107 protein-coding genes, 2 tRNA genes and 1 pseudogene (1 of these 110 running past the window's edge) are annotated in these 115,343 nt (G+C 56.9%); 100 read left to right on the forward strand and 10 right to left on the reverse strand.

The features are described 5' to 3' along the window. The coding region (locus PHV01_RS02615) for an alpha-isopropylmalate synthase regulatory domain-containing protein (protein ID WP_337289594.1) at positions 1–773 on the forward strand (773 nt) is incomplete at its 5' end. On the opposite strand, the gene PHV01_RS02620 is transcribed toward PHV01_RS02615, so the two are convergent. Continuing rightward, the gene (locus tag PHV01_RS02620; RefSeq protein WP_337289595.1) at positions 756–1,430 is read right to left on the reverse strand and encodes an endonuclease III domain-containing protein; all 675 of its coding nucleotides are present in this window, start codon (positions 1,428–1,430) and stop codon (positions 756–758) included. The genes PHV01_RS02615 and PHV01_RS02620 overlap by 18 nt on opposite strands. 53 nt (positions 1,431–1,483) lie before the next feature. Between PHV01_RS02620 and ruvX the strand changes: the two genes are divergently transcribed. From ruvX to PHV01_RS02650, 6 genes are all read left to right on the forward strand, one after another. Then, positions 1,484–1,918, forward strand: coding sequence for a Holliday junction resolvase RuvX (ruvX, locus tag PHV01_RS02625; protein ID WP_337289596.1), 435 nt, complete (start codon positions 1,484–1,486; stop codon positions 1,916–1,918). Then, positions 1,915–2,934: an endolytic transglycosylase MltG gene (gene mltG, locus PHV01_RS02630; protein WP_337289597.1), complete on the forward strand. Its 1,020-nt coding sequence runs from the start codon at positions 1,915–1,917 to the stop codon at positions 2,932–2,934. The genes ruvX and mltG overlap by 4 nt, the downstream gene beginning before the upstream one ends. Then, positions 2,931–3,683 (forward strand): tetratricopeptide repeat protein, encoded by a 753-nt coding sequence (locus PHV01_RS02635; protein ID WP_337289598.1) that lies wholly within the window; start codon positions 2,931–2,933, stop codon positions 3,681–3,683. Before mltG ends, PHV01_RS02635 begins: the two co-directional genes overlap by 4 nt. 36 nt (positions 3,684–3,719) lie before the next feature. Further along, positions 3,720–4,787, forward strand: coding sequence for a 23S rRNA (adenine(2503)-C(2))-methyltransferase RlmN (rlmN, locus tag PHV01_RS02640; protein ID WP_337289599.1), 1,068 nt, complete (start codon positions 3,720–3,722; stop codon positions 4,785–4,787). Positions 4,788–4,795: 8 nt separating this feature from the next. Next, positions 4,796–4,869, forward strand: a tRNA-Met gene (locus PHV01_RS02645). Between the two features lie 436 nt (positions 4,870–5,305). Next, positions 5,306–5,902: a hypothetical protein gene (locus PHV01_RS02650; protein ID WP_337289600.1), complete on the forward strand. Its 597-nt coding sequence runs from the start codon at positions 5,306–5,308 to the stop codon at positions 5,900–5,902. Positions 5,903–5,973: 71 nt separating this feature from the next. Here PHV01_RS02650 and PHV01_RS02655 read toward each other — a convergent pair. From PHV01_RS02655 to PHV01_RS02665, 3 genes are all read right to left on the reverse strand, one after another. Further along, a tRNA-Glu gene (locus PHV01_RS02655) sits at positions 5,974–6,050 on the reverse strand. A gap of 68 nt (positions 6,051–6,118) precedes the next feature. Further along, entirely contained in the window at positions 6,119–6,487 is a 369-nt protein-coding gene (locus PHV01_RS02660) for a phage holin family protein (RefSeq protein WP_337289601.1), read from the reverse strand. A 17-nt stretch (positions 6,488–6,504) separates the two neighbouring features. Next, a complete protein-coding gene (locus tag PHV01_RS02665) occupies positions 6,505–8,403 on the reverse strand; it encodes an AMP-binding protein (protein WP_337289602.1) in 1,899 nt (632 codons plus the stop codon). A 155-nt stretch (positions 8,404–8,558) separates the two neighbouring features. Between PHV01_RS02665 and PHV01_RS02670 the strand changes: the two genes are divergently transcribed. The 18 genes from PHV01_RS02670 (at position 8,559) to PHV01_RS02755 (ending at position 23,663) form a co-directional block, all read left to right on the forward strand. Then, entirely contained in the window at positions 8,559–9,029 is a 471-nt protein-coding gene (locus PHV01_RS02670) for a hypothetical protein (protein ID WP_337289603.1), read from the forward strand. Continuing rightward, positions 9,029–9,724 (forward strand): YdcF family protein, encoded by a 696-nt coding sequence (locus PHV01_RS02675; protein ID WP_337289604.1) that lies wholly within the window; start codon positions 9,029–9,031, stop codon positions 9,722–9,724. The genes PHV01_RS02670 and PHV01_RS02675 overlap by 1 nt, the downstream gene beginning before the upstream one ends. Before the next feature lie 73 nt (positions 9,725–9,797). Continuing rightward, a complete protein-coding gene (locus tag PHV01_RS02680) occupies positions 9,798–10,256 on the forward strand; it encodes a polymer-forming cytoskeletal protein (protein WP_337289605.1) in 459 nt (152 codons plus the stop codon). A gap of 64 nt (positions 10,257–10,320) precedes the next feature. Continuing rightward, complete coding sequence (gene clpB, locus PHV01_RS02685) at positions 10,321–12,909, forward strand: ATP-dependent chaperone ClpB (protein ID WP_337289719.1); 2,589 nt, start codon at positions 10,321–10,323, stop codon at positions 12,907–12,909. Positions 12,910–12,922: 13 nt separating this feature from the next. Further along, positions 12,923–13,396 (forward strand): glycine/sarcosine/betaine reductase selenoprotein B family protein, encoded by a 474-nt coding sequence (locus tag PHV01_RS02690; protein WP_337289606.1) that lies wholly within the window; start codon positions 12,923–12,925, stop codon positions 13,394–13,396. Between the two features lie 18 nt (positions 13,397–13,414). Continuing rightward, a complete protein-coding gene (locus PHV01_RS02695; protein ID WP_337289607.1) occupies positions 13,415–13,717 on the forward strand; it encodes a hypothetical protein in 303 nt (100 codons plus the stop codon). 159 nt (positions 13,718–13,876) lie between these two features. Continuing rightward, positions 13,877–15,145: a serine hydroxymethyltransferase gene (gene glyA / locus PHV01_RS02700; RefSeq protein WP_337289608.1), complete on the forward strand. Its 1,269-nt coding sequence runs from the start codon at positions 13,877–13,879 to the stop codon at positions 15,143–15,145. A gap of 21 nt (positions 15,146–15,166) precedes the next feature. Continuing rightward, positions 15,167–15,640 (forward strand): transcriptional regulator NrdR, encoded by a 474-nt coding sequence (nrdR, locus tag PHV01_RS02705; RefSeq protein WP_337289609.1) that lies wholly within the window; start codon positions 15,167–15,169, stop codon positions 15,638–15,640. Between the two features lie 43 nt (positions 15,641–15,683). Further along, complete coding sequence (gene ccsA, locus PHV01_RS02710) at positions 15,684–16,493, forward strand: cytochrome c biogenesis protein CcsA (protein ID WP_337289610.1); 810 nt, start codon at positions 15,684–15,686, stop codon at positions 16,491–16,493. A 28-nt stretch (positions 16,494–16,521) separates the two neighbouring features. Continuing rightward, positions 16,522–17,790 (forward strand): glutamyl-tRNA reductase, encoded by a 1,269-nt coding sequence (gene hemA, locus PHV01_RS02715; RefSeq protein WP_337289611.1) that lies wholly within the window; start codon positions 16,522–16,524, stop codon positions 17,788–17,790. A gap of 22 nt (positions 17,791–17,812) precedes the next feature. Next, entirely contained in the window at positions 17,813–18,748 is a 936-nt protein-coding gene (gene hemC / locus PHV01_RS02720) for a hydroxymethylbilane synthase (RefSeq protein WP_337289612.1), read from the forward strand. Next, positions 18,745–20,277: a uroporphyrinogen-III C-methyltransferase gene (gene cobA / locus PHV01_RS02725; protein ID WP_337289613.1), complete on the forward strand. Its 1,533-nt coding sequence runs from the start codon at positions 18,745–18,747 to the stop codon at positions 20,275–20,277. The genes hemC and cobA overlap by 4 nt, the downstream gene beginning before the upstream one ends. Positions 20,278–20,337: 60 nt before the next feature. Then, the gene (locus PHV01_RS02730) at positions 20,338–20,607 is read left to right on the forward strand and encodes a DUF4321 domain-containing protein (protein WP_337289614.1); all 270 of its coding nucleotides are present in this window, start codon (positions 20,338–20,340) and stop codon (positions 20,605–20,607) included. Then, complete coding sequence (locus PHV01_RS02735) at positions 20,604–21,188, forward strand: Maf family protein (RefSeq protein ID WP_337289615.1); 585 nt, start codon at positions 20,604–20,606, stop codon at positions 21,186–21,188. Before PHV01_RS02730 ends, PHV01_RS02735 begins: the two co-directional genes overlap by 4 nt. 464 nt (positions 21,189–21,652) lie before the next feature. Then, positions 21,653–22,219, forward strand: a complete 567-nt coding sequence (locus PHV01_RS02740; RefSeq protein WP_337289616.1) for a Zn-ribbon domain-containing OB-fold protein — start codon at positions 21,653–21,655, stop codon at positions 22,217–22,219. 136 nt (positions 22,220–22,355) lie between these two features. Further along, entirely contained in the window at positions 22,356–22,748 is a 393-nt protein-coding gene (locus tag PHV01_RS02745) for a HigA family addiction module antitoxin (protein WP_337289617.1), read from the forward strand. Between the two features lie 249 nt (positions 22,749–22,997). Further along, positions 22,998–23,345, forward strand: coding sequence for a nucleotide pyrophosphohydrolase (locus PHV01_RS02750; RefSeq protein ID WP_337289618.1), 348 nt, complete (start codon positions 22,998–23,000; stop codon positions 23,343–23,345). Between the two features lie 153 nt (positions 23,346–23,498). Then, the gene (locus PHV01_RS02755) at positions 23,499–23,663 is read left to right on the forward strand and encodes a hypothetical protein (protein WP_337289619.1); all 165 of its coding nucleotides are present in this window, start codon (positions 23,499–23,501) and stop codon (positions 23,661–23,663) included. 110 nt (positions 23,664–23,773) lie between these two features. Here the strand turns inward: PHV01_RS02755 and PHV01_RS02760 are convergent, their stop codons facing one another. The 4 genes from PHV01_RS02760 to PHV01_RS02775 form a co-directional block, all read right to left on the reverse strand. Then, entirely contained in the window at positions 23,774–26,854 is a 3,081-nt protein-coding gene (locus tag PHV01_RS02760) for a CusA/CzcA family heavy metal efflux RND transporter (RefSeq protein WP_337289620.1), read from the reverse strand. Further along, entirely contained in the window at positions 26,851–27,849 is a 999-nt protein-coding gene (locus PHV01_RS02765; RefSeq protein ID WP_337289621.1) for an efflux RND transporter periplasmic adaptor subunit, read from the reverse strand. The genes PHV01_RS02760 and PHV01_RS02765 overlap by 4 nt, the downstream gene beginning before the upstream one ends. 191 nt (positions 27,850–28,040) lie before the next feature. Continuing rightward, positions 28,041–29,297 (reverse strand): TolC family protein, encoded by a 1,257-nt coding sequence (locus PHV01_RS02770; RefSeq protein ID WP_337289622.1) that lies wholly within the window; start codon positions 29,295–29,297, stop codon positions 28,041–28,043. A 64-nt stretch (positions 29,298–29,361) separates the two neighbouring features. After that, complete coding sequence (locus PHV01_RS02775) at positions 29,362–29,733, reverse strand: hypothetical protein (RefSeq protein WP_337289623.1); 372 nt, start codon at positions 29,731–29,733, stop codon at positions 29,362–29,364. A 377-nt stretch (positions 29,734–30,110) separates the two neighbouring features. Here PHV01_RS02775 and PHV01_RS02780 point away from each other — a divergent pair, with 377 nt between their 5' ends. From PHV01_RS02780 to PHV01_RS02815, 8 genes are all read left to right on the forward strand, one after another. Then, the gene (locus PHV01_RS02780) at positions 30,111–31,766 is read left to right on the forward strand and encodes an AAA family ATPase (RefSeq protein ID WP_337289624.1); all 1,656 of its coding nucleotides are present in this window, start codon (positions 30,111–30,113) and stop codon (positions 31,764–31,766) included. A 7-nt stretch (positions 31,767–31,773) separates the two neighbouring features. Then, a complete protein-coding gene (locus tag PHV01_RS02785; RefSeq protein ID WP_337289625.1) occupies positions 31,774–32,535 on the forward strand; it encodes a general secretion pathway protein GspB in 762 nt (253 codons plus the stop codon). A 97-nt stretch (positions 32,536–32,632) separates the two neighbouring features. Next, positions 32,633–34,444, forward strand: a complete 1,812-nt coding sequence (locus PHV01_RS02790) for a PQQ-binding-like beta-propeller repeat protein (RefSeq protein WP_337289626.1) — start codon at positions 32,633–32,635, stop codon at positions 34,442–34,444. 202 nt (positions 34,445–34,646) lie between these two features. Beyond that, complete coding sequence (locus PHV01_RS02795) at positions 34,647–35,159, forward strand: ankyrin repeat domain-containing protein (protein ID WP_337289627.1); 513 nt, start codon at positions 34,647–34,649, stop codon at positions 35,157–35,159. 231 nt (positions 35,160–35,390) lie between these two features. Next, positions 35,391–35,690: a putative quinol monooxygenase gene (locus PHV01_RS02800; protein ID WP_337289628.1), complete on the forward strand. Its 300-nt coding sequence runs from the start codon at positions 35,391–35,393 to the stop codon at positions 35,688–35,690. Between the two features lie 153 nt (positions 35,691–35,843). After that, the gene (locus tag PHV01_RS02805) at positions 35,844–38,648 is read left to right on the forward strand and encodes a valine--tRNA ligase (RefSeq protein ID WP_337289629.1); all 2,805 of its coding nucleotides are present in this window, start codon (positions 35,844–35,846) and stop codon (positions 38,646–38,648) included. A 3-nt stretch (positions 38,649–38,651) separates the two neighbouring features. Further along, entirely contained in the window at positions 38,652–39,482 is an 831-nt protein-coding gene (locus PHV01_RS02810; protein ID WP_337289630.1) for a biotin--[acetyl-CoA-carboxylase] ligase, read from the forward strand. 6 nt (positions 39,483–39,488) lie between these two features. Beyond that, positions 39,489–40,253, forward strand: coding sequence for a type III pantothenate kinase (locus PHV01_RS02815; protein ID WP_337289631.1), 765 nt, complete (start codon positions 39,489–39,491; stop codon positions 40,251–40,253). 62 nt (positions 40,254–40,315) lie between these two features. Here the strand turns inward: PHV01_RS02815 and tatA are convergent, their stop codons facing one another. Beyond that, positions 40,316–40,567 carry a twin-arginine translocase TatA/TatE family subunit gene (gene tatA, locus PHV01_RS02820; protein WP_337289632.1) on the reverse strand — a complete coding sequence of 84 codons (252 nt, stop codon included), beginning with the start codon at positions 40,565–40,567 and terminating at the stop codon, positions 40,316–40,318. A 208-nt stretch (positions 40,568–40,775) separates the two neighbouring features. On the opposite strand from tatA, the gene rplM reads away from it, so the two are divergent. From rplM to PHV01_RS03155, 67 genes and pseudogenes are all read left to right on the forward strand, one after another. Beyond that, positions 40,776–41,225 (forward strand): 50S ribosomal protein L13, encoded by a 450-nt coding sequence (rplM, locus tag PHV01_RS02825; RefSeq protein ID WP_337289633.1) that lies wholly within the window; start codon positions 40,776–40,778, stop codon positions 41,223–41,225. 9 nt (positions 41,226–41,234) lie between these two features. Beyond that, on the forward strand, positions 41,235–41,633 hold the full coding sequence (gene rpsI / locus PHV01_RS02830; protein ID WP_337289634.1) for a 30S ribosomal protein S9: 399 nt from the start codon (positions 41,235–41,237) through the stop codon (positions 41,631–41,633). Between the two features lie 207 nt (positions 41,634–41,840). Then, on the forward strand, positions 41,841–42,899 hold the full coding sequence (gene argC / locus PHV01_RS02835; RefSeq protein WP_337289635.1) for an N-acetyl-gamma-glutamyl-phosphate reductase: 1,059 nt from the start codon (positions 41,841–41,843) through the stop codon (positions 42,897–42,899). Between the two features lie 22 nt (positions 42,900–42,921). After that, the gene (gene argJ, locus PHV01_RS02840; protein ID WP_337289636.1) at positions 42,922–44,139 is read left to right on the forward strand and encodes a bifunctional glutamate N-acetyltransferase/amino-acid acetyltransferase ArgJ; all 1,218 of its coding nucleotides are present in this window, start codon (positions 42,922–42,924) and stop codon (positions 44,137–44,139) included. Between the two features lie 293 nt (positions 44,140–44,432). Next, positions 44,433–45,227, forward strand: a complete 795-nt coding sequence (gene rpsB, locus PHV01_RS02845; protein ID WP_337289637.1) for a 30S ribosomal protein S2 — start codon at positions 44,433–44,435, stop codon at positions 45,225–45,227. A 135-nt stretch (positions 45,228–45,362) separates the two neighbouring features. After that, entirely contained in the window at positions 45,363–45,980 is a 618-nt protein-coding gene (tsf, locus tag PHV01_RS02850) for a translation elongation factor Ts (RefSeq protein ID WP_337289638.1), read from the forward strand. A gap of 44 nt (positions 45,981–46,024) precedes the next feature. Then, the gene (gene pyrH, locus PHV01_RS02855) at positions 46,025–46,753 is read left to right on the forward strand and encodes a UMP kinase (RefSeq protein WP_337289639.1); all 729 of its coding nucleotides are present in this window, start codon (positions 46,025–46,027) and stop codon (positions 46,751–46,753) included. Continuing rightward, positions 46,747–47,304 (forward strand): ribosome recycling factor, encoded by a 558-nt coding sequence (frr, locus tag PHV01_RS02860; RefSeq protein ID WP_337289640.1) that lies wholly within the window; start codon positions 46,747–46,749, stop codon positions 47,302–47,304. Before pyrH ends, frr begins: the two co-directional genes overlap by 7 nt. Before the next feature lie 54 nt (positions 47,305–47,358). Then, the gene (locus tag PHV01_RS02865; protein WP_337289641.1) at positions 47,359–48,162 is read left to right on the forward strand and encodes a phosphatidate cytidylyltransferase; all 804 of its coding nucleotides are present in this window, start codon (positions 47,359–47,361) and stop codon (positions 48,160–48,162) included. After that, positions 48,162–49,715, forward strand: a complete 1,554-nt coding sequence (gene lnt / locus PHV01_RS02870) for an apolipoprotein N-acyltransferase (RefSeq protein ID WP_337289642.1) — start codon at positions 48,162–48,164, stop codon at positions 49,713–49,715. Before PHV01_RS02865 ends, lnt begins: the two co-directional genes overlap by 1 nt. Further along, positions 49,712–50,828 (forward strand): peptide chain release factor 2 gene (gene prfB, locus PHV01_RS02875; protein WP_337289643.1). Its coding sequence is split into 2 segments (ribosomal slippage): positions 49,712–49,780 and positions 49,782–50,828, totalling 1,116 coding nucleotides; the frame shifts between segments, so codons are not numbered across the junction. The genes lnt and prfB overlap by 4 nt, the downstream gene beginning before the upstream one ends. 137 nt (positions 50,829–50,965) lie before the next feature. Next, positions 50,966–51,205, forward strand: coding sequence for a hypothetical protein (locus PHV01_RS02880; RefSeq protein ID WP_337289644.1), 240 nt, complete (start codon positions 50,966–50,968; stop codon positions 51,203–51,205). Positions 51,206–51,213: 8 nt separating this feature from the next. Next, a complete protein-coding gene (locus tag PHV01_RS02885; protein ID WP_337289645.1) occupies positions 51,214–57,327 on the forward strand; it encodes a hypothetical protein in 6,114 nt (2,037 codons plus the stop codon). Between the two features lie 304 nt (positions 57,328–57,631). Then, positions 57,632–58,597: a M23 family metallopeptidase gene (locus PHV01_RS02890; protein ID WP_337289646.1), complete on the forward strand. Its 966-nt coding sequence runs from the start codon at positions 57,632–57,634 to the stop codon at positions 58,595–58,597. Between the two features lie 234 nt (positions 58,598–58,831). Continuing rightward, positions 58,832–61,657 (forward strand): preprotein translocase subunit SecA, encoded by a 2,826-nt coding sequence (gene secA, locus PHV01_RS02895; protein ID WP_337289647.1) that lies wholly within the window; start codon positions 58,832–58,834, stop codon positions 61,655–61,657. Positions 61,658–61,806: 149 nt separating this feature from the next. Next, on the forward strand, positions 61,807–62,967 hold the full coding sequence (locus PHV01_RS02900) for a thiolase domain-containing protein (RefSeq protein ID WP_337289648.1): 1,161 nt from the start codon (positions 61,807–61,809) through the stop codon (positions 62,965–62,967). A gap of 2 nt (positions 62,968–62,969) precedes the next feature. Beyond that, the gene (locus PHV01_RS02905) at positions 62,970–63,293 is read left to right on the forward strand and encodes an OB-fold domain-containing protein (RefSeq protein WP_337289649.1); all 324 of its coding nucleotides are present in this window, start codon (positions 62,970–62,972) and stop codon (positions 63,291–63,293) included. Positions 63,294–63,574: 281 nt separating this feature from the next. Next, positions 63,575–64,390 (forward strand): nitrilase-related carbon-nitrogen hydrolase, encoded by an 816-nt coding sequence (locus PHV01_RS02910; RefSeq protein WP_337289650.1) that lies wholly within the window; start codon positions 63,575–63,577, stop codon positions 64,388–64,390. A gap of 197 nt (positions 64,391–64,587) precedes the next feature. Beyond that, positions 64,588–65,946: a DUF1015 domain-containing protein gene (locus tag PHV01_RS02915; protein WP_337289651.1), complete on the forward strand. Its 1,359-nt coding sequence runs from the start codon at positions 64,588–64,590 to the stop codon at positions 65,944–65,946. A gap of 189 nt (positions 65,947–66,135) precedes the next feature. Beyond that, positions 66,136–67,128, forward strand: coding sequence for a GDP-L-fucose synthase (locus tag PHV01_RS02920; protein WP_337289652.1), 993 nt, complete (start codon positions 66,136–66,138; stop codon positions 67,126–67,128). After that, positions 67,113–67,997 (forward strand): glycosyltransferase family 2 protein, encoded by an 885-nt coding sequence (locus tag PHV01_RS02925; protein ID WP_337289653.1) that lies wholly within the window; start codon positions 67,113–67,115, stop codon positions 67,995–67,997. The genes PHV01_RS02920 and PHV01_RS02925 overlap by 16 nt, the downstream gene beginning before the upstream one ends. Positions 67,998–68,038: 41 nt before the next feature. Then, positions 68,039–68,656, forward strand: coding sequence for a hypothetical protein (locus PHV01_RS02930; protein ID WP_337289654.1), 618 nt, complete (start codon positions 68,039–68,041; stop codon positions 68,654–68,656). A gap of 27 nt (positions 68,657–68,683) precedes the next feature. Next, the gene (locus tag PHV01_RS02935; protein ID WP_337289655.1) at positions 68,684–69,562 is read left to right on the forward strand and encodes a HepT-like ribonuclease domain-containing protein; all 879 of its coding nucleotides are present in this window, start codon (positions 68,684–68,686) and stop codon (positions 69,560–69,562) included. A gap of 74 nt (positions 69,563–69,636) precedes the next feature. Further along, the gene (locus PHV01_RS02940) at positions 69,637–69,789 is read left to right on the forward strand and encodes a hypothetical protein (protein ID WP_337289656.1); all 153 of its coding nucleotides are present in this window, start codon (positions 69,637–69,639) and stop codon (positions 69,787–69,789) included. A gap of 49 nt (positions 69,790–69,838) precedes the next feature. After that, entirely contained in the window at positions 69,839–70,000 is a 162-nt protein-coding gene (locus PHV01_RS02945) for a hypothetical protein (protein WP_337289657.1), read from the forward strand. Positions 70,001–70,003: 3 nt separating this feature from the next. Continuing rightward, the gene (locus PHV01_RS02950; protein WP_337289658.1) at positions 70,004–71,224 is read left to right on the forward strand and encodes a glycosyltransferase family 1 protein; all 1,221 of its coding nucleotides are present in this window, start codon (positions 70,004–70,006) and stop codon (positions 71,222–71,224) included. 160 nt (positions 71,225–71,384) lie between these two features. After that, positions 71,385–72,374, forward strand: coding sequence for a class I SAM-dependent methyltransferase (locus PHV01_RS02955; RefSeq protein WP_337289659.1), 990 nt, complete (start codon positions 71,385–71,387; stop codon positions 72,372–72,374). A 289-nt stretch (positions 72,375–72,663) separates the two neighbouring features. Then, on the forward strand, positions 72,664–73,941 hold the full coding sequence (locus tag PHV01_RS02960; RefSeq protein ID WP_337289660.1) for a Wzz/FepE/Etk N-terminal domain-containing protein: 1,278 nt from the start codon (positions 72,664–72,666) through the stop codon (positions 73,939–73,941). Between the two features lie 289 nt (positions 73,942–74,230). Then, a complete protein-coding gene (locus PHV01_RS02965; protein ID WP_337289661.1) occupies positions 74,231–74,728 on the forward strand; it encodes a UpxY family transcription antiterminator in 498 nt (165 codons plus the stop codon). Positions 74,729–74,970: 242 nt separating this feature from the next. Further along, positions 74,971–75,945, forward strand: coding sequence for an NAD-dependent epimerase/dehydratase family protein (locus tag PHV01_RS02970; RefSeq protein WP_337289662.1), 975 nt, complete (start codon positions 74,971–74,973; stop codon positions 75,943–75,945). Between the two features lie 116 nt (positions 75,946–76,061). Next, positions 76,062–76,529: a sugar phosphate nucleotidyltransferase gene (locus PHV01_RS02975; protein WP_337289663.1), complete on the forward strand. Its 468-nt coding sequence runs from the start codon at positions 76,062–76,064 to the stop codon at positions 76,527–76,529. A gap of 17 nt (positions 76,530–76,546) precedes the next feature. Continuing rightward, positions 76,547–78,376 (forward strand): ABC transporter ATP-binding protein, encoded by a 1,830-nt coding sequence (locus PHV01_RS02980; RefSeq protein WP_337289664.1) that lies wholly within the window; start codon positions 76,547–76,549, stop codon positions 78,374–78,376. A 915-nt stretch (positions 78,377–79,291) separates the two neighbouring features. Further along, positions 79,292–79,771, forward strand: coding sequence for an HAD hydrolase family protein (locus tag PHV01_RS02985; RefSeq protein WP_337289665.1), 480 nt, complete (start codon positions 79,292–79,294; stop codon positions 79,769–79,771). After that, positions 79,758–80,342, forward strand: a complete 585-nt coding sequence (locus PHV01_RS02990) for an SIS domain-containing protein (RefSeq protein ID WP_337289666.1) — start codon at positions 79,758–79,760, stop codon at positions 80,340–80,342. Before PHV01_RS02985 ends, PHV01_RS02990 begins: the two co-directional genes overlap by 14 nt. 71 nt (positions 80,343–80,413) lie before the next feature. Continuing rightward, positions 80,414–81,268 (forward strand): N-acetylneuraminate synthase family protein, encoded by an 855-nt coding sequence (locus PHV01_RS02995; protein WP_337289667.1) that lies wholly within the window; start codon positions 80,414–80,416, stop codon positions 81,266–81,268. 14 nt (positions 81,269–81,282) lie between these two features. Continuing rightward, on the forward strand, positions 81,283–81,708 hold the full coding sequence (locus PHV01_RS03000; RefSeq protein WP_337289668.1) for a VOC family protein: 426 nt from the start codon (positions 81,283–81,285) through the stop codon (positions 81,706–81,708). Further along, complete coding sequence (locus PHV01_RS03005) at positions 81,705–82,595, forward strand: sugar phosphate isomerase/epimerase family protein (protein WP_337289669.1); 891 nt, start codon at positions 81,705–81,707, stop codon at positions 82,593–82,595. The genes PHV01_RS03000 and PHV01_RS03005 overlap by 4 nt, the downstream gene beginning before the upstream one ends. Continuing rightward, the gene (locus PHV01_RS03010) at positions 82,585–83,340 is read left to right on the forward strand and encodes an SDR family oxidoreductase (protein WP_337289670.1); all 756 of its coding nucleotides are present in this window, start codon (positions 82,585–82,587) and stop codon (positions 83,338–83,340) included. Before PHV01_RS03005 ends, PHV01_RS03010 begins: the two co-directional genes overlap by 11 nt. 47 nt (positions 83,341–83,387) lie before the next feature. Next, positions 83,388–84,140, forward strand: coding sequence for a hypothetical protein (locus PHV01_RS03015; RefSeq protein WP_337289671.1), 753 nt, complete (start codon positions 83,388–83,390; stop codon positions 84,138–84,140). Positions 84,141–84,149: 9 nt separating this feature from the next. After that, positions 84,150–84,989, forward strand: coding sequence for an SDR family oxidoreductase (locus PHV01_RS03020; RefSeq protein ID WP_337289672.1), 840 nt, complete (start codon positions 84,150–84,152; stop codon positions 84,987–84,989). An 85-nt stretch (positions 84,990–85,074) separates the two neighbouring features. Then, positions 85,075–85,812, forward strand: coding sequence for an acylneuraminate cytidylyltransferase family protein (locus tag PHV01_RS03025; protein ID WP_337289673.1), 738 nt, complete (start codon positions 85,075–85,077; stop codon positions 85,810–85,812). A 107-nt stretch (positions 85,813–85,919) separates the two neighbouring features. Beyond that, on the forward strand, positions 85,920–87,113 hold the full coding sequence (locus tag PHV01_RS03030) for a methyltransferase domain-containing protein (protein ID WP_337289674.1): 1,194 nt from the start codon (positions 85,920–85,922) through the stop codon (positions 87,111–87,113). A gap of 45 nt (positions 87,114–87,158) precedes the next feature. After that, the gene (locus PHV01_RS03035) at positions 87,159–88,682 is read left to right on the forward strand and encodes a hypothetical protein (protein ID WP_337289675.1); all 1,524 of its coding nucleotides are present in this window, start codon (positions 87,159–87,161) and stop codon (positions 88,680–88,682) included. Between the two features lie 104 nt (positions 88,683–88,786). After that, the gene (locus PHV01_RS03040) at positions 88,787–89,494 is read left to right on the forward strand and encodes a class I SAM-dependent methyltransferase (protein WP_337289676.1); all 708 of its coding nucleotides are present in this window, start codon (positions 88,787–88,789) and stop codon (positions 89,492–89,494) included. A 317-nt stretch (positions 89,495–89,811) separates the two neighbouring features. Then, the gene (gene asnB, locus PHV01_RS03045; RefSeq protein WP_337289677.1) at positions 89,812–91,668 is read left to right on the forward strand and encodes an asparagine synthase (glutamine-hydrolyzing); all 1,857 of its coding nucleotides are present in this window, start codon (positions 89,812–89,814) and stop codon (positions 91,666–91,668) included. A gap of 7 nt (positions 91,669–91,675) precedes the next feature. Beyond that, entirely contained in the window at positions 91,676–92,947 is a 1,272-nt protein-coding gene (locus PHV01_RS03050) for a glycosyltransferase family 4 protein (RefSeq protein WP_337289678.1), read from the forward strand. Further along, positions 92,931–94,256, forward strand: coding sequence for a nucleotide sugar dehydrogenase (locus PHV01_RS03055; RefSeq protein ID WP_337289679.1), 1,326 nt, complete (start codon positions 92,931–92,933; stop codon positions 94,254–94,256). Before PHV01_RS03050 ends, PHV01_RS03055 begins: the two co-directional genes overlap by 17 nt. A gap of 88 nt (positions 94,257–94,344) precedes the next feature. Continuing rightward, on the forward strand, positions 94,345–95,526 hold the full coding sequence (locus PHV01_RS03060; protein ID WP_337289680.1) for a hypothetical protein: 1,182 nt from the start codon (positions 94,345–94,347) through the stop codon (positions 95,524–95,526). A 94-nt stretch (positions 95,527–95,620) separates the two neighbouring features. Then, on the forward strand, positions 95,621–96,541 hold the full coding sequence (locus tag PHV01_RS03065; RefSeq protein ID WP_337289681.1) for an N-acetylneuraminate synthase family protein: 921 nt from the start codon (positions 95,621–95,623) through the stop codon (positions 96,539–96,541). A gap of 23 nt (positions 96,542–96,564) precedes the next feature. Further along, positions 96,565–97,350 (forward strand): acylneuraminate cytidylyltransferase family protein, encoded by a 786-nt coding sequence (locus PHV01_RS03070; RefSeq protein ID WP_337289682.1) that lies wholly within the window; start codon positions 96,565–96,567, stop codon positions 97,348–97,350. Between the two features lie 2 nt (positions 97,351–97,352). After that, positions 97,353–97,778, forward strand: coding sequence for a hypothetical protein (locus tag PHV01_RS03075; protein ID WP_337289720.1), 426 nt, complete (start codon positions 97,353–97,355; stop codon positions 97,776–97,778). Positions 97,779–97,812: 34 nt separating this feature from the next. Next, positions 97,813–99,588, forward strand: a complete 1,776-nt coding sequence (locus tag PHV01_RS03080; RefSeq protein ID WP_337289683.1) for a hypothetical protein — start codon at positions 97,813–97,815, stop codon at positions 99,586–99,588. 237 nt (positions 99,589–99,825) lie between these two features. Then, complete coding sequence (locus PHV01_RS03085) at positions 99,826–100,653, forward strand: hypothetical protein (protein WP_337289684.1); 828 nt, start codon at positions 99,826–99,828, stop codon at positions 100,651–100,653. 78 nt (positions 100,654–100,731) lie between these two features. Continuing rightward, a complete protein-coding gene (locus tag PHV01_RS03090) occupies positions 100,732–101,283 on the forward strand; it encodes a methyltransferase domain-containing protein (RefSeq protein WP_337289721.1) in 552 nt (183 codons plus the stop codon). Beyond that, entirely contained in the window at positions 101,280–102,368 is a 1,089-nt protein-coding gene (locus tag PHV01_RS03095) for a hypothetical protein (RefSeq protein ID WP_337289685.1), read from the forward strand. Before PHV01_RS03090 ends, PHV01_RS03095 begins: the two co-directional genes overlap by 4 nt. 104 nt (positions 102,369–102,472) lie before the next feature. Then, positions 102,473–103,120 (forward strand): annotated as a pseudogene (locus tag PHV01_RS03100) (N-acetylneuraminate synthase family protein); the annotation flags it as partial. A 148-nt stretch (positions 103,121–103,268) separates the two neighbouring features. Beyond that, positions 103,269–103,439: an SAF domain-containing protein gene (locus PHV01_RS03105; RefSeq protein ID WP_337289686.1), complete on the forward strand. Its 171-nt coding sequence runs from the start codon at positions 103,269–103,271 to the stop codon at positions 103,437–103,439. Positions 103,440–103,548: 109 nt separating this feature from the next. Then, positions 103,549–104,808, forward strand: a complete 1,260-nt coding sequence (locus tag PHV01_RS03110; protein ID WP_337289687.1) for an O-antigen ligase family protein — start codon at positions 103,549–103,551, stop codon at positions 104,806–104,808. 45 nt (positions 104,809–104,853) lie between these two features. Continuing rightward, positions 104,854–105,975, forward strand: coding sequence for a DegT/DnrJ/EryC1/StrS family aminotransferase (locus PHV01_RS03115; protein WP_337289688.1), 1,122 nt, complete (start codon positions 104,854–104,856; stop codon positions 105,973–105,975). Continuing rightward, a complete protein-coding gene (locus PHV01_RS03120) occupies positions 105,972–106,739 on the forward strand; it encodes a class I SAM-dependent methyltransferase (RefSeq protein WP_337289689.1) in 768 nt (255 codons plus the stop codon). The genes PHV01_RS03115 and PHV01_RS03120 overlap by 4 nt, the downstream gene beginning before the upstream one ends. Further along, on the forward strand, positions 106,736–107,923 hold the full coding sequence (locus tag PHV01_RS03125; RefSeq protein WP_337289690.1) for a glycosyltransferase family 1 protein: 1,188 nt from the start codon (positions 106,736–106,738) through the stop codon (positions 107,921–107,923). The genes PHV01_RS03120 and PHV01_RS03125 overlap by 4 nt, the downstream gene beginning before the upstream one ends. A gap of 35 nt (positions 107,924–107,958) precedes the next feature. Then, a complete protein-coding gene (locus PHV01_RS03130; protein ID WP_337289691.1) occupies positions 107,959–108,984 on the forward strand; it encodes a polysaccharide biosynthesis protein in 1,026 nt (341 codons plus the stop codon). A 2-nt stretch (positions 108,985–108,986) separates the two neighbouring features. Continuing rightward, on the forward strand, positions 108,987–110,096 hold the full coding sequence (locus tag PHV01_RS03135) for an NAD-dependent epimerase/dehydratase family protein (protein WP_337289692.1): 1,110 nt from the start codon (positions 108,987–108,989) through the stop codon (positions 110,094–110,096). After that, positions 110,093–111,226, forward strand: coding sequence for a UDP-N-acetylglucosamine 2-epimerase (non-hydrolyzing) (gene wecB / locus PHV01_RS03140; protein ID WP_337289693.1), 1,134 nt, complete (start codon positions 110,093–110,095; stop codon positions 111,224–111,226). The genes PHV01_RS03135 and wecB overlap by 4 nt, the downstream gene beginning before the upstream one ends. A 21-nt stretch (positions 111,227–111,247) precedes the next feature. Continuing rightward, positions 111,248–112,498 (forward strand): glycosyltransferase family 4 protein, encoded by a 1,251-nt coding sequence (locus tag PHV01_RS03145; RefSeq protein ID WP_337289694.1) that lies wholly within the window; start codon positions 111,248–111,250, stop codon positions 112,496–112,498. Positions 112,499–112,802: 304 nt separating this feature from the next. Continuing rightward, the gene (locus PHV01_RS03150) at positions 112,803–113,444 is read left to right on the forward strand and encodes a sugar transferase (protein ID WP_337289695.1); all 642 of its coding nucleotides are present in this window, start codon (positions 112,803–112,805) and stop codon (positions 113,442–113,444) included. Between the two features lie 16 nt (positions 113,445–113,460). Then, the gene (locus tag PHV01_RS03155) at positions 113,461–114,648 is read left to right on the forward strand and encodes an NAD(P)/FAD-dependent oxidoreductase (RefSeq protein ID WP_337289696.1); all 1,188 of its coding nucleotides are present in this window, start codon (positions 113,461–113,463) and stop codon (positions 114,646–114,648) included. On the opposite strand, the gene PHV01_RS03160 is transcribed toward PHV01_RS03155, so the two are convergent. After that, on the reverse strand, positions 114,610–115,343 hold the final stretch of the coding sequence (locus PHV01_RS03160) for an O-antigen ligase family protein (RefSeq protein ID WP_337289697.1). Its footprint extends 1,006 nt past the window's final position; 734 of the gene's 1,740 nt are visible here — the last part of the coding sequence; the start codon falls outside the window, past its right edge; it ends in the stop codon at positions 114,610–114,612. The two genes, PHV01_RS03155 and PHV01_RS03160, sit on opposite strands and share 39 nt — an antisense overlap.

Here is a 115,343-nt window from a genome sequence, read left to right on the forward strand (position 1 = left end):
TCACGCCGCTGCTCACCAGCGGGCGCGTGAGGGCGGACGAGGTCGTGGTCTGCCTCGCCACAGGGAACGGGCTCAAGGATCCTAAGGCGGCGCTGCGAGTCCTGCCGTCGCCGGCCACGATCGATCCTTCATTGCAGGAGGTCGAAAAGTTCCTGAAGCTGCGACTCTATGAGATCCGGGCCGCCGGGGCCAAGAACGGCGATAAGAACCTGTTTGAGCAAGTCCCGTCGGTGGCCGAGGTCGCCACGAGGGTGCGGCAGGAGTTCGGGGTTAAGCTTACTGCGGAGTACGGGGGCAAGGTGCGGTCGTTGATCGAGGAGTTTGTGAAGAAGGGGAAGCCGATCACCAAGGCGGACCTTCAGTATATCGTGGAGAATGTGCTCAAGGGGCTTTCGGTCCACAAGCTCATCCTCACGGTAGAGGATTTCAGGGTCTCGACGTCGCTTCATGGCCAGGCGGAGGCGGCTGTGTGGGTCCTGTTCGAGGGGGAGAAGGTCGAGGCGACCGCCGTGGGCGTCGGGCCGGTGGATGCGGTCATCAATGCCCTGAAACAGGCCGCCTTGACTAGGGGTAAGCTCTCCTTTGAGTTGATCGACTATAATGTACAGATCAACTCGCCAGGGACCGACGCCTCAGTCGAGACCACCATTGTCATGAAGGACGCCGAAGGGAACCGGATCGTCGCCATCGGGACCTCCCCCGATATTATCGTCGCCTCAGTGAACGCCTTCATAGAAGGCTATAACCTGCTGTGGCTACGGCAGAAGCGGTGATCCGTTCGGCAGGTCGTACCGGAGGGGGCAACCCTCGCAGCGGGCTATTTTCCGGCAATAGGTCTTGCCGACAGCCACCAGTAGGGCGTGATATTCATTGAAGAGCGCCGAGTCGGCCGACAGGTGTGTCATGAAGAGGCGCTGGATCCCAGTATAGGAAGTATTCGCCGCAATCAGCCCGTGCCGTTCCAGCACCCGGCGGGTGTAGGCGTCTACGACAAAGATCGGTCGATCGCCTGCATACAGCAGGATCGAGTCGGCCGTCTCCTCGCCAATCCCTGAAATTCCCAGCAACTCCTTGCGCAATTCGGTCAACTCCGTCCGAAACATCCGCTGCACGCTCCCGTTGTAACGCGTCAGTAAGAAGCGCGTGAACTGTTTCAGGCGTCCAGCCTTCATGTTATAATAACCTGCCGATCGGATGAGCCTTGCGAGCGACTCCTGTGGCGCGGCATCGATCCCGCGGGGGTTGAGTAGCCGTGCGATCCGTATCGCCGCGATCGCCTTCTCAACATTGGTCCAAGCGGTATTCTGAGTCAAGATGGCGCCGACGATGACCTCAAACCGGGAGCGAGCCGGCCACCAGCGCTGTGGTCCAAAATGTCGAAAGAGATGGCGGTAGAGGGAGAGAAGTCGACGTCCGGTTGTCTGTGGCATACCGATCATTGTGACTGGTTTTTCTGAGAGGTCAAGGGGAGAGTCAGCGAGCAGTGACGCGATACTTGGGGATCGATTTTGGGACGCGGCGGATCGGGGTGGCCGTGAGCGATGAGCTGGGGCTCACAGCCCAGCCTCTGCCATCACTCGAACCGTCCTCAGAGGAAGAGGCCATCCGTGCCATTCGAGGGCTTATTGAGCAGTATGGTGTGCTTGAAGTGGTCGTCGGCCTGCCGAAGAATATGAACGGCTCCCTCGGCCCAGCGGCCGAGCAGGCCCTTGCGTTTGCCAGGCGGCTGGAAGAGGGTGGGGCGGTAAAGGCGACGATGTGGGACGAGCGACTGACCAGCAGGGCGGCTGAACGGTTACTGATCGAGGCCGACCTGTCGCGGGCCAAACGGAAGCGGCACGTCGATCAGATGGCTGCTGTCCTTATCCTGCAGGGTTTCTTGGATCGCTACCATCGCCAGCAGGAGCGTTCCTTGTGAGCACGACACTCTCCTCACCTCCGCTGCCGCCGCGGGCGCTTGTCCTCTGCCTCTGCCTGCTGGTGGGAGGAGGTGCCTTATGGTACGTCCTGAGCGGGCCGGCGCCGGCTACGCACGAGGCCACGCGGGCCGTTGTCATCAGACCGCAGACGAGAGCTTTCGATATCGCGAGGACACTGAAAGAAGCACATGTGATCCGCAGTCGTTTTGCCTTCCTGGCTGTTGCTGTCGCGCGTGGCACGCAACGGCGCCTGCTTGCCGGAGAATATGAGTTTGCCCCCGGTCTCACCCTGCTTGAGGTGGTCCGGCGGCTCGAACAAGGGAAAGGGCTCGTCCATCAGGTGACGATTCCCGAGGGCTTCGCTGCTCGGCAGATTGCCGAGATGCTTCAAGCAAGAGGACTGATCGATCAGGAGCGGTTTATGGGCCTCGTGCGGGACCGTCGGTTGTTGGCCCAGTACAGAGTGGATGGTACGTCGCTTGAAGGATACCTTTTTCCCGATACCTATCGTCTCGTCAAGGGGCTGAGCGAGGAGGCGATGATTGGGCGGATGGTTCAGCGGTTTACCGAGATCTTCGGGCCTGCAGAACGGGCGCGCGCCAGCGCGCTCAAGATGTCAGTTGCAGAGGTGGTAACCATCGCGTCCTTGATCGAACGAGAAGCGATGGTGGACGAAGAACGGCCGCTCATCTCATCGGTGTTCCATAACAGGCTACGACTGGGGATGCCGTTGCAATCCGATCCGACGGTGCTCTACAGTCTCTCGCGGTTTAGCGGTAAGCTCACCAAAGCGAATCTGCAGGCGCCCTCGCCGTACAACACATATCTGCACCGAGGCCTGCCGCCCGGTCCGATCGCCAGCCCTGGACGCGCCTCCATCATCGCCGCCCTTTATCCCGCCTCTTCCCGTTATCTGTACTTTGTATCGAAAAATGACGGGACGCATGCCTTCTCAAATACGCTACGAGAGCACGACGCGATGGTGAGGCGCTATCAGATCAGGAGGGTGGGATGATGCGGGGTCCGGTCGCCATCGTTCTTCTGGGCTGCCTGCTCGCCGCCTGCGCCACAGAGCAGATAGCAGCGGAGCGGGAAAAGGCCGATAGCCATTATAATATTGGCATCGCACGCCTGGCCAGTGGGGACGTCAAACAGGCCATTGCAGAGTTCAGCCAGGCGATTGGGAACACCTCGGACAATCCGGCGTATCACAACGCCCTGGGATTGGCGTACCTGGTGGATCGTAGGCCAGATCCGGCCATCGCCTCCCTCCAACGGGCTATCGAACTCGATCCGAAATTTTCTGATGCCTACAATAATCTCGGTTCGGCCTATGTCCAGCGGGCCGAGTACGATCAGGCCATTAAGGCTTTCACGCTTGCGCTATCAAATCCCGCCTACCTGACCCCTGAGCAGGCGCACCTGAATCTTGGGAATGTCTATGTGGTCCAGGGTCGGGTTGCCGACGCGATCGGGGAGTTCAAGCTGGCATTAGACGTGGTCCCTGATTTCGCTGAGGCCCATAATCGGCTAGGCGCCCTCTATCTGACGCAAGGACGATCGGAACTGGCGATCGCCGAACTGACGCTGGCCGTAAAACAGATACCGGACCTCGCCACTGCACATCAGAGCCTGGGCTTTGCCTACCTGTCGGCTGGAGAGAAAGACCGGGCGCGACAGGCATTTCAAAAGGTGGTGGAGGTGAGCCCCACGAGCGAGATGGCCGCCGAGGCGATGCGTCAGCTCAAACAGCTCAGCCAGTAGTCTCGGTGTACCCCCTTCCCTCCCGCGAGCAAGAAAGTGCTCAATAAGATCGACCTCAAAGGACTGAGTCTAGAGGAGATGGAGCGCTTTGTTGCCGACCACGGCGAGTCGGCCTACCGCGGCCGCCAGCTCTTCCACTGGATCTACGGGCACGGCGCAAGTGCCTTCGCGGAGATGACCGATCTGCCGATCGCGTTACGCGCGAGGCTGGCCGAGCGGGCCTCGATTGGCGCCCTCGTACACCTTGGCAGAGAGGTGTCCCGGGACGGCACGCGGAAATACCTGTGTGGCTGTACGGACGGACAAGCGATCGAGACGGTACTGATTCCCGATGAGAGACGGTTGACCGCGTGCCTCTCCACCCAGGTAGGGTGTGCTCTGGCCTGCGCCTTTTGCCTGACTGGACACATGGGTTTTGTCCGGCACTTGCAGGCGGGCGAGATCGTCGATCAGGTACTCGTGCTCCAGCAGGATCTTCAGCCGGGAGAGCGGATCGGTAACCTCGTGTTGATGGGGATGGGGGAACCGCTCCACAATTACGACGCCACGGTGAAGGCGCTCACAATTCTGGCGCACCCCCTGGGCCTTGCGTATCCTCCTCGCCGGATCACGCTCTCCACCGTCGGCCTGGTCCCGGAGATCGTGCGCCTTGGCCAAAGTGGACTTGGGGTGAACCTGGCCGTATCACTTCACGCGGCCACCGATGAGCTTCGCGACCGCCTGGTCCCGATCAACCGGCGCTATCCCCTCAAAGTGTTAATGACCGCGCTCAGGGCGTATCCGCTTCCGCCTCGCCGCCGTCTCACCTTTGAGTATGTGCTCATCGATGGGGTAAACGACCGATCGGAGGACGCCCGAGAACTCGTAAGGCTTTTACGCGGTCTTCGGTGCAAGATCAACCTCCTGCCCTTGAATGAGGCCCCTACCATCCTGTTCCGGCGACCTTCCCAGGAGCACGTCGAGGCCTTTCAACGCATCCTGAAGTCAGCCGGTATCCTGGCCACCATCCGCGAGAGCCGCGGCCGAGACATCTCGGCCGCCTGTGGCTTGCTGGCAACCGTAAGCACCGAGAAAAGGCTTGACACTCAGGCGTGCCTTACCTAATATGTCTTCGCGGGGTGGAGCAGTCTGGTAGCTCGTTGGGCTCATAACCCAAAGGTCGCAGGTTCAAATCCTGCCCCCGCAACTATTAAGTCGAACAACTGCGCATTACGCAAGATTCCTTTATAGCTCGACTAGACCAGCAGTCGAGCCTTCGTGCTGACTCCCACTCCCGGAAATCGCCAATAGCCTCCCTTGACTGTCAGCCTATTGGTTTCTACTCTTTTCACAACGGCCGAGTCTTTCCGAGGACTTTTCGAAAAGTTCTCATGTATTCTTCATCCATGTCCATAACTGCCAATCCGCACTTGCATGTCCCTTTTTGAAATATTGAGTGTCAGTAACAATTCAAGATGTCCGGCATTTGTAGCAAGTGAAGTGTTCGGTTGGTCGTCGTATCCCTTGACGCTTCAGGGGGCCTGTGTTAGAAGGGACGCACACCAGCCGTTGTTAGGCCGGGTCTGTCAGGAGTGGGTATCTTTCTACAGAGTAACGCGAGCGAAAAGAATCAGGGAGCCTCTATGGATTATCACGTATTCAGCAAAGAGATCGAAGAGTTTCGCGGCTGTCAGTTTCTGTATCTACGCGAAAGCCAGAAGATTGAGGAACTGGTTCGATCGTACCTGGAGTCGCCGGAGCTTCACAGTCTCGATTGCAATAAGCAGCTTCTCTTTCACTTGCTGAATTCTGAATACGCTCCCCTGCAGCGGTTTACTCGGACCGGCTTGCAGCCGGACGGATTTTGGGTTCGCACATTCCCGCGGGTTGGGCCGTGGATCGTTTACGCTGGGATTGTCGCCATTTGGGTGTTGAGTATCATCTATGCGCTCTTCTCGCACATTTCAACCATGCATTCCATTGGGGCGTGGGTTTTGGTTCTTATGATAACAGGCCTCACGGCGTATTACCTGCGTGGGTGGTTACGGCTCAGAGCGATCACGGGTGAAATGCGGGAGCTTTTCGATCGTGAGATCCTGCCCGGTCACTTCGATCCAACGACCTTGAGCGATCATCTTCATGCGCTGAAGCAAAAGGGATTGAAGGTTCATCCAAACGTGTTTGCGCTGCTTCAGTTGCAGCAACGCCTGCAGAGTCCACCGGCAGGGACAGCCCTCTAACCCCGTGAACCGATTCGGCGCTTCTTCCATATCCAGGTGCCGTTTGGTCGCGCGAGAGGGCGGAGAGCGTGTGGCGTCCCCAACGGGATTCGAACCCGTGTTTCGGCCTTGAAAGGGCCGCGTCCTGGGCCGGCTAGACGATGGGGACGGTGAAGGAAAGGCCGGTACTTTATAGCATAGTTCCGGCCACGTGGGAAGGGCTGGTTGCGAGATCCTTTAGCGATGAGCAATTACCTCGACCCGGCCACGGTCGTTCACAAAGAGATTTAAGAGACCACTGATCAGGCTTAGCAGGATTGCCCCGAATACCGCAGACCAGAAGCCGTGCACCTCGAACCCGGAGATCATCAGCGAGACGAGTTTCAGCAGGGCTGCGTTGAGCAACGGGATAAAAAGCCCCAGTGTCATGATCGTGAGTGGAAGCGTCAAGATCATGATGACGGGTCGTACAAAGGCATTAATCACGCCGAGAAAAAAGGCGGCAGCCAATGCAGGTAGGACCCCCCGCACCTCGATGCCTGGAATGACGGTCGACACGATGAGGAGGGCCAGCGCATTGAGAAAAAGTCGGATGAGAAATCCCATCACTTACTCCTCACGGTTCAACCGAATTCGCCCCGGAGGAACCGTTCCCTGGCGTCGAGCCGCATCCGTTTGCCGCTGGTGGTCTTACTGAGAGTTCCCGGCGCGACCAGCAGCACCTGGTCGAGAACCGTCCCGCCTGCCGGTCGATAGACGTCATCCACTCGAGAACGGATCTCCCGCATCAAGATGTCCCTGAGCGGCTCATGGCAGTGTGGGTCGGCAAGCTCGACAACGGCTACGACACGCTGGGTTCCGGATCTGACGTCGGTCACGCCGAAGACAACGCTCCGACCAGGTTTGACCCCCTCAACGGTTTCGATCACCTCTTCCAGGTGGGCCGGGGCGTAGTTGCGGCCACCCTTGATCACCGTTTCTTTCAGCCTGCCGGTGATGTACAGCTCTCCTGCTGCGTCGATCATCCCCTCATCGCCGGTATACAGCCACCGTCGCCCGTCTCGCTCTCGAATCACCTGTGCGGTGGCCTCCGGGTCCCCAAAATAGCCATCCATAAGGCTTGGTCCTGCAACAATCATCTCCCCAAGGCGCCCTGACGGGAGCTGGTTACCTTCGGCATCAATGATTCGGAGTTCAAAGCCCGTCAGTGGCCGCCCCACAGACACCCACTCCTCGCCCCGCTCGCGGCAGACCTGATAGGGGCCTGCGAGGTCCGGGAAGGAGACGGCGAGCGCCATCTCGGCCAGCCCATAGACCGGCGACAACGCTTCCCGACGGAGACCGAACCGGCCGAACTCGCGTTGGAACGCTTCCATCGCCTGCACCGTCACCGGCTCCGCGCCGTTCATCAGGATCCGAAGGTGGGAGAGGTCAAGGCGGCTCCCTTGTCCATAGGTCGGATGGTGCTCAAACCGTCTGGGGGCAATCCGGCACATTCTCGCGAGTCGTCCGACAGCAGAGTTGTTTGCGACCGAGATCGTCGCCCTGAACTGATGGAGCGCCCAGATCCAGCGGATGGGATCGCGGGTGAAGTCGGTGGGCGACATCAGGTAAGCTTCTAGACCGAGCGCAAAGGACCCCAGCGTGACCCCGATGAGCCCCATATCGTGGTAGAGCGGCAACCAGGACACGACCTTGTCGTCAGGCCTCGGCTGGACCGTTTTCCCGAACGCCCTGATGTTGGCCAAGAGCGCTCGATGACTGAGCATCACACCCTTCTGGACGCCGGTTGATCCCGATGTGAACTGTATCAGCGCCGTGGCGCTCGCGTCGAGGCTCGGCGTCCGTAGCTTTGCGGTTCCTCGCAGGAGGTCGGACGCGGCCACAAACGCCGGCGCTTCAGGGAGAAACCTGGCGGCAGTCTGACATACGGGAGCGAAATCTCGTTCGGCGATTACTACGGCAGGCCGCGCGGTCTGGCAGACGTGGACCTGCTGGTCCACGTAACGACTGAGGCGTTGAAACCCTTCCAGCATCGCCATGAGAGGTCGCCCCGCCTTCTTCCCCTGTCGCCAGCGTTGGGCTGAAGGCTGTTGTAGGAGCCGGTCGATCACCCACTTGGCGGGGGCATACGTGCGGGTAGCGGTTGCCGCAGCCAGTGTGTGCAGCAGGCCTTTCGGGAGCAGAAGGGGTGGGTACGTGGGGACGGCCACAGCACCCGCCAGCCAGGCACCGAAGAGGGCTTGAAGGATCGGTCGGCCGGTGGGGAGCATGATGAGAACCCGGTCGCCCGACCGAACCCCGAGTTCCTGAAGGAGCGCTGCCACCCGCTCGGCCTCCTGGTACAGCATGCCGAATCGAACCGGCTCACCGGGGTCGAGGCCACGGAGCAGATAGCACCAGGCCTCATCCATACGGTGTTCCGCTTGGTAGCGGACAATCTCGCCGATCGTGTCCGATACCCTGAGGGCAGCGAGCGAGGAGGGATCGAAAAGGCTGGCCTTCGAGGAGGAGGTCGTCATAGTTACATATCCACCCAGAGGCTTGTGTGAACCCAGCGCTGGCAGGTGGTCTGATACCTTTTCTGAGGTTTTGAAATGAGGTTGACTAAGCTTCCATAGCATACTATCCTCGGCCTGGCAAGCAATTGTCATAGGGGGACATGCCATGCGATTGCATGGGAAGGGTGGTGATGACCGCGTTCGATCGGGGTCATTCGGAGCAGGGAGACGCGCTGATTCGGGAACTGGCCGTAGTCCGAAAGATGCTTGGCCGACTCGAAACCAAACTGCAGGAGAGCGATGCCGATCATGTCCCCAAGAAGGATGATCTGGAGTTTCGTCTCGCCCTACAGCGTATTGGAGACAATCGGTTGACTCAACTGGCGCTGGACTATGCCGTTAGTGTCAGGGGGCTCACTGGGCCGATGGTCTCTCGCGCCTGGAAGCAGGAGCTGGCGGAGGAGGTGGAGGAGGCTCACCGCCTCCTCCTGAGCCGTCTGCAGAGGTTGGAGCGCCTGGCTCAGTCCCCTGTGGGCCGCCTGTGGTTGCGGCTGCAGACCTATCTTCGTCGAGTCTTTCGTAAGCCTTCCCATTTACAGCGCTCGCCTTTACCCAGGGAGAATGGCGATCGTGAGCGGTTGCGTTGATGGGAAGACTGATCCGGTGGCTGATCGTTTTTCCGCTCCTGGGCCTTCTGCTCTATGTCGGCCATCCATTCCTCCTGAGAGCCATGGGTCGCTACCTGATCACGGAGGATCGTCTACAAAAGGCCGGGGTGATCGCGGTCCTGGCAGGAGACGGAGGCGTTGCTCGGACGCTCGAAGCTGTCAGGCTCTATCAGGACGGCTATGCCCCCAGGATCGTCCTGACCCATCAACTCTTACCGCCAGGATACGAAGCGCTGGCACGGCTGGGCATTACCGTTCCGGAAGAGCGGGATATCCAATGGATGGTCCTCAAGGCGATGCGAATTCCCACTACCGTCGTCCTCCAGGTCGATGAACGGGCCGACAGTACCGAGAGCGAGATGGTCTACCTCACACGCTTTCTCAAAAAGCACCGGATAGAAACAGTTATCCTTGTTACGAATAGATCGCATTCAACACGGGCAAGCAAGATTCTGGCCCGCGCCTCCGGCGGGAAGATTACAATTATCAGCCGGCCCACCCGCTACGACACCTTTGATCCGGAAGGGTGGTGGCATTCTCGCGCTGATGCGAAAGAGGTCCTGTCTGAATATGAGAAGCTGCTCAATTATCTCGTGCAGCCGGTGAGCGCCGGTCTCACCGGCTGGCTGAAAGGCGGGAGTGATTCGTCCGTTCCGGTCGAGGCCACCTTCTGATCATCAGGCTCCCAAGGTTCGGTCTCTGCGAGAGGGTTAAACCGTACACCGTATATGGATGGAGGGACACGTTATGCAAGAGAAACGAGGGATGTTGGACAAGATTTGGGGGGCGCTGGAACCGACCAGCCCGGAGCCGACGACACGGCCGGCTCCTATGATGGAGATGTCGACGAGCACTTTTGTCGTCGGCGAGAAGATCCAGATTCGCGGAGATCTGACCGGCGAAGGGGATGTCCAGCTCATGGGTGGGTTTCACGGGACTATTGATCTTGTGGGAACGGTTGTGATCGGAGAGTCGGCCCAAGTGGAGGCCGACATCGCTGCGACCAACATTCGTGTTGGCGGCCACGTGAAGGGCAATCTGATCGCCAGCGGACGGGTCGACCTCCTGCCAACCGGCAGCGTCACGGGTAACGTGAAGACCGGCAGCATCGCCGCCGCCGAGGGTGCCTCCTTGCATGGCGAAATTGAGATCAATCGCCGACAGGTCCAAGGCCAGATGGAGAGGGATCGGACCGGTTCAGCCTAGCCTGAAAAGCTCAGTTGCGCTCAGTCCTTGGCGGTACGCGTGATAAGGAGGGCGTATGGCCTTTATGCGGTTTGATAAATTCACCTTTAAGGCGCAGGAGGCGATCCAGCAGGCCCAGAAGCTGGCCGAGGAGCGGGAGCATCAGGCGATTGAGGTTGAGCACCTGTTGCTGGCGCTCGTCGATCAGGCGGAAGGCGTGGTTCAGCCGATCCTGAGAAAGATGGGGGCCAATCCCGGCCAGATCGCCTCACGACTCACGGAGGAGCTGAGGCGGTTACCCAAGGTCTCGGGCGTGGCCCAGGGCCAGGTTCACATCACGCCCCGCCTGGAAAAGGTGTTAAACGGGGCGCTGTCCGAGGCGGAACGCCTGAAGGACGAGTATGTCAGCACCGAGCATCTGCTCCTGGCGATCTCTGACGAGGGCGGCGGTGCTGTCGGGAAGGTCCTGCGCGAGGCTGGAATCACCAGAGACAGAATTTACGCGGCCTTGCAGGAGATCCGGGGCAGCCAGCGCGTGACCGACCAGACCCCGGAGGAGAAGTATCAGGCGCTGGAACGATATGCCCGCAATCTGACCGATCTGGCCAGAAAAGGGAAGTTGGACCCGGTCATCGGTCGAGACGATGAAATCCGCCGGGTGATCCAGGTCCTGGCGCGCCGGACCAAGAACAACCCGGTCCTGATCGGCGAGCCTGGCGTAGGTAAGACCGCCATCGTGGAAGGGCTGGCGCAGCGAATTGTCAGCGGGGATGTGCCGGAATCACTGAAGAACAAGCGCGTCCTCGCGCTGGACATCGGCGCGCTTGTGGCCGGAAGCAAGTACCGTGGAGAGTTTGAGGACCGGCTGAAGGCGGTCCTGCGTGAGGTTACTGAACAGGAGGGGCAGATCGTCCTGTTCATCGATGAATTGCATACGCTCGTCGGGGCCGGTGCTGCCGAAGGGGCCGTAGACGCCTCGAACATGCTCAAGCCTGCGCTGGCTCGGGGTGAGCTTCGGTGCGTGGGGGCCACGACGTTGGACGAATACCGCAAGCGGGTAGAGAAGGATGCCGCGCTTGAGCGGCGCTTCCAACCGGTTCTGGTCGGCGAGCCGTCAGTTGAGGATACCATCTCGATCCTCCGTGGCCTGAAAGAGCGGTACGAGGTCCACCACGGCGTCCGGATCAAGGACTCGGCGCTGGTGTCTGCCGCAGTCCTCAGCAACCGGTACATCGCCGACCGGTTCCTGCCGGATAAGGCGATCGACCTGATCGATGAGGCGGCGTCACGTCTCCGGATGGAGATCGACAGTATGCCGACAGAGCTGGACGAGTTCAGTCGGCGAGCCCGACAGCTCGAGATCGAACGCGAGGCCCTGAAGAAGGAGGCCGATTCGGAGTCGCAGGAGCGCCTTGCGCGTCTGGCAGATGAGCTCACGGAGATTCGGACGAAAGAAGAAGGGCTCAAAGCCCGCTGGGAACAGGAGAAGGGATTCATCCAGCGGATCAGGAGCCTCAAGGAGCGAATTGAGGCGGCGAAACTCCAGGAGCAGATGGCCGAACGGCAGGGAGAGCTGGGGAAGGTCGCCGAGCTCCGCTACGGCCTGATTGCGTCTCTCCAGAAAGAGATGGAATCAGAAAAACGCGGCCTCGAGCAGGTCCAGCAGGACGGCGCCCTGCTCAAGGAGGAGGTCGATGAGGAAGATATCGCTGAAGTCGTCTCCAAGTGGACCGGGATTCCGGTCTCCAGGATGTTGGAGGGGGAGACACAGAAGCTCCTGACCATGGAAGAGAAACTCAGGGAGCGGGTGGTGGGGCAGTATGAGGCGATCACCGCGGTAAGCGATGCCATTCGCCGCGCCCGCTCGGGGCTCCAGGATCCGAATCGGCCGATCGGATCATTCATCTTCCTGGGACCGACGGGGGTAGGGAAGACCGAGCTGGCCAGGGCGCTGGCCGAGTTCCTGTTCGACGACGAGCGCGCGATGGTCCGCCTGGACATGAGCGAGTACATGGAGAAACACACGGTCTCCCGCCTGATTGGCGCGCCGCCAGGGTATGTGGGGTTCGAGGAAGGGGGCCAGCTCACCGAGGCGGTCCGGCGTCGCCCATACTCCGTCCTGCTCCTGGATGAGATCGAAAAGGCCCACAGCGACGTCTTCAATATTCTGCTGCAGATCCTGGACGACGGCCGTCTGACCGATGGCCAGGGGCGGACCGTGGACTTCAAGAACGTGATCATTATCATGACCAGCAACCTAGGCAGCCAGGCGATTCAGGAGCTGGGCGGCCGTGATGACGAGGAGATGCGACGACGAGTAATGGAGGCCGTAAGGGCCAATTTCCGGCCGGAGTTCCTCAACCGCGTTGATGAGATGTTGATCTTTCACACCCTCTCGCTGGCCCAGATCAAAGCGATCGTGGAGATCCAGCTCAAGCGGGTGGAGAAGCGACTTGTTGAGCGAAAACTGACGCTTGAGGTGACCGATCAGGCCAAAGAGTTCCTCGCCAAAGAAGGGTACGATCCGGTCTTTGGGGCGCGGCCGCTCAGGCGAGCCATTCAGCGAGCGCTGCAGGACCCGCTGGCCCGTCGGCTGCTGGAGCATGAGTTTACCGAAGGCGACACCGTGAGGGTCGATGCGGCTCGCGGAGAACTGATCCTCAGCAAGGGATAGAGCGGGAAGGGGTATGGCACCGGTCCCGTATATCGAACAGATTCGGCGGCTCTACCCGAACGAGCCGCCTTACCAGTGGACGGTCAATCTGACGAGTCCCTGGGCGCCGATGGTCAAGCCGGTCCGGAACTGTCGGATCGCCCTGATCAGCTCCGGGGGGATTTACCGCCCCCCGCAGGAGCCGTTCAATCCTATCAAGAACGACCTGACCTTCAAGGAGATCCCGAAAACGGCCGATCTGGCCGACCTCCGAATCTCCCACTACTCCAGGAACGCGCGGGACGTCAAAGACCTTAACACCATCTTCCCCCTTGAGCGGTTTAGGGAATTAGAGGCTCAAGGTCTCATTGGTGAGCTGGCCTCACCGGCCTTCACCTTCATGGGTCGGATCTTCACGCGGACCAGGCTTCAGAAAGAGATGGCGCCGCATCTCATCGTTCGCCTGCGGGACATGGGCGTCGATGCGGCCTTCCTGGTCCCAGTCTGACAATTGTGCCACCAGTCCGTGGGACTGTTCGCCCGCGCGATCGAGGAGGCCGGCATTCCCACCGTCATGCTCTCCGCTGCCCTCGATATCACCTCCTCCGTCAAACCGCCCCGCGCCGTCTTCGTAAACTTTCCCCTCGGTCACCAGGCGGGCAAGCCTTTCGACCCGGAGGGGCAGACCCGGATCCTGCTCGACACGCTCCATGTCCTGGAGACGGCGACCACTCAGGGCACTCTCGTCCAGCTTCCCTACAAGTGGGACGAACGCGATCCCCTGGACTCCTGGGAAGAGGAGGAGATGCTCCACCCGTCACTGATGTGACCTACCTTTAGAGACGCTTCCGATAAGGTGTCCCACAAGATTGCCTCACAAAACGCTGCTTGAAGTCAACCCATTTTACCTTGACAAGAGAAGGGCGTGGGATTATTATTCATCTCGACTTGACTCATCTTTATCTATAGTTATCTGGGGAGCTAAAGCGTGAAGCGTCTTATCGATGTTGACCCGGAAATTGCAGAAGTAATTCGGCTCGAGACCGAGCGTCAGGCCACCAAGCTGGAGTTAATCGCCTCGGAGAATTTTGTCAGCGCTGCGGTGATGGAGGCGGCCGGCTCCACGCTCACCAACAAATATGCCGAGGGGTACCCGGGACGACGCTACTACGGTGGGTGCGAGTTTGTTGACATGGCGGAGAACCTGGCGATCGAGCGAGCCAAGCGGCTCTTTGGCGCCGACCATGTCAACGTTCAGCCGCACTCCGGCACGCAGGCCAACATGGCCGTCTACTTTTCTGTCCTGGAGCCAGGGGATACTATTCTTGGGCTGAACTTATCCCACGGGGGTCACCTGTCACACGGGAGCCCGGTCAACTTTTCCGGCCGCTTCTTCAAAGTGATCCCGTACGGTGTGGATAGAGCGACGGAGCAGGTGGACTTTGATACGCTCCGATCTCTGGCCAAGACGCACCGACCCAAGCTGATCGTGGTCGGCGCCAGCGCCTATCCCAGAACCCTCGACTTCGCGAGGTTTGGCGAGATTGCGAAAGAGACCGGCGCGCTCATCATGACCGATATCGCTCATATCGCCGGGCTGATCGTGGCCAAGCTGCACCCGAGCCCTGTCCCCCACGCTGAGTTTGTGACCACCACTACCCACAAGACGCTTCGCGGTCCGCGAGGTGGAATGATCATGTGTAAGGCTGCGTATGCCCCGGTCCTGAATAAGCAGGTCTTTCCCGGGATGCAGGGCGGTCCGCTGATGCACATTATCGCGGCCAAGGCGGTGGCATTTGCCGAGGCGCTCTCGCCGGAGTTTACCTCCTATCAGCGTCAGATCGTCGCGAATGCGAGGGCGTTGGGAGAGGCGCTGCAAGGTCACGGCTTCCGTCTGGTCTCCGGCGGAACCGATACTCATCTTCTCCTGGTCGATCTGCGAGGGAAAGGGCTGACAGGGAAGGCGGCCGAGGTCGCGCTGGATCAGGCAGGGATCACGGCCAACAAGAACGCCATCCCCTTCGATCAGGAAAAGCCGACCGTGACCTCCGGCATTCGAATCGGGACGCCGGCCGTGACGACTCGTGGGATGCGGGAAGGCGAAATGAGAGAGATCGCGAATCTCATTGCCGACGTCCTGAAAGATGTCTCGAACGCTGCGGCCCTGTCTGGGGTCGCGGCCCGCGTGAAAGAGCTGTGTGACTCCTTCCCGTTGTACCGAGAGCAGCTTGCCCTCTCCTCTCCCCACCTGGCGTAAGATCCTCCGAGGGACTCATTTGTGAAGTGTCCCTACTGTGGCAGTCTCGAAGAAAAAGTCGTCGATTCTCGTGAGGGCAAGGATGGCGCGGTGGTCCGCCGCCGCCGCCAATGCCAGCAGTGCCTCAAGCGTTTCACCACCTATGAGCGGATCGAGGAGATCCACTTCATGGTCATTAAGACGGATGGACGGCGGGAGCCGTTCGATCGGCACAAGATTCTGGCGGGATTGCTCAAGGCGACGCAGAAGCGGCCTGTCAGCGTCGTCCAACTCGAGAAAATTGTGGATGAGATTGAAGGCCGCCTTGCGGAGAAGGCGGAGCGCGAAATGCCTTCTACTGAGATCGGTGAGTTGATCATGGAGCGGCTCCACGAGATTGATGAGGTGGCGTACGTCCGTTTCGCATCGGTGTATCGTCAGTTCAAGGACGTCAGGCAGTTCGTCGAGGAGGTCAAGGGCCTCCGGGAAGGGGAGAGGCATCGGAGAGCCCCGTAAAGGATAGCGATGAGTCCTTCGGGGAGCGGATCTCGAAGCGACGATGGAACTTACCTTAATCTACCTTGTATTGGCGTTCTACCTTAGCGCGAGCCTGGCGTACATGGGCTCCCTTGCCGGTCGGCCCGGTAAGTTGCTGCGAGCCGCTGGCATCTTAGCCCGGGTCGGGTTTGTTCTGCATACGGGGGCCTTGGCGGTTCATCTCTACCAGTATGGCCGTCCACCAGCCAATCTTGCCGATTGGCTTTCCTTCTATGCGTGGGCCACGGTTGCCGTGTATATCATCACCGAGGTACACTACGAAAGCAAGGTGATCGGCTCGTTCGCGATCCCGCTGGTGGTCCTCCTGCTCGGGGCATCGGCCGCCCTGCCCAAGACGATCGAAACCCTATCCCCGCCGCTGAAGCACTTCGGGGTCTGGACACACGTGATCCTAACGCTCCTCGGGAATGCCGCCTTTGCCCTCGCCTGCTGCGGGGCAGTGATGTTCCTGGTCCAGGAATGGCTGCTCAAATCCAAACATCCAGGCGTTCTCTTCGAGCGCCTCCCCTCATTGAAACTGCTCGACGATTTATGCTACTTCAGTCTCGTGCTGGGCTTCCCACTGCTGACCCTCGGTCTGCTGAGCGGTGTGCTGGTGAGTTATTCCACGTGGGGTTCCTTCCTGTCCTGGGACGGCAGGCAGATATGGTCAACCATCACCTGGGTCTTCTACGCGGCGCTGTTACATGGACGGTTGGCAGGGGGCTGGCGAGGCCGAAAGGCCGCCATTCTGTCAATCATCGGGTTTTGTGGAGTCGCCTTTGGTTTCCTCGTGGCGAATCTCCTCATCAGAGGGACGCACGCATTCTAAAGAATGTGCGAGGTGCCTTGATACTGTAATGGAAATCATTGTCCTTGGTCTGAGCCACAAGACAGCGCCAATTGAACTCCGGGAGAAGCTCTACGTCCCGGAATCCGAGCTGCCGGAAATCTTGGAGGAGATCGGGGGATGCGGGCAGATCCTTGAGCGGTTGTTCCTCTCCACCTGCAACCGGGTGGAGGCGTACGCTGTCGTGGAGGACGTGGAGGGCGCGCGTCAGTTCCTCGTGGAATTCCTGGCCGAGCGGCACAAGCTTTCGGTGCAGGCCTTCGAGCCCTCACTGTATCTGTTGACCGCCGATCAGGCCATCCGGCATATCTTCCGTGTCGCGTCGAGCCTTGATGCGATGGTGGTTGGTGAATCCCAGATCCTGGGCCAGGTGAAGGCGGCCTACGCGGTTGCCCTCGAGCGGGAAGCCACGGGCCTGATTCTCAATGCCCTTATGGACAGGGCGTTGCGCGTCGCGAAGCGGGTGCGAACCGAGACCGGAATCGCCACCTCAGCCGTCTCGGTCTCTACCGCCGCCATCGAGCTGGCCAAGAAGATCTTCGGTGACCTGACGGGTCGCACGGTCATGCTGATCGGGGCCGGGAAGATGTCGGAGTTATCGGCCAAACATCTGCTGGCTGATGGTGTGGGCACGGTGATCGTGGCCAATCGGAATTTCGATCGTGCGGTGGAAATGGCCGAGCGATGGAATGGCCGGGCTGTTCGGTTCGATCACGTCAAGTCGGAGATGGTTCAGGCCGACATTGTCATCAGTTCGACCGGCGCCCCGCACCAGATCCTCTCCAGGGCCGACCTCCAGGAGATTATCCTGCAGCGCCGCAACCGTCCGATCTTTGTGATCGACATCGCCGTTCCCAGGGATGTCGATCCCGAGGCCAACGAGATCGATAATGTGTACCTGTATGATCTCGATGACCTCCAGGGGGTGGTGCAGGCCAATCTTCGCGAGCGACAGCGTGAGGCGGAACTGGCGGAGGCGATGATCGACCGGGAGGTCAAGCAGTTTGCCGAGTGGCTTGCGAGCCTCCATGTCGTCCCGACGATCGTTGCCATGCGCAAGAAGGTGGAATCAATCCGCGAGGAGGAACTTCAAAAGATCTTTGCGAAATTGCAAGACTTAACGGCAGAGGAACGTCATACTATCTCCCTTATGACCAGCTCGATCGTGAACAAGATCCTGCACGATCCGACGACAGAACTGAAACGCCAGTCGGCCATGAAAGAGGGCCACCTGTACGTGAATGTGCTGCGCAGGCTCTTCGGCATCAGGGAGGATTAAAGCGACCGGTGCGAGGTATAATATGCTGAAGCTGGGTACGCGCGGAAGTCCGCTGGCGCTCTGCCAGGCAGGGCTCGTGTCGGAAGGCCTGAGCCGACGATGGCCCGGTCTGAAAGTCGTCATCATTCCTATCAAGACCTCCGGTGACAAGTTCCTCGATGTGGCCCTTTCGCAGGTGGGCGGGAAGGGTCTCTTTGTAAAGGAGATCGAGGAGGCCCTGCTCGATCACCGGATCGATCTTGCGGTCCACAGCATGAAGGATCTGCCTGCGGAGCTGGCGCCGGGCCTTCGGGTGGGGGCCGTCACGCACCGCGAAGACCCGCTTGATGCGCTCGTGGCCAGGAACGGCCTACGGTTTACGGAACTGCCTCGCGAGGCCAGGATCGGCACCAGCAGCCTCCGCCGACAGGTTCAGCTCCTCCATTGTCGCCCGAACCTCCAGATCATTCCCCTGCGCGGCAATGTGCAGACGCGGCTGAACAAGCTCGAGACGCTCGATCTTGAGGCCGTAGTCCTGGCGGCTGCGGGCCTCATCCGCCTCGGTCTGCAGGATCGGATTACTGAGTGTCTGCCGCCGGATCTGTGCCTGCCGGCGATCGGCCAGGGAGCGCTGGCGATTGAAATCCGGCAGAACGATCAGCGAACGGCCGAGCTTATCGAGACGCTCGATCATCGTGAGACTCGACAGGCTACGATGGCGGAACGGGCATTCCTGCAGCGCCTGGGCGGGAGCTGCGTGACCCCGATCGCCGCCTTTGGCCAGATTGAAGGAGAAACGCTCGTTCTCACTGGAATGGTTGCCGGCCTGGACGGCAAGCGGCTACTTAGAGAAGCCGTTCGGGGGGAGACCGGCGCGCCGGAGCAGGTGGGACAGGCGTTGGCCGAGGCGCTGCTTGCCGCTGGAGCCGGGGAGATCCTCCGGGAGATTGATGCCCAGCTCTCAGAGGGGCGCAGATGAGGGGAAAGGTCTATCTCATTGGCGCCGGGCCTGGTGATCCCGGCCTGTTTACCCTGCGTGGTGTCGCATGCCTCCGCGAGGCTGATGTGATCGTGTACGACTACCTCGCTAACCCGCGCCTCCTTGCCTATGCAAAGCCTGACGCCGAGTTGATCTATGCCGGCAAGAAAGGCGGCGAGGCCGATGCGGCCACACAGGAGGAGATCGGCCGTCTCCTGATTGATAAGGCTCTGTCCGGAAAGGTGGTGGCGCGGCTGAAAGGGGGCGACCCGTTTATCTTCGGGCGGGGCGGCGAAGAAGGGGAGGAGCTATTCCAGGCAGGCATTCCCTTCGAGGTTGTTCCAGGGATCACCTCTGCGATTGCCGTACCTGCGTATGCAGGCATCCCCCTCACCCACCGCGATTATGCCTCGACCGTCGCCATTCTGACCGGACACGAGGATCCTTCGAAACAGACTTCGGTGATCGCCTGGGAGAAGGTGGCGACCGGTATCGGAACGTTGGTATTCCTGATGGGCTGTAGCAATCTTCCAACAATTGTCGACAAGCTCCTCGGATATGGTCGATCTAAAGAGACGCCTGCCGCCGTCATGCACTGGGGCACCAAGCCCGAGCAGGAGACGGTCACCGGTACGCTCGAAAACATTGTGGCGCTCGCCAAGATGCGCGGACTGGGGCCGCCGGCAGTCCTGGTAGTCGGCGATGTCGTCAGGCTTCGGGAGCGGCTGAACTGGTTCGAGCGGCGGCCACTCTTTGGGAAGCGGATCCTTGTGACCAGGACCCGCGAGCAGGCGGGGCGCTTTGCTGAGCTGCTGGAGGGACAAGGGGCGGAGGTTCTGGAGATTCCCCTCATTGAGATCGTGCCACCCAAAAGCTGGGAGCCGTTGGACCAGGCTATCGGGCGGTTCGAAAGCTACCAATGGGTGATCTTTACCAGTGCGAACGGCGTCGATGCCTTTTTCCGCCGGCTACGCGAGCTTCGCCAGGATGCCAGACGTCTTGGTGCCGTCAGGATCTGTGCTATCGGACCTGCAACCGCCGATACACTGGAGAGATATACCATAATCCCCGACCTGGTCCCGGCCGAGTTCCGCGCCGAAGGGGTCATCGAGGCGCTGAAGCCGTATGATCTGCAAGGCGCGAAGATCCTGCTGCCACGGGCCGAAGTCGCGAGGGATCTGTTGCCGACGGATCTCGAACGACGGGGCGCAACCGTTGACGTGGTGCCTGTCTACAGGACGGTGCAATCACGCACTGCCGGGGACGTCTTGAAGCCGCTTCTCCAGGATCGGAAGATCGACCTCGTCACCTTCACCAGCTCCTCCACCGTCACCAACTTCGTGGAGGCGCTGGGGCAGGAAGACCTCAAGGCGATCTGTGACGGGTTGCGCGTTGCGTGTATCGGCCCTATCACACAAGAGACAGCCGAACGCTTCGGTCTGCCGATCGACATCATCCCGGAGCGCTACACGATTCCATCCCTGGTTGACGCCATCGTCCAGTATTTTCGAACATCGGGCGCGGGGTAGCGCTAGCGGGGAATTCTGGTATTACTGAGGAGACAGCAGGACGCCACATGGGAGGATCGATTGGCTAAACGAAGTGACAGCGTGATCATGTTGTTGGTGATCCTCATATTGGGGGCATTGATAGGGACTGTGATAGGAGAGGTCATCGCCACCGTGGCGCCCGGTGGGACACTGGAAAAGATCTTCAGCAAGGGGATCAATCCTGGTCTCTCCCCACCGGCAACCCTTGACCTGAAGATACTGAGTCTTTCCTTCGGTTTCACCGTCAAGATCAATTTCTCGAGCTTGCTGGGCATCGGCCTGGCTCTCTTACTCTACCGGAAGCTGTGATTATCCTGGCCTCTGCTTCTCCCCGGCGAGAGTTGCTGCTACAGGCGCTGTGGGTCGATCACCGGATCATCCCCAGCCTGGTTGACGAAGCGGGTTCGCTGCCAGGGACAACGACGGCATCCCACGCCGAAACCCTGGCTCTTCGAAAGGCAGCCGAGGTAGCGGCCAGGGTAGGGGAGGGGTTGGTCCTTGGCGCCGACACCATCGTCGAATGCGGCGGTCGCCTCCTAGGTAAGCCGAAAGACCTGGACGAGGCTCGCGAGTTTCTGTGCCTGTTAAGCGGTCGGAGTCATCTGGTGGTGACCGGGCTCGCCCTCGTGCAGGCCGGCGATGGCAGAACAGAGGTCGGACACGAGGTGACCGAGGTACAGATGCGAGCCTTGACGGGTAAGGAAATTGACGCCTACGTGCAGACGGGTGAGCCGTCTGATAAGGCCGGGGGCTACGCGATCCAGGGAGCGGCCGAGGGCTTCATTGAGGGGATCAAAGGAAGTTTTACAAATGTGGTCGGCCTACCGCTCGGCAGGCTGCGCACGCTGCTCCTGCGGTTTGGCATCGATCCGCTCCATCGACAGGTCTGAGGGCCAGCTTTAGCGAGCGGCCATTACACCCCGTTACTCATAAACTACAGCGTGTCCAACGTGGGCGGACAACTTGCCGCCTTCTTGGGAATTACATCACGCTCTTGGCGATAGCAGATGAATGACCTGGAGATCGTTCAAGCGTTTAGTCCTCTGTACGACGACGTAAAGGAGGCAGATCAGTTTTATGTCAAGAAGCCGCTTCTGGCGCATTACACATCCCTAAGCACGCTTGAGAAGATCCTGAAAGCTGATGAAATCTGGTTTTCCAATCCCCTATTCATGAACGATCTTGAGGAGGTGAAGTTTGGGGTTTTACGAGGTGTCGACCTTGTCCTGCGGAGTCAGGAAATCAGGAACGCGTGCAGATCCGTTCCTCGAGCCCAACTCTTCACACAGTGCTTTGTTCACTACTTCCAGACCTTCGAGAGCGAGCACGCATGTACGGCAGGAGGGAGCACACGATGGCGAACGCCAAACGTGAGAAACCGAATCAGAAGCTAACCAATGAAGAGCCAGTGGCGTTGCCGGAGACCGACGATGGGACGATTCTGTTCAATGTTCCGTTCCCCAAGGACCTGGCCCAGCTCAAGACCATGGCTCCCATCATCCTCAAGCAGCCGTATCAGATTGATTACATCCACAGCTACGGACAGGACTCCCCGTTCTTTGCCGGCTTGGCCAACGGCAAGCTGCTAGGGACCGTCTGCACGTCGTGTGGCTACAAATACGCGACACCCAAACTGCACTGTATGGATTGCGGCAGTGAGTGTGAGTGGTTCGAACTGCCCCAGGTCGGCGCGGTCCATACCTTTACGGTCTGTTATTTTGGGAGCGAGGAGTTCCTGAAGGAAACCCCCTTTGTGCTGATCCTGGTAGAGTGGCCCGGTGTCGATACCCTGTTTCTCTCGCGGCTGCTCGGCATCGATCCGCTGAACCCCTCGCTGGAGTGGGTCGGGATGCAGGTGCGGGCGAAATTCCGCCGCCTCTCCAAGTTCAAGCCGACCGATGTCTACTTCGTCCCGGCGTAGCGGTTTCCGGCATCGCGAAAACACCACGCCATGACGACTGAGGTATCGACGACGAATCGCGTGGGCATCAACATCTGCCTTCCTCGATCATGTCGCGAATCGATAGTCCGCATCTGTTTTTGTTGGAGATCAGGCCATGCCTACGAAGTCGAAATTACGGACTACCACTAGCAAAGGGTCTGCCTTGCCGCATGGTCGTGGCCGGCGTGCTTTGATTGCGCGACGGCTACCCATCAATCGAGCGCCTACTCATCCGGGAGAGATGCTCTTGGAGGAGTTCCTGAGGCCGCTCGGGATCAGTCAGTCGGAGTGTGCGACTCGCCTGGGCGTGTCCTTTCCGAGGCTAAATGAGATCATTCATAGGAAGAGAGGGGTCACCCCCGATACGGCATTGCGCTTAGCGCGAGTACTCGGCATGTCAGCCGACTTCTGGCTTGGTTTGCAGCAGGATTGGGACCTGTGGCATGCGATGCGCGGGGAAGGGGCTGTCAAGATTGCACGCCTCGAGCCGCTTCGTCGATTGGCTTGAACGGCTACGCGTTCATCGAAAAGGCGGGGACCGGTATCAGCGTATCAGGGAAGAGGCCAGGCGGGGCGGCTATCCGGAACCCGCTTCCCGTGCAGGCGTTCGACGTGAAGGCGCATCGCGAGGCCGGGCGCAGCGAGTCCCCGCTTTGTTCACCGCCATCAACGCGGCCGTGGATCGCGGACGCCGCCCCGGTCGATTCCTTATATCACTGACAGCCCTGCAAATGTTTGATGCGAAGAAGGGACACCAATGAGTAGCTTTGATACAACCATTGCCAAGATCCGTGCGTTTCGAGACGCACGCGATTGGATGCAGTTCCATAATCCCAAGAACCTCGCAATTTCCATTAATCTGGAATCGGCGGAGCTACTTGAGCATTTCCAGTGGAAGTCGATGGAGGAAAGCGAGGTGCACGCGAGAGCGGCGCGCGAAGAGATCGCAGACGAAATGGCGGATGTCGCAATCTACCTGTTTGAGTTGGCTGATAACCTTGGGATCGATCTGCTCTCCAGTGTTGATGCGAAACTCGCCAAGAACGAAAGCAAATACCCTGTCGCGAAAGCCAAGGGTTCGGCAGCAAAATACAATCAACTCTAAGCCATGAACATTCTGGAAAATAGGGACAGCGACTATTAGCAATGAGAAACTATAAGAACGCTGCACGATGCCACCCCCACCGGGGGGGATAGTCTTGGGTATTGGCTTGGGAGTCGCGCCGGGCGACGCCTCCTCCTGCAGTATGGAGCGGCCTTGGGGGTGACGCGCCAGCGACTCTTCGTGGCCGAGCAGTTTTTCGGGCGATACGGTCCCTGGACGGTCTTCCTGGCCCGCTTCATCGGCGGCCTCAGGTTCATGGCGGGGCCCCTTTCTTCGATCGGGTGGTCCACCTCGTCGCTATGGCACACTGGGTTTTAGCCCTCTTTGTATTCTTGATGGCACTAGGCTTCGTTGGCTGGCTCCTTTGGGGCTCGAAGGTCCAGCAGGGCAAGGGGTGAGTAGAATTCGTCATGGGTGGCTGCCGCTATTTACCGCGCCTTTGGGGCTGGCCGTTCGCGGCGCTCCTGCCGCCGTGCCAGCAGGGCATAGATCGCCGGCAGCACCAGCAGTGTGAGTGCCGTGGACGAGATCAGACCGCCGATGACGACGCGGGCCAGTGGGCGCTGGATCTCGGCGCCGATCCCGTGCGAGAGCGCTGCCGGTAGGAACCCGATTACCGCCACGATCCCGGACACGATGATCGGTCGGAATCTGATCTCACACCCTCGCACGACAGCCTCACGGAGCGGCAGTCCCTCCTCATAAGCTTGGCGAATTGACGAGACCAGGACGACGCCGTTCAACACACTCACCCCAAAGACCGCGATGTAGCCGACCGCAGCGGAAATATTGAAGTTGGTCTGCCAGAGGTACAAGGCCAGCGTGCCCCCGATGAGCGCAAACGGCAGATTCAACATGATCAGCAGGGCGTGACCGATCGACTGGAACGCGCCGAAGAGCAGGATGAAGATGATAAAAATCACGAGCGGCACGATGATATACAGGCGCGAAAGCGCCCGCTGCTGATCTTCGAACCGCCCGCTCCACACCATGCTATAGCCCTGAGGCAACTTGACGGTCGTCTCGACCTTTCGCATGGCCTCGGCTACCAGGCTCCCCATGTCGCGCTCTCGAACACTCCATTTAATCGCCACTCGCCGAATATTCCCTTCGCGTAAGATCTGAGCCAGCCCCTCGGTCTTTTTGATCTCGGCGAGTTGGGTGACCGGAATACGCTCGCCGCTCGGAGCGCTGATCGCCAGGTTCTGTAAGTTCGCCAGCGAGTCCCCGCTCTGCAGGAGCCCCACGGCCAGGCCGAACCGTCGCTCTCCCTCGAATACCTCCGTGACGATCCGTCCCTTCGTGGCCGCCTCAATGGCGTCCTGCACGTCCTGGACGTTGATCCCGTACCGGGCCGTCGCACTGCGGTCCACCGCAACCTGGATCTGCGGCTGGCCGACAAGGTGATCGTAGTCAATGTCTGCGACCCCGCGAATGCTGCTCAGAACGCCTGTAATCTCCTTTGCCTTGTCTTCCAGCACAAACAGATCGGGCCCAAAGAGCTTGATCGCGAGCTCCCCTTTCACTCCCGCGAGCGCCTCATCCACGTTGTCCTTGATCGGCTGCGAGAAGTTCGTCGTAATGCCTGGAATGTCTCCCAGCGCCCCGCTCATGGCCTCGATAAGTGTCTCTTTATTCCTGAATGACCACTCTTCTCGAGGCTTGAGCCCGATGTAGAATTCGGCGTTGTCGGGGCCGTTCGGATCCGTGCCATCATCGGGCGCGCCTTGTTGGGAGACCGCGACGCGTACCTCCGAAAACTTCACCAGCCGCTCGCGGATCTCATGGACGTACGGGCGGGCTCCTTCGAGTGAGATCCCCACAGGGAACTTAACGCGCAGCCAGATATCTCCCTCATCGAGCTCAGGCAGAAACTCCTTCCCAAGCGCTGCAAAGACCAACAATGACAGTATGAGCAGACCGCCTGCGCCAAGCAGTGGAATGAGCGGGCGGTCGATACACCAACGGAGCGTCGGGACATACGGCCGCCGGAGCCATCGGAGGACCGGACTCTCGCGTTCCGATGGCGGCCGGTGGAAAAAGAAGCTGGAGAGCAAGGGAATCACTGTTAGCGTAAGAAGGAGCGAGCCGATGACGGCAAGCGAGATGGTCACGGCCATCGGCCGGAAGAGCTTGCCCTCGATCCGCTGAAATGTGAGGATCGGCACATAGACGGTCATGATGATCAGCACAGCGAACGTCAAGGGTCGCGCAACCTCCATGGCAGCATGCTGCACCTTGTGGATGACCCTGTGCTCTGTCGGTGTGTGCCCACTGAGATGGCGAACGATGTTTTCTGTCATGATGACAGCGCCGTCAACGATGATGCCAAAGTCGATTGCGCCGAGCGAAAGCAGGTTGGCCGGGATGCCGCGCAGATCCATGAAGATGAATGCGAACAGGAGCGAGAGCGGGATGGTGAGCGCCACGATCAAAGCCGCCCGCAGGTTGTAGAGGAAGAGCCAGAGCAGCAGGATCACCAGCACCGCGCCTTCGATGAGGTTCCGCATGACCGTTGTGACCGTTGTCTTCACAAGTCGGTCACGGCTGTAGTACGGTCGCATCTCTACTCCGGATGGCAGCAGTGTCTGGATCTCCTCGATTTTCTTGCGAGCCCCATCGATGACCTTCCCGGGGTTCTCCCCCTTTCGCATGAGGACAATGCCCTGCACGAGGTCGTCCTCGTGATCGCGTCCGAGCACGCCGAAACGGATCGCGTGGCCGATGCCGACCTGTCCGATGTCGCGAATGCGGACCGGCGTGCCCCTCTGCGCAGTCACAACGATGTTCTCGATGTCGCGCGTGGATCGGATGAGGCCGATGCCACGGACCATCAGCGCGTACTCGCCCTGTGGGATGTAACTGCCGCCGGCATTGGCGTTGTTGCTCGAGACGGCATCGAACACCTGCTTTAATGTGAGGTTGTAGGCTCGAAGCCGGGAAGGATCGATGGTAATCCGGTATTGCTTGATGCCGCCGCCCCAGGAGACGACATCCACTACACCGGGCACCTTCCGGAATTCGCGCTCGATGACCCAATCCTGGAGCGCCTTCAGCTCGACGAGTGGCATTGTCTTCGATTCGAGCGTGTAGCGGTACACTTCACCGATGACGCTGGACAGCGGCCCGAGGCCCGGCTTCGCATCCGGCGGGATCTCCGCCTGCGCGAGGCGCTCCTGCACCTGCTGCCGCGCCCAGTAGTTGTCGGTGCCGTCTTCGAAGAGGACCCGGATGTTCGAGAGCCCGAAGATCGATGTTGACCTCAGGAATGTGATCTTTGCGACGCCGTTCAGCTCCTTCTCAAGCGGAATCGTGATGTGGCGCTCAACCTCTTCGGCCGCTCGACCTGGCCAGATCGTGATCACGTCAACCTGGACATCGGCGACGTCTGGGTAGGCTTCGATCGGCAACCGGTAGAAAGACACGATCCCACCAACCGTCAGCAGGAGCGCGAGCGCCAGCGTAATAAAGCGCTGATGCAGCGCAAAGGTAATCAGGCGCTGGATCATTTTACCGTCCTCTTCAAGAGGATGCTGCCGGTGCTGACCACGCGGTCCTTGGATGTCACTCCATTCAGGACCTCAACGGCACCGTCGAGGTCGGCGCCCAGCTTGACCGGACGCCGTTCGTACTCGTCCTTTCCCTTGACGATGAGCACGAACGTTTCATTGTTCTCCTGCTGGATGGCGCTCTGGGGAAGGGCCAGTACCTTGGCGGAGCCGGTCGAAATAATCACCTTGACGAACATCTCAGCCTTGAGCGCGCGTCCTCTGTTTGGCACCACCACGCGGACCTTGACCGTCCGGGACTGGGGATCGACCGAGTCGCTGATATAGCTTACCCGTCCCTCATACCGCGTACCCGGGCAGCACGGCAGCGTCACTACCGCTGCCTGGCCGAGGTGGACCGTGGGTACATCGGGTTCATATACGTCGGCGAGGACCCACATGGTGCTGAGATCGGAAATGAGAAAGAGATTGGGCGGGGTGTCGGACTGTCCGTATGCAACCACCTGTCCTGGGATGACGTTCCGCTCGACAATAACGCCACCCCGTGGCGCCGTTACAACGACCGTTGTCGACGTATCCGTCCGCGCCGCGATGTCGCTCAATTGCGAATCCGGGACGCCCAGTGTTCGCAGGCGTGAGGCTGCCCGCTCCTTTTCGGCCATGGCCTTTCGATAGTCGTTCTCCGTGTCGCGAAGCTCCTTCTGTGCAATGGCTTTCGCTTGGAACAGCTCACGCGCCAGCGTGACGGCCTTTTCAGCTCGCTCGAGGTCAGACACGGCCTTGGCATAATCCGACTTGGCGGTGCCGAGATCTGGGCTGTCCAGCACCAGGAGCCGGTGGCCTGGCTCGACGATGTTGCCGGGGTGCGCCAGGACTTCAGCAACACGGCCTGTAACCGGAGCGTTGACCCGGACAAGTCGCTCTTCGTTAAACTGAACCTTCCCCGTCGTTTCGAGCGCCTGCTGACGGGTTCGGTATTCAGGCGAACTGATCATCACAGTCTCTACCGCGGCGTTGGGAGGCTTCGACTCGGGCGCTGGCTTCGCAGGCGTTCCTGACGATTTGGACGAGCCGTCGCCGCACGCGGCACAAACTATTGTCACGAACAGAAGAGGGAGGACACGAAAGCGCATATACATTCTCCAGTGGACCGCAGCTATGGTACGAAGACGAGTACGGGCGTCGGTCATTTGGCCACGTCCATTCCTACCACTGCATTAAGCTGGTGAAGGTTCGTCAGGTAGGTTGCCAGCGCCTGGCGGTAAGCTAATTGCACGCCCCGGTGGGTCCGTTCCGCTTCCAGCAGGTCCAGGATAGATGTCCGACCGCTCTTGTACGCAAACTCGGCGATCTCCCTGGACTCCTTGGCCCGGTTAAGATAGACCTGTTCGTAGAGTCGAACCCGCTCCCGGCTGGTCCGGAAGGCGGCATAACTCACCTCCACGTCGTTGCTAATCTGGTTGCGAACAGCCTCAGCAATCGAGGAGGCCCGGATTGCTTCCGCTTTGGTTCTGGCAATCTCTCCCTGATTTCGGTCGAAGATGCGGAGCGGGAAGCTGAAGCCAAAGCCGACGCTGTTCTCTTGGGGACCGGCCGGAAAGAGCGGGTTGATCGAACTTGATACCCCTGGTTCGGTGTGATGATAGCCGAGCGCTAAAGAGACATCGGTGTAGCTGTTGGCGATGGCCAGTCTGATGTCTGCCTCCGTCTTCTTCTTCAAGGTTTCGACTGAACGGAGATCCGGCCGGTTACGGAGGGCAAGCTCGTTTAAGTCGGCCAGTGACATGTCGAACTCTCTGAACTCGAGTTCGCCTTCGATCTCGAACTCTTCAGCCAACTCCGGGGTAGCCAGCAATGTCCTTAAGGTCGTCCTGGCCGTTTTCAGGGCCAGGTTCGCGTCCTGTACGTCGTTTTCAAATTGGAGCTCCTGAAGCTCGATCTTCAGGAGATCGGCCCCCGAGATGTCGCCCTTCTGAAACCTGATCGTGTTGAGACCTTCCTCCTCCTGAAAATTCTTGAGGTTCTGCTGGGCTAGTTCCAGGTTCGATCTGGCCAGCAGGGCGTCCGTGAACGTCTTTCGCACTGAGAAGACCAGACCTCGCCGGGCCTCAGAAAAATCGCTGGCGGTGATCTCAGTAGAGAGCTTCGCGCTGTCAATTCGGCGCCCGCGCTTACTCCCGCGCTCGAAGAGCTGGGATACTCCAGCCGTAAAGTCCTGCGATGAGCTTACGAAGACCGGATTGGGCAGGAGCCCAGCGGTCACCTCGTTGGCTCGGGCGGAGACAACGCCCTGCGACTGAGCCCGAAGCGTCGGGTTACGCTGGAGCGCCAGCTCCACGGCCTGTTCCAATGCCAGGTTTCGGATCTCGGCGGCCGCCGCATAGAGGGGTAACATGATAAATGCGAGGGCCGCCGCCCATAGAAGGGGGCGGAATAGCGTCATTTCGACCTCCTGTTTCTAACGGGTCGTAGCGGTCAACAACAAAACAGGGTTGTGGAAACGGAAGCTAGGCTGAACGTTGGGCGGGCTCGATTTCCCCTTCTGGGGAGGCGGACTCCGACTGGGTCGCATTACGGGTGCGGACTATGCGGTAGTTGGATGTTGAAGGCAGCGTGGGACGAGACGCGAGAGAATGGTAACCCGTCGCGGTGAACACAAGACCGCGCAAAGGCCCTGGCGACGGAGCAGGGGTATGCGCCGTAGGAGACTTGATCTCTCCGCTGGCATCCGGCATCACGGCCTCGAAGCCGCAGGCTTGCGCGAGATTCTTGAAGCGTGATCCGTCGATGTCCAGCAGATCAAAGAGGACATAGGAGGAGGTGGCGATCATGCAGACAGCAAAGATCGAAAAGAGATGTCGGGAGCAGAAGCGTCGCATATCAGACCTATTCGTTGTTAAAGCCGTAGCTTACTCTTTTGTGCCGGGCTGTCAAGCCTTTTTCAATCTCCCAAAAACAGCGATCGCCATAGCTGAGATACTGCTGTACGCCAATCACCGCCGTTTTACGACCCGGTGACCAGCATGGCTCGCCACGTGCGAGGCGCTTGGCTGTTGCCGCGGTCTCCTGGAGTCCGCGTGACCTGCGCTGAGACAGACCCCTCTCCTTACGTCCTGCGCTGCCCCCGATCCACCGTCCTTCCCCGCTCGCATCGCCATTCCCTATTTTTCGATGCAACATATCCATTGACAAGCAAAAAACAGCCCTCCTATACTTCCAGACATTGAAAGCAATGCCTTATCAAATTGATGATCAGTTGTCAGCTATCAGCAAGCTGAGTTCGGAAGGGCAGCGCAGCCACCTTCCACGTCACGTGATGTATACGACGCATTTCGGCCTCACCGAGGCCCCGTTCTCCATGACGCCAGATCCGCGCTATCTCTATATGAGTGAGCGCCACCGTGACGCCCTGGCACACCTTCTCTACGGGGTCGGAGAAGGCGGCGGATTCGTGCAGCTCACCGGCGAGGTTGGAACCGGGAAGACGACACTCTGTCGGTGTCTGCTGGAGCAACTGCCGCCCCGCGTGGATGTGGCTCTCATCCTCAATCCGCGGCTCACGGATATCGAGCTGCTCGCCGCGGTGTGCGACGAACTCCGCATCTCGTATCCCGTCGGCACGACCAGCGGGAAGCTCTTCGTCGACGCGCTCTACCGACACCTGCTCGATGCGCATGCGCAGGGGCGTCGCACGGTGCTCATCGTCGATGAGGCGCAGGACCTCGTCGCCGATGTCCTGGAGCAGATCCGGCTGCTGACGAATCTCGAGACCCCAACCCAGAAGCTCCTGCAGATCATCCTCATCGGCCAGCCGGAGCTGATCCGACTACTCGATAAGGAAGATCTCCGGCAATTGGCCCAGCGGGTCACCGCGCGCTATCACCTGCTGGCGTTCTCCGAGGACGACACGCGAGCCTATATCGTTCATCGACTCCAGATCGCCGGCCAAAAGGAAAAGATCTTCACCGATGCGGCGATACGCGCAGTGCACGAGGCGGCGCGCGGCATCCCGCGGCTGATTAACGCCATCTGCGACCGCGCGCTGCTCGGGGCATACACGCAAGACCAACGTCGTGTCATGGCCGCCACGGTGCGCCGCGCGGCGAGCGAGGTGCTCGGCGAGACGCTCACGCCGCGGCTCGCGCGTCGATGGCGGTGGGTGGGCGCAGCGGTGCTCGTCGCAGTGCTCGTCGGGGGCACCTGGGCGCTCGTCACTCAGGGGCAGGCTCGGTTGATCCGGCGTACCGTGATCCCGAGTGCGATGAATCCGACCCCGACGTCCGCTATACTGTCGGCGCTCCTCTCGGATCCCTCGCTACGCGCCGACAGGAAGTCGGCCTTCGCCAGCCTCTATGCGAGTTGGCGCCTTGACGTCAACGACTCCATGGACGACCTCGACTGCGAGCGCGGTCGCTCCGAAGGACTGCAGTGTCTCTTCAAGACGGGCACGTGGGGCAAGCTTCGGCGATTCAACCTGCCGGCCATCATCGAGCTGTCGACGCCGACGGGAGATCGTCGGTACGCCACGGTGGTGGCCCTGGACGAGCAGAACGCGACCCTCGACTTCGGGCGGCGGCGGCACGTGTTCCCGCTGAGTGAGATCGACCTCTACTGGGATGGTCCGTTCATTCTCCTCTGGAAGGCGCCCGAGTTGAACTCGGTTCCCATCAGGCCGGGCACGCGCGGCAAGGACGTGGAGTGGGTGCGAGAGCAACTCGCCGAGTTCGACGGCATCCCCGGAGGAGGACGGAATCGCCAGGTCTTCGACGACGACCTCCGCGCCCGGGTGATCGCCTTTCAACGTAGTCGGTCGCTCCTGGCCGACGGGATCGTCGGAAAGGAGACGCTGATCCATTTGAGCGCCGCCCAGCGCGATCCAAAGGTGCCTCGCCTCCGACGGGCAGGCTCGTAGGCCGCACATGTCCTACATCCTCGACGCATTGAAGAAGGCCGACCGGGACCGACAGCCGGTGGCCGTTCCCACGCCGGCAACCGTCCACCGGACGCCGGCGCCTCCTTCACGGCGCCGCCGCCTCTGGCCGTGGATCGCCGGTGCGGTGATCGTTGTGAACGTGGGCGTCTGGCTGTGGCTACTGCGTCCGGCGCCCTCCGTCCCCGCCGGAGCGCTGGTGAACGTGACTCAGGAGCGCGCGACATCCCCGGCGCCGGCGGCGCCGGAGCACGCCGCACGGGTGCGTCCCGTCGAGCCCGTCGTCACACCGGATGCGCTGGACAAGGCGGCGGTTGCTATGGTGCCGTCGCAAGCCCCACCCTCTGCAACGAGGAGCGCGCCCTCAGCGCCCCTGTCGCGGCTGGAGCAAAATCCTGACGCGGCCCCGCGGTCCGCCTCGCCTCCGAAGCCTGAGACCGCGCCGGAGAAGTTCCCGGCTCCTGCAGTGACCTCGGCTCCTGTGAAACCCATGGAGCGAGACCCGGTAACACCGCCGGCGTCTCAAGAACCGCCGGTACCTCAGGAGGTCTTTGCGAATCTGCACCTCCAGGTTCACGTCTATTCCGAGGTCCCCGCAGAGCGCCGGGTCTTCATCAACAACCAAAAGTACGTCGAAGGCCAGCGGATCGACGCCAATCTCGTGATCGAGAGCATCACGTCCGACGGAGTCTTCGTGAGCTACCGGGGCAAGCGGGTGTTGCTCCGGGCCGATCAGTCTACCTCTCGCTGACGAGCGCGAAGAGGTTTCGTCTCGACCACGTGTTTGGAGACACGGCGCCGAGCTTTGCGTCGCGCTCTCATTCCAATTGCAAGTCAGGAGAGAAGAAATGAAGATATTATTTCGTTGCCTTCTATTTGGGATAGGTATTTTTAATCTTGCAGTAGTAGCGATAGCCGCGGAAGGGGTGGACGACAAGCGTCTATTGTCTGCGCATACCGATAACAGTAACTGGCTGACCTATGGACATGGCTACAGTAATCAACGTTACTCTGAACTTGATGAAATTAATCGCGATAACGTGAAACGGCTGGTCCCCCGCTGGATCTATCAGACCGGGATACCGGGCACGTTTCAAACCAATCCGCTGATTGCCGACGGGATCATGTACCTCAGCACACCCTATAACCACGTCGTTGCCCTGGACGCCGTGACCGGAAAGGTGAAATGGCGTTACGAGCACAAGCTCACAACAGAGGAATTATGTTGTGGGCCGACTAATCGTGGTGTGGCGATGGGTTACGGTAAGATTTACATGATTACCGTCGACGCCCGCCTGATCGCTCTCGACATGAACACCGGGGCCGTGCTCTGGGATGTGCCGGTAGCGGATCCCAACACCGGCGCGCGGGAGTCACTGGATTTTCTGGCGGAGGCCGATGCTTTGAAAACATGGAAAGTCATCGGCTGGACAGGTTTTTCCGGAAACATGGCACCGCTGGTATTTGATGGACAGGTGATCATTGGCATCACCGGCGCCGGGTACGGCCTCACGCTGAGGGCAACCACGGAAGGCGATCCGCATGCGGTGGTGGGGATTGCCGGGGAAGACCAGGGTCTGCGGGCTTTTGTATCAGCATATGACGCTGGCAGCGGAAAGTTGCGCTGGCGCTGGTATTCCACACCCACGCAGGGGTGGGAAGGAAAATTCTCCGGCCAGACCGTCGCGGGTGACTCGCTGGAACGCGATCTGAAAGCGGAGAAAGCCGCGCTGCCCAAATACGCAGATGCCTGGAAGAGAGGTGGTGGTTCGGTGTGGACCCATCCCGCTCTGGATCCAGCCGCGGGGTTGCTTTATGTCGGCACCGGCAATCCGGCGCCGCAAATGGATGACTCTACGCGTCCCGGCGACAATCTCTACACGTCTTCGCTGGTCGCCCTGGATGCCCGGACCGGCCAGATGAAATGGTACTTCCAGGAGGTTCCTCACGATGTGTGGAACTATGATGTGGCAAGCCCTCCGATCCTCATCGATACCATGCATAACGGTCGTCTCACGCCTGCCGTGGCCCAAGCCGGCAAGACTGGTTGGCTGTATGTCCTCAACCGCCTGACCGGTAAATTGTTATCACGTTCAGAGCCGTTCGTGCCACAGCATAATATTTTCCGGCGCCCGACACGGGATGGGATCGTGATTTCCCCTGGTTTGGTCGGGGGTAACGACTGGTCTCCCGCCGCCTATAACCGGCAGACCGGTTGGATCTATGTCGCGGCGGTGCACATGCCGACTAAATACACCGTACACGATGTACCACCTGAAAAGCGTAAGCCGGGATTAAGCGACATCTACGTTGCAGCAACCAGCGCCGAGGAATCCGGTACGGGCAGGTTAAGTGCCATCGATCCCGCTTCCGGAAAGATTCAATGGCAGGTACAAACCGATAAACCCCTGGTAGGAGGGGTAGCGACGAGCGCGGGAGGATTGGTGTTTGCGGGAGAAAGCAATGGTCAATTTACCGCCCGTGACGCAAGCGACGGTAGTTTGTTGTGGCAGTTCAACACGGGGGCCGGTGTCAATGCGCCGCCGGTCATTTACAAGGCGGGTGGAAAGCAATTTGTCGTGGTCGCTGCCGGAGGGCACCAGAAGTTCCAGTTTCCCCTGGGAGACGCGATAATCGCATTTGGCTTACCGGACAACTAACGTCTTTTCTCAGTATCTTTCAAGATCAAGAGTCAAGTTCTCTGCCTCCTTCAGGAAAATAGGGACAGCGACTATTAAAAATGAGAAACTACAAGAACACCGAACGTAAAAATCAGATGCCACACGTTGACGATTTGGTTCGGTGATCCACTTCGTTTCGCGTTTGAAACTGTGACTACCTGACGCCGAAGGAGGGGCGACTATGAGCGACGATGTGAACGCCGCAGACAAACACGGTATAACAGTCTTGATGAAAGTGTGCCAAGACGGCAGTCCCGAGGCCGTGCAAGCGTTGATCGCGAAGGGCGCGCAGGTGAACGCCAGAGATGAATATGGCTGGTCGGCCTTAATGCGAGCGTCTCTGAGAGGCCGCCTCGAGGTCGTCCAGGCGCTGCTTGCTGCGGGCGCGTATGTGCACGTCAAATCTGACGGGGGCTGGACGGCCTTGATGCGAGCGGCTCTGGGAGGCCATCGCGAGGTCGTCCAGGCCCTGCTTGCGGCGGGCGCGGATGTGAACGTCCAACAGGACAATGGCGCAACGGCCTTGATATGGGCGTCTCAGGAAGGCCATCGCGAGATCGTCCAGGTGCTGCTCGCGGCGGGCGCGAATGTGAACGCCAAAACGAACAAGGGCGTAACGGCCATGATGATAGCGTTTAATAGGAGCGAGGACGAGATCGTGAAGCTCCTCAAGGAAGCCGGGGCAAAGGAATAGCCCTCAAGGAAGATTGCCAATGGCAATAGGGAGATCCAGGAGGGGTTCTAATGGCGCGTCTACTTATCGTCTGTCCAGAGCGCCTCATCCCACGCAAGGGCTTATGACAACGCGTCGCAGGCTCTTGCGTGATCGGTCGGGGAGATAGGTAACAACACAGTTCGGAGACGCAGGTGACGTCGCTTGTCGGATAGAGTAGGTGTGAGGCCAGCCGAGAAAGGAGTAATGCTCATGCCGGATAGTGGGGTACGGGTGGTGGCCCGCATTGTGGCTCGTCCCGGGAAGGAAGACGAACTCCGGGCCCTGCTGCAGGGCCTGATCGAGCCCACGCGCAGGGAGCCTGGGTGCGTGACGTATGAACTGCTTCAGAACAAGACGGATCCAGCCGATTTCACGTTTGTGGAGGAGTGGCGCAGTGAGGCAGATCTTGATGCGCACTTGCAGTCGGCACATTTAAGACAAGCTCGTTCCAGGTTATCTGAGCTGGCCGTTACCGATCCGGACATCCGCCGGTATACGGTTGTCGGGTAGCGACTCAGCGCATCGGTTGCCTGTCGCGTACTCTTTTTGTTAATATCCGACTCGATGATGTTATACCAACCGTTTCCTTTGACAGACTCAGGGCGAACGGTTGGAATGTCGAAGTTCTCACCATGAACGGATTCCCGTTAAGGGGTGGAGTTGATGACAGAACCTGAGATGCCACGCACGAAGAAGACCGGATACGATCCCTACGGGATTGAAGAGCGTTGGGCCAAGGTCTGGGAGGCGACCGGCTCGAGCCACGTCGATGAGTCCTCGCCGAAGCCGCCGTATGCCATCGTGATCCCTCCGCCCAATATCACCGGCTTCCTGCATATCGGCCACGCCATGAACAACACGCTTCAGGATATCTTGATTCGATGGCGGCGGATGCAAGGGTATAACGCGCTCTGGATACCCGGTACCGACCATGCGGGCATCGCGACTCAGAATGTGGTTGAGCGACAGCTCCAGGAAGAGGGGCGTCGGCGCGAGGATCTTGGCCGCACCGGGTTCGTGGACCGGGTCTGGCGGTGGAAGGCGGAATCCGGCGGGACGATTATCCGCCAGCTCAAGCGGCTTGGTGCCTCCTGCGACTGGGAACGGGAATGTTTCACCATGGATGAGGATCGCCAGCAGGCGGTCCGCGAGGTGTTCGTGCGGCTGTACGACGATGGGCTGATCTACCGAGGCGAGCGGCTGATCAATTGGTGCCCCCGATGCCAAACAGCGCTCTCAGACATCGAGGTAGAGTACGAAGATACGCAGGGGTCGCTCTACCATATCAGGTATCCCATGGCGGATGACCCTGAGACTGCGCTCATCGTTGCCACCACAAGGCCAGAGACGATGTTGGGAGACACCGCCGTTGCTGTTCACCCGGATGACGCGCGATACAACCGATTGATTGGTCGTCAGGTGAGGCTGCCACTGACCGGGCGGACCATCCCGGTGGTAGGCGACTCGATTCTGGTAGATCGGGAGTTTGGCACCGGTGCTGTCAAGATTACGCCGGCGCACGACTTTAACGATTTTGAGGCAGGGGAGCGACACGGCCTGCCGCGGATTGCCCTTTTCACCAGAAAGGGAAGAATCTCACCCGCAGTGCAACCGGAAGCGCGAATAGATCCTGCACTTTTCAAAGAGGTCGGAGGTAAACCGGTTGCGGTCGCGCGTGAGAGGGTACTGGATCGGTTGCGTCAGGAAGGATTACTGGAGAAGGTGGAACCGCACCTGCATGCGCTCGGGAAGTGCTACCGCTGCAGGAGCGTGGTGGAGCCGTTCCTCTCGACGCAATGGTTCGTGAAGGTCAAGCCGCTGGCAGAGCCCGCTATCCGGGCGGTGGAGGATGGGAGGACCAGGTTTGTCCCGGAACATTGGGAGAACACCTACTTTGCCTGGATGCGGAACATCAAGGACTGGTGCATCTCGCGTCAACTCTGGTGGGGACACCAGATTCCGGCCTGGTACTGCAAGGGATGTGACGCGGACAATATCTTCGGGGTACGTACAGGGGTGGAGTCTGGGCCAGGTCGTCCAGTGCTTTCGACGGAAGTGTGGGCTTTCGCCCCTGAAGCGCGGCCGATTGTCTCGGCGGAACGGCCTGCCGGTTGCCCCCGATGCGGCAGCCAGCAGCTTATCCAAGATCCCGATGTCCTCGACACCTGGTTCTCATCGGCCCTCTGGCCATTCTCAACGATGGGATGGCCGAAGCAGAGCGAACTGCTCACACGCTTCTATCCCACCTCGACCCTGGTGACCAGCTTCGATATCATCTTCTTCTGGGTCGCCAGGATGATGATGATGGGGCTCAAGTTCAGAGAAGATGTCCCGTTCAGGGAGGTCTATATCCATGCCCTGGTGCGCGATGCTGAAGGGCAGAAGATGTCAAAGTCGAAGGGGAACGTAATTGACCCCCTCGAGATTATCGATAAATATGGCGCCGATGCGTTCCGATTCACCCTGGCCGCGCTTGCCGCGCAAGGTCGCGACATCCGGCTCTCGGAGGAGCGGATCGAGGGGTATCGCCATTTCTGCAATAAGCTGTGGAACGCCAATCAGTTTCTCGCCCGACACCTGCCGCTCCTGGAAGGCTCCCTTCCGCCCGTAAGCTCCCTCTCCCTTGATCTGGCTGATCGGTGGCTGCTGAGCCGCTTGCACGAACTCATCGGGTCGGTCACAAAAGCATTGGAAGAGTACCGATTCAATGAGGCCGCGTCGGCGCTCTACCAGTTCGTCTGGCACGAGTACTGCGACTGGTATGTAGAGATCGTCAAGGCCCGCCTTTCCTCGGATGCAAGCCGGGAGCAGCGACTGGCCGGGGTCGCCCTGCTGTGCCTGGGACTGGATACTGCATTACGCCTGCTGCACCCGTTTATGCCGTTTATTACCGAAGAGATTTGGCAGCAACTGCCGCAGCATGGGAGTAGTCTGATGGTCGCTGAGTGGCCCAAGGGGGACCCTGGCTGGCAGGATGCCAACGCCGAAGCGTCGATAAACTTCTTAATGGATCTGGCGCGGGCGACCCGCGATCTGCGTTCAGACCTGGAGATCGCTCCTTCGAAGTCGATCCGGCTTGTGCTGCGGACCTCTTCTGACACTGACGACAGAGCGATAGATGCGATCATGCCGTACCTCGTCGCGCTCACGCGTGCGGAGCAGGTCACCTCCGGCCAGCACCTGGATCGACCTTCACCGGCCGCGGTGGCCTTGGTGGGCGGCATTGAGGTGCATCTGCCGGTGGACGACCTATCGGTCTTTGCAGTCCGGCAGCAGAAGCTGCAGCGGGAGTTGGAAAAGCTGGAGCAGGAGCTTGCAAGGGTGGATAAGAAATTGAACAATCCTAACTTTCTGTTGAAGGCGCCGGAGGAGGTGGTGACCAAGGAGCGGGAAGAGCATACCCGGCTCATGAATACCAGGAACAAGCACCTTCAGCATCTTGAACGAATCGAGCAGTTCTTACGATAGGGGATGAGGCTTGAGGAGGCCGTGAAGAGCCCTCAGGAGATCTTGGCGCCGCTAGACGAGTCGGCAATCCGGGCCGGCTTGGTTACGCGGCGGATCGGGACCACGATCCACCTGTTCCAGGAGGTCGATTCGACCAACGACGAAGCGGTGGCGCTGGCCAGCCGTAGCGAGGCGGAGGGGGCGATCGTCATTGCGGAGGCGCAGCGGCGGGGGCGCGGTCGGCTGGGCCGTCGGTGGCAGTCGCCCAGGGGGTTGGGTCTGTATCTCTCTGTCATCCTGAGGCCGACGATCCCGCCACACGGTGCGCCCGTACTCACCCTCATGGGTGCGGTAGCAGGAGTCGAGGCCATTGAGCGGACGACAGGGCTCATCACGGCGCTCAAGTGGCCGAACGATCTGATTGTGCATGGGCGAAAGGTGGGGGGCATGCTTAGCGAGATGGCTGTAGAAGGCTCCCGCCTCCTGCATGTCATCCTGGGGATCGGCATCAACGTGAATCAGACCGAGGCAGACTTCGATGGGGAACTGCGTCAGACTGCCGGCTCGCTCCGAGTTGAGGCCGGCCATCCCGTAGATCGAACAGCGATAGTGCGGTCATTCTGTGAGAGCCTCGACAGTTGGTACGAGCGGTTCTTATCCGATAGTTCCCTGCCTATTCTTGAGCATGTCAGGCGCCGCTGTCTGACCTTAGGTCGGCAGGTCACGGCTCGCTCCGGCGATCAGGAGATATCCGGTCTTGCAGTCGAACTGGAAAGTGATGGTCGACTGGTGATCCGGGACGCGAGGGGCGCATTACATCACCTGCTTGCCGGTGATGTGACGCTGACGGGGTAGAGACGAATGTTACTCGCGCTGGACGTGGGAAACACCAATACGGTGGTTGGGGTGTTTGAGGGTAAGGAACTCAGGGTGCACTGGCGCCTCAGCACCCGGCGTGAGGGGACCGGAGACGAGTACGGGATGTTGATCAGAAATCTGTTACTCCTCGCCGGGCTGGAACTGGACCAGATCTCAGCCATCATCATCGCTTCGGTGGTCCCGCCGCTTCAGTCATCATTGGAAGAGATGGCCCATCGCTACTTCCGGATCGTTCCCCTGGTTGTCGGTCCGGGGATCAAGACCGGCATGCCGATCCTGTACGACAGTCCGCGGGAGGTGGGTGCCGACCGGATCGTCAATGCGGTAGCCGCATTCGAGATCTACGGCGGCCCGGCGATTGTGGTGGATTTCGGCACTGCCACCACCTTTGATGCGGTCTCGGCCAAAGGGGAGTATATCGGAGGCGTCATCGCTCCCGGTATCGGGATCGCCGCCGAGGCCCTTTTTGAGCGGACAGCTAAGTTGCCACGGATCGATATCGCCAGGCCGAACACTGTGGTGGGAAAAACGACGGTGGCCAGCATGCAATCCGGCCTGTTCTTCGGTTATCTTGGGCTGGTTGAAGGGATCGTGATGCGGATGCGTGAAGAGATGGGGGGCGATCCCATCGTGATCGGTACTGGAGGTCTTGCCCACCTGATTCTCGCGGAGTCGTCAAACGTCAAGCATGTGGACCCGCTGCTCACGCTGACCGGCCTACGGATTATCTATGAACGCAACATGTAGGGGCGCCCCTGTGGACGCTCTCACGTGCTGTTACCCTAAACCCTATCCCCTACACCCTGTTTTTATGCCTCTCGCTTCATCCCGCAGTGAGGGCACGCGATCCAGTCTTTTTGGAGCGGTTGGCGGCACTGGCTGCAGACGATCTTGTCGGGGGGCGCAGTCGTATCCTCTTTTTGGGGCGCCTCGATCGACTTCTTAAACTCGCGGATTGCCGTCCCGAGGGAGCTGCCAATCTGGGGGAGTTTTCCGGCCCCAAAGATAATGAGTGCGATCAAGAAGATGACCAACAGTTCAGGCATACCCAGACCGAACATCGCATCCTCCAATCAGCGCATAATTATATTCTCACCCTACTTATGGTGAGTACCATATTGAGCAAAGGAATTCAATAAAAACCGAGGAATCTCAGAAAGGACTCATGACATCTTCCCACGGCTGGTGTTTTTCCCTTGACAAATTTCGCTCTCCTCATTACCCTATAATGGCTCTGGAACCGTAATCGTGAGAGGAGAAAGCTGACACATGGCGAAGACGATTCATGCGCATGTCGACGATATCGATAGGCGGTGGCACCTGATTGACGCGTCGGGACGGGTACTTGGGAGGCTGGCGACCGAGGTGGCCGTGCTCCTGCGAGGGAAGCATAAGCCGATCTTCAGTCCGCACCTGGACACCGGGGATTTCGTGGTAATTGTGAATGCTGAGCGAGTGGTGTTTACGGGCAAGAAGCTGAAGGATAAGGTCTACTACCGCCATTCGGGCTATCCTGGCGGGCTGAAGACCACCACGGCTGAGCAGATGCTGAGGGCCCACCCAACGCGAATCCTGGAGGCCGCTGTCCGCGGGATGTTGCCCAAAACGAAGTTGGGCGATGCGCTGTTCCGCAAACTCAAAGTGTACGCCGGCCCTGATCATCCACATGCGTCACAGCGGCCGACACTATTGGTTAAAACGACCGTAAAGGAGGGATAAATCTCAGCTATGCCAGCGGAAGGTGCGTTGTTGTATGGAACTGGCCGGCGAAAGTCGTCTGTCGCGAGGGTGTGGCTTTCGCCCGGTGATGGGAAAATGATGGTTAACCGGCGGCCCCTGCAGGAGTACTTCAACCGTCCGACTAATCAAACCCTGGCTGTTCAGCCCCTGAAGACGGTAGGGGTGGAAGGGAAGTTCGACCTGCGTGTCAACGTGTCCGGCGGAGGGTTGACCGGCCAGGCTGGCGCCGTTCGACTTGGCATCGCCCGGGCACTCCTGGTCGTGGATGCTTCCTTGCGGTCGTCGCTTCGAAAGGCGGGGCTCCTGACGCGGGATCCTCGAGTGAAGGAGCGGAAGAAATATGGCCAGAAGGGAGCCCGCGCACGGTTCCAATTCTCAAAGCGCTAATTGGTGTCTTGTATATCGAGAAGGAAGGTCCGTCGCGACCTTCCTTTTTGTTTTTAGGAGGTAACTACTCAGGCGGATAGGCTGAAGGCTGAGGACTGAAGGCTATGAGATCTTGAAGGGCTCGATTCGTGCCTTGCGAGATAATTTACGGCCTTCAGCCTTCAGCCTAAACCCCTGCGCTGTTACGCTATTGCCATGAAACAACAAATGGACGATGCAGGACGTAAGATTCGGGTGGCGGTGGTCGGAGCCAGCGGCTATACCGGTGTGGAGCTTCTCCGTCTCCTCATCAACCATCCGGCTGTGGAGATCACCGCGCTTACCTCGGAGAGTTATGCGGATTCGTCGATCGAAGAGGTATTCCCCAGCCTCTTTGGCATGCTTACGCTGACATGCAAAAAGTTCGACCCGCGTGAGGTGGCGAAGCAGGCTGACCTGATCTTCCTGGCCGTGCCCCACAACACCGCAATGACCGCCGCAGCCGAGTTGCTGCCCTTAGGCAGAAAGGTCATTGATCTAAGCGCCGACTTTCGTCTACGCGATCCCGCCGTCTATCGCCAGTGGTACGGCGTAGACCATGCGGCGCCGGAGCTGTTGAAAGAAGCGGTCTATGCCCTTCCCGAGTTCTACCGCCAGCAGCTTACCACCGCACGACTGGCGGCGGCGCCCGGCTGCTACCCCACGGCGGTCCTGCTCGGACTACTCCCCCTGTTCAAACGGGAGGTTATCGATCCGGACTCTCTGGTCATTGACGCGATCTCCGGCGCTTCGGGCGCAGGGCGGAAGCCGGACCTTCCGCTGCATTTCGCCGAGCTTTATGGCAATTGTAAGGCGTACAAGGTTGCGTGCCACCGGCATACGCCGGAGATTGAGCAGGAACTGAGCTGTTGCATCGGTCGAGAGGTACAGGTCACGTTCACGCCGCACCTGGTGGCAACAGTCCGAGGGATCCTGGCCACCATCACCGCCACGTTCGTGACCTTCAAAGACGCGGAGGAACTCCGCACACTCTACCGGGAGTGCTACCAGAACGAGCCATTCGTGAGAATCCTCCCTAAAGGCCGGTTGCCTGAGACCAAGCAGGTACGCGGTTCCAACCTCTGCGACATCGGTCTCGCCGTTGATGCCAGGACGCGACGCGCCATCGTCGTGGTGGCCATCGACAATCTCGTGAAGGGTGCCTCGGGACAGGCGATCCAGGCGATGAACGTAATGATGGGTCTCGACGAACGGACGGGGTTGCAACTCGCCCCGCTCTTCCCCTAAGCCAGGCCAAGGCTTTCCGTCTATGAAACAGTCAACGATACGGGACATCCCAGGGGGGGTTACAGCGGTCAAGGGTGTCCGGGCTGCCGGAGTTTGCTGCGGCATCAAACAGTCCGCGCTTGACCTCGCCCTCATCGCATCGGATCGGCCCGCCACCGTGGCCGGGGTTACGACGAGCAATCGGTCCAAGGCTGCGCCGGTCCTCCTCTGCGAGCGTCAACTGAAGGGCGGCAGATTCTCCGCAGTCGTGGCCAATAGCGGTAATGCAAACGCCTGCACGGGATCTCAAGGCGAACGGGACGCGGCGCAGATGCGCGATCGGCTTGCCCGGATTCTCGACCGTCCGGCAGGCGAAATCTTTGTTGCCTCCACCGGGGTGATCGGCAAACGACTTCCGATCTCCAAGGTCCTCTCGGGGATTCGCAAGGGCTTTGAACGTCTTTCGGTCGAAGGTGGCGAGGCGGCGGCCAGGGCTATCATGACCACAGACACCCATCCAAAGCAGGCAGCGGTCAGCCTTGAACTGGATGGGAAACCCGTCATAATCGGCGGAATGGCAAAGGGGTCCGGGATGATCGCGCCCAATCTGGCCACGATGCTCTGTTTCGTCGGCACCGATGCCCAGGCTTCCGCCCCGCTTTTGCGCCAAGTTCTGCGGCGGGCAGTCGGGAATACCTTTAACGCCATCACGGTGGATGGCTGCATGAGTACGAATGATATCGTGTTGCTGTTTGCCAATGGGATGAGCGATGCGCCGCCCCTGAAAGCCGGCACTCCGAAGTTGGTTGCGTTTGAAGAGGCACTTTCTCAGATTCTCTCTCGCCTGGCCCGAATGATTGTGAAGGACGGAGAAGGGGCGACCAAACTCATTCGTGTAGAGGTGAGAGGATCGCGGACGGCGCACGATGCCGGGATTGCAGCGAAGGCGGTCGCCGACTCCGCCCTTGTCAAGACGGCCTTCTTCGGGGAGGATTGTAATTGGGGGCGGATCATGGCCGCCCTCGGCGCCTCGGGGATCCGATTCGACCCCAGCCGCGTGGAGATCGCGCTGGATACGATCCCCGTGGTCCGGAATGGGGTCGGTCTGGGGGAAGCGGCAGAGCGGCGGGCGGCCGCACGAATGCGCCGACCTGAGTTCGACCTGACCATTCACTTGCACGCAGGCACAGGCGAAGCGATTGTCCTGACCACCGATATGAGTGAAGCGTATGTCAGGATCAACGCTGGGTATCGGAGCTAGCGTAGCGCGTCTAACGCTTCCCTACATATTCCGTTCACCCTGAGCCTGTCGAAGGGTCAATGAGGATTTGCAAGGCAGACTCTATTGGGCCTGTTTTCTCTTGCCCGGATCTATTCTAACGTGGTATAAATACTGGCTATTGACGAATCAAGAACTGGTACACACTTCACACGTCCTCTGATCCCTGAAAGGGTGCCCCCACCAGTAGCGGAGGGGTCTTTCAGGGAGGTGACGAGGGCGGAGGCCACAACCCAGAGGGCTGCTTGAGCAGCTCAGTCGAACGGAGGAGCGGCGTGACGACGGTTACGGTGACCATCAAAGAGCTATTGGAGGCGGGGGTCCACTTCGGGCACCAGACCAAGCGCTGGAACCCGAAGATGAAGAAGTTTCTGTTTGGAGAGCAGAACGGTATCTACATCATTGATCTGCAAAAAACCCTGAAGAAATTTCACGAAGCTATCGAGTTTGTCAGCGGTGTGGCAACCGACGGTTTGCCGGTCGTATTCGTCGGAACGAAAAAGCAGGCCGCCGATGTGATCGAGCAGGAGGCCACTCGGTGTGAACAATTCTTTGTGAACCACCGCTGGTTGGGCGGGACCCTCACCAACTTTCAGACCGTCAGGAAGAGCGTGGGTCGGCTGCGCCACATTGAAGAGATGGAGGCCAAGGGCGAGTGCGAGCGTCTGACAAAGAAAGAGGTTGCAAAGCTGCAACGGGAGCGACAGAAGCTTGAATATGCCTTAGGGGGAATTAAGGGGATGGATCGACTGCCCGGCGCGATCTTTGTGATCGACACCAAGAAAGAGCGGATCGCCGTGTGCGAGGCGAGGCGCCTCGGGATTCCGGTCATAGCCGTCGTGGATACGAACTGCGACCCCGACGAGGTGGACTATCCGATTCCCGGGAATGACGATGCCATTCGGGCCATTCGACTGATGGCGGTCCGCATGGCTGACGCCATTCAGGAGAGCCGAGCCGTGCGGCTGAAGGCTGCCGAGGAATTGGCTGTTGCGGAAGTCCAGCCGGTCCCTCCATCAGAAGAAACGAGTCCGACTGAAGCGCCCCTGGAGATCCTCCAACAGATCTAAGATTGAGCAAAGCGATCCGCTTTAAGTGGAGAAGGCTGAAGGTAGATAGGCTGAAGGTTGTTAGGTAGTTCTCCTTCAGCCTTCAGTCTAAATGCCTAACTGCTGAGCGCTATTTTTCAAGGAAAGAGGGTGAGGATGTCAGCGACAATTCCGGCGACGTTGGTACGAGAGTTACGTGAAAGAACTGGTGTGGGATTCATGGAGTGTAAGACCGCGTTGGCTGAGGCGAACGGGGATCTGGAGAGAGCTACGACGCTACTCCGCGAAAAGGGGTTGGCCTCAGCCTCGAAGAAGATGGGACGAACGGCCTCTGATGGTCTGATAGTCTCGTACATTCACGGCGGCGGGAAGATCGGTGTGCTGTTAGAGTTGAATTGTGAAACTGACTTTGTGGCCAGAACTGACGAGTTCGTGTCGCTTGCCAAAGACATCGCGATGCAGGTGGCCGCGGCGAACCCATCGTATATCCGCCGGGAGGAGGTGCCGGCCGAGCTCCTTGAAAAAGAGCGGGGGATCCTCATGACGCAGGTACAATCCTCCGGCAAACCCGCAAAGATCATCGATCAGATCGTCCAGGGGCGGCTGGAAAAGTTCTTCAGCGAGATCTGCCTCCAGGAGCAGCCTTTCATTAAGACTCCTGAAGTCAAGGTTGAGGATCGGATCAAGGAAGTCATCGCAAAGGTCGGAGAGAATGTTGTCATCCGACGCTTCAGCAGGTATCAACTGGGCGAGAAGGTGGAGTGCGAAGCGTAACCGGATCGCACCCGGCCTCCGGGGACTCCCGCGAAGGTGACATCATGGCGACGACAAAATATAAGCGGATCATGTTAAAGATCAGCGGTGAGGCCCTCGCCGGCGATGAAAAGTTCGGGATCAACCCCAGTGTGTTGAGCTTCCTGGCGGACGAAATTCGGGAAGCCCACGAGCTTGGGGTACAGGTTGCGGTCGTCGTGGGTGGAGGCAATATCTTTCGAGGGGTTGCCGCCAGCGCCGAAGGGATGGATCGTTCGTCCGGTGACTACATCGGGATGCTGGCGACGGTCATTAACGGCCTCGCTCTGCAGGACGTGCTGGAGCGGAAGGGCGTCGCCACTCGAGTGCAGACTGCCATTGAGATGCGGCAGTTGGCAGAGCCGTTTATTCGTCGCCGGGCCGTCCGGCATCTGGAAAAGGGGCGGATCGTCATCTTCGTCGGAGGGACCGGGAACCCGTATTTCAGCACCGATACCGCCGCGGCGCTGCGAGCGATGGAGGTGGGGGCCGAGGTGGTCTTCAAGGCGACGAGGGTGGACGGTGTCTACACGGCGGATCCCCTGCTTGATCCCAGCGCTAAGAAGTTTGATGAACTGTCCTATATCGAGGTGTTGAACCGTCAGTTAAAGGTGATGGACTCAACAGCCATCTCGCTGTGTATGGATAATCTCTTTCCGATTGTCGTCTTCAACCTTCGCCAGCCTGGGATCCTCCGCCAGTTGGTCTTTGGTGAAAAGGTGGGGACGATCGTTCGTGGGAGTGAGAAGTGCTGAAGGAGATCCAAGCCAAGGCCGAGAAGGAGATGCGGAAGGCGATCGAGGCCACGCTGAAGGGCTTTAACGGCGTTCGAACCGGGCGAGCCTCGCTTGCATTGCTCGATGGTGTCATGGTCGAGGCCTACGGTTCTGCCGTTCCTCTCAATCAGGTTGGTACCTTGGCGGTGCCTGAGACGAGGCTGATCACCGTGCAGCCGTGGGATCCGTCGCTGCTGACGGCTATCGAGCGGGCGATCCTCAAATCGGACCTGGGGGTGACTCCGGGCAATGATGGCAAGGTCATCAGGATCGCGATCCCATCCCTGACCGAGGAACGTCGCAAGGATCTGGTCAAGGTGGTCCGAAAAATCGCCGAAGAGGGTCGAGTAGCGGTCCGTAACGCTCGTCGTGAAGCCAACGAATCGCTGAAACGACAAGAGCGGGAGAAGGAGGCCTCGGAGGATGATGTCAAGCACGGTGTGGACATGGTCCAGGATCTGACCAATCGATTGATCCACGAGATTGACGGGTTGCTGGCCAAGAAGGAAAAGGAAATTATGGAGTTTTAGGGGCTGTCAGCGGTCAGCTATGAGCTGATAGCTGAAAGCTGATCGCTGCATTCTATGCATCTGAAAAGGATCCTCAGCGCTGCCGCTCTTCTTCCAGCCTTTCTCCTGCTGGTTCAGTTCGGAACCGCCTTTCACTTCTTCTTGCTTATTACTCTCGCGATCCTGATTGGATTGTACGAGTTCTACGGGATGGCAAAGGCCGGTGGCTGGCGCCCGTTGACGTCCCTGGGGATGGGGAGCGGTCTGGCGCTGAGTTGCATGGAGTTCCTCGGGGCGCCGGCGCCTTGGCTGATATCGGTCCTGACGGGGGTAGTCATCCTCCTGCTAATCAGTCTCCTGGTAGGAGGGGCAGAGCCGAAAGAGGCCGTCTCGCGAGGGGCAATCACCCTGTTCGGCCTCATCTATGTTGCGGGACTGCTGAGCTTCCCGGCGCTCCTGCGGGCCATGGCGTCGGGACGCACCTATATCTTTTACCTGGTCTTGGTGACCTGGGCAGGGGATACCGGGGCGTTCTATGTGGGCTCACTCATGGGGAAGAGGCCGCTCTGTCCCTCGGTGAGCCCGCGCAAGACCGTGGAAGGGAGCGTGGGCGGACTTGTCTGTTCTGTGCTGGCTTCCGGTCTGGCCAAGTTCTGGTTTTGGGAGGAACTCGGGACTGTTGAGTGTCTTGTGATGGGAGTCGGGCTGGGAGTGATGGGCCAGATTGGGGATCTGTGCGAATCGATGCTGAAACGAGGTTTCGGGGTGAAGGATACCGGCGCGCTGATCCCGGGCCACGGTGGTATGCTGGATCGAGTGGATAGCCTCCTCTTCGCCGGGCCGGTACTCTATGTGGCTGCGCTGGCGGGGTGGGTGTGATGCCGGCCTTGCTGGCTGCGCTTTCAGCAGGGCTCCTCATCCTTGCGTTTCCGAAGCCCGACCTGGGGTGGCTGGCGTTCGTGGCCCTTGTCCCGTTGCTGTTGGCCATTCGCGGTCGGACTCCGGCTCGGGCTTTTTTTCTGGGGAGTCTTGCAGGATGGCTCTTTTATATGGTGAGTATCTCCTGGGTGACGCATTCGATGATGGTATACGGTGGCGTCCCGTTTGCTCTCAGTGCGCTTGCGCTGATCATCCTGGCAGCCTACCTATCGCTCTATATTGGATTGTTCGCGATGGGAACCGCTTGGATGGCAGGTGCGCCGTGGCCGCTTAACATTCTTGGCCCATCGGCCTTGTGGGTCGGATTGGAGTACCTGCGGGCCTATGCGCTGACGGGATTGCCCTGGATCCTCCTGGGGTATACGCAATACCGGCACAGCGTGCTCCTGCCGATTGCCTCCGTCGCGGGGGTGTACGGCCTATCGTTTGTTATCGCCCTTATCAATATCACCTTGATACAGATGGTCGGAGTCGCGCCTGCCCGTCTTCGGACAATCGTGCTCACCGGCGCAGTTGCGTTGTGCCTGATCTGGTCTCCTAAACTCCTGTCGCCGTCTCCTGCGTCGGCCGGCGCAGAACAGACGCTTGGGGTCGCCCTCGTGCAAGGCAACATCGATCAGGGGCTGAAGTGGGATCCGACGATGCAGGCCACCACCATCGAGCGGTATCGCAGCCTCAGCCTGGAGGCAGCCAAGCATACCCCGACCCTCATTGTGTGGCCTGAAACCGCCGCTCCTTTCTTCCTTCGGTATGAACCGGCGTTGCGAGACCGCATCCTGGACATCGCCGCTGAGACCGGTAGCTACCTCCTGGTAGGCAGCCCGGATGCGGAGCCGGCTGCGGCTGCGGATGGCGGTACCCGCTATCGCAACAGCGCGTTCCTGATCTCTCCCAAGCGGGAACTCCTCGGCAAGTACGACAAGATTCACATGGTTCCCTTTGGGGAGTATGTCCCTCTCAAGTCGGTCCTCTTTTTTATCAACAAACTGGCGTATGGGATCGGTGATTTCGAAGGGGGTCGGACCTATACCGTGTTTGACACCCCGGGCGGCCGTTTCGCAGTTACCATCTGCTACGAGGCGATCTTTCCGGATCAGGTTCGACGCTATGTGAAAGAAGGGGCGGAGTTCCTGGTTAATATTACGAACGATGCCTGGTTCGGCCGCTCGGCTGCCCCGACCCAGCATCTGGCAATGGCTGTTCTTCGGGCCGCTGAAAATCGCCGATACCTGGTCCGAGCGGCCAATACGGGGATTTCCGCTATTGTGGATCCGAGCGGTCGGATCCTCCATGCCTCCGATCTCTTTGTACCTACCGTCATTACAGACCAGATCCGCGTGGAGCGAGCGCAGACGTTTTATACCCGTTACGGCGATCTCTTTGCGTGGATCTGCGTCATCTTTACTGTCGTAGTGTTTATGGCAACGTGGGCCCGGAGTGCCGTGAGAATCACTCCGGTGTCTGCTGTCGCTTCACAAAGGAGGATGCAATGATCGCAGAGTATGCGCGCACACTCGATGGTTTGAAGGACAAGCTGCACACCCTCCGGGACTATCTTTGACGTCGCGGGGAAACAGGCGCGTCTGGCCGCGATTGAAGAGCTGCTTCACTCGCAGGAATTCTGGGCCGACACCTCCCGCGCTCGGGAGATCATGAAGGAGCAACGCCCACTCAAGGAGATTGTTGACCAGGTAGATTATCTCGAGCGTGAGCTCGAAGAGGTGACGATCTTGCTCGGTCTGTTGCGGGAGGAAGAGGACCCGCAGACCCTGAAGGAGCTGGGAAGCTCACTTCAGCGCCTAGAGGATCAGGTCACTGCGCTCGAGTTGACGGCTGTCATGACGGGAGAGTACGACTCGGGCAATGCGATCCTCTCCATCAATCCGGGCGCCGGCGGCACTGAGTCGCAGGATTGGGCACAAATGTTGTTGCGAATGTACCTGCGTTGGGCGGAAGCCGGCGGCTATAAGACCGAGGTCATTGACCTGCTCCCTGCGGAGGAGGCCGGGATCAAGAGCGCCACGGTGACGGTGACGGGCCAGTATGCCTATGGCCGCCTGAAAGCCGAGATTGGGGTCCACCGTCTGGTGCGCATCTCGCCGTTCGATGCCAACCACCGCCGTCACACCTCCTTTGCGTCGGTGTTCATCTACCCTGAGATCGATGAGACCATCGATGTGGCGATTGACGAGAAGGATCTTCGCATTGACACCTACCGCTCCAGCGGGGCAGGCGGGCAGCATGTGAACGTGACCGACTCTGCGGTGCGGATCACGCACCTGCCGACGGGCATTGTCGTGTCCTGTCAGAATGAGCGCTCGCAGCATAAAAATAAGGCCATGGCCATGAAGGTCCTGCGCGCCAGACTGTACGACCACTATCGTCGGGAGCAGGAGAAGGAAATGGCTAAGCTCGAAGGCGAAAAGAAGGACATTGCGTGGGGCAGCCAGATCCGTTCCTACGTCCTGGCCCCTTACCAGCTTGTGAAGGACCACCGGACCAGCCTGGAAACCGGCAATGTTGAGAAGGTCCTGGACGGAGGGATCGAGCCGTTCATCGATGCCTTTCTGCTGAAAGGGCGACAGGTGTCCGGTGCGGCGAAATGAAATCTGCTGCCCAATTGTGGGAAACGAAAATCGGTTGACAGCTTCCTGTCGTTTTTTATATAAAGGCGCTACCCCCTCAACGCTCATCGGGTGTTCGTAGTTCGTGACCGGAACAACACTGGAAAGGATGCGGCTCGATGGCGAAGAAGTTTTACACGGTCCTTATCCTTCCCGATGCCAGCTCTCAGATCCGAAGGTTCCATATCGCCAAGCCCCTCTTCAGCGCGCTCACCGTCATCGCAGGCCTCGTTGTTGTCGCTCCGTTGTTTCTGACCTATCAGTCGGTAAGCCACACTGGTTATATTCTGGAACTTCGGCAGCTTCGAACAACAGCAAACGAGCAGGCTAATCTGCTGATAGGAGAAGGGGGCAGGTGATAAGGATTATGAAGGTATCAAATAAGCAAATAATATCTTTGCTGACTTTGTTTATTGTTACTTTTTTATTTGCCAGAGCGACCTTGGCCCAGCAGGTTAGTCCGGAGATACCAATAACCCTGGCAGAAAATAAGCAGCATTTTCCTACGGCTGCCTATGATTCGGTCAACAACAGACACCTCATAGTATTCAAAACCCAAAGGCATGATGGTCAATACGACTATGACGATGTCCATGGGCAATTGATAAAGGCAGATGGGAGTGTATATGGAAACATATTCCCGGTAAGTATATCGGGCGTTGATTCTATTAATGGAGAACTCATATATCCGGCAAGCGGTGAAGCCTCATTTTCCGTCGCTTTTGATTTCTTAAGCAGGAAATATCTCATAGCTTACAGTGATCGGAGCGGCAACCCGAAACTGGTGGGTCAATTGTTGGATGCGGATGGGAAAAAGGTTGACAATCTTTTTTTGATTGGGTCGGGACTCTCCAGTGGTGCTCGCGTGACCTATGATTCCGTTGAGCGGCGCTTTTTGGTGGTCTGGTCGAGTGAGAATCGCATCAACGGTCAGTTGGTGGACCCCCATGGAGTGCTCATTGGTAACGCGTTTCCCATATCCTCCCTGACCGGCAGGGTTCAGATCGACCCCAGCGTTGTGTTTGACCCTCCCAACCATCAGTTTTTGATCATCTGGCGGGAGATGTACGACGAGGCTAGGTCGGGCGCTTCCTCCCTGCATGGGCAACGAGTGAATAGCGATGGCAGCCTTCAGGGAATCGAACTTATCCTGTCCAGCGAGATCAACTCCCACCTTTTCTCCGTTGGGATTGATCACCAAACTGGCAAGTTTCTAGTTCTCTGGAATAAGGGAGCCCCTTCTATCCCTGGCCATTCCAGCGACATCCTTGGTCAATTTTTCAATTCGGATGGTGCGTTTTCTGGCCTTCCTTTTCTTGTCTCTACCAGCATAGGAGCTGCCGGTCAAGGGACCCCTTCCGTAGTCTATGATGCTTCCCAACGACTTTTCCTTGCAGTGTGGGAGAGCGATCGAGTCGCGACCTCGTCTGCCACCATCGCCGGTCAGGTCATTTACCCCAGCGGGGAACTCTGGGGGAGCAACTTTAGCGTGACCCAATCCGGTCTTCAGGATCTTGCGACCCCCTCAATGTCTTTGAATACCTTAGATGACGATATCCTCCTGGTCTGGGGAGGTAGGACAAGTGAGGATGAGGGCGATATCTGGGGAGCCTTCCTAACGCTGCCAACCAATAATTCCTTATCTCTGAACAGTAGTGTCCCAACGTTGAATACGGAAAGTGCTTTAGCTGACAATCCCCCATCTCTGAATATAGCGGGGGGTTCCACTATTATCTGGGAAGCTGGAACGTATACTTATAAAGATGTCCTGATCACCGAGAACTCCACCCTGATCTTCAACGGGGCGGTCACCTTGAACGCGACGACCCTCACCATCGACCCCGGCTCGGCCATCTCGGCGGACGGCAGGGGGTATCCGGCTGGCCAGGGACCCGGAGCGGGTGTGACAGGTCAAGCTGGTAGCGGCGGGGCCGGCTATGGTGGGACAGGGGGTGATGGATACAAGGCAGCAGGCGGTACTATTTATGGTTCCGCTACGACACCGGAGGAGCTGGGGAGTGGTGGCGGAGGGGGCTCAAATGGGGGGGCAGGGGGGGGCGCCATCAAGCTGGCGGTGAATACCCTTGTGATCAATGGGAGTATCCGGGCCAATGGCGCCAAAGGTGTTGGGTACGAGGGGTTTGGCGGCAGTGGGAGCGGTGGGAGCATATACATTATTGCCCAGAGTCTAACCGGGTCGGGGAGCATCTCCGCCAACGGGGGCGCCTACAACTCCTGGCGGGGGGGACGCGGGGGTGGAGGCAGAATTGCCATCTACTACCAGACCTCCAGCTTTACCGGACAAGTCGAGGCCAAGGTCGGTGACAATGGCAATAGTGGTGAGAATGGGACGGTCGGGTTCTTTGACACCGTGAACAATGATTTCTATGCCGGCCATTCCTGGAGGTTTCAGGAGAACGATGGGCCGTTCAACTTTAGGAGGGTCATACTCAACAATTCCCAAGTCACCACTCAGGGGAATATCCGGTTAACCGCCAATGAGCTCATCATCGGGAACCATTCGAAGTTCACGCTAGGTGGCGATACCACCGTGGTGGAGGTGGACAAAGTCACGCTTCAAAGCAACTCCAGCTTCATCCTCACAGGCACGTCGCGACTGGTCACCAACTCCGTTGCGCTCGACGGGACGTCGTCGGTAACGACTGCGGGCGCTGAGAACATTGCGACCCCGTCTATCCGGATCGCAGGGGGCTCGACGATCACCTGGGCCCCCGGGGCCTACCAGTACGACAGCGTCCTGATCACCGAGAACTCCACCCTGATCTTCAACGGGGCGGTCACCTTGAACGCGACGACCCTCACCATCGACCCCGGCTCGGCCATCTCGGCGGACGGCAGGGGGTATCCGGCTGGCCAGGGACCCGGAGCGGGTGTGACAGGTCAAGCTGGTAGCGGCGGGGCCGGCTATGGTGGGACAGGGGGTGATGGATACAAGGCAGCAGGCGGTACTATTTATGGTTCCGCTACGACACCGGAGGAGCTGGGGAGTGGTGGCGGAGGGGGCTCAAATGGGGGGGCAGGGGGGGGCGCCATCAAGCTGGCGGTGAATACCCTTGTGATCAATGGGAGTATCCGGGCCAATGGCGCCAAAGGTGTTGGGTACGAGGGGTTTGGCGGCAGTGGGAGCGGTGGGAGCATATACATTATTGCCCAGAGTCTAACCGGGTCGGGGAGCATCTCCGCCAACGGGGGCGCCTACAACTCCTGGCGGGGGGGACGCGGGGGTGGAGGCAGAATTGCCATCTACTACCAGACCTCCAGCTTTACCGGACAAGTCGAGGCCAAGGTCGGTGACAATGGCAATAGTGGTGAGAATGGGACGGTGGTTAGGAATCCATCATTCGAGGAAGCCCCGGTCAGTTTGTCAAGCTTGTCTGAGAAGTCTTTTAGCGAGTCAAACTTCACTGAAATAATCTCATCAAAAAAAGGGATAATTGAGAATGTAACGGTCAGCGGACAGTTAAATGGAACGCTGAATTTTGCAAGTTTTGAAATGATCAGCGTTCAAACCGGTTCATTTGCCGGCAAAGGATTTTCTACCGGTAGATGGGAAGCAAATCTTGAGGGTGTTCCATATAAAGGTAACTGGCAAGGAGTACTTTATCTAAAAGAAGCCGAAAAAAGAATCTATCTAAACGGAATTATCTCTGGTGAAGTATCGGGAATTGTTGAGGGCTATCTAGTTGAATCTACGCCGGAAAGCAATATCTACGACAAATATCAGGCTACATGGAGATTTAATCGAGTTGGCACCAGGACTACCTCTGGGAAAATCAACTTGAATGGTACGGTCTCTTATCAGACAACCACTGAATATCCTTCAACTCAATTGTACGTTCTACAAAGTTCTATCGAAGGAACAGCTTTCGGGCACTATACGGGGCCATTGAGCACCGTTTTAACCCATGTGAGGGTGGCAGGCGGAACGAACCCTTACGATGGCGAAGGGTTCTCTTTTATTACCTATGTCTCTGATTCAGGCCAGGGTGAAGGTTGGACATATGATAGGCTTGTTGCTCCAGATAAAGTAGAGTTAAAAGGTATGTTTGGCAGTCCTCTGTTGGGCACTGTCAATGCAACCTTGAACGAAGCAGAAATATCAAGAAGCCTCCTTGTGACCATAGAGAGGTTAGGCTTGGGATTGCCACCTGGACCTGATTTGAAAGTTGTAACCTGGGGGCCAAGCAGGGTTAGCCCGGGACAAACAATAGATTACATTATAGAAGTGAGGAACGATGGAATTAAAGCAGCGGAAAATGTAACCGTAATCGATGAACTTCCATGGCAGGTAAGTCATGTTTCAAATACTGGTGAGGGAACTTACAAAGAAACTTCGAGAGAAGTAGTTTGGAATTTAGGAAGTCTTGGCGCAAGAAGCAAAACATTATTAACTACTAAAGGAGAAGTTGTTGGGGGATTGGAAGGTCATACTTTCTTTGAAAATATAGTACACATTCCTAAAATGGAGACAGCAGTAGAGGTTGATCCCACAATAGAGGAGTCTTACGAAGTTCTAGAGGCCAATCAAAATTATGGGAAAACAGATATCACATTTTCAACTTCTTCGGAACGCGGGGTTATCAATACGGAATTAAATATCACAGAAGTACCAAAAAAAATAGAGCCGGCTCTTGAAATAACTGAATCGAACAATTGGACAGAAGTCATCCTTAGATTATTGGTTCAAGCCAATTCTGAGAACCAGATAGAAATTAAACAGAAATTTACCGATAAGGCCAGAGATCTTCTTGAAAAATATGAAAACTACAAAGATCTCAGAACAGCCCAGAAAAAAAGACAAGATTTTCTAAATTGGCTATGGGGAAAAGGGTATATCAGCGAGACAAATTATAAAATGTTTACATCCAAAAATTCTGGAGGCTTTTGGACTAAATTTATTATCAATAATTTCAATTTTATGGAAAAATGGGCAGAAAAAGCAGGGTTCGATAAGTTTTTAGCACCTCAGATTGCTAAATATTTTACGAAGTCAGCCGATGCGGCGATAGATGGTTTTATTCACATTTACAATCCTCAACAGTTAGACGCAGCAATCAGATTTGAATGGGCTTATAGGTTTCCCCGAGGTTTGGATGGACCATCAAGTCTATCGGAAGCCAAAGAAATGTACTTAAAAGAAAAGTCCTTTGATATGGGTACCCATACAAATGAGGTAATCACTGCGCATGATCCAAACATCAAGTATGGCCCTGAAGGAAATGTTTCACCGGGGGAGAAATTAGACTATAAGGTTGAATATGAGAACGAAGGCGAAGGGATTGCCTTTGGCGTCTACTTCACCGATACCTTGGACCAAGACCTGAACGACTCGACCCTGGTCATTGGACCAGTTATCGATATCCAGACCGGCGCTCAAATCGCTCGCCCTGGAACGTATAACCCGCAAACCCGGACCATCACTTGGTTCGTGGGCGAAGTCGGCCCCGGTCATGGGGGGTACGCCGAATTGAGCGCTAATGTCCGCGGCGATGCCCCCAAGGGCACTGAGGTTATCAACTTTGCTACGGTTTATTTTCCCTCGGTCCCTGAAGTGACTAGAACCAATGGTATTGTGTCTATTGTAGGTTTAGATACCACGCCCCCGACGATTACGGCCTCAGTCTCCCAAGCACCCAACGCTGCCGGATGGAACAACACTAATGTGACCGTGACCCTTACGGCTCAGGACGAAGTGGGCGGTACGGGGGTCAAGGAGATCAGCTACTCGCTGAATGGAGCGCAGACTGGCGGGAATGCGGTGGCTGGAAGTAATGTCTCAGTGACAATCTCCGCTGAGGGGACTACCACCTTAACGTACTTCGCTAAGGATAACGCGGGGAACCAAGAGGCTCCAAAGTCCCTTACCATCCGAGTCGATAAGACTCCACCAATGGTCACGGCCAGCCGCACGCCCAACCCCAATGCCAGTGGGTGGAGCAATACCGATGTAGTGGTGAGCTTCAACTGCTCGGATGGGTTGTCAGGGGTGGAAAGCTGCTCTGCTCCCATGGTCCTGACGGCCGAAAGGGCAGGGCAGTCGGCCACAGGGACGGCAGAGGATAAGGCGGGAAACAAGGCTACCGTCATGGTGAGCGGGATCAACATCGACAAGACTCCACCGGTCATTTCTGGGCTGCCGGTCCCGGGCTGTACCATCTGGCCGCCCAACCACCGGCTGGTTCAGGTTGCCACGGTGACGGCCAGCGACGCTCTTTCAGGGCTGACCGCAGCTTCTCCGGCTGTAGTAGGGGTTAGCAACGAACCAGAATCAGGGTTAGGTGACGGAGATATTGCGTCAGATATCGTCATCACTGGTGGCACCGTTCAACTTCGAGCTGAGCGTTCGGGTACCGGCACGGGGCGGATTTATACGCTGACTGCCACAGCAAGCGATCTGGCGGGAAATCCTGCAACTGCCAGGGCGACATGTATGGTTCCCCACGATCAGCGGCAGAAGTGACGAATGTTTCTCCGGAGTTGTGCCCAGAAGGCTGTAGAAAAAGTGCAAAGGGCGTATTCACTCGATAGTTTGAGAACCCATCCGCATACCCGGCGTCTACCCCGCCTGCGATGAGTGCTGGCATAAAGATTTCTGCCTTTTATTGACGCGGGAGCTGGAGACCATGCGCTTGGACTGGTCTTATCTCCAACGAAAATCGGTTGACAGCTTCCCGTCGTTTTTGATATAAAGGCACACTACCCTCTTAGCGCTCATCGGTTGTTCGTAGTTCGTAACAGAAACAGACTGGAAAGGATGCGGCTCGATGGCGAAGAAGTTTTACACGGTCCTTATCCTTCCCGATGCCAGCTCTCAGATCCGAAGGTTCCATATCGCCAAGCCCCTCTTGAGCGCGCTTGCCGTCACCGCTGGGCTCATTTTCATTGCCTTTCTCTTCCTCATCTATCAGGCGGTGGGCCATACCGGTCACATGCTGGAGCTCCGTCAGCTTCGAACAACAGCAAACGAACAGGCCGACCTGCTACAGAAGTTTGAACATATCGAGAATCAAATGGCCAAGCTCAGGGAGTTTGATCTCCGTTTGCGGACGGCTGCCGGTCTGGAGGTGAAGGATGCGGAGAGTTCGATTGTTGGCGTGGGCGGGGCGGATACCTTAAGTTCGAGTGCCTTGATGGTGGCGGCTCTTGCTCATCAGACCTCACGCACTGACCCTGCGGCCAAGATCAGGACGAACAATCTGGGCGGGGAACTCGACCGCTTAAGCCGCGAGATGAACGATCGCAATAAGAGCTTTCAGGGTCTGATCGGATCGCTCGAGGCGAAGCGGAGCCTCCTGGCCTCTACCCCGACGATCTGGCCGGTCAAGGGATGGCTCACGGCCGGGTTCGGGCAGCGCCGCTCTCCCTTTACCGGGCAGCGACAGATGCACGAAGGAGTCGATATCGCGAATACCGTTGGGACACCGGTCATCGCCCCTGCCGACGGGATCGTCACGTATACGGGTCCGCTCGGCGGTTTCGGCGACGTGATCTCAGTCGATCACGGCCACAAGATCTCTACCTTCTATGCCCACTTGCAGCAGCACAAGGTATCCCAGGGTCAGCGGGTGAGAAGAGGGGATGTGATCGGCCTTGTGGGAGCAACGGGCCGCGTGACCGGGCCCCATCTTCACTATGAGATCCAGGTGAACGAGGCGCCGGTTGATCCAACCAAGTATGTTATCGACCCGGAAGCGGTAAAATTTCTCGGGAATGGTGAATCGGCCGAGTAGCGATCGGATTACTTGGTTGCAGATTGTGGATAAAAACCCCTAGAGAAACAGATCCTCTAGGGGTTTTTTGTTACTGATTCAAAAATGCCCCCGCCCGTGTCCTGAAATCCCCCCAACCCCTCTTTTCAAGGGGGAGAAGGGGGATTTGTATGCCGCTTTCGGATTGAAGGCTTCCCGCTTCTGTGGTAGTATCCGCTCGAAATCGCCTGTTAATAAGGAGGTGAGGACTCGAAGATGTTTATGAAGTTAGTATCTAAGGTCGTTGGAACAAAAAACGAGCGCGAACTCAAGCGAATCAAGCCGATGGTGGCTGCGATTAATGAGCTTGAGCCGACGCTGAAGGCGCTCTCGGATGATGATCTTCGCGACAAGACGATCGAGTTTAAGGAGCGGATCGCGCAGGGGGCAAGTGTCGACGATCTCCTCGTCGAGGCCTTCGCGGTCGTGCGGGAGGCCGGACGTCGCGTGCTCGCCATGCGCCACTTTGACGTCCAACTGCTTGGCGGCATCGTCCTGCACGAGGGCAAGATCGCTGAGATGGCGACCGGCGAAGGCAAAACCCTGGTGGCCACCCTCCCGGTCTATCTGAATGCCCTGGCGGGAAAGGGCGTCCACGTGGTGACCGTGAACGACTACCTGGCCAAGCGCGATAGCCAGTGGATGGGCGGCATCTACCGATTCCTCGGCCTCTCCGTGGGCCTGATCCAGCACGACATGGACGACGCGACCCGCAAACGGTCCTATGACGCCGATGTCACCTACGGGACCAACAACGAATACGGCTTTGATTACCTCCGAGATAACATGAAGTTTGCCGCCGCGGAGTTCGTGCAGCGAGAACTGCACTATGCCATTGTGGATGAGGTGGACTCAATCCTGATCGATGAGGCCAGAACGCCGCTCATCATCTCCGGGCCGGCGGAGGAATCGACCGAAAAGTACTATCAGATCGACCGAATCATCCCACGACTGAAGCAGGGGGCCACCATTGTGGGTGGCAAGATGTACGAGGCCGAGGCTCAGGTATCCGGGGATTATATGGTCGACGAAAAGGCGAAGTCGGTCGCCCTGACCGAGAGCGGTGTCGCCAAGGTGGAGAATCTGCTGGGGATCAAGAACCTCTACGACCCGGCCCATATGGACTTCGTCCACCACGTCCAGCAGGCGCTGAGGGCGCATGTCCTGTACAAGCTGGACGTCGACTATGTGGTCAAGGATGGTGAGGTGGTGATCGTCGATGAGTTCACCGGCCGCCTGATGCCCGGGAGACGTTGGAGCGACGGGCTCCATCAGGCGGTTGAGGCCAAAGAGCGGGTGAAGATCGAACGGGAGAACCAGACCCTGGCCACCATCACCTTCCAGAACTACTTCCGGATGTACACCAAGCTGGCGGGGATGACCGGGACGGCCGATACAGAGGCGGCTGAATTCGCCCAGATCTACAATCTCGACGTAATGGTGATGCCGACGAACCAGCCGATGGTCCGAACCAACTACCCGGATGTCATCTACAAGAGCGGACAGGAAAAATACGATGCCGTTGTGGAGGAGATCGCCGAGTTGCACAAGACCGGCCGGCCGGTCCTGGTCGGGACCACTTCGATTGAGAAGAACGAAAAGCTCTCGGCTCTCCTGAAACGAAAGGGGATCCCCCATCAGGTGCTGAACGCCAAGCAGCACGAGCGGGAGGCGGAGATCGTAGCTCAGGCCGGTCGCTTCAAGGCGGTTACTATCGCCACCAATATGGCCGGTCGAGGGACCGACATTCTTCTGGGTGGCAATCCGAAGTTCCTGGCGGCGGAGCGGCTCCAGCGAGGTGAGGCGCCGGAGGAGAAGGTTGATCCTCAGGAGCGTGCCAACACCCTGACTGAGGTCCGTCAGATGCAGCACTATGGCCTGCTGGATTTGTCGGTGAACGCCGAGGAGTATGCCGCGGCGCTGACCGTCGTTCACAAGCAGACCGAGGCCGAACACCAGCAGGTGGTCGCCCTGGGCGGCATGCACATCATCGGGACCGAGCGCCATGAGGCCCGACGGATCGATAATCAGCTCCGGGGGCGCGCCGGTCGTCAGGGCGACCCTGGCTCATCCCGCTTTTATCTGTCGCTGGAGGACGATCTCCTGCGCCTGTTCGGGTCCGACCGCATCAGCAGCATCATGGAGAAGCTGGGGATGGAGGAGGGGGAACCGATTGAGCACGGCATGGTCACCCGCGCGATCGAGACGGCTCAGAAGCGGGTAGAGGCCCACAACTTCGAGATCCGCAAGCATCTTATCGAGTACGACGATGTCATGAATACGCAGCGGAAGATCATCTACGCCGAACGCCGCAAGATCCTTGATGGAGAGGGCCTTCAGGATACCTTGGCGGAGATGCGGGGCGAGGTGATCGACGAACTGCTCTCGCTGTACGCCAATGAGGAGAGCTACGCCGAGCAGTGGGATCTGGCGGGCCTGACCGAGGCGGTGAAACGACAGTTCGACCTGGAGATCTCGTGGCCGCCGGAGGAAGTAGCCGGGCTCACCGTAGCGTCGCTGCGCGATAGCATCGAGGAACGAGCCCTCGAGGCCTACGAGGAGCGAGAGGCGAAGCTCGGCCCTGAGTTGATGCGGTACCTGGAGCGAATGATCATGTTGCAGGTGGTGGACGGGCAGTGGAAGGACCACCTCCTGGCCATGGATCATCTGAAGGAGGGAATCGGACTTCGGGGATATGGCCAGAAAGACCCGCTCATCGAGTACAAACGCGAAGGCTTCGCGATGTTCGAGGCGATGGTCGAGCGGCTCAAGCAGCAGACGATTGAGTACCTCTACAGGGTCCAGGTAGCGCCTGCCGAGGCCCTCGCATTTGCGGAGGCGGGGGAAGCGCCATCGGGCGGAGGCGGGGACGGCGACCATGCCCTTCGTCCTCCATCCGGACCGCAGCCGAAAGCTGCCGAGCGCTCTCTCCGCCCGGTCGCCGCGGCCGCTCCTATCAAGGTCACCGGCACGAAGATCGGGCGGAACGATCCCTGCCCCTGCGGCAGCGGCCGGAAATATAAGAAGTGCTGCGGCGCGTGACAGGGGAAGCGTGCAGCGATCAGCTTTCAGCGGTTAGGGGTGTAGGCTGAAGACTGAGGGCTGAAGGATCCTCAAAGCCTTTCACCTTCAGTCTATTCACCTTCGGCCTTCTGCCTGGTGCTGAACGCTGAAGGCCGGCCAAGGGTAGCATGATGCGCGGGGTGTCGGTCATTGGCATCGGGTGCACGCCGTTCGGGAAACAGAACGGCGTCGGCATCACTGACCTGGCGCTGCAGGCATGTCGGGAGGCTCTTCGCGATGCGCAGGTCCCCACGAGTCTGGTGCAGGCGTTCTACCTCGGCAACTTCGTCTCAGAGGCTCTCGTCCATCAGGGGTCACTGGCCCCGATCGTCGCGCATCGGCTCGGCTTCGGGTCGATTCCCTGTACAAAGGTGGAAGGGGCGTGCGCCTCGTCCGGTATCGCCTTCCGTCATGGGGTGCTGCTGATCGCATCGGGTCTCTGCGATATCGTACTCGCCGCCGGTGTCGAGAAGATGACCTCGGCGGAGACAGGGGCGGTGACGGAGGCGCTGGCATCGGCCGGCGACACGGAGAGCGAGATGCGACTGGGTCTTACTTTCCCTGGGACCTTCGGGATCATCATGCGACGGCATATGCACCAGTACGGAACAACGCGCGAGCAGGTAGCGATGGTTTCGATCAAGAACCGATCCAACGGCAGCGCCAATCCCAAAGCCCATTTTCAAAAGCCCGTGGCCTTGGAGGAGATCCTGGAATCACGGTTGATCTGCGATCCGCTTCGACTGTACGACTGTACCCCGATCAGCGATGGCGCTGCGGCTGCCGTCCTCTGCGCGGCCGATCTGGCAGCCGAGTTCACCGATCGGCCGGTTGATGTCATCGGTTCCGGCCACGCCATGGGTCCCGCGACACTGTTCGAGATGGCGGACCTGACCACCTTCGAGGCCTCGGTGTCCGCCGCGCAGCAGGCCTACCGAGAGGCCGGTCTCGCCCCGAGCGATATCGATGTGGCGGAGGTGCACGATTGCTTCACCATCGCCGAGATCACGGCCATCGAAGACCTGGGATTCGTCAAGAAAGGGCAGGGGGGACCAGCTGTCGCCGATGGACTCACGGCGCGTGACGGAAAGCTCCCGATTAACCCGAGCGGCGGCCTGCTGAGCAAGGGCCACCCGGTGGGCGCCACAGGCCTCGCCCAGATCTATGAGATCGTCGGGCAACTCAGGGGTGAAGCCATCAACCAGGTAAAGGACGCCCAGATCGGCTTGGCTCACAACCTTGGTGGGACCGGAGCGGTCAGCACGGTCCACATCCTGAAGCGGCGATGAGGATGGCCTCATTCGAGGCGTTTGCGTGTGACGCCTGCAAGGGCCTGTTTGCCCGGCCTCAAAGCGCCTGTCGGCGCTGCGGGGCGCCCACCGTTCTGTCGGTGAACCTGTCGGGTCGAGGGACGCTCGCTTCCTTCACAACGATTCGGGTGGCGCCGACTGCCTTCCAGGGGCAGGAGCCGTACGACATCGCGGTCATCGATCTGGATGAGGGGCTGCGGATCACAGCTCGTCTCACTGTCCCGGAGGGAAGAGAGGCGGGGATCGGTGATCCGGCGATCTTTGAAGAGATGCGTCCGTATGGGCCGGCCTTTCGACTGATCTGAGAGTGGGAGTAAATACTCAGGTAGATAGACTGAAGACTGAAGGCTGTTAGGGGTAAAGCAGTAATCACACAACACTTCTGGCATTTGAGTTGGCTGATGACGTCGCAATCTGTCGGAGCATTTGGACTTCTTGCCCAATGAGGAGTCCTCTCTGATAGAACTAAAGGTCGTAGAAACCGAGAAGGTCTTGAATGGCTTGATTCGTGCCTTGCGAGATAATGTAGAGCCTTCAGCCTTCAGCCTAAACGCCTAAGTAGTTACGAGTGGGAGTGAGCGGCAGCATGCTGACGATGGCGGGGATCCAGATGGGGTGTGGAGCCGACCCTGTGGCGAATCTGGAAAGAGCGCTGAAGCTCAGCCGGGTCGCGGTCGAGCGGGGAGCAAAGATCATCTGCTTTGCGGAGTGCTTTGCCTGGCCCTGGTTTCCCCGTCAGGTCGATCAATCGCAGTTTGCCACCGCCGAGCCGGTCCCCGGACCGCTCAGCGAGACGATTGCCGCATTTGCGCGGGAATGCCAAGTCGTTGTCGTGGCGCCGATCTTCGAGCGCGGCGCCGATGCCGCCTGTTACAGTACGGCCCTTGTGTTTGACGCCGACGGGACCCTGCTGGGTCACTACCGGAAAAACCATATCCCGCAACTTCCGAACTATCAGGAACGGTCCTATTTCCAGCCTGGGAATCAGGGATTCCCCGTGTTCCATACCCGATACGCCACGATCGGCATCCAAATCTCGTGGGATAACTTCTTTCCCGAAGGGTCGCGCCTGCTCGCCCTTCATGGGGCCGACGTGATCTACGCGCCGATGTCCGCCTCGGTGGTCGCATCTGCTGCCAAGTGGGAGCGGGCGGTTGTCGGAAACGCGGTCTACAACGGGGTCTTTGTGTTTCGGGTCAATCGCATCGAGGGCGAGGACGGGTTGCCCTTCTACGGAAAGAGCTTGTGCGTTGATCCGAACGGCGACTTTGTCGTGGAACCGAGCGGCGCCAGCGAGGGCGTGATCCTGGCCGAAATCGACCTGAGATGGGTCAAGACGGTCAGGGACATCTGGCCCTTCCTCCAAGACCGTCGGCCGGAGATCTATGCCGGGTTGGTCTAGCGTCAATACTGTTCGCTGTAGCCGTTCGTGGTGAGCTTGTCGAACCACAATGACCCTTCGACTACTGTTCTGGATCGTCATTCCGTGCTTGACACGGAATCCAGACGGGCCCTCTGGATACCGGCTTTCGCCGGTATGACGAACTCGCGGCAAGCTGCGGGGAATGAACCTTCAGTACATTCAACTGAGAGGGCACTATGGCGTTGATCGCACCCTTCAGAGGATTACGGTACAATCCTGATCGCGTGAAAGATCTGAGCTTGGTCATGGCTCCGCCCTACGATGTCATATCGCCGGAAGGGCAGCGAGCCTTTCATGCCCGCCACGAGCAGAACGTCATTCGCCTGATTCTCGGTGAGGCGCTGGCTGGAGACGACGAGGCACGGAACCAATACAGTCGCGCGGGAGACTACTTCCGCCGATGGCAAACCGAGCATGTGCTGGTTCGTGACGCTACGCCCGCCGTGTACCTCTACCAGCAGACCTTTCAGTCTCATGGCGCCGGGACACTTACGCGATACGGTCTGATCGGACTGGTTCGTCTGGAGGAGTTCGGTAGTCGTACGGTCTTCCCTCATGAGCGAACCTTGGGGGCGGCCAAGGCGGACCGACTTCGCCTGATGCAGGCCTGTCATGCGAACTTGAGCTCTGTCTTCGGCGTCTATCCCGGTCGCATTCTCGAACTGGATCGGCTGGTGGCTGCCGCCGAGGAGTCCAGACCGACCATTGATCTCACTGACTGGGACGGCATCCGCCATCGGGTCTGGATCTGCCAGGATCGCGAGGCGATCGGGAGACTTCAGGCGGAGTGTACGTCAACACCGATCTTCATCGCAGATGGTCATCATCGATATGAGACAGCGCTCCACTTCCGAGATCTCATGCGGGCAAACGAAAAGGGCGACCCCGTTCAGACGCAGAAACGGCCGTACAACTACATCATGATGACGCTGGTCAGCGCCGAAGACCCCGGCCTGGTCATCCTTCCGATCCATCGGCTGCTCAGACATCTGCCTGGCGGTAGCCTGGATGGATATCTGCCCCAGCTTACCCGACAATTTGCCGTCGAGAGGCTGCCTGTCCCCCGCGACCCCGAGGCCGCCGCCTCGGCCCTGCTTGGCCGGCTTCGACAGACTCAGGATGGAACACACTGTTTCGGCCTGTACGGTGGAGACGAGCGCGCATACCTCCTGACGCTTGCCGATGAACGGGCCCTGGAGGCGAAGGCTGAGGAGGACAAGCCACCCGTCTACAGACGATTGGATGTCACCATCGTGCATTCGCTTCTGATCCAGGGGCCGTGGTCCAGGCATGGACTGGGTAATCTTCCGGACGATGCGATTAGTTATAACCATGATGCCGCAGAGGCCATCCGGCTGGTCCAGCAAGAGGGGTGGGCAGCGGCTATTTTGCTCAATCCAACCAAAATCACTGAGGTCCAGGCGGTGGCCGAAGCCGCCTTACGGATGCCGCCAAAGTCAACCTTTTTCTACCCCAAGCTCCTGACCGGCCTGGTGATCCATCCCCTCATGCCCGATGAGCTGGTCGAGATATAGGCTGCTGCGAAGTGTTCAGTCGCCGGCACTCAGCCAATTCCTACCGCCCCACAAAGCGATAGTCACCCCTCAAACTCCTTGACTTCATTAGATTGAGCGCGTAATTTTATATTTAATTGGCTGGCGCTAGGCGAACGCGTGCCATTCAATGCCGATATCGGCGCCCGCGCAGTCGGAACATGGAGCCCTATGATCCCAGGATCCTTGGAAAACGATCATCCCATCCTCATTACTGGCGGGACAGGATTCCTCGGCTCTGCAGTGGTCAAGGCCTTGACGGAACGCGGCTTCACGAGGCTGTTCATCCCTCAAAAGGCCCAGTATGACTTGACTCGCGAGTCTGAGGTCGTTCGGCTCTACCGTGACACGCAACCTCGGGTGGTCATTCACCTGGCCGCCGTGGTCGGAGGTATCGGCGCCAATCAGCAAAATCCCGGCAGATTCTTCTACGAGAACCTGCTTATGGGCGCCTTTGTCATGGAGCAGGCCCGCCTATCCGGCGTCGACAAGTTCGTGGCAATAGGGACGATCTGCGCCTATCCGAAATTCGCTCCGATCCCCTTTATGGAAGAAGACCTCTGGGGCGGCTATCCAGAGGAGACCAACGCACCCTATGGGCTGGCTAAGAAGATGCTCCTGGTCCAGGCGCAGGCCTACCGGGATCAGTACGGATTCAACGCCATCTATCTGCTGCCGGTTAATCTGTACGGGCCAGGGGATAACTTCAATCCCGCCTCGTCGCATGTCATCCCGGCCCTCATTAAGAAGTGCTGTGACGCCATCACCGCCGATCAGCGAGAGATCGTTGTCTGGGGGACAGGGAAGGCCACACGGGAGTTCCTCTATGTCGAGGATGCCGCCGAAGGAATCGTCTTGGCCACCGAGCGATACAATAAGCCCGCCCCGGTGAATTTGGGGGCCGGCTTCGAGATCTCGATTTACGACCTGGTCCACCTTATCGCGAGACTGACCGGCTTTCACGGGACCATTACCTGGGACACCACCAAGCCGGACGGCCAGCCACGCCGCTGCCTGGACACTTCCAGGGCAGAACGGGAATTCGGGTTTAAGGCCAGAATGTCCCTTGAAGAGGGCCTGCGCCAGACCATCGAATGGTACCAGCAGACTCATCGCATAAACCACCGTCGCGCTCAAGGGGTAACACCTTGCATATCGATGTGAACCCCCTGCCGCTGGTCTCGATCATCACCCCATCATTCAACCAGGGACGGTTCATTCGGGACACCATCGAGAGCGTCCTTTCGCAAGGCTATCCTCGACTGGAGTACCTGGTCATGGACGGCGGGTCAACCGATGAGACGGTCGAGATCCTTCGGAGTTACGGGGATCGGCTGATCTGGCGCTCGGCGCCGGATGGGGGCCAGGCGGATGCGGTGAATACAGGTGTTCGCCTCGCCAAGGGGGAGATCATCGGCTGGCTGAATTCCGACGACACCTATCAGCCAGGCGCGATCAAAGCTGCGGTTGACTATCTCATCGCGTACCCTGAGGCAGCCGTCGTGTACGGAGACGCCCACTATATCGACGAGCAGAATACAGTGATCGGGACCTACCCAACGGAGGATTTCGATCTGGATCGGCTGGCTCAGGCCTGTCTTATCTGCCAGCCGACCGCTTTTATCAGACGTTCGGCGCTTGAAGCGGTGGGTCTTTTGGATGTCGCGCTCCACTACTGCATGGATTATGATCTCTGGATCAGGTTGGGTCGTGACTTCCGCATCGACCGGATCAATGGGTTTCTCGCCAACAGCCGCCGCTATCTTGAGACTAAGTCGTTTGCGCACCGGGAGCCGATGTTTCAGGAGATCTACACAGTGGTACGGCGATCGTTTGGCCGCGTCCCACCACATTGGAAAGTCTGCCGCACCTATTACCGACTTGTCGATCTCTCGTGGCCACTGACCCGATGGGCGTTGTGGCCGGCACGACGCATCCTGCCCAAAGGGATCCATCACTGGCTACGAAAAGAGTTTCCCGTTCTCCTGGGTCGCATAAGCGCCGGCCATGTCAGCCCTGGAGACAGGCGATGAGGCGGGCCCTCATCACGGGAAAATGCGGAAGTTGACGAACGATGGGAATGACCGTAGCGGCTCGTCGCCGCCTGTTGTTGGACATCGCCCGGCGGCGGGCTCAACCGGGGACCGGCAGCGCCAGGATTTTCTTGGAGGACCGGACCGCCGTGGCGCGCTGGCCTGACCTTACCGAGACGCTTATTGGCATTCGATGGGCCGTCGTGGAGGCGGTGGCCACCAGAGCCTACATGCCGGAGCGCGCCACCCAGGACTTGGACATCCTGGTGGCGGCCACCGATCGAGAACGGACCAGGGTCTGCCTGGAGCGTGCAGGATTCCTCTCTGTACAGACACTTGCCATCGGGGGCATGACCTGGCGCTCCCCTGAAGGGGTACTGGTGGATGTCATCGAGTCCCAAGCCCCGTGGGTATCTGATGGACTCCGATCTCTCCAACAGGACCCCCAGGGGCTTCCCGTACTGGACCTGCCGTACCTCGTATTGATGAAGGTCGAGGCGGGACGCGCGCAGGACCTGGCGGACGCAGCGCGGATGCTGGGGTCAGCATCAGAGCCCCGTCATCAGGAGACGCGGGAGATATTTCGCCGCTGGTTACCCGACGCACTGGATGACCTGGAAAGCCTCATCACCATGGGCCGCCTGGAGATGGGGCATTAACCGAGTCCTCATTGTTGAACATTGGACATGAGAAAGATTAAACCGTTGCAAGGCTTTCGCATCCTCCCGTTAGAAGATTGCCTACCGAGGCTTGCTCACGTATTTGAGCAGTACCCCGCGATCGTGGGAGCCTATCTCTATGGCTCCTACGCGAGCGGGGCATCCGGACCTCTCTCCGATGTCGATTGTGCGGTCCTTTTCGAGCCGAATCTTTCCAGGGACGAGTTATTTGAGCTGAAACTTGATCTGATCGGACAGATCTTGCGAATCATACATAGTGATGAAGTCGATCTCGTTGTACTCAATGAAGTCTCGCCCTTGCTGGCGCATGAAGTGATCCGAACCGGAAAGGTACTCTTTTGCCGGAATGAGAGTCAGCGATTGCGGTATGAGGCAATGGCGGTCAATCGGTATCTGGATTGGAGGCCGTTCAGCCGGATCTATCAGAACTATCTCTTTGAAGATATTCGTAAGGGGAGGCCGCCATTGATTAATCTGGAGATCATTGAGATCCGTTTAGCCAAGCTGAGAGAATATTGCGAACATCTTAAAGAGCTTCGAGAATCGGATCGCGAGACCTTTAAGAGAGACTATAAGATTCATAGTCTTGCAGAGCACTTCCTCTATCTTTCCATTCAGTCTATGCTCGATATTGGCCATCACCTGGTCGCTGGGCTCCAGTTGAGAAAACCCATGGACTATGAGGAGATTTTTCAGATCCTTGGGGAGGCCGGAATTCTTCCTGAGGAGTATGTTCGGGTGCTTGCCGGTGTGGGCCGTTTCCGAAACATCTTAGCCCATGCGTATATCGATATTGATCTGGATCGGGTGTACCAAAGTCTTCAAAAGGCGCCGGAGCAGATCAATGAGTTTATGCGACTTGTTCAGCGCGTTGTTGAAGAATAAGGGTCGTAGAACGATGTCGCGTACACGAGGCATGTGACATGTCTTGTCTTAGCGCAAGGAAGTCCTCAGAGAATATGACAACGGACCAAATCGATAATGCCAGGGTCGCTTACGCGGCGCTGCTGGAGTCTTCGCTGAAGCGGGTTGTAACGGTCCTGTCCGGCCTTGAAGGGGTCAGGCGGATCAGCCTTGTGGGAGATCGTATGCCCGGGGCGAGGAGATCGTGACCTACGTCACCGATCGACTAGGCCGGATGGAGGGTGAAGGTGGCGGAGGATGAGCCAAGACCTTGCTACCCAATCGGCTGGAGCAGATGGAGGCACGGTGACAAGCATGACCCATGCGGGGAAGGCTTGGTGGAAGCGACGTCCTCTTCAAAAAGGGACGCTGGGGGGCGCTCGGGGTGTGCAAGCGGGCCGAGCCATCGCGGGGACCTAATCCGTGCGCATCGGCGTAAATACCCTCCCGCTCTTTCCCGGCCAGATCGGGGGGATGGAAACGTACACCGTCAACCTCCTGACCCACCTGACAGCGATCGATCGCCAGCATACCTACTACCTTTTCGTAACCCACTACAACCGCGATCTCTTCAAGGCCCTTTCTCAGCGTCCGAATGTCATGCGCGTCAACACCCTAAGTCTTCAGGGTTTACGATACGCCGAACGAGGAGTGGCGAGAGTGGCTGGGCCCGTGCGCCGAACGCTTCCCCGCCTGTCGCGATGGCTCGGAAACGCCATCGCCAGCGCCCATATGCTGGCCGGCATTCGCAGGCACAAGATCGACCTCTGGTTCTGTCCCCTCATCAACCTAGCCCCGCGTCATTGCCGTCTTCCCTGTGTTGTGTCGATCCCTGACCTTCAACCGGAATTCTACCCGGATTTCTTCAGGAAAGATCTCCTTGAGTGGAGGCGAAGAGACCTTCAAGCATCCTGCCGCAATGCGACCAAGGTCGTGACACTGTCCGAATTCTCAAAAACGACTATCGTCGAGCGATATCATGTTCCAGCGGATAAAGTCCACGCGATTCCTCTCGCCGTGGGGGACGAATTCTTGCTCCCCAAGGATGACGCAGCCCGTGAGGCCGTCAGGGCGAACTATGCCCTCCCCCCTGAGTACGGCTTCTACCCGGCCAATACCTGGCCTCACAAGAATCATACGACGCTGTTGAAAGCTCTTCATCTGCTATCTGAGAAGCACGGCAAGCGACTTGCCTGCGTGTTCACCGGCGTCGAGCGGGGTGGACATGAAGCCCTTCTGAAGGCAACTGAAGAGCTTGATCTCCGTGGGCAGATCTGTCTTTTGGGGTATGTTGAGAAGGAGGACATGCCCTTGCTGTATCGTGGCGCCAGTCTCCTGATCTTCTCCTCCCTGTTCGAGGGGTTCGGACTTCCCCTCCTCGAGGCGATGGCCTCTGACTGCCCTGTGGTCTGCTCTAACGCGACCAGCATCCCCGAGGTCGTGGGAGACGCGGCCCTGCTATGTGATCCCCACGACCCGGAGGCGATCGCCGACGCGATACACCGCATCCTCACTGATGGGGGGTTGCGACGCGCATTGGTGCAGGCGGGGCGGGAGCGTTGTCGTCACTTCTCCTGGGAGCGAACGGCCCGTGAGACCCTGAAGGTCCTGGAAGAGGCCGCCTCCATCGGGGCGCAACAATGAGGTCTCTCCCATCCCCCCTGACCCAACGCCTGCTGAGTCACTCAATCACGACGTGATCTCATCTTTTCTCCCGAACGGTTTGTAAGGAAGCAACTGACACGGAAATATGGAACAAGTAGTGTACGGAGAACAAGGCGATCGATCTAACTCAGGAGCATGGGTGAATCGCACACCCAAGTGTTGGTGCGACACAAGCGATATCATCTCTTTTGCTCCGGAGTATATGAAGTGCCGGGCGTGCGAGACACTCATATCGGTCTATATTCCCGGGTCGGAGATCTCACGAGTGACCGTCGACGAGTGCGACTTTTATGGGCGCAACTACTGGTTCGCTCATACCGAAGAGAAGCTTGGATTGCCCAATATCCTAGTCCGTTCCAAGAAGGATCTCCCCGAACGCTGCCTATACTGGTTGCGCACCGCATTGAAATACAGGTTGCCTCCTGCGCGCGTGTTGGAGCTTGGTAGCGGGCATGGAGGATTTGTGAGTCTGCTCCGCTGGGCCGGATTCGAGGCGACCGGTCTGGAACTCAGCCCCTGGGTCGTGGAGTTTGCGCGCAGAAGATTCGATGTGCCGATGCTGCTCGGACCGGTGGAGGACCAGCAGATAGAGCCCAGGTCGCTTGACGTGATTGCCATGATGGATGTATTGGAGCATCTACCTGATCCAACGGCGACTGTACGTCACTGTTCGAATCTGCTTAAACCGAACGGTCTTCTCATCATCCAGACGCCCCGATATCCCGAGGGCAAAAGCTACCAAGAGCTGGTTACTCGGAACGATCGCTTCCTGGAAATGTTGAAACCCATGGACCACGTGTATCTGTTCAGCCGGCATTCCATCCGTGAATTCTTCACACGGCTTGGGTATGCTCATATGCAATTCGAGCCCGCGATCTTTCCCCATTACGACATGTTTTTTGCCGTGAGCCGTGCGCCCCTTGTCCCGAATACCACAACAGCCATCAAAGCCGGCCTAAGACTGGCGCCAGGTAGGCGACTGGTTCAGGCGTTCCTGGCTGCGGACCGGATCGTGTGCATGGCTGGGGCCGAGCGCTATCAGCTCGTGTATCGGCTCTTGCGTCGGATGGAACGGGTGACTTTCCGGCTCCTGTGGAAACTGACCACTTCACGGCCGAAGGGTTCGTAGCTAACCCCCATGCTCTGCCCGCACGACGACGCTCTTTGAGAGGCGAAGGCTGCGTGGCAACCCGACACCCAGTAACGTTGCGAGGCGCCTCCGCGGCAATCTCTGTTCTTGAGCGGCCAAAAGAGCTTGCCTGCTGCCAATGTAATATAGTAAAATCCTAATTTAACAAACACATTTGAGGGACCTGTGGCGGAGCGGTACTCACTACTGCCAAGTGCTGCTGAGGTCAAGGTTCCTCTTGAATTGCTAGTATCGGGAATTCTTATATAGAAGCAAGGGATTAGTCTTAATGCCTGAAGCGGACGAAGTCGAACTGATCGATTATCTGAACACACTCTGGAAGTGGAAGTTCCTGATTGTCGTAGGCACGCTGGCGGCGGTGGTCATTGCCTTCGCGGTTAGCGTAAGAGCCCCAATAACTTACGAAGCCACGGCAATCTTGCTTATTACGGAGTCCAAGGTCCCTCGTCCTGAAGCGGGGGCAGGAGCACCTCAGTCCGTGGTATCCCCAGAAGTCTTTGAGGCGACGATAAAGAGTCAGGCTCTGGCGCTCCAGGCTATTCAGCAGTTTGGATTGGATAAGAAACCATTTTCCGTGACTCCGACTGAGTTTTTAAATGATGTTGTCTCAGTGAAACCTCGACGTGGGACAAACCTCCTCACCCTCACCGCCGTCCTTCCTGATCCCAAGCTGGCAGCCGACGTAGTGAATTTCGTGGCCCAAAAGGCGGTGGAGTTAAATGCGAATCTCAATCAGATCGACACTGTTTCGACTAAAGAGTATATCCAGCAGCAGCGTGATAAAGCCGACCAGACAATGGAGACTGCACAGGCGGCTCTGGTCGAGTTTAAGCGGACTGCGAATCTTGAAAGTCTCCAGACGGAGCAACGCATTCTCCTGGCTGAGAAGGAAAAGTTGGCACAGCGTTACTCCGACCTCACCTTCAAGCTTAAAAGCCTTCAGTCCCAGGTAGCAGCCTTGAAGCAGGCTCTCACCAAACAAGAACAACTCATCACTGTCACTAAATCCATCTTTAGCGATCCTGCTATGTTGGCTGCAACTCAGGACCGAGGCCCGATGGATGTAAAGACGCTTTCATCAATCCAGGTCAAAGATCAAGCGATCAACGAGGTCTATCAAATGCTCCAGAGCAATTTGATCGCCCAGGAAGCAAACCTGGCCTCGGCAGAGAGCGAGCGTCAAGATACTGTACAGAAAATCAGCGACAACGAGGCAAAGCTCATCTCAATCTCACGGAAGATCGCCGACGCCGACGCTCGCTTAGAGGAGCTGGACAGGACCTATCGACTGACAAGAGCATCATATGAGCTCTTCGCTAAGAGGTTTGATGAGGCCTCGCTCTCGGTTGCCTCCCGCGTCACCGAGTTGAAATTGATTGCTCCAGCCGGCCTCCCCACAGTCCCTCGTAGCCGAAACGTCATACGAAACGGAGTACTTGCCGGCACTGTAGCTCTGATGACATGTATCATATTGGCGTTCTCTCTGGAAAACCTCCAGGAGACGAAGAGAAGGCGTGTGAAGATTGTGAGCCCTGCCCCCTCTTGACCATCGCTATTCACGGCTAACCCCGGGGACCGTCCACCTATTCCGTTTCCCAAGTTGGTGGTATTACACGCACACTTGACGCGATCTGTACGTTACCTTAAGATTTGAGCAGTGTTAGCTCGTTGCACGCGCTTTCTATCTGCAACGCTAAATAGGAAAGTTTGCTGTCGTTCTGTGTAACCCCGGTTGCCTAATCTTAACCGGTTGTTACGCACGCGCTAATCTCATAGTTGGAGCGCAATGATCGTGCCCTGTAAGTGAGAGGGCGAAGCTATGCCTGGAGGGAGCGATGGTTACGGTTCCCCGGTGGTACGCGCTCCGCACGCGCTCCAGATACGAGAAACGAGTGTGGGCTCAGATCGATAGCCGAGGTATCGAGGTGTTCCTTCCGCTCATCGCTCGGAGGAGGCGTTGGAAGGACCGTACGGTGCAGGTCCAATTCCCACTCTTTCCAGGCTATTGTTTCGCACACTTCGCCTGGCAGGATCGGTTACGTGTACTGACCGTCCCTGGTGTAGTAGAGGTGTTGGGGGTGGGCGGCCACGGTGTGCCGGTCGAGGATGCCGAAATCGAGGGAGTACGACGTCTGGTCGCCAGCACCCTCCCCGTTGATCCGTACCCCTTTCTAGAGCATGGGATGGCGGTCGAGGTCCGGCACGGCCCCCTCCAGGGTCTCCGTGGGATCCTGATTCGGAAAGCCCCCAGAACACGTCTCGTGATCGGCGTCAGCCTCATCCACCAAGGGGCTTCGGTTGAGATCGATGCCGACAATGTCATTCCGATTTGACGGGAGCCTTGGCTTATGTGGGCTGACCTTTGGCGATCGAATTCGCCAGGGCTGAGTTCCCGACCATCGGGCTCGACGTTGAAGGAGCGCGGGAGAGCAGAGGAGCTGAGAAAGGGGTACAGGGGAGTTGAAGGCCCGAGGTGAGTTTGATGCACCTAAGCTCCCCTGCCAGATGATGAACAGGTGACCGTGACCGAGCTGGTCCTACATCGGAACCATCAATGTTCCATCAGGAGTTAGTTATGAAGAAAGCCTTAATCTGCGGTGCCGGTGGGTTCATCGGTGAGCACTTGGTGAAGAAGCTCAAGCGCGAGGGATACTGGGTGCGCGGCGTGGACATTAAGGCGCAAGAGTTTGCGCCCACCCAGGCCAACGAGTTTCTGCTGCTGGACCTGCGCAACCCCGAGAACTGCCGCATAGCACTGACCCTCCAGGGCGATGCCTTCGATGAGGTCTACCAGTTGGCCGCCGACATGGGTGGGATGGGGTTTATCTCCCGGGCTGAGTGCGAGGTGTTGCACAACAATGCGTTAATAAATATCCACATGGTGCATACGGCGGCCGAGGTCCGGGTGCCTCGCTACTTCTTCTCTTCATCGGTGTGCGTGTACCGGGATATGCAGCCCGGCGAGGCTGCGCTACGGGAGAACGACGCCATTCCCGCCAATCCCGACAACGAGTACGGCTGGGAGAAGTTGTATGCCGAGCGGGTGGCCATGGCCTATGGCCGACGGTATGGGATGCAGGTACGCATCGCCCGCTTCGAGAACTGCTACGGCCCGGAGGGGACCTGGCGGGGCGAGCGGGAGAAGGCCCCGGCCGCCATTTGCCGCAAGGTGGCCGAGGCGGAGGACGGGGCGACCATTGAGGCTTGGGGCGACGGGACGGCGATCCGGGTGTTCACCTACGTGGATGATCTGGTAGAGGGCATCTGCGCGCTGATGCAGTCCGACCTTGAGGGCCCCGTGAACCTGGGTAGCGACGAGCAGGTCACCGTGGCTGATTTGGTGAGGACAGTGATCGGGGTGTCCGGCAAGAAGATCGACGTGCAGTGCGTTCCGGGACCGGTAGGGGTGCAATCGCGCAACTTCAGCAAGGCCCGCATCACGTCGTTAGGCTGGCGGGCGAAGTACTCCCTCAAAGAAGGCATTGCGCGCACCTATCCCTGGATCGAAGCGCAAGTGAAGCAGGCGCGAGTGGCGGTCACCCATATCTGAGCCGAAAGTGAACCACCTCTGAAGGTGGTCAGCCGAGGGGGTGGACTAAGGTGACCATTGCCCTCGATGCCGACCCACTGATTAGTCAATCGACTCTATAAACTCAACAGACTCAATTGATCCAAGAGACTCATGAAGGTCGTCATCCTTATCGGGGTCTTGGCGCTCGCTTTAGCGAAGAGACTGACGCCCGCCCTGAACCGATGGTGGAGACCGGCGGCCGATTGCGTCGGGTCAAGGACTACCTCGTCGACGAAAAGGCTTTCTACTTCACCTACGGCAATGGGATTGGAGATGTCAACATCTCCGATCCCATTACATTCCACGATAACCAAGGGATGTTCACAACAGTGGCAGCTACGCGGCCTCTCGGACGGTTTGGAGTCCTTGATATGAATCGGAATCGGGTCACTTCATTCCAGGAAAAGCCGGACGGGAATGGCGGCTGGATCAATGGTGGCTCCTTCGTGCTCTCGCCGAAGGTCATTGACCGTATAGAAGGCGACCACACCATCTGGGAGCGCGAGCCCCTGCAAGGGCAGGCGATGACGATGACATCGGCCTTATCGCCAGTCATGGGCTGACCCCTGTGATCGCTAAAATGACCTCCATAACAAAACTGTCAACCGCTCAGAAAATCTGGGAGCTGCTCACGTCCGCCGAGCGACGCGGTGCGGTGGTGTTGTTGGGCCTGATATTTATTGGCATGGTGCTGGAGACACTGGGTATCGGATTGGTGATTCCGGCAATTGGACTGCTCACGCAGCGTGATTTCCTAAGCAACTATCCGGCGCTCGAACCGGCCCTCCACGCGCTGGGCAATCCTAGCCAGCAAAGCATCGTCGTCGGTGGCTTGTTCATGCTGGCGGGGGTGTCCCTCATCAAGGCGCTGTTTCTGACCTTCCTGGCTTGGCGCCAGGCTCGATTCGGATACGGCGCGCAGTCTAGCTTTTCTCAGCGTCTATTCGCCGGCTACCTGAACCAGCCCTGGGCGTTTCACCTCCAGCGCAATTCGGCGCAGTTGATTCGCAATGTCACGACCGAAGTCGGACTGTTCGGGGTCGTCATCCAAAATGCCTTGGTGGTCTTCACCGAAGGGATGGCCACCCTGGGCATTTGGATGCTCCTCGTGGCCGTGGAACCGGTCGGTACCCTCCTGGTTATGACAACAATAGGGCTTGCTGCATGGTTCTTTCATCACCTCACCAGGGCGCACCTGTTGCACTGGGGCGAGGCTCGCCAATACCACGAAGGGCTACGCATGCAGCACCTGCAACAGGGCCTCTTCGCAGCCAAGGAAGTGAAGCTGCTCGGCCGCGAAGAGGATTTTCTTGCCCGATTCAGCCTGCACAACATCGGCATCGCGCACGTCGCGCAGCGTCAACTTACCATCCAACAGATGCCGCGCCTCTGGCTCGAGCTGCTGGCGGTGGTCGGCCTCGCCGCCCTGGTGCTCGTTATGCTTCGCTTAGGCAAGCCGCTCGATGCGCTGCTTCCCATCCTGGGACTCTTCGCGGGCGCAGCCTTCCGGGTTCTACCCTCAATCAATCGGGTGCTGGGCGCGATCCAGTCTATCCGGTATTGCCTTCCGGTCGTGAACACGCTTCACCAAGAAATGGCCCTGTTCGATGCGTCCGCTGCACCGAAGCGAATCCGCCTCCTCCCCTTCTGGGCTCAACTAGCCCTCACCAAGGTCAGTTACCGCTATCCGAATGCCGCCGCCACTTCTCTGCGAGATGTCAGCCTGACCGTCGCCCACGGTACAACGGTCGGATTCATCGGCAGCAGCGGTGCCGGTAAGACAACTCTCATCGATGTGATCCTGGGCTTGCTCAGCCCCAGCAGCGGCCAGGTCACCGTCGACGGTGTCGACATCCAAACAAATCTGCGCGGCTGGCAGGACCAGATTGGCTACGTACCTCAGTTCATCTTCCTCACAGACGACACGCTGCGCCGGAATGTCGCCTTCGGGATCCCAGACGACCAGATCGACCACGAGGCCGTGCGTCGCGCCATTCGGGCTGCTCAGCTCGACGACTTCGTCAACGGCCTGCCCCAAGGCCTCGACACCCTCGTCGGCGAGCGCGGCGTGCGGCTCTCAGGCGGCCAACGACAGCGCATTGGCATTGCGCGGGCTCTCTACCATGACCCGGCGATATTGGTCCTTGACGAGGCCACCAGCTCGCTCGACATCGCCACCGAGGGCGATGTCATGCAGGCCGTCTATGCATTGCGCGGCCACAAAACCTTCCTCATCGTCGCTCACCGCCTCTCGACTGTGGCCAACTGTGATCTGTTGTTCTGGATAGAAGAAGGAAGGGTAGTCAACAGGCCAGGCGCGGGTACCGCTCGAAAGGTGGCGATGGCGAAGGACGGGAGTGCAGGAATAGTGGAGAAGCGCATAGATCAAGAATCGCAGATTCGACAATAAAGCTTGGGGGAATTATGGAAATCCTACGCAAGATTCGTAAGGCCACACTCCTCGTTCGGTCAGCAGGAGGCAGAGCGGACCTCGTTCACACGCTCGGTCTGCGTAGCCGTCAAGAAGAAAAGACCGAGCGTTACTTGGAGAAACTTGGAGTCAGCCGCTATTTGATAAAGGGTTATCCGGATGAGTGCCCCCTTAATCGTAACAAGGCATACGATTTGGCAAACTTGCACAGAATCGTACGGCGATTGCGACCGCGTGTTGTTATCGAGTTTGGTTGCGGATACAGTACCTTGGCAATTGCCCATGCGTTGAAAACAAATTCCGAAAAACATGGAAGAGCCGGACGGTTGTATGTTGTGGAGGCGGTGGAGAGGTGGGCATCGAACGTGCGTGAAAAATTATCCGATCTCTCGGATTTGTAGAGATCAGGGTCCCCGAGCTCAAGGCTTTTTTGCTTGATGGACAGGTGTGTCACGTGTTCGCTGATTTATCGGACGTACGTCCAGACTTTATTTATCTCGACGGCCCCCAGCCTACCGACGCGAAGGGGAATATAAATGGGCTGACACCAGGTGGTCTCGTGTTCCCATGCGCGGCAGATTCTCTCTTTTATGAATGGGGTTTCTATCCTGGCTTTCAGATGCTCGTTGACGGACGGTTTCCTAATGTCGAATTTCTAAAGAAAAACCTGAAGCGTGATTACAGGATCAAATCAAGCGCATTGCATAACAACACGCTTTTTGAGTTGATTAGATGAATTTGAACATATCCAGATAAGCTTGCACGCTCGAAGCAAGGTTAAATAGCCGTGAGACCCTCATAGAAGTACTGATTGAGGTTGTCAGATACGTGAATTGTTGGTCTTAGCTTACAGGCCGTTGAACGAACGCCGCCTAACACGTTGAGGATTTCGATTTGAAGGTAAAGCCGCTCAAAAAGGGGGCCATCAAATTAATGGTTTATGATTTCGATGGTGTTATGACGGATAATCGTGTCCTGCAACTTCAGGATGGTACGGAAGCCGTTTGGGTGAGTCGTGCCGATGGATGGGGTATCGATCAGATCAGGAAAATGGGTATCCCGCAGTTGATCCTTAGTACGGAAAGAAACCCTGTCGTGGCGGCTCGAGCCAAGAAGCTGAATATCGAAGTTATCCACGGCAGTGGGGACAAGAAGGCCGATTTGTTGGGCTATTGCAGCAGGATGCAGATAGACCTCCGCAGCGTTCTCTATGTCGGTAATGACGTCAACGACCTGGAAGCCATGCGAGTGATTGGGTTTCCGGTCGCCCCTGCCGACGCCCACCCATCAATTATTGCCATCGCAAAATATGTTACGCGGGTTAAGGGCGGCGAAGGTGTCATCAAGGAATTGTCCGAATATGTCGCAAACTGAGGGCCAGGTCAAAGAACTGATTCGCGAGAGCATTGGGGTGAAATCCGCAATGCTTGCCGATGCCGTGCAGCTCGAACTGATCCAGCGCATCGCGGCAAGCATTATCGAAGCACTGAAGCGTGGTAAGAAGGTCATTTTCTGTGGCAATGGCGGCAGCTTCGCCGACAGCATTCATCTGGCTGGAGAATTCGTTCCACGCTTTCAGAAGGAACACGTACCGCTTGCAGCTATTGCATTGGGTGCCAACACCTCAATCCTGACTGCAATCGGCAATGATTATTCCTATGCCGAGGTTTTTTCCCGCGAACTAGCTGCCATCGGCCAGGCAGGTGACGTCCTCATCGCCATATCGACCAGCGGCAACTCGGAAAATATTCACCGGGCGGTGCGGGTTGCCCAAGAGATCGGCATCCATGTCTACGGCATGACCGGGCAAGGCGGAGGCCGTTTGGCGGCAGTTACGGAGAGTCTGAAAGTTCCGTCGCAAAAAACCGCCAGAATCCAAGAGTCTCACATTCTCGTGGGACACATCATCTGCGAGTTGGTAGAGAATGCCATGGTCGGGGCTTAACGAAATGACCTGTTGTCTATGTAGCAGAGAAGAATCAACTCAGCGGAAGGGGTAGAAGAAGGAGTGTCTTAATGAGTATTATTATTATCGCCGAGATTGGCATTAACCATAACGGCAGTATCAAGATTGCTAAGCAGTTGATTGACGTCGCCAAAGAGGCCGGCGCTGACGCCGTGAAGTTTCAGAAGCGCACAATCGACCTTGTCTACACCAAGGAAATGCTCGCTTCCCCCCGTGAAAGCCCATGGGGAAATACCCAACGCGCACAGAAGGAAGGGCTAGAATTCGGTGCGGATCAATACTGGGAGATTGATCGCCATTGCCGCGAGAAAGGTATAGAGTGGTTCGCTTCGGCTTGGGACCTCAAGAGCCAGGAATTCCTACGCCAGTTCAACCTGCGATACAACAAGATTGCGTCTGCGATGCTGGTGTGCGAGTCGCTGCTCAGGGTGGTAGCTGAGGAGAAAAAGCACACCTTCATTTCCACCGGCATGAGCAAGGTGGCGGATATCGATCGTGTCGTGACCATTTTCAAAGAAGCGGAATGCCCCTTCGAGTTGATGCATTGCGTCTCGACCTACCCGATGGTTGATGAAGATGCCAACCTCAACCGCATTATGGCTTTGCGTCAGCGTTATGGTTGTAACGTGGGCTACAGCGGACACGAAGTAGGACTGGCCGTCTCCTACGCTGCAGCGGCCTTGGGAATAACCTCGCTCGAACGTCACATCACGATGAATCGTGCGATGTACGGTTCTGACCAGGCGGCTTCGGTCGAACCCAACGGATTTCGCATGCTCGTGGGTGCTGTGCGTAAGATCGAAAAAGCGATGGGCGATGGAACACTTGAGATGAACCCGAAAGAAGTGTCGCATAGCATGAAACTGAGAGCACATCTTGGTTGGGAAAGCTCCACTATTCGGTAACAATGATTACCCACATGCGACATGCGGGCATCGTAGTGGCCGACTTGGAACGCGCGTTGGGGTTTTGGTGTGATGTCATGGGGTTCGCGGTTGTCAGACAAATGGAGGAGCCCGGTGCGCAGATCGACGCTGTACTGGGATTGAAAAACACAAGAGTAACGACTGTCAAGCTGGCCGCTCCGGATGGTAACCTTATCGAGCTATTGCACTTCCATTCGCACCCATGTCAACCGGTTTGGGGTGGAACACCATTTTCAACTGGTCTAACCCATCTCGCATTTACCGTAGATGACATTGAAGCGGAGTGCACACGCCTTGACGCTGCCGGAGTCAAGTTCTTTTCACTGCCTCAAACTTCACCGGATGGCAACGTCAAGGTTACGTATGGCACCGGCCCCGAGGGACTGTTATTGGAGCTGGTTGAAGTACTGAAGAAATGAGTACCTTGTCTCCGCTCGCGGCGGATAGCTCTTTGCACGATCGTGTCGGATTCATGCAAGGCCGTATGTCAGCCCCGAGTGATGGCCGCGTACAAGCCTTTCCCTGGTCCTCTTGGCGGGAGGAATTTTCAGTCGCCGAAAAGAACGGCTTTCGCCTGATGGAGTGGACGCTCGATCAGGACCAATTGTACGAAAACCCCCTAATGACAGTGGCCGGACAAGTCGAGATCCGCGCGTTGGTCCAACGTTATGGTGTCGGTATTCCCTCGCTAACCGGCGATTGTTTCATGCAGGCACCGTTTTGGAAGGCGCATGGTGAGAATCGCGAATCCCTTACGCGCGATTTTCTGGCGGTGGCCGCCGCCTGCTGCAAAGTCGGTATTTCGATGTTGATCGTGCCGTTGGTCGACAACGGTCGGTTGGAAAGCTCCTGGCAGGAGGACATTCTCGTGGAGTTCCTTCGGAGCGAGAGGCCATACTTCGAGGCGCTCGGCCTGCGTGTGCTATTTGAATCCGACTTTGAGTCGCCTGCGCTGCGTCGGTTCATCGAACGATTAGATTCTGACTCATTCGGAATTAACTATGACATTGGTAACAGCGCCGCACTCAACTTCGATCCCGTGGAAGAGATCGCAACGTACGGGCACCGTATTATGAATGTCCATGTAAAAGACCGGAAGTTGGGTGGCACAACCGTACCGCTGGGGGAGGGGGCTGCGAATTTCGAATTGGTATTCAGTGTGCTGAGGCGGGCCGGTTACGCCTCCAATTTCATTCTCCAAACCGCCCGTTCCCCGGGCGGTGATCACGTAGGCGCCTTGCGCCGCTATCGCGACATGACCGTTGACTGGTTACGACGCGCAGAGGAAGGCCGTCTTGCATCTTGAACTGGCTGACAAGCGGGCTCTGGTAACCGGTTCGTCGCGCGGCATCGGTCGCGCGATCGCGCAGGCTCTCCACGGCGAAGGCTGCCGGGTGATGTTGAATGGGCGTTCGGCTGACGCTCTTGCGCAGGCCGCTTCCGAACTTCCGGGAGCATCGTTCGTCGCCGGAGATGTAACGCGTCCGGAGGAAGCCCGGCGTATCGTTGCCGAGACCAAGACGGCGCTGGGTCGTCTCGATATTCTGGTTTGTAATGTGGGCAGTGGTCGCTCCGTGCCACCGGGAGCCGAATCGCATGAAGAGTGGCTGCGAGCCTTTGCGGTAAATTTCTGGAGTGCCACCAACGTAATCGAGGCTGCCCGTGAAATGCTGGCCGGTTCCCGCGGCGCGATAGTCTGCGTGTCATCGATTTGCGGGCTGGAAGTAATACCCGGGGCGCCGGTTACCTACTCGGCCGCCAAGGCGGCCCTGAATGCCTATGTGCGCGGCATCTCTCGTCCCTTGGGAAAGCTGGGAGTGCGAATCAATGCCATCGCACCAGGCAACATCATGTTTGACGGCTCAGTTTGGGAACGCAGGATGGGAGAAGATCAGGAAGCGGTACAGAGCATGCTTCAGCGCGAAGTAGCTTTGGCCCGCCTTGGCTCACCGCAGGATGTTGCGGAACTCGCTGCCTACCTCGCGTCCCCCCGGGCCGAGTTTGTGACTGGCGGCGTGTGGACGCTGGATGGCGGGCAAGTTCGGGCCTAGAGCGGAGAAATGTCGCCACAGTCAGTAGCCTTTTAGGAGCTTGAAAAATGTTGTTGAAGGCGATTAAGTTTTGGCGCTTCGATCCGGTGACGGTCTTCTATAAACTTGGCTTGACCGGCGATTCTTCAAAAGAGGCCAGCATTCTTCTCAGCAGGTATGTCGAGCAAAGGTTTAACGAAAGTGGCCTCGCCAAGCTATTTCAGCAGTATGGTGATGAATTAGACAAGAACGAAGAGTATCGCTTATTTTTATCTGGCCACAAAAGAGCTGATGTCGTCAATGTCTTCGATGCAGCTCTTGCGGCTCGCTCTGTGGTTGAATTTGGTTCCGGCGTGAGCACTATCACCATGGCCTTTGCTATGAAAAAGAAGGGCAAGGGAAAAGTCCATGCGGTTGAGGCGGACGCAAAATGGGCAAATTTGGTCCGCAGTGCGGCAGACAAACTGGGATTGTCCGAATTCTGTACGGTCATGCACTCTGTTCCACGTTTGCATCGCGATGGATTTCAGGTTTTTTCGTTATTCGATTCGCAACCCAATATACGCCCTGACCTGATATATCTTGATGGCCCGTCACCCTCTTCGGTCGAGGGGTTGCAGCAGGGGTTGACGATGCGAGGTCTTGAATTCATCGTTGCGGCAGACCCGCTGCTTTACGAGTGGTCGTTCTATGTCGGAGCAAAAATCATCGTTGATGGACGTATCAACAATGTTCGATTTCTGCAGAAGAACCTTAAACGCCAATATACGTTTCGCCGGAATTTCTTCCGTAATACCTCAACTTTTACGCTTGTCCGCTAACGAACAAGGATGATGACGGCATTCAGCAAATTTGACTTAAGCGGAAAAACCGCTCTCATAACCGGGGCAGCCGGCCTCTTGGGCAGGGAACATGCGTTGGCCTTGCTCGAGAGCGGTGCGACCGTCGTGCTCACTGATTTGGGACTTGAGGCACTTGCGGCGGCGCGGGACACATTGTCGCAATTCGCAGAGCCGGCCAGGATACTGACGCAGGCTGTGGATGTGACACAGCCTAAAATCATTGACGCGGTAGCCGATAGGCTGGCTGCCGAGGGACACGCGATCGATATCCTCGTGAACAATGCTGCGATCGACCCGAAGGTACAGGGTGACCAAGGGGTGCTCGAAACGTCTCGGCTCGAGAACTTCCCCCTCGATCAGTGGGACATGCAAATCCGCGTGGGTCTCACCGGCGCTTTTTTGTGTAGCCAGGTTTTTGGCACGGCGATGGCAGAAAGCGGAAAGGGTGGGGTTATCCTGAATATTGCTTCGGATCTCTCCGTAATATCTCCCGATCAGCGCCTTTACCGCAAAGACGGCGTGCCGGATGAGATGCAGCCCGTGAAACCAGTGACCTATTCTGTCATCAAGGCGGGTCTTATTGGCCTGACTCGCTACCTCGCAACATACTGGGCGGATCATGGAGTTCGATGCAATGCTCTCTCGCCAGGAGGCGTCTATACGGGGCAGCCAGAAGACTTCGTACGGCGAATTACCTCGTTGATTCCGCTTGGAAGAATGGCAAAGCGCGACGAATACCGCGCGGCCGTACAGTTCCTCTGTTCCGACGCGTCCATGTACCTCAACGGACAGAACATTGTAATGGACGGTGGGAGATCCGTGTGGTGACGCCATTCCTGAACAAGTGGTGTCATGAACTGCCCCAGTTCGTGAGATCGCGACGGCACCCCCATCGATCGGGCCGGAATACAGGATGAGCCGGAACGTTGCTATTATCCCCGCGCGCGGGGGATCGCAGAGTATTCCCGATAAGAATATTCGGGAATTTTCTGGGAAACCCTTGATCGCATGGACCATTGAAAAGGCGCGCGAAACCAAGGGTATCGATCGAATAATCGTCTCGACGGACAGCGAACGAATTGCAACTGTTGCTCGTAACTATGGCGCGGAGACTCCCTTTCTCCGGCCTGCATCGCTTTCCACTGCGGAAATGGCAATTGAGCCGGTATTGAAACATGCTTACGAGTGGCTTCTCGCCAATGAAGGTTATCAGGCAGAGACGCTCGTCCTGCTCTTTCCGACGAATCCGCTCCGCGAAACACGACACATTGAGGAGTCGCTTCGTCTCTTTCAGGAGACCGTCGCGGACTCGGTGATCACCGTGAACGAGTCGCCCGCGCACTATACGCCTTACTGGACCATTGTCCGAGGCGCCGATGGGAGGGCCCGCTACTTCGGCGGCGGGGACATGCGCACAGGATATACCCGGCGTCAGGATTTTCCGGAGCGTTGTTTCGCCAAGAACGACCTTATTTTCGTTCTGCGGCCTCAGAACCTCTTCGGAGATCTGCCGAGTCTCTATGGCAGACGAACAGAACTTCTAGTCACCGATCGTATCTACGACGGCGACATCAATACTCGTGAAGACTGGGATCTGACGCTCTTGACGTTCCGTTATCTGACTTCGCTTAAAGCGCCAGCTCACTCTTGAGCTTAAATATCCTTATTGTCACAAACACCCTCCATCATGTCAAATCGCTATTGACGTGAGAGGTGGCCTTGGACTAGCGCGTCCAAAGAATGTGTGAGGCAAGGCATATGGCAATTCCAAGCGTTCTTCCTGCCTGTGCATTTTGTGGTGGCAACAAAAGTTGCGTGATCCAATATGGTCAATTTCCAATGGCACCGCGTGCCACAAAGGAAATAGCCGTGCGGACTTTTGATTTTGCGGTTGGAACATGTGACTCTTGTGGCTTGATACAATTGATGCATCCGGCTGATCCTAGCGTGCTTTATGAAGAATTTAAAAATGACGTTATCGGTGAGAAGCTCGCGAAGCATAGAATGGCCTTCAAGGAGTTCTTGAAATTACATATCAAGAAAGATGATAAATTGTTTGAGATAGGTGCAGGTGATGGGACGCTTGCAACATTACTACACGACAGTTTTGATCGTAGAGTCGATATCACCATCAACGATATCAATAATATAAATCGCGTTAGGAGTGATTTCTATTGTGTCGATGGTTGTTTTGAGACAGCCATAGTCCGTAGGAAGTACGATGTCATTTATTCGTCGCTCGTGTTTGAACATATCTGCAATTACGATGAGCACTTGCGTAAGGTGCGGACGATTTTGCGCGCTGGTGGGAAGTTTATAATGTCGGTGCCGAATATTGAAGCATGGCTCGAAAGACAATTTCTGAATACGTTCTCTCAAGAACATACCATATATGCCTTTAAAGAAGATGTATGTGATCTATTATCGAGATATGGGTTCGTCTTGCAGTCATCCTCAGATTACTCGGACTACAGCATCTTCTTGTGCTTCACTCGCGACAATGATGAAAATGTTGGTGCAGGCCATAACGGCAAAGTAATGATCGAGAGAAAAAATACTTTGTTGGCAAACTATCACCGGTTTCTACAGGCTCTTGCTGGCTTTATCAATGATCAAGCAAAGGGCCGTACGCTCCATATCTTTGGTGCAAATAGTTCAGCCCAAATACTGTTACGCATGTTGAGTGATGAGAATAGGAGGCGAGTTCGTTTCATTTTCGATAATTCGCCGTTAAAACAAGAGAAGTATCTTTATGGTTTCAATCTAACAATTAAAAGCCCTACGATGGTTAAATTATTAGGTAGTAATGATGCGGTCCTGGTGTTTATGGGGGCGTTTGATAGTGAGATTATTTTACAACTTCGTTCCTATAATGACCAAGTCATCATCATCTCAAGACGCGATTTTGATGAGCGGAACCCTGTCGAAACATCGAAGAGGACTGAGAGCTAACGCTGCAGATATTCCGATACCTTGAGGTTGTCCGGAGGAATACCTTTGAAGTTGCTCGTAGTTGTTAATAATCATAATAGTTTCAGCGTTATGGAATTCTGCCTTAGCCTGAGGAAATACGATGATGCAGTTGAGGTGATGGTCGCCTGCGATGCTGAACTGAATGCTGCCCATGTGGAGTTTTTTGCGAAAAACAAGATTCAACGAATGGTCTTTCACCTGGGCACCAATGGCGGTGGAAACAAGAGGCAATTGTCGGTGGTAGCGAGCGCAAAACAACTCGAGAGTCAGTCAAGGAGCCGCTCAAAGAGCCAAAGAAGCGATAACTTATTAGGTACAGTTTTCTCACTCCTCATAGATTTTGCGTTGTCATCATCCTTATTTTACTTCCTGCGAGAACAGTTTATTTTCTACAGACTCAAGAGACACAAAAAGCACGCTCTAGAGTTTATCGACAAATTCAAACCGGATGTTGTGATCTCGATCTCCGATCGTTCGCACGACTACATCGAGGCATCCACCTTATGGGCTGCGAAGCAGCGCGGCATCAAAGTGCTGGTTCCTTACGTTGCCCAATATGATATGGATGCCGCATTGGTTTATCGAATGGCCAAAAACGGCAAACCTGACCGAGAACTTCGCGCGTTTTGGCCGCCTTCACTATACAAAATCATTTCGTATTTGAGATTTAAGGATCAACTATACAAGGGGCTGTTTTTTCAATCCCCCTATGTGCTTAATGCGCACAGAAGAAGCGGAACACTTTCGGCCTATCCATGGTGGATTGGGAACGGGAACAGTGATGTTGTGTGCGTTGATTCAGGACACACCGCAAGAAAGTATTTAGAGCATCGCGTCAGGAGCGACAAGATTGTTGTCGTAGGACATGTTACTTACGATAAAGTCTTCTTCTCGTATGCTAATAGGCAGTCGATCAAGCAAGCGTTGATGAAAAAATATTCCCTAGCAAGCGACAAGAAGTTACTGATTCTGAGTATGCCTCAGTATGCTGAACAGGGTTATATGGACTGGGATCAGCACTGGGTTGAAATTGACTCGACCATCAAGGCAGTTGTCTCTACAAACAATAATCTATTGTTGTCCATCCATCCCAGAAGTGATGTAAGAAATTATGCGTCTCTGGAGAGAAAGTACCAATGTAGAATTCTGGAGGAGCCGCTCTCAGACGTAATTGGCGCGGCTGATTTATTCCTGGCCTCTAACTCTACAACTTTCACATGGGCGGCTCTCTGCGGAATCCCTGGCATAGCGCTCATGAGTCCAGTCCCATTTTTATTTTCGTATTTGGAATCATTACGCCCGGTAAGCGCTAGCTCTGATCTAACTGCTGAAATCACTAATATTCTAAAATCCCCAGCGATTTCGTTCGAGCCTGATTGGCAACAGTTGAGCAGAAACGAGGTTTTTGATGGCAAGTTCCAAGAACGCTTTCTTCGGCTCTTGAACAATATGCGATCAGTCCATCGGGCTTCACTATTGCCTACGGAGGATAGCTTTTCTTCCGCTGAGAGCCATGGAGAGCGAAGCGAGGCGAGTAGTCCGGGGTAGGCGCGGGCTGGCGGGCGAAGCAGCCAGCCCATCGTGCCGTCGAGCCATTGTGGGCGAGCATTGGCGCAGTATGCGCTCTCGTCGACTGAAGAGAAGTTAGTGTAATGCCAAGTTACCTTGAGACCCACTACACACGAGACGAATACAGCGAGACCGCTTACCCTCAGCGACTGTGCGACCATATTGTTAGCCACTACATCCGACCGCACGTCGGCAATGTGGAACAGAAAACGATCCTCGACGTCGGAAGCGGCAAGGGGAATCACCTTGTCGGATTCGCGCGCAGAGGGCTCATTGCTTTGGGCCTGGATAAGCGGAAGGAATGCCTCAAGGTACTGGATACATTCGATATTCGTGAGTGCGACTTGGAGCGCGACCCCTTCCCCTTTGAAACCGAAAGCCTGGATATTGTGTTCTCAAAGTCGGTGATCGAGCACGTTGCGAACGCGGATAACTTCTTGAAGGAGACGTACCGCATACTGAAACCCGGTGGACTTGCGATTCTCATGACGCCAGATTGGAGGACACAGGCCCATCTATTTTGGGATGACTACACGCATGTAAAACCGTGGACCCGGAAGGGTCTACAAAATGCGCTCATAATTCATGGCTTCGAGGAAGTCGAAAGCATTCTGTTTCGTCAGCTTCCCTTGCTGTGGAAGTATCCGGTACTCGAGTGGTTGGCGGATGCGATCGCCTTGGTGCCGGAGTCGTGGAAATGGAAAGATTGCGACGAGAGCGCGTTTCGTGAGTGGATTCGATTCTCGAAGGAGAAGATGCTTTTGGCAACAGCCGTGAAGCCAGCAGGATGAGGCCGGACGATCAGGTTCCCCTTGTAGGTGACTATGGAAAGACGGACTACCAGGTTTGGTTGGAGACCTCGTCAGAAGCTTGCGGATATTGTTTACGAAATGGTTCAGACGGATATTCCATATCTGGACGGTGCGCGGTGAAGGTTCTATTTACCTCCCCGATCATTGAGCATCCCCCAGCCGGCGGACCACAGCTCAGGATCCACAACTCGATTAAGGCCCTTGCCCGTGTGTGTGATCTGCGGATTGTCGCGCGGACTTCTCGTGATCTGGTTGATTTCTCGAAGGGCCTCCCTTTCTAACGCAGGGTATTCAGCATGTGTGGAATTTTGGGTGCAGTTCCTGCGGTTGAGCCGGAAAGGTTTCGAAGCGTCCTAGGACGCTTGTCGCATCGAGGGCCGGATGGTGAAGGCGTCTGGCAGGACCGTGAGCATGCTATTCTCGGCCATCGTCGGCTTGCTATTCTGGATGTTTCAGAGAGTGCATCTCAGCCGATGCAGTACCTTGGCCGTTACAACATTGTTTTTAACGGTGAGATCTATAACTTTCTAGAGATTCGCCGAGATCTCGAAGGGCTCGGCCATCAATTTAAGAGCTCTTCGGACACCGAGGTGCTGGTAGCGGCTTTCGCACAATGGGGTCCACATTGTTTAAACCGCCTCAACGGTATGTGGGCATTTGCAATTTGGGATAGCGACGAAAGGCGGTTATTTCTCTCTCGCGATCGCATGGGGGAAAAGCCACTGTTTTATTCACATATTGGACACTACTTCACGTTCGCCTCCGAGCAAAAGGCATTGCTTCCCTATCTTGAGCATGTACGCCCATCGGCCCGGTTTCACGAAATGTCGGACAGCTCGTATGCGTACGAAGCTACTCAGGATTGCCTGTTCGAAAACATCCGCAGGTTTCCGGCAGCACACTATGGGTGGTTGACGGATGGACGTCTCGAGACGAGCCGCTACTGGGTACCTCTTCATCGTAGTGTCGACGTTCCAGCGAAGTATCCAAACCAAGTCGATTGCTTGAGGGAACTGTTGCTTGATGCATGTCGAATCCGCATGCGGGCTGATGTACCCATCGGGACAGGATTGAGTGGCGGCATTGACTCGAGTGCCGTAGCTGCGTGCATAGCCGAGATCGGGCGCCGAGGCGCTGAGCGCCTGCCTGCCGATTGGCAGAACGCATTTGTCGCCGGCTTTCCGGGGACCGTCATGGACGAAAGCGCCTATGCGGAACACGTTGCTCATCACCTCGGCATCAGCGTGTTCAAGCTGGACATCCAGCCTGACCGTTACATAGATCGAATCGAGGACTGGGCCTACCTGCTCGAAGAAGTTCACGAGGTTAACCCCCTCCCGCACATCCTGCTGTACCGGGCGATGCGTGAGCAAGGCGTTGTCGTTAGCCTAGACGGCCACGGGGGTGATGAGTTGTTCTGCGGGTACGAGTCGTCGATTCTTCACGCGTTACCCGATGCCGCGCCGAATCTGCCGGCGCTGCGGATGGTTCTGGACACGTACCGGAATTGCCATCCGAGAAACAAACATTTTCGGGGCATGAGCCTGCCCGAGATCCTGGCCTATCTTGCGCGGTCGAGAGTCCGACGGATGCGTGACGAACGGCACGGGACTCTCGTAGACTTCTCAGGCAAGCGCCTCGGCAGTCTCAACTCGCACCTCTTTGAACTCGTCTTTCGCACAGTTCTTCCCACCCTGCTGCGCAACTATGATCGCTACTCGATGATCAGCGGCGTTGAGATCCGAATCCCGCTGCTCGACCATCGCATCGTCGATTTCGCCTTTGCGATTCCATGGCAATCCAAGATCAGGAATGGATTCACTAAAGCGATCTTGCGGGATGCTGTAACTCCTTGGTTACCAGAAAGCATCGTGACGCGAAAGGACAAAATCGGTTTTGCGCCACCGATTCGCGACTGGATGCGAGGGCCGCTCCGCGAATACCTCCTCGACGAAATCGCGTCACACTCATTTACGACTGCGGAGCTGATCAAGCCCCGCCAGCTCAGTGCAACTATACGGCAGCTCGTTTTCGGGAGTCGTCCGGTGAGGCTCTACACGGCGGAACAGACATGGAAGCAGTTCGGCATCTATTTGTGGGAAAAGGCCTTTATTCAAAACAGCAAACGCCGGTTCGGATGGTCTCTCGGATGATTTCTCGATGACGGTGGCAACGCTCGGAGCGCGTCCCAAGATCCTTTTTTTCGCGCCAATACTTGAGTATCCACCGGCCGGTGGTCCACAGATCAGCGTTGTCAACGCTGTAAAGGTGCTCCATCAGATCTCTGAATTACATATTGTGACCACTGTGCCGATCGATCGCGCAGAGGCCGAGGAGACCGCGCGCTTCTTCAAGGCACACAGCCATGCGCTGGTGCAAGCACCCACCAGCAAGCTTTCCGTGAAGGGGAAGATCCTTGGGCGTCTTCTGCGGCTGTTCAGGCGGCTGGCGGCGCCGATCCTCGCCAAGAGTGATGGCCGCTACGTCGTCCAGTACGCCAATGCGTACGGTATAGACATCTTTTGGGTCGATCGCGTTCTCGAGTACGCCTTCGCTGTTTTCGCAGAGCTGCGACGTTTGCGGCCAGCCGCCATGATCGTCGGGGACACCTGCTCCGTCTATTCGCGCTTCGTTCTGCGTGAACTGCCGCTGGTATCAAATCCGTTGCGCCGTCTGAAGATCAAGATCAGGGGGCGGAAAAAGCTGCGAGAAGAGCACATATTGACCGCCTTGGCCGACGTCGTAACTGCGGTGTCGGAACTGGATGCGCAGTACTTCCGATCCATCGCGCCAAACCCCGATCGCGTCAAGTTGTTCTCGAACGTCATTGACCTGCGCGACTACGCGGCCGATGAACAACAAGTTGTACATCCCGATCGGCTGTCATTACTCTTGCTCGGCTCCTTTGGTCATCAGAACAGTCCGATGGATCGGGCTGCGAAATGGATGGCCAAAGAGGTTATGCCGCTGGTGCTGCGTGAAGTGCCATCCGCTCACCTTTATATCATCGGACGGAATGCCGATAAGACGCAGGCGAACTTACGCAGCGACGCGATAACGGTGGTCGGGCAGATTCCGTCGGTGGTTCCCTTTCTCCGTCAGGCGGCAGCGACCCTCGTTCCGCTAAGATTTGAGTCCGGAACGCGATTTAAGATTCTCGAGTCCGGTGCTGCATCCGTACCTTGCATATCTACGGCCCTCGGTGCGGAGGGTATCGGCGTCACGGATAAAGTGAATATAATTATCGCCGACACTGCCGAGGAGTTTGCCGCCGCGATAGTGAGAGTATTGCGAGATCCCGCGTATGCGCGGCTCCTGGGGCGTCGACTGCACGACCTGGTGGCGGAGCGATACAGTCTCGACACGCAAAAGCGTGAGGGGCAGTCAATCATTCATTTCTTAAAGGAGTGTAGTCTTGTCCGGACCTCATAGCGGTACCGTCAACGTCGTTGGACTCGGGTACGTCGGGTGCGTCAGTGTCGCGTGTCTCGCGCAAGCGGGGCATCGGGTCATCGGCGTTGATGTCGATGCGTCAAAGGTCGCATTGATCCAGAGCGGCATCCCCACCATCGTGGAGCCGAGTTTGGACGAGTTGATGATGGAGGCGCATTCTCGCGGGACACTCAGTGCAACGAGCGACCTGGAGTGGGCTGTCACGCAATCCGATGTCTCAGTCGTCACGGTCGGGACGCCGAGCAGACTGAATGGTGATCTCGATCTGACGCACATCTACTCAGTTGCAGAGAAAATCGGGCACGGTCTTCAGAAGTCTCAACGCTATCATGCCATAGCGATCCGCTCTACTATCAAGCCCGGAACCTGCGCCACCGTTATCGAAATCGTCGAACGCTCTTCGGGCAAGCGGCATGGCAGTGATTTCTCCGTCGTGGCGAATCCCGAGTTTCTGCGCGAAGGGAGTGCGATCAACGACTACCTCAATCCGCCCTACGTCCTCCTTGGTGCTGATGACGCGCGCGGCGCAGAGGCGGTCGCGTCGATCTACGCCGGCGTAAACGCGAAGACGATGTGCGTCGGTATTACAACGGCCGAGATCATCAAGTATGTGAACAATTCCTGGCACGCGCTCAAAGTGACGTTTGCAAATGAAGTAGGCTCGATTTGTAAAGCGTTGAGCATCGATTCGCAGGAAGTTATGGATATCTTCGTCCGTGACCAGGTTCTCAACATCTCGCCGAACTACCTCCGCCCCGGGTTTGCCTTCGGGGGCTCATGCCTTCCGAAGGACCTCGCCGCCCTTGCGGCCCTCGCGCGGAGTACCGGCACTGACGCGCCGATCCTTCAGAGCATCGCGGTGAGCAATGACTATCACATCCAACGCGCGATCGATCTGATCAAGAAGCAGAGCCAGAAGCGGGTCGGCTTCCTCGGCCTAAGCTTCAAGGCAGGCACGGACGATGTGCGGAACAGCCCAGCCTTGAAGATCGCCGCGGCATTGCTTCGTGATGGCTATGACATCCGGATATTCGACGAGGCGGTGCATTTCTCGCTGTCGAGCGGTCGAAGCACGGCGTCATTGCGGGCAAGCCTTGGGCATGTCGCAGAACTTCTCGTCGCGACACCCGAGGAGCTTTTGGCGCATGCAGAGTTCGTGGTGGTTGCGAAGAAGGACCAATCCTTCGAACAGATTCTACTCGGTCTGAATGGCCGACCGCTGATTGACCTGGTCTGCATGGCTAACATGGTCAGGAGTCAAGACAGCTACGTCGGTCTCGCATGGTAGCCGCGAATACTGGCTTGAAAACTGGGCCTTCGTTTTCCTGAGTGGTCCCAAGGTCGGCGCTTTCGCCGACGTAGCGGCCTCATTGAAGATGTCGACACGTTATATCATGACAAATTTTGCCTACGGGTTCGGTCCGTTCTTGAGGACGACAGAGCTTGCTCTGGCGACGTGCGACATTCTCTCCAAAGGCACCGGCGAGACCTTCGGCGTCATCGTTCCATGGGTGTACGGAGAGTCTCAAAAACAAATTCTTCTCGAAGAATTCGGCGATGTCTTGAAAGAGCACCCCGGAGCCATTGTGCTCGATAAGCGGGTCGGCGCCGAGCTCGAACTCATTTTTTATGGAGAGAAAGGCTACGCGGAATCGCTCAAGTACTATCACAACTATCATGAGCGAGTCACCGACGATATCAACAACTATATTGCGAAGGGCATTATCACTGAAACATTTGACGGTGAACCGATTTCCATCGAGCGTAGCGCCATCTCGCTTTGCATAAGTCGCGCGCCGCGCGTCTACTTCGACATCGAACCGTCGTACTATACGAGCTTTGGGTACGTTTCCGAGATCCTCGAGCGAAGCCTGGAGATCCCTGAGATTGCCCCCGAAAGAGAATTGTGCAACGCTCTTATACCGCTTTCGATAGACGTTGAAAAGCGCCACCGGCTTCATTTCATAGCCGATCCCGCGACATTCAGTTACCTTGGCGAGCGTCCACCCCGCTATGGGAGTGAAGTTCTAACTCCTCCGAATGCCTTTCCGCCGAAAGAGGCGGATTGCTCCGGGATCGAGCTGGGAATCTTCGTGAGCATCACCGGTATTCCCGGGTTGCAACGGCTCTTTCAAGAGGCCCACCAGTTGGGATTCCGGTTCTACTCAAATAAGCCGCAATTCATACCAGGCGCCGTACGTGCGCTTCCTCGTACTTTGAGGTGTAAGAACATCTCCCTGCATTTTGCCCGCGCCGGGTGGGGCTCCATCTGGTACTCGCAGTTCACCGGAGTCCCGCTAGTTGTCCCGAAGCATGACCCGCACGACGATCCGGAGATTTACTTCAACAATATCTGTATTGAGCAGCTAGGAATCGGGAAGGTGTATGCTGGGCAGCCATTGGCTGATCTTCTCGCCTTCAGTGATACGTATAAAGCCGCAGCAGATCGACAAAATCGGCGTATTGAGACGACATATGGTACAATAAATGGTATTGCGTATACTGCAGAAAGAATAGCGATGGATTATCTTGGCAGTCTTTTCCGTCCGTCGCACTAAAGGTGGTCAATAGCCTATTCGCTTAGATCAACAACAAAACGCTATGACAAAATTGATCGTTGAGCTGTGTCAAAATCATCAAGGTAACCTCCAGATGTTCGAGAGATTGATAGAGTCTGCGGCAGCGAGTGGCGCGGACTATATCAAGATGCAGTCGATCTTCTCTGATGACCTAACAAAGCGCGAGCGCTTTGAAGAAGGCGAAACGGCACCTGACGGCATGACCAAGACGATCAAGCGTCCGTATAGCGCCGAAAAGGCCAGGCTCTCGAAGCTTGACCTGACAATGGACGACCATGTGTGGTTCATCGACAAGTGCAAGGAGGTCGGCGCTATTCCGTTGACGACCATCTTTGCGCGGCACAGAATCGCGGTGGTGGGTGCCTTGCCTTGGCCGGAGCGCGTGGTGAAAGTGGCGAGTTACGATTGCGCAAGCTGGCCGATGCTACGGGAGCTCGCCGGATATTTCGACCGCTTCCTTATTTCAACCGGCGCCATGCACGATGACGAAATACGTACGACCGCCGCGCTGATGAAGGAACTCGGTAAAGAGTTTAGTTTTCTTCACTGCGTAACAAGTTACCCCAACACGCTCGACATGTGTCATCTGGCGCGCATGAGCTGGCTTCGCACATTCACGCCGGAGGTCGGCTGGTCCGACCACACGCTCGTGGAGCGCGACGGAGTGACGGCAGCAAAGGTCGCCATCATGCTGGGCGCAGATGTTGTCGAGCGTCACATCACGGTCAGTGCCAAAGACGATACAAAGGATGGGCCGGTTTCGATAACACCGGCTCAATTGAAGGATCTCGATGAGTTTCGAAGACTTCCAAGGGAAATACAGAAGGAGACTATCGAGCGGGAGACCCCAAATTGGCGATCGCTCCTCGGTGAGGCCCAGCGCCCGTTGGGCCAGGTCGAACTTCTCAACCGGGATTACTACCGAGGACGCTTCGCGAGTCCCGACGGAAAAGGAGGCTGGATATACAACTGGGAGGATAGGAGCCTTCCATAGGATGGGAGACCTCTATATAATGCATGGTGAAAGGTGCCGCTTCCAAAGAACCAGCCACGCTCCTTCATGACGGAACAGCCTTCCGTATAGTCGGCATTATCCCGGCTCGGGGAGGTTCGAAGGAAGTTCCCCGGAAGAACATAAAGCTTCTTGCTGGACAGCCCTTACTTACCTATATGCTGAGTAGCGCCTTAGGCTCTCGATATCTTACACGCGTAGTCGTCTCGTCCGACGACGATGAGATCTTGCGGGTTGCGGCAGAATATGGAGGCGAGGATGTTTGCCTCAAGCGTCCGAGAGAGCTTGCCGAGGACGACTCGCCGGACGTTCCGATGCTTCAGCACGCAGTGCGCGAGATAGAACAAAGAGACGGGGTCACGTTCGATTACGTCGTCCAGCTTCACGCCACGACGCCGTTCATGACATCCGCAGATATCGACGGCGCCATGAAGACGCTTCTCGACGACCCGGAGGCCGATTCTGGCGTAAGCGTTTTTCAAGTGAATAGCTACCACCCCATCAAATTAAAGAAGATCGTCGGCAACCGGCTCGAGCAGTACGTAGAACAGTGTGAGGAAAAGACAACATCTCGGCGACAGGACTTTCTTCCTGTCTACAAGAGGAATGGCGGTCTGTATGCCTCCAAGCGCTCGGTGGTGATGACCCTCGGAAGGGTGTGGGGGGACCGGGTCTTGCCATATGTGATGCCCGACCATCGGTCACTCGAGATAGATTCCCCAACCGACTTCTTGCTTGCCGATCTCTTGATGCGGCATATTAAGGCGAACGGCGACCCTGGAGCGTTGTGAGTATGATCGAGCGCATCTGTCACGAGTCACAAGAGCTTGCGCTCATCATTCGACGTTCCTTTCACAAGGAGGGGATTGAGTTCTTCACGCCCGGCACGTACTCCCAGCAGATTGGCTACATGAATCGGCCGGCCGGGTACGTCATCGCACCGCACGTACACAATCCGGTTCAACGCGAGGTGTACTACACCAACGAAGTGTTGTTCATCAAAAGCGGCCGCGTGCGTGTGGACTTCTATTCCGAGGGGCAGACCTACTTCGAAAGCACTGTGTTGGAAGCTGGCGACGTGATCCTGCTGACCTACGGCGGGCACGGTTTCGAGATGTTGGAGCCGACGGAAATCATCGAAGTGAAGCAGGGACCTTACGCTGGCGACCGTGACAAGACGCGATTCGAGCCCTCCGAGCGAATACAGATCGCCACCTAGTAAAACGAGCAGCCCATCTTATTCGGAGCGCCAATTGACACACTATTTTTCTACTGTGCAGCAGACCGTAAAAGATTGCGTGCGGCGAGTCTGGCTGTTGCGGCTCGTTGCGTTTATTGTGCTCCGTCCGAGGAGGTTTTGGGACGAATTCATCGGCCCTTTGGTAGATTACTGGCGATTTCGCCGCTCCGTCGAGGGGTTCAGGAGGTTTCTTGCGCGAACCCCAGATACGCAAATGGATTGCGACCGACCCGGACTATTGATCGTCGCTGGCCAGGCGATGAACGCGCATTGGTGTCAGCTCTGGTCCCTGCTCGGCGGAGCGTATCGACGCACCGGCCACCTCGTTTTTGTGCTCACATCGAAGAGCGAGCCAATTCGCAATCTGTATTTTCGCTTGTTCGGCATCAAGTGTATCTATCTGGAAGATCTGCAGATCCGATCGATTATCATACCTGAGTCCTTCACCAACGACGTCACTCGTCTCGAAACCTTTCAAGGTTTTAAGAACTTTTCCGTCGAAGGGGTGCCGTTCGGTCAGATCGCGATTTCTACATACAGCCGACTTCGCGCGACGGGTATCATCGATGTCTCGAATCCCAAGGTTCGCGCGGAGATTCGGGCATGGTTAATCTACCTCTATCAGACCATCGAGACTGCAAAGCGACTCTACGAAACGAAGAACATTCAGAAGCTGTTCTTCACCGAGGTGTTCATGGAAGAGTACGGTGCATGCTACTATGCGGCGCTTGCTCACAAACTGAACGTCGTTCGTTTTGCCGGCACCGTTCGCGACGACGCGGTTATCGTCCAGCACCTTACTCACGAAAGCGATCGGACCCACCATGCTTCGATCAACCCGAAAAGTTGGGCGCGCATCTGTGAATATCCTGATTCTCTTGCAATGGATCGGGAGCTTCAGCAGAATTTTCTGGACCGTTACGGCGATCGCTGGGCATTGTCCAAGAGAAATCAGTCTAACGCTCGCATCATGCCGCCCGATGAAGCCAGAGCACTGCTTGGTGTTCCACACGATCGCAAGATCGCGGTGATCTTCAGCCACATCCTCTACGATACCCTCTTCTTTTTTGGTGAGGACTTGTTTCCGTGCTATGCCGACTGGTTCGTGGAGAGCGTCAAGGCGGCATGTATGAATTCCGATGTTCAATGGTTTGTGAAAGTACATCCATCCAATCTGTGGCGCGGTGAGCTTGAGTACTTTTTTAGCGGTAAGTATGAGGAAGTGCGACTGATCGAGAAGTATATCGGCAAACTTCCTGACCATGTGCAACTGGTTTACCCAGACACCCCGATCAGCCCGTACACGTGGTTTCAGATTACCGATTATGGCATCACCGTGCGCGGCACGTCGGGTATCGAACTGGGGGCGTTGGGAAAGACGGTCGTCACTGCGGGTAGCGGGCGTTACGAGGAGATTGGGTTCAGCATCAATTCCCACAGCATCGATGAGTACCTGTCGGTGTTGGCACGACTTCCCGATGTGCCTACGCCCACAGCGGAGCAACGCCGCCTTGGCGCACGATTTGCCTACGGGACGTTTTGCATGAAACCGTTCACGCTCGATTTTCTTCGACCGGTCCCACGTGCCGGCAAGACCAGTATCTTCAGCCCGGACGACCTAGTGTACCTCGGAAATTTCCCAAGCGAGCCTGAAGAGCTTCCGACGTCGATTAGCAGGTTTGTGCAGTGGAGTTTTGACCGCGATTCCATTGATCTCCTCAATGAGTGGCCGACGGAGACGTCTCGCTTGACGTCGTGGGCAGAAAAGGCCAAGGAGTTCTCGAATTAAACTGCTGCAGCATCGTATCTTTGATGTGGGACGACTGGCGAATAAGCGCATTCTGGATATTGGCTGCGGGAGAAACAAACTGTCGGGAGCCATTGGTCTGGATCGGACTCCGTTCCCGGGCGTGGATGTAGTGTCCAATCTGAACGATGGTCTTCCCTTTGCCGACGAAAGGTTCGAGGTTGTCTACTCTGACCAAGTGCTTAAGCACGTACCAGACACATTTTCAGGAGGCACTTTATGGCAATCAGATACTCACAAATACTCAAGATAATAGAGAATGCATTTACGTGCCCCAAGACATCTTTGAGATTATTAGCACGTTCGCATCAAATAGAACGAGCAATTCGGTACAACGGTCTACCGGCCACAAAAACTGATGCTCCTCGTGGGGGGCCAATTGACAGTAACGATTTTTTTAAGTATTGCACCGCGCACAAAAAGGGTCATGGAATTTGGAAGTGGGAGCATTATTTCGATATTTACGATAGACACCTAAATAAGTTCAGGGGAAGACCAGTCACCATAATGGAAGTAGGTATTTACAGTGGAGGCAGCCTAGGTATGTGGCGCCACTATTTTGGAGAGCAATGTAAAATCGTCGGCTTAGACATTGCCAGTGAATGTTCGGTCTATATAGGTCCGTTTGTGGATGTGTACATCGGAAACCAAGGCGATAGAGAGTTCCTCCGCAATACCCTGGATAAATGCGGTGGTGTCGATGTATTCGTGGATGATGGGAGTCACATCCCGGAGCATCAAATAGTCGGGTTCGAGGAGGTGTTTCAATTTATTCGCCCTGGTGGCGTTTACATTTGCGAAGATATTCAGGGAATTCACAACGAATTTATTGAATATGTTTATGGCTTGTCCAAGAGTATTTGTCAAATCCGTTATACCGGTGACAAGGCGAAGATCCCCACAAATGCTCTGCAACGTTGGGTTCGATCCATTGAAATCGCGCCATATATTGTAGCTATTGATAAGCATGAAAGGGAGCAAAGCTCCTTATTAAATTCTAAATGGGGAACAGAGTGGCAACCATTTTCTGCAAAAGCAACTTTTTGAATTTCTCCCTTCGAACTTTAACCGGGGGCTACGCAAATTGGAAAAAGGAACTCTCTGATTAAACTGCTGCAGCATCGTATCTTTGATGTGGGACGACTGGCGGATAAGCGCATTCTGGATATTGGCTGCGGGAGAAACAAGCTGTCGGGAGCCATTGGTCTGGATCGGACTCCGTTCCTGGGCGTGGATGTAGTGTCCAATCTGAACGATGGTCTTCCTTTTGCCGACGAAGTATTCGAGGTTGTCTACTCCGACCAAGTGCTCGAGCACGTTTCAAATCTGATCGGGCTAATCGAGGAGATCCACCGTATCCTCATACCAGGTGGGATGATGGTTGCCCATGTTCCGTATTTCAGGTCGAGCTGGGCTACTATCGATCCGACGCATGTGCGACAATTCACGCTGAATTCTCTCGACTATTTCGTTAGGGGGACGTACGAGTATGAGGGGTATAGATTCTCGAACACCGCTTTTTCACGGGTCGAGCGCTATCTGGACTGGAACTATCCGTCCTCGCTGCTGCGATTCGTATTCACCGGCCTAGCGCGGAGGTGGCCGTACAGGTTTGAGAACTCGATACTGTCTTTCATTTATCCGTTCGAGAGTATGACGTTTGTCCTCACAAAATGACGCAAGGCGTCTTGGCGAAAAACTCCAGTATCTTGACGGTTGCCACAGTCGATTATCTTCCTCAAGCAGTCGCAACGCTAAGGAGCGCCTATCGACAGAGCCCGCGCTCTTCCTTTCACCTCTTCGCCGTTGACGCAACAGCAGATACTATTGCTGATCTGCGCCGACTTCTCGGAAACGATGCCACATGGATCTGCGTTTTCGGTCCGAATGATCTTGGGCCAGAGCGTGCCGGATTCCTTGGGGTATTCAATCAATACAATGCTGTTGAACTGTGCTGCTTAGCAAAATACGTCGGCATCTCGCACGTGTTGCGCGACCCATCGGCAGGAAATGTGTGTATTTTCGCAGATGCGGATACGCTGTTCCTCGGCGATGTGCATGAACCAATCGAAGCGATGGGGGAACGCGCCGTACTCTTGACGCCGCATTACATGGGTCCGTCCAACGATATCTTAGAGCATGACACGATGATGCACGGTTGGATCAACGCGGGGTTTCTCGCGTTTCGCCGGAGTCATCCTGGTACCTGGCGTATCCTCGATTGGTTGATTAACCGAGTTTCCCGACGGGGATTCTTCGCCCCCCAATATGGTCTCAGTTGTGATCAGACATGGCTTTCAGCGATGCCGGTGCTGTTTCACGACCTGACATATGTAAGTAGGCATCGTGGTCTAAATGTTGGCTATTGGAATCTAAGTGAGCGACCACTTGCGCGGTCCGGAAAAGCTATCTTAGCCGGCGATAGTCCTCTCCTGTTATTTCACTTCAGTGGATTTGACTGGACGCACTCGAAGCGCTTATCGAAACACTCAGAATGTCCTGTACCGCCTGGTTCGATTTTGGAGGAACTCTGTCAACTCTACCTGTCCGAACTCAACGACGTCGCAGATCTCGAGGTGGAGATCAAGGGACTTGAGACATTCGCGTGTTCGAAGGCGGACTTAATTGAAAGGATCCATGTCGGGTCTCTCCGCAACGGGGTAAATATCGTTACACCCACGACAGAGCTCGGTTTTTTTTCCAGAGTGGGCGGAAAAATAGATTCTCTGTTTCGCAAGACTATAGCCTGGCGTGGCAGGTGAGCATGGCGAGTAGGCAATTCCAAATTGGCAGACATGAAATCGGCGGCAGTAAACGCTGCTTCATGATCGGCGAGGTTGCGCAGGCGCATGATGGAAGCCTCGGCATGGCGCACGTGTTCATTGATGCAATTGCGGCTGGCGGCGCAGACGCCGTGAAGTTCCAGACACATATCGCCGAAGCGGAAAGCTCGCCAGATGAGCCATGGCGGATGCGTTTCAGCACCCAGGATGCTTCTCGCTTTGCTTACTGGGAGCGGATGGAATTTCGCGAGGATCAATGGGTCGGCCTTAAGGAACACGCGGAGCAAAAGGGTCTTGTTTTTCTCAGCTCACCCTTTTCAGAGCAGGCGGTTGACCTGTTAGATCGAATCGGGATGCCGGCGTGGAAGATCGCATCGGGTGAGGTGAGCAATCCGCCACTGCTTGAGCGCATCGTGCAGACAGGAAGGCCGATTTTGCTTTCGACCGGCATGAGTCCGCTTTCGGAAATAGACCGCGTGGTGAATTGGTGTAAATCTCGATCCTACCCAGTGGCGGTCATGCAGTGCAGTTCCAGTTATCCTACCCCTCCAGAAAGGCTTGGGCTGAATTTACTTGCTGAGTATCGTGAGCGCTATGCTTGCCCCGTCGGTCTCTCTGATCATTCGGGGATGATCTTTGCAGGCCTCGCCGCTACTACTCTCGGAGCAGACCTTCTAGAGGTGCACGTGACCTTAAGTAGGGAAATGTTTGGCCCGGATGTCATCGCGTCGCTGACCACTTGCGAGTTGGCACAACTGGTCGAGGGCGTACGGTTTATCGAACAGGCTCGGGCCTGTCCGATCGACAAGGACGCTATTGAGCCGAACGTAAAGAAACTACGGAACAATTTTCACCAAGAGTCTTTTTGCGACCCAGGATTTGCCCGTTGGAACACGGCTGGAGCGGAAGCACCTAGCTGCGAAGAAGCCAGGAACAGGGATTCCTGCAGATCAAATCGACCTGGTTGTTGGCTGCCGCCTTGTTACAGAGGTCAGGCGTGGACGAATGCTGAAGACTGAAGATCTTTGCTCGGCCGAAGAAGATGACTGACGCGCGAGGAACTGGCCGAATCCCGTTGACGCACAATCCTGGACGCTCCTTCTTCTATATCTGAAGACCGATGCGGCAAGCGCTTAGACTCGCCAAGCTAAGTTTCAAGATGATCTTCGTCATCGTGCTTTTCGGCCAATTCGGCCTTAGTGCTATGGCTTATTACCTGCACGTCGCTCATCCGGCATGGCCCTTTTGGATTACGCTCTATGCCGTTTCTGGGGTACTTGCGCTCGTGCATATCCCACAACACAAGCCAACCATCCTAGATTTATACTTTTGCGCCTTCATTGGATACGTCACTATAAGCTTCTTTATGCTTGGAGAAAGTAGCCAGCCTGAATTTGCGCAACGAATCATACTGCGAATTATTGCGCCCTATCTGACCGGTCGGATGATCGGCAGACATGCTCCGCTTTCTTTATTCAGTGGTCTACAAGTTCTATCGCTTCTATACCTATTGCTGATAGGAGTGGAACTGGTTCGAGATCCAGATTTATTTCAGTCTGACAGGCTGTATCTCTTTACCGCTGACGATTGGGACAGAACCGGCGGCGACCCGACCAGCTTTAACATTGGAACCACGCTCGGCACCGCCTGGATTGCAGCCTTTGCTTATTGCACTTATAAGGGGGAGCAGTATGGCGTCCCCGTAGTTTTCCGCGCTCGACCCTGGCTGTTCGCGGTTGAAGTTGGTTTTCCCGTGGTATTGTTGTGGATCGGGTCTCGTGCCAGTGTTGTTTCGATAGTGCTGTCTGCTATCATTCTTCCTAGTTTTACTTCTCGGATATTTACCCTAAGGAAGGTCGGTTGGTTGGTAATAACCATTGCGGCGTTACTTGTCTTTTACGCTTACCTCCCCGAAGAGAGAAGGTGGCTAATTGATGACATTGTAGTCGCTACCCCGGGAGGTTCAGTGTTCGAGCGGCTGGTGCAACTAAGCGACGCGGGGCGGCTTTTCCTGGAGTCCCCCCTCTTCGGGATTGGCGCAACAAATTTTGGATTACGATATTCCGGCCAACCGGCTGAGTTCGGGTCCCCCCACTCTCTCTTTGCGCAAGTACTCGTTGAGTATGGACTCGTCGGCGCAGGCCTACTGGCTTTGCTGCTTGTAAAGATTATTCGCACGTTCTCACGGCAGATGCGATCTCAAGACTACCGCGCGCGCCCTGCTGCGTGGGGCTTGTTTGGCATATGGATGTTCGTGCTCATCCAAGCTCAATTTATTGGTAATTTGTTCTATGATTACCATGTGTTTATGCTCACAGGCTTGTTTATTTCTTGCTTGCATAACGGGGACCGATGGGCGACTCAATTGAATCTGACTCAAGCACGCACAGTAGCGATAAAGCACGCTTTGAAGGAGTGATTCCAGTCTGTCTCAAAACTGCACGCTAACTACAGGTACTCAAACTTGAACAATTTTATCCCAGTCAATGAACCTCTACTTGACGGTAACGAAAAGAAATATCTTAACGAGTGTATCGACAGTGGTTGGATATCTTCGGAAGGGCCATTTGTCGAGCGGCTCGAGCGGGATTTTTCCGCCCGTGTGGGCCGACGGTTCGGAATCGCGGTAGCCAACGGTTCCGTGGCACTTGATGCTGCAGTGAAGGCGCTTGATCTCGGGTCCGGCGATGAGGTAATTATCCCTGCCTTTACCATCATTTCGTGCGCTGCTGCGATTGTGCGGGCGGGCGCAATACCTGTTCTTGTGGACTGCGAACCGGACACATGGAACATGGACGTGGACGAGGTTGAGCGGAAGATCACTCCACGCACCCGGGCCGTGATGGCTGTGCACATCTATGGGCTGCCGGTAGACATGGATGCCTTGCTGGCCATCACACAGCCTCGTGGCATCAAGGTGATCGAGGATGCCGCCGAAGCCCACGGTCAGACCTGCCGTGGCCGCCCATGTGGCAGCTTTGGCGAAATGAGCACCTTTAGCTTTTATCCCAACAAGCACGTGACCACCGGCGAGGGTGGAATTATTGTGACTGATGATGAAGGGCTTGCAGAGCGCTGCCGCAGTTTGCGTAATCTTTGTTTCACACCAGGCAGGCGCTTTATCCACGAAGAGTTGGGCTGGAACTTTCGCATGTCCAATCTGCAAGCCGCACTTGGCTGCGCTCAGCTTGAACGGCTGGATATATTTATCACACGCAAGCGACAAATGGGCCGCCGCTATGACGAGTTGCTGGCAGATGTATCGGGTATCCAGAGGCCGTTGGCTCAAGCAGCATGGGCTACAAATATTTACTGGGTGTATGGCCTGGTGCTTGATGACGCGGTGCCCTTCGATGCAGATGAAGCGATTCGGCGACTCGCTGCACTAGGGATCGGATGCCGACCGTTCTTCTGGCCCATGCATGAGCAACCGGTGTTGAAGCGAATGGGTCTATTTGCGAGAGATAGTCATCTCGTGTCAGAACGGTTGGCACGGCGCGGTTTTTACTTGCCGAGCGGCCTTGCGCTTACTCAATCGCAAATTGAGCGCGTTGCCGATGCCGTAAGACGGATGATGGCGGGATGAACGTATTCGCAGGTTATGCCCGCTATTACGATCTCCTCTATCGTGATAAACCTTATGGGGAAGAGGCAGAGTACGTTCGTCGTTTGATCTTAGCACGTGTTCCCAAGGCTTCCGTTATCGTGGAGCTGGGCTGTGGGACTGGTGCCCATGCGGAGCATCTGGCGCGTACCGGCATGGAGGTGAGTGGTGCCGATGTGAGCGAATGGATGCTGGAGCGTGCCGTAGCGCGGCGTGCCGCCATATCAAAGGACGTAGCGCAGCGTCTGCATTTCTGCCGTGGCGATGTGCGAGATGTCAGGTTGGCTGTGCGGGCGGATGCAGTGATTTCGTTGTTTCACGTCATGAGCTACCAATCGGAAAATGCGGATCTCCAAGCGATGTTCTCTACCGCCCGTGAGCATTTGAGGCCCGGAGGGGTATTCATCTTCGATGTCTGGTATGGGCCGGCAGTCCTTGCAGAGCGGCCCGCAGTACGTGTGAAAGAGCTCGAGGACGATGAAGTGAAAATAACCAGGATTGCCCAGCCCACAATGCACCCGAGTCGAAATCTGGTTGACGTGCATTATCGTATTATCGCTTGCGAGAAGAGGACGGGGTATTCCTCGGAAACTGAGGAAACGCATCGGATGCGTTACCTTTTCTCTCCTGAGGTCGAGTTGCTGGCAACACATGCGGGATTGAGCGTTATCGATGCACATGAGTGGATGAGCGGTCGAGCCCCCGGTTTTGACACGTGGGGTGTCTGTTTTGTGTGTCAGGCATGAAGCGGATTGGCATTCTCTTGGGAAGTGATCCAGGTAGTGGTGGCGGGTTTCAATACAGTCTGACCATGCTGGAGGCGCTTTCGGCGTTGCCACGCGAGCGCTATGGGATAGTTGCCGCTTTCTTCAACCCAGCATGGCGGGTATATGTCGAACCGTTCAAGTTGCGGATCCTGCCCCTTGGTTCTCGGGGCTGTGAGCCCTTCACCCTGGGCAGGATTTGGCGCATCGCCTGTCTGCCTATCAGTCCGTGGAAAGCAGTGCTTTGGCGATTGGATCCGGTTGTGCGAGCGATGTGGAAAGAGAGCTGTGACCTTTGGGTTTTCCCGTCTAATGACCATTGGAGCTATTTGTCGCCAGTTCCGGCGCTGGTTACCATCCATGATCTGATGCATCGTTATGAGCCACAGTTTCCAGAGGTTTCCCGATGGGGGCGCTATTTTTTCAGGGAATATCGTTTTCGCAATATCTGTCGTTTTGCAATGGCGGTATTGGTCGATTCCGAGATGGGGAAAAAGCAGGTAATGGAGTCCTATAGACTGAGGTCGGACAAGCTATTTCCCCTGCCATACTTGCCCCCGCGCTATGTGTTTGATTCTCTACCCTCCGCCGATTTCGACAAGCGGTATCCATTGCCGGCGCGCTTCCTTTTTTATCCGGCACAATTCTGGGCACATAAAAATCATGACAGACTACTTCAAGCAGTAGCAATCGTTCGACGTTCATACCCGGATATCTTTCTGGTATTGGCAGGGCCCAAACGCTACAAGTACTCAACGCTTATTCAACGTGTCGCTGACCTGGGGCTTAGTGAGCACGTGATTTTTACCGGCTATGTTCCCGATGCTGACCTGCCGGAATTCTATCGACGAGCGCGGGCGTTGGTGATGCCGACTTTTTTCGGGCCGACCAATATTCCGCCACTGGAAGCGTTCGCGTTGGGGTGCCCGGTAGCTATTTCAGGTATATATGGTATTCCCGAACAGACCGGCGATGCAGCCCTGCTGTTCGATCCAGGGTCGGTGGAGGATATCGCCATGGCTATTGAGCGATTATGGAAGGACGATTGGCTTTGCGAACAATTGCGTGCCAAAGGCTACGCGCGTTCCGGAATATGGCGACAAGTCGACTTCAACAGAAGCTTGCAAGGCGTGATCGATAAGCTACTTGATTGTAGGGCGTCTTAAGCAGGCGCATCCGAGCGGCGAGGCGAGGGTCGAAGATGTTCTCTAAACAGAAGCTCCTGATCACCGGCGGCACAGGGACCTTCGGTAATGCAGTTCTCCGAAGATTCCAGGACACAGATATTGAAGAAATCCGCATTTTTAGTCGAGACGAGAAGAAGCAGGACGACATGCGGCGAGCGATGAAGAACCAGAAGATCCGGTTCTGTCTCGGCAACGTACGGGATTACGACAGCATCGCCTCGGCAATGCAGGGCATTGACTACATCTTTCACGCCGCTGCGCTCAAGCAGGTGCCCTCCTGCGAGTTCTTTCCTCTCGAGGCCATTCGCACTAACACTCTCGGCGCAGAAAATGTCATGAATGCGGCGCTCGCCTGCGGCGTGAAGAATATGATTGTGCTGAGTACCGATAAGGCTGTCTATCCGATCAACGCCATGGGTATGTGCAAAGCGCTCATGGAAAAACTCATGATCGCCAAGGCCCGCGTGTATAGCAATTCACGGACCATCTTCTGTGGCGTCCGTTATGGTAACGTAATGGCCTCGCGGGGCTCGGTAATCCCGCTTTTCATCAATCAGATCCTCGCCGGCCAGCCCCTGACCATTACCGATCCCAACATGACGCGGTTCATGATGACGATTGAAGACGCGGTCGATCTGGTGCTCTATGCATTCCAGAATGGCCAACCGGGCGACATGTTCGTGCAGAAGTCTCCGGCCTGCACAATAAGCACTTTGGCAGAGGCGCTCCTGAAGTTGTTCGATGCGAAGAATGAGGTCCGGATTATCGGCACGCGGCACGGTGAGAAGCTCTACGAGACGCTGTTGACCCGGGAGGAGATGGCGAAGGCGGAAGACCTCGGCGGTTACTATCGCATACCAGCCGATATCCGAGATCTCAATTACGCCTGTTACTTCACTGAGGGGGACGCGAAAGTCTCACCGCTAGAGGATTACAACTCACATAACACGCGTCGGCTCGATGTAGACGGAACCATCGACTTGTTGTGCAAACTCGAGATCCTCAACGAGGCGCTGGAGCAGCGAAAGAGAGCGCGTTAGAGATGATGAAGATCGGTATCACCGGAATCACTGGACTCATCGGATGGCACCTGCGCGCGTATCTGCAGGGCCGACCGGGGGTCGAGGTGCGCGGGGCGACGCGCGAGACATTCGCGGATGCCGATGCGCTGGCTGAATTTGTTTCCGGGCTAGATACCCTCGTGCATCTAGCTGGGATGAATCGCGGTGAGGACGCAGAGATCGAGGCGATCAATTTGCAATTAGTAGAAGCGTTGATCGAAGCGTGCGAGCGGACCGCCTCACTCCCCCGCATCGTTTTTTCCTCATCGACCCACGTCGAGCGTGACACCGTGTATGGACGGTCGAAGCGAGAAGGTGCCACGCGCCTCCGTCGCTGGTCTAAGAAGTACGGGGCGCGTTTCACCAATCTGATTCTTCCGCACGTTTTCGGCGAGTTTGGCAAGCCCTTCTACAATTCCGCTGTGTCCACCTTTTGCCATCAGTTGGCCCGGGGGGAGACGCCTAGCATCATCGTCGATGGGCAATTGGGATTGATACATGCGCAGCAGGTGACCGCGCGTATTCTTCAGATCGCCACGAATGGGGAAGATGGTGAGGTCAGGATGGAGGGGGAGCCGCTTACGGTGAGCGAACTGCTCGTCCGACTGGGGCGCATGGCCGATCTCTACAACGCTCAACTGATTCCGGACCTTCGGCATCCGCTTGATTTGCAACTCTTCAACACTTACCGTTCCTATTTGTTCCCCCATTTCTACCCGGTCTCTGTCAAGCTCCATAGCGATGACCGCGGCCAACTGTTTGAGGCGGTGCGAAGCTTGAACAGCGGGCAGATGTTCTTGTCCACCACGCATCCAGACATCACCAGAGGCAACCATTACCACACGCGTAAGGTGGAGCGTTTCCTGGTCGCCGAGGGAGATGGCTTGATACGGATACGCAAACTGTTTTCCAGCGAGGCGCTGGAATTCCGGGTGAGCGGCGCGCATCCCCAGTACATCGACATGCCAACTTTTTACACCCACAGTATCACTAACGTCGGCAATTCCGATCTCCTCACCCTGTTCTGGACGCATGAGATTTTCGATCCCAACGATTCCGATACTTACCCAGAACTGGTGGTCGCGGCATGAGCGCGCTCAAGATCATGACGATCGTCGGCACACGTCCGGAGATTATCAGGCTTTCCAGGGTAATGGCGCGCCTGGACCATTATACTCAGCACATCCTGGTTCACACCGGCCAGAACTACGACTACGAGCTCAACGAGATCTTCTTCAATGAACTGGGACTGCGCAAACCCGATCATTTCCTGGATGCGGTCGGTGCGAGTGCTGCGCAGACCATCGGCAATATCATTAGCCGCTTTGATCTCTTGCTGGAGCAGGAACGACCCGATGCCGTACTGGTGTTGGGGGATACCAATAGCTGCCTCGGTGTCATCGCGGCCAAGAAGCGACGCATCCCGATCTTTCACATGGAGGCGGGCAATCGCTGCTTCGATATGCGGGTGCCGGAGGAAGCCAACCGCAGGCTGGTAGACCACATCAGCGACATCAATATGCCCTACAGCGACATCGCGCGTGAGTACCTCCTGCGGGAAGGGCTGCCGCCGGACCGCGTCATCAAAACGGGTAGCCCGATGTATGAGGTCTTACACCACTATTTGCCACAGATAGAGACCTCAGACGTGCTTCGGCGCCTAGAGCTGATGCCGCAGGAATACTTCGTGGTCAGTTGCCACCGGGAGGAGAATGTCGATTCCGAGGTGAACCTGGAAAAACTTGTCCACGTCTTGAATAGACTGGCTGAGTATTTCGGGAAGCGCCTGATCGTCTCCACCCACCCGCGTACACGGAAGCGTCTCGACGAAAGCCATGCTTTGCTGCACCGGCTCGTTGAGTTGATGCAGCCGCTGGGCTTTCCAGACTATGTCTGTCTGCAACAGCATGCCTTCGCTGTGCTGTCCGACAGCGGCACGATCACTGAGGAGTCATCCATCCTCAACTTCCCGGCGCTGAACATCCGGGAGGTTCACGAGCGTCCTGAGGGGATGGAAGAGGCGGCAGTCATGCTGACGGGCTTGGAGTGGGAGAGGATCCTGCAGGCCGTCACCATCCTGGCGGAGCAGCCGCGGGGCAACCAACGCCTGCTTCGGCCGGTAGCCGACTACCAGGTCCAGAACGTTTCGGAAAAGGTCGTTCGGATCATCCTCAGCTACACCGATTACGTCAATCACTTTGTCTGGCGTAAGATCATCTGACCGTTGCGACTCCCTCAGAGAATGGATAAAGAAACGAGGGCCCTGCGGATCCTGTTGCTCACCGATCGGTTTCCTCCGGAGGTTCGGTCGGCGGCTCGGATCTTTCACGAACTTGCCTCGGAACTGCAGCGAAGAGGTCATGATGTGGCCGTCATCGCAAAGGCGCCCCGAGGCTATGTCGCTGGCGAGGGGCGGGGGAAAGTCCTGCCAGGATGGAGTGAGGTTGACGGCGTTAGAACTTTCCGGGTACGAGGGTGCCCGATTCCCGGGTATCATCCTATTCTTCGTGGCTTGGATCACCTGACCTTGGGATGGACTTTCGGTCGGGCCTGCCAACAGTTTGCGCGTCCGGATATCATCCTGGTGCAATCGCCGCCGCTTCCTTTAGCCTTGTCGGGAGGGACACACGCCAGAAGATGCGGCGGCCGACTGGTTCTCAATATTCAAGACCTGTATCCGAAGACTGCGATAGACCTGGGATTGCTGAGAAATCCGGTCGCAATTGAGTTCGCGGAACGCATGGAACGTCGAGCGTACCGCGAGGCAGCACGAATCGTGGTCCATTCGAATGGGAATCGCGATTTCCTCAAAAACTACAAAGGGGTGGCATTGGAAAAGGTTAACGTCATCCATAATTGGGTGAACACGGAGTTGCTGCGGCCGGAGCCGCGGGACAACGATTTCAGTCGATCTCATGGTCTAACCGGGAAGTTCGTCGTATCATATGCCGGCCTCATGGGATATGCTCAGGACCTGACTACTGTTATCGAGAGCGCGAGACGTCTGCTCGAGCGTTCTGACATACTGTTCCTTCTCGTGGGTGAGGGTGTGCTGGAGCCTCGCTGGAGGCAGGCTGCGGGCGGCCTTGTCAATGTGCGCTTTCTGCCCTTGCAACCCAAAGATAAGTATGTCAAACTTTTGGCGGCATCCGATTTGTGTCTGGTGCCATTGGATGTGTCGCTCCGGACTCCAGCCGTTCCCGGCAAGCTCCAATCGATTATGGCGTCCGGGAGACCCGTAATAACGATCACTGGTCCGGAGAGCGATGCGCCGAAGCTCGTCCTAGCCAGCGGAGGTGGGGTCAATGTATCGCCGGGCGATGCGGAGGGTCTCGCCGACACAATATTCCGCTTGAGAGCGGACCCTGCCACGCGGACGCGGATGGGAGCGCGCGGACGCGCGTATGCTGAAGAGCATTTTTCTCTGCAGAAATGTGCCGACCTCTACGAGGAGTTGTTCGCTGAACTTAGGGACGAGAAGAAGACTCGTTAACGCCAATGGGTACCAACAAATTCGTGGCGATGCACTCTGGAAACATTGGAAATGGGATCAAGCGGCTCGTACTAGAAACCTTGGCCGAAAGCCCGACTCTGTCAATGTCCTCTTCCTTCCCTACCAGTCCAAGGATGTGCTGTCGGATCCCTTTGTGGGCGCGGACGTTTTTCTGATCTCGCTTAAGCGTGGGCTCGCAGCTACATCGTACCGAGCAAACTTTACAGAATTCTCGCACGGCACTCCAGTTTGACCGTTCACTCCAAGTGCAGGCCTAGCATAACCCTTCCCGTGAGCTGAGCTAATGCCCATCCCTCCGCTTCACGAGCCCTATCCTTCGCCTCTAAAACGTTCCCTGGATATCTCTCTTTCGGGTTTGGGCCTTCTTCTCTCCGCACCTCTCTGGGTATTCATCACCATTCTCATCAAGTTGGAAGATGGTGGGCCCGTCTTCTATGGGCGGGAACGAGTGGGAAAAGGGGGACTGCTATTTAGGAGTTGGAAGTTTCGGTCGATGATACCGGATTCAGACGAACGGTTTGGTCCGCTTCAGGCAAGGGATGGCGATGCGCGGGTCACCCGGGTAGGGCGGATTCTCCGGGCTACTGCGATGGATGAGCTGCCGCAACTATGGAATATCTTTATCGGCGATATGAGCTTTGTCGGTCCGCGAGCGCTGTTGCCTGAAGAGATCGAGGTGCGCGCCAATGGGAAGCTGATTCCGCTGGAGAAGATCCCCGGCTATGAGGCGCGGCACCGAGTAAGGCCTGGCCTTACCGGCGTGGCCCAAATCTATGCCCCAAGGGATATTTCCAGAAGGCACAAGTTTAAGTTCGACCTCCTCTATATCGGGAAGCAAACCTTTTGGCTGGATATCAGGTTGATCCTGCTCTCCTTCTGGATCTCACTGAGGGGGAAATGGGAAAGTCGTCAGCACAAGTTTTAGCTGGGAGACGAGTCATTTGATACACGACGTTGTTGTCATTGGTGCAGGTCCGGCTGGAAGCTATGCCGCCTACTGCCTCGCAGTCCGTGGCTACGATGTCGTCGTCCTGGAGGAGGATCCTCTGGTGGGAAAGCCCACGTACTGCTCTGGGCTGATCGGCCTGGAGGCGTTTGCGAAGCACAATCTGCCGATCAACGCAATCATACGGTCGTTCACTGCGGCCCGTTTCTACTCCCCGTATGGCACCGAAGCGCTGGTGTCTTCCGATCGGCCTGTCGCCTATGTCGTAGATAGAGGGGAGTTTGATCGAAGCCTGGCCAGGCAAGCACAGGAAGCTGGGGCAAGATACCGACTTGCGACCAAGTGCATTGGGATCTCCCATGTTGACGGCGGCATTACGGCAGAGATCCGAGGTCTGGAAGGAGAAGAACGCATCAGGGCTAGGGCCGGGATCGTGGCGACGGGGGTAAAATATAATCTGTTAAACGGGCTGGGGATAGCACGACCCAAACGATTCATGGAGGCTGCCCAGGTAGAAGTGAGGATGAGGGACGTCAAAGAGGTTGAGGTCTATCTGGGCCGCAAGATCTCCCCTGGGTCTTTTGGATGGGCAATTCCCCTCGGTAATGAAACGGTCCGCTTGGGCATTTGCAACGGGGGGAAGGCGATCAGATACCTGCAAGGGCTTTTAGAGAACCCATTGATTAAGCCCCGGCTCCTCGATCAGGCCCCACGGATCAAAAGCAAGCCGATCCCGATTTCTCCCGTGAAGAGGAGTTATCTCGACCACGTTCTCTTAGTGGGAGACGCGGCAGGCCAGGTAAAGCCCACGACGGGTGGCGGGATACATTACAGCATCCTGTGTGCGGAGATTGCTGCTAGGACACTTGATGAGGCGTTCAGGGTCGGCAATTTCGGCGAGCGCCAGATGGCCATGTACGAGTCTCGATGGCGCAAGGAGATTGGAGTAGAACTGCGGACAGGATCCTTCTTCCGACGGCTCGGGGGGTGGCTATCTGATTATCAGATCGACTATCTCATCCGGTCATACAGGAATCCTGCACTACGCGACCTTGTCCAGAGGACAGCAGCTTTCGAACGCCATAGTGGTTTCATCCTCACCCTTTGTTGCAGTCAGTTCTTCTGGGATAGCTTTTGGGCGAGGTTAAAGTCCAAGGTCTTTCGACCTTTGTCCGGAGAATGATGGGTGACTGAGCTGTGCGCACGCCGCAAGGATGCCTAAGTAACCCCAGAAAAGTAGTGCCTGCCTAGAAAGGATCAGAGGATGGCTGGTAAAGGCTGTAATGAGGTAGGCTCCCACACCGATTGAGAGAAACCTCGCTAGAAGGCGCTCCTTCCCCAAGTTGCGTGAAAACCCTCCGACCAGCGCCGCAAAAACAATCCATAGGAAACCTGCGAGGCCAAGCAGCCCGGTCTCGGCGGCTACCTGGATGAAATAGTTGTGGAGATTCTGATGCACGCCGATGACGTAACCTCTGTCACTTGGTCCGTACTGGATGAAATAGTTGTAGAGATTCTCATGCATGGCGATGACGTAACCTCTGTCACTTGGTCCGTAGTAGTGGCCGCGACCTAGCTCCCGGTAGGCAGTCCCAGGACCCATGCCAAAGACTGGGTTCTCTTTGACCATTCGAATTCCCGCCTCCGCGAAACCTTGACGCTGTCTCTGCCATGCCTCCAGCACAACCCCGGCATCCATCGCCTGGGCGACCCTAGTTAGCCCCAGAGAGGCTAGCCTTGGATGAGTTTGAAAGGCCCTGTCGATCAAGCCGTACCCCCCAGCAAGGGAGAACAAAAGGATCCCGCCTCCGAGAGCAGCCAGAACACCTCCGCGGACCCAACGCCCTTTCACCGACCTGGCCAAGGTGGTCCACGCAA

This window comes from Candidatus Methylomirabilis sp. (assembly GCF_028716865.1).
Taxonomy (GTDB): domain Bacteria; phylum Methylomirabilota; class Methylomirabilia; order Methylomirabilales; family Methylomirabilaceae; genus Methylomirabilis.

What these genes read in the sequence shown, in the direction of transcription:
- PHV01_RS02620 (WP_337289595.1), bottom strand. Translation starts at nt 1,430, where the DNA reads ATGCCACAGACAACCGGACGTCGACTTCTCTCCCTCTACCGCCATCTC.
- PHV01_RS02635 (WP_337289598.1), top strand. Translation starts at nt 2,931, where the DNA reads ATGATGCGGGGTCCGGTCGCCATCGTTCTTCTGGGCTGCCTGCTCGCC.
- PHV01_RS02650 (WP_337289600.1), top strand. Translation starts at nt 5,306, where the DNA reads ATGGATTATCACGTATTCAGCAAAGAGATCGAAGAGTTTCGCGGCTGT.
- PHV01_RS02660 (WP_337289601.1), bottom strand. Translation starts at nt 6,487, where the DNA reads ATGGGATTTCTCATCCGACTTTTTCTCAATGCGCTGGCCCTCCTCATC.
- PHV01_RS02665 (WP_337289602.1), bottom strand. Translation starts at nt 8,403, where the DNA reads ATGACGACCTCCTCCTCGAAGGCCAGCCTTTTCGATCCCTCCTCGCTC.
- PHV01_RS02670 (WP_337289603.1), top strand. Translation starts at nt 8,559, where the DNA reads ATGGGAAGGGTGGTGATGACCGCGTTCGATCGGGGTCATTCGGAGCAG.
- PHV01_RS02675 (WP_337289604.1), top strand. Translation starts at nt 9,029, where the DNA reads ATGGGAAGACTGATCCGGTGGCTGATCGTTTTTCCGCTCCTGGGCCTT.
- PHV01_RS02680 (WP_337289605.1), top strand. Translation starts at nt 9,798, where the DNA reads ATGCAAGAGAAACGAGGGATGTTGGACAAGATTTGGGGGGCGCTGGAA.
- clpB (WP_337289719.1), top strand. Translation starts at nt 10,321, where the DNA reads ATGCGGTTTGATAAATTCACCTTTAAGGCGCAGGAGGCGATCCAGCAG.
- PHV01_RS02690 (WP_337289606.1), top strand. Translation starts at nt 12,923, where the DNA reads ATGGCACCGGTCCCGTATATCGAACAGATTCGGCGGCTCTACCCGAAC.
- ccsA (WP_337289610.1), top strand. Translation starts at nt 15,684, where the DNA reads ATGGAACTTACCTTAATCTACCTTGTATTGGCGTTCTACCTTAGCGCG.
- hemA (WP_337289611.1), top strand. Translation starts at nt 16,522, where the DNA reads ATGGAAATCATTGTCCTTGGTCTGAGCCACAAGACAGCGCCAATTGAA.
- hemC (WP_337289612.1), top strand. Translation starts at nt 17,813, where the DNA reads ATGCTGAAGCTGGGTACGCGCGGAAGTCCGCTGGCGCTCTGCCAGGCA.
- cobA (WP_337289613.1), top strand. Translation starts at nt 18,745, where the DNA reads ATGAGGGGAAAGGTCTATCTCATTGGCGCCGGGCCTGGTGATCCCGGC.
- PHV01_RS02740 (WP_337289616.1), top strand. Translation starts at nt 21,653, where the DNA reads ATGGCGAACGCCAAACGTGAGAAACCGAATCAGAAGCTAACCAATGAA.
- PHV01_RS02745 (WP_337289617.1), top strand. Translation starts at nt 22,356, where the DNA reads ATGCCTACGAAGTCGAAATTACGGACTACCACTAGCAAAGGGTCTGCC.
- PHV01_RS02750 (WP_337289618.1), top strand. Translation starts at nt 22,998, where the DNA reads ATGAGTAGCTTTGATACAACCATTGCCAAGATCCGTGCGTTTCGAGAC.
- PHV01_RS02760 (WP_337289620.1), bottom strand. Translation starts at nt 26,854, where the DNA reads ATGATCCAGCGCCTGATTACCTTTGCGCTGCATCAGCGCTTTATTACG.
- PHV01_RS02765 (WP_337289621.1), bottom strand. Translation starts at nt 27,849, where the DNA reads ATGATCAGTTCGCCTGAATACCGAACCCGTCAGCAGGCGCTCGAAACG.
- PHV01_RS02770 (WP_337289622.1), bottom strand. Translation starts at nt 29,297, where the DNA reads ATGACGCTATTCCGCCCCCTTCTATGGGCGGCGGCCCTCGCATTTATC.
- PHV01_RS02775 (WP_337289623.1), bottom strand. Translation starts at nt 29,733, where the DNA reads ATGCGACGCTTCTGCTCCCGACATCTCTTTTCGATCTTTGCTGTCTGC.
- PHV01_RS02785 (WP_337289625.1), top strand. Translation starts at nt 31,774, where the DNA reads ATGTCCTACATCCTCGACGCATTGAAGAAGGCCGACCGGGACCGACAG.
- PHV01_RS02790 (WP_337289626.1), top strand. Translation starts at nt 32,633, where the DNA reads ATGAAGATATTATTTCGTTGCCTTCTATTTGGGATAGGTATTTTTAAT.
- PHV01_RS02795 (WP_337289627.1), top strand. Translation starts at nt 34,647, where the DNA reads ATGAGCGACGATGTGAACGCCGCAGACAAACACGGTATAACAGTCTTG.
- PHV01_RS02800 (WP_337289628.1), top strand. Translation starts at nt 35,391, where the DNA reads ATGCCGGATAGTGGGGTACGGGTGGTGGCCCGCATTGTGGCTCGTCCC.
- PHV01_RS02805 (WP_337289629.1), top strand. Translation starts at nt 35,844, where the DNA reads ATGACAGAACCTGAGATGCCACGCACGAAGAAGACCGGATACGATCCC.
- PHV01_RS02810 (WP_337289630.1), top strand. Translation starts at nt 38,652, where the DNA reads ATGAGGCTTGAGGAGGCCGTGAAGAGCCCTCAGGAGATCTTGGCGCCG.
- PHV01_RS02815 (WP_337289631.1), top strand. Translation starts at nt 39,489, where the DNA reads ATGTTACTCGCGCTGGACGTGGGAAACACCAATACGGTGGTTGGGGTG.
- tatA (WP_337289632.1), bottom strand. Translation starts at nt 40,567, where the DNA reads ATGTTCGGTCTGGGTATGCCTGAACTGTTGGTCATCTTCTTGATCGCA.
- rplM (WP_337289633.1), top strand. Translation starts at nt 40,776, where the DNA reads ATGGCGAAGACGATTCATGCGCATGTCGACGATATCGATAGGCGGTGG.
- rpsI (WP_337289634.1), top strand. Translation starts at nt 41,235, where the DNA reads ATGCCAGCGGAAGGTGCGTTGTTGTATGGAACTGGCCGGCGAAAGTCG.
- argC (WP_337289635.1), top strand. Translation starts at nt 41,841, where the DNA reads ATGGACGATGCAGGACGTAAGATTCGGGTGGCGGTGGTCGGAGCCAGC.
- argJ (WP_337289636.1), top strand. Translation starts at nt 42,922, where the DNA reads ATGAAACAGTCAACGATACGGGACATCCCAGGGGGGGTTACAGCGGTC.
- tsf (WP_337289638.1), top strand. Translation starts at nt 45,363, where the DNA reads ATGTCAGCGACAATTCCGGCGACGTTGGTACGAGAGTTACGTGAAAGA.
- pyrH (WP_337289639.1), top strand. Translation starts at nt 46,025, where the DNA reads ATGGCGACGACAAAATATAAGCGGATCATGTTAAAGATCAGCGGTGAG.
- PHV01_RS02865 (WP_337289641.1), top strand. Translation starts at nt 47,359, where the DNA reads ATGCATCTGAAAAGGATCCTCAGCGCTGCCGCTCTTCTTCCAGCCTTT.
- lnt (WP_337289642.1), top strand. Translation starts at nt 48,162, where the DNA reads ATGCCGGCCTTGCTGGCTGCGCTTTCAGCAGGGCTCCTCATCCTTGCG.
- PHV01_RS02880 (WP_337289644.1), top strand. Translation starts at nt 50,966, where the DNA reads ATGGCGAAGAAGTTTTACACGGTCCTTATCCTTCCCGATGCCAGCTCT.
- PHV01_RS02885 (WP_337289645.1), top strand. Translation starts at nt 51,214, where the DNA reads ATGAAGGTATCAAATAAGCAAATAATATCTTTGCTGACTTTGTTTATT.
- PHV01_RS02890 (WP_337289646.1), top strand. Translation starts at nt 57,632, where the DNA reads ATGGCGAAGAAGTTTTACACGGTCCTTATCCTTCCCGATGCCAGCTCT.
- secA (WP_337289647.1), top strand. Translation starts at nt 58,832, where the DNA reads ATGTTTATGAAGTTAGTATCTAAGGTCGTTGGAACAAAAAACGAGCGC.
- PHV01_RS02900 (WP_337289648.1), top strand. Translation starts at nt 61,807, where the DNA reads ATGATGCGCGGGGTGTCGGTCATTGGCATCGGGTGCACGCCGTTCGGG.
- PHV01_RS02905 (WP_337289649.1), top strand. Translation starts at nt 62,970, where the DNA reads ATGGCCTCATTCGAGGCGTTTGCGTGTGACGCCTGCAAGGGCCTGTTT.
- PHV01_RS02910 (WP_337289650.1), top strand. Translation starts at nt 63,575, where the DNA reads ATGCTGACGATGGCGGGGATCCAGATGGGGTGTGGAGCCGACCCTGTG.
- PHV01_RS02915 (WP_337289651.1), top strand. Translation starts at nt 64,588, where the DNA reads ATGGCGTTGATCGCACCCTTCAGAGGATTACGGTACAATCCTGATCGC.
- PHV01_RS02920 (WP_337289652.1), top strand. Translation starts at nt 66,136, where the DNA reads ATGATCCCAGGATCCTTGGAAAACGATCATCCCATCCTCATTACTGGC.
- PHV01_RS02930 (WP_337289654.1), top strand. Translation starts at nt 68,039, where the DNA reads ATGGGAATGACCGTAGCGGCTCGTCGCCGCCTGTTGTTGGACATCGCC.
- PHV01_RS02935 (WP_337289655.1), top strand. Translation starts at nt 68,684, where the DNA reads ATGAGAAAGATTAAACCGTTGCAAGGCTTTCGCATCCTCCCGTTAGAA.
- PHV01_RS02940 (WP_337289656.1), top strand. Translation starts at nt 69,637, where the DNA reads ATGACAACGGACCAAATCGATAATGCCAGGGTCGCTTACGCGGCGCTG.
- PHV01_RS02945 (WP_337289657.1), top strand. Translation starts at nt 69,839, where the DNA reads ATGAGCCAAGACCTTGCTACCCAATCGGCTGGAGCAGATGGAGGCACG.
- PHV01_RS02960 (WP_337289660.1), top strand. Translation starts at nt 72,664, where the DNA reads ATGCCTGAAGCGGACGAAGTCGAACTGATCGATTATCTGAACACACTC.
- PHV01_RS02965 (WP_337289661.1), top strand. Translation starts at nt 74,231, where the DNA reads ATGGTTACGGTTCCCCGGTGGTACGCGCTCCGCACGCGCTCCAGATAC.
- PHV01_RS02970 (WP_337289662.1), top strand. Translation starts at nt 74,971, where the DNA reads ATGAAGAAAGCCTTAATCTGCGGTGCCGGTGGGTTCATCGGTGAGCAC.
- PHV01_RS02980 (WP_337289664.1), top strand. Translation starts at nt 76,547, where the DNA reads ATGACCTCCATAACAAAACTGTCAACCGCTCAGAAAATCTGGGAGCTG.
- PHV01_RS02990 (WP_337289666.1), top strand. Translation starts at nt 79,758, where the DNA reads ATGTCGCAAACTGAGGGCCAGGTCAAAGAACTGATTCGCGAGAGCATT.
- PHV01_RS02995 (WP_337289667.1), top strand. Translation starts at nt 80,414, where the DNA reads ATGAGTATTATTATTATCGCCGAGATTGGCATTAACCATAACGGCAGT.
- PHV01_RS03000 (WP_337289668.1), top strand. Translation starts at nt 81,283, where the DNA reads ATGCGACATGCGGGCATCGTAGTGGCCGACTTGGAACGCGCGTTGGGG.
- PHV01_RS03005 (WP_337289669.1), top strand. Translation starts at nt 81,705, where the DNA reads ATGAGTACCTTGTCTCCGCTCGCGGCGGATAGCTCTTTGCACGATCGT.
- PHV01_RS03015 (WP_337289671.1), top strand. Translation starts at nt 83,388, where the DNA reads ATGTTGTTGAAGGCGATTAAGTTTTGGCGCTTCGATCCGGTGACGGTC.
- PHV01_RS03020 (WP_337289672.1), top strand. Translation starts at nt 84,150, where the DNA reads ATGATGACGGCATTCAGCAAATTTGACTTAAGCGGAAAAACCGCTCTC.
- PHV01_RS03025 (WP_337289673.1), top strand. Translation starts at nt 85,075, where the DNA reads ATGAGCCGGAACGTTGCTATTATCCCCGCGCGCGGGGGATCGCAGAGT.
- PHV01_RS03030 (WP_337289674.1), top strand. Translation starts at nt 85,920, where the DNA reads ATGGCAATTCCAAGCGTTCTTCCTGCCTGTGCATTTTGTGGTGGCAAC.
- PHV01_RS03040 (WP_337289676.1), top strand. Translation starts at nt 88,787, where the DNA reads ATGCCAAGTTACCTTGAGACCCACTACACACGAGACGAATACAGCGAG.
- asnB (WP_337289677.1), top strand. Translation starts at nt 89,812, where the DNA reads ATGTGTGGAATTTTGGGTGCAGTTCCTGCGGTTGAGCCGGAAAGGTTT.
- PHV01_RS03050 (WP_337289678.1), top strand. Translation starts at nt 91,676, where the DNA reads ATGACGGTGGCAACGCTCGGAGCGCGTCCCAAGATCCTTTTTTTCGCG.
- PHV01_RS03060 (WP_337289680.1), top strand. Translation starts at nt 94,345, where the DNA reads ATGTCGACACGTTATATCATGACAAATTTTGCCTACGGGTTCGGTCCG.
- PHV01_RS03065 (WP_337289681.1), top strand. Translation starts at nt 95,621, where the DNA reads ATGTTCGAGAGATTGATAGAGTCTGCGGCAGCGAGTGGCGCGGACTAT.
- PHV01_RS03070 (WP_337289682.1), top strand. Translation starts at nt 96,565, where the DNA reads ATGGTGAAAGGTGCCGCTTCCAAAGAACCAGCCACGCTCCTTCATGAC.
- PHV01_RS03075 (WP_337289720.1), top strand. Translation starts at nt 97,353, where the DNA reads ATGATCGAGCGCATCTGTCACGAGTCACAAGAGCTTGCGCTCATCATT.
- PHV01_RS03085 (WP_337289684.1), top strand. Translation starts at nt 99,826, where the DNA reads ATGGCAATCAGATACTCACAAATACTCAAGATAATAGAGAATGCATTT.
- PHV01_RS03095 (WP_337289685.1), top strand. Translation starts at nt 101,280, where the DNA reads ATGACGCAAGGCGTCTTGGCGAAAAACTCCAGTATCTTGACGGTTGCC.
- PHV01_RS03110 (WP_337289687.1), top strand. Translation starts at nt 103,549, where the DNA reads ATGATCTTCGTCATCGTGCTTTTCGGCCAATTCGGCCTTAGTGCTATG.
- PHV01_RS03120 (WP_337289689.1), top strand. Translation starts at nt 105,972, where the DNA reads ATGAACGTATTCGCAGGTTATGCCCGCTATTACGATCTCCTCTATCGT.
- PHV01_RS03125 (WP_337289690.1), top strand. Translation starts at nt 106,736, where the DNA reads ATGAAGCGGATTGGCATTCTCTTGGGAAGTGATCCAGGTAGTGGTGGC.
- PHV01_RS03130 (WP_337289691.1), top strand. Translation starts at nt 107,959, where the DNA reads ATGTTCTCTAAACAGAAGCTCCTGATCACCGGCGGCACAGGGACCTTC.
- PHV01_RS03135 (WP_337289692.1), top strand. Translation starts at nt 108,987, where the DNA reads ATGATGAAGATCGGTATCACCGGAATCACTGGACTCATCGGATGGCAC.
- wecB (WP_337289693.1), top strand. Translation starts at nt 110,093, where the DNA reads ATGAGCGCGCTCAAGATCATGACGATCGTCGGCACACGTCCGGAGATT.
- PHV01_RS03145 (WP_337289694.1), top strand. Translation starts at nt 111,248, where the DNA reads ATGGATAAAGAAACGAGGGCCCTGCGGATCCTGTTGCTCACCGATCGG.
- PHV01_RS03150 (WP_337289695.1), top strand. Translation starts at nt 112,803, where the DNA reads ATGCCCATCCCTCCGCTTCACGAGCCCTATCCTTCGCCTCTAAAACGT.